The organism is Sphingomonas sp. CFBP 13733 (assembly GCF_014841795.1).
Taxonomy (GTDB): domain Bacteria; phylum Pseudomonadota; class Alphaproteobacteria; order Sphingomonadales; family Sphingomonadaceae; genus Sphingomonas; species Sphingomonas aerolata.
Genome location: NZ_JACYUP010000007.1, coordinates 1 through 115,343, shown reverse-complemented (window position 1 = coordinate 115,343; position 115,343 = coordinate 1). Strand labels below are relative to the sequence as shown.

General features: G+C 62.0%; 88 protein-coding genes, 3 pseudogenes and 1 riboswitch (1 of these 92 running past the window's edge). Of the genes and pseudogenes, 52 read left to right on the top strand and 39 right to left on the bottom strand.

What is annotated here, in order from left to right; translation table 11 throughout:
* Positions 1-1,450: the 3' portion of a putative bifunctional diguanylate cyclase/phosphodiesterase gene (locus tag IFT71_RS18445; RefSeq protein ID WP_192142756.1), read on the top strand. It extends 605 nt beyond the left edge of the window; the window shows 1,450 of its 2,055 coding nt (coding positions 606-2,055); the start codon falls outside the window, past its left edge; its stop codon occupies positions 1,448-1,450.
* A 450-nt stretch (positions 1,451-1,900) separates the two neighbouring features.
* Here the strand turns inward: IFT71_RS18445 and IFT71_RS18440 are convergent, their stop codons facing one another.
* Complete coding sequence (locus IFT71_RS18440; protein WP_192142754.1) at positions 1,901-2,452, bottom strand: hypothetical protein; 552 nt, start codon at positions 2,450-2,452, stop codon at positions 1,901-1,903.
* Between the two features lie 402 nt (positions 2,453-2,854).
* On the opposite strand from IFT71_RS18440, the gene IFT71_RS18435 reads away from it, so the two are divergent.
* The 4 genes from IFT71_RS18435 to IFT71_RS18420 are packed head-to-tail and all read left to right on the top strand — an operon-like array spanning position 2,855 to position 8,860.
* On the top strand, positions 2,855-3,154 hold the full coding sequence (locus IFT71_RS18435) for a hypothetical protein (RefSeq protein WP_192071693.1): 300 nt from the start codon (positions 2,855-2,857) through the stop codon (positions 3,152-3,154).
* 55 nt (positions 3,155-3,209) lie between these two features.
* Complete coding sequence (locus tag IFT71_RS18430; RefSeq protein ID WP_192142752.1) at positions 3,210-4,472, top strand: TolC family protein; 1,263 nt, start codon at positions 3,210-3,212, stop codon at positions 4,470-4,472.
* Entirely contained in the window at positions 4,469-5,623 is a 1,155-nt protein-coding gene (locus tag IFT71_RS18425; RefSeq protein ID WP_192071691.1) for an efflux RND transporter periplasmic adaptor subunit, read from the top strand. Before IFT71_RS18430 ends, IFT71_RS18425 begins: the two co-directional genes overlap by 4 nt.
* Positions 5,624-5,641: 18 nt before the next feature.
* On the top strand, positions 5,642-8,860 hold the full coding sequence (locus IFT71_RS18420) for an efflux RND transporter permease subunit (RefSeq protein ID WP_192142792.1): 3,219 nt from the start codon (positions 5,642-5,644) through the stop codon (positions 8,858-8,860).
* A gap of 141 nt (positions 8,861-9,001) precedes the next feature.
* On the opposite strand, the gene IFT71_RS18415 is transcribed toward IFT71_RS18420, so the two are convergent.
* From IFT71_RS18415 to IFT71_RS18405, 3 genes are read right to left on the bottom strand one after another with little or no spacing between them, the layout of a single operon-like run.
* Complete coding sequence (locus tag IFT71_RS18415; protein WP_168427641.1) at positions 9,002-10,102, bottom strand: acyltransferase family protein; 1,101 nt, start codon at positions 10,100-10,102, stop codon at positions 9,002-9,004.
* A gap of 26 nt (positions 10,103-10,128) precedes the next feature.
* The gene (locus IFT71_RS18410; RefSeq protein ID WP_192071689.1) at positions 10,129-10,677 is read right to left on the bottom strand and encodes a sugar O-acetyltransferase; all 549 of its coding nucleotides are present in this window, start codon (positions 10,675-10,677) and stop codon (positions 10,129-10,131) included.
* A gap of 5 nt (positions 10,678-10,682) precedes the next feature.
* The gene (locus tag IFT71_RS18405; protein WP_192142750.1) at positions 10,683-11,366 is read right to left on the bottom strand and encodes a DUF1349 domain-containing protein; all 684 of its coding nucleotides are present in this window, start codon (positions 11,364-11,366) and stop codon (positions 10,683-10,685) included.
* Between the two features lie 93 nt (positions 11,367-11,459).
* On the opposite strand from IFT71_RS18405, the gene IFT71_RS18400 reads away from it, so the two are divergent.
* The 5 genes from IFT71_RS18400 to IFT71_RS18380 all read left to right on the top strand — a co-directional run bounded on the left by IFT71_RS18400 (position 11,460) and on the right by IFT71_RS18380 (position 15,902).
* Positions 11,460-12,029: a TetR/AcrR family transcriptional regulator gene (locus tag IFT71_RS18400; RefSeq protein WP_192071687.1), complete on the top strand. Its 570-nt coding sequence runs from the start codon at positions 11,460-11,462 to the stop codon at positions 12,027-12,029.
* Positions 12,030-12,286: 257 nt separating this feature from the next.
* Positions 12,287-13,387: a histidine kinase dimerization/phosphoacceptor domain -containing protein gene (locus IFT71_RS18395; protein ID WP_192071686.1), complete on the top strand. Its 1,101-nt coding sequence runs from the start codon at positions 12,287-12,289 to the stop codon at positions 13,385-13,387.
* Positions 13,387-13,851, top strand: coding sequence for a response regulator (locus IFT71_RS18390; RefSeq protein WP_192142748.1), 465 nt, complete (start codon positions 13,387-13,389; stop codon positions 13,849-13,851). Before IFT71_RS18395 ends, IFT71_RS18390 begins: the two co-directional genes overlap by 1 nt.
* 259 nt (positions 13,852-14,110) lie before the next feature.
* Positions 14,111-15,460 (top strand): PAS domain-containing protein, encoded by a 1,350-nt coding sequence (locus IFT71_RS18385; protein ID WP_244649231.1) that lies wholly within the window; start codon positions 14,111-14,113, stop codon positions 15,458-15,460.
* Positions 15,461-15,551: 91 nt separating this feature from the next.
* Positions 15,552-15,902, top strand: coding sequence for a response regulator (locus IFT71_RS18380; protein WP_192142745.1), 351 nt, complete (start codon positions 15,552-15,554; stop codon positions 15,900-15,902).
* Position 15,903: 1 nt separating this feature from the next.
* Here the strand turns inward: IFT71_RS18380 and IFT71_RS18375 are convergent, their stop codons facing one another.
* Positions 15,904-16,110 (bottom strand): ComEA family DNA-binding protein, encoded by a 207-nt coding sequence (locus tag IFT71_RS18375; protein WP_244655037.1) that lies wholly within the window; start codon positions 16,108-16,110, stop codon positions 15,904-15,906.
* Positions 16,111-16,312: 202 nt separating this feature from the next.
* On the opposite strand from IFT71_RS18375, the gene IFT71_RS18370 reads away from it, so the two are divergent.
* Together IFT71_RS18370 and IFT71_RS18365 are read left to right on the top strand one after the other, a co-directional pair.
* Positions 16,313-17,773, top strand: a complete 1,461-nt coding sequence (locus IFT71_RS18370; protein WP_192142742.1) for an aminotransferase class I/II-fold pyridoxal phosphate-dependent enzyme — start codon at positions 16,313-16,315, stop codon at positions 17,771-17,773.
* Positions 17,774-17,831: 58 nt separating this feature from the next.
* Positions 17,832-18,326, top strand: a complete 495-nt coding sequence (locus IFT71_RS18365; protein WP_192142740.1) for a nucleoside deaminase — start codon at positions 17,832-17,834, stop codon at positions 18,324-18,326.
* Between the two features lie 205 nt (positions 18,327-18,531).
* On the opposite strand, the gene IFT71_RS18360 is transcribed toward IFT71_RS18365, so the two are convergent.
* Entirely contained in the window at positions 18,532-19,611 is a 1,080-nt protein-coding gene (locus IFT71_RS18360) for a sodium:calcium antiporter (protein WP_192142738.1), read from the bottom strand.
* 489 nt (positions 19,612-20,100) lie between these two features.
* Here IFT71_RS18360 and IFT71_RS18355 point away from each other — a divergent pair, with 489 nt between their 5' ends.
* Positions 20,101-20,697 (top strand): bacteriorhodopsin, encoded by a 597-nt coding sequence (locus IFT71_RS18355; RefSeq protein ID WP_342212697.1) that lies wholly within the window; start codon positions 20,101-20,103, stop codon positions 20,695-20,697.
* Positions 20,694-21,536, top strand: coding sequence for a Brp/Blh family beta-carotene 15,15'-dioxygenase (locus IFT71_RS18350; RefSeq protein WP_192071678.1), 843 nt, complete (start codon positions 20,694-20,696; stop codon positions 21,534-21,536). Before IFT71_RS18355 ends, IFT71_RS18350 begins: the two co-directional genes overlap by 4 nt.
* Positions 21,537-21,736: 200 nt before the next feature.
* Here IFT71_RS18350 and IFT71_RS18345 read toward each other — a convergent pair whose 3' ends face one another.
* A complete protein-coding gene (locus tag IFT71_RS18345; RefSeq protein WP_192142736.1) occupies positions 21,737-22,639 on the bottom strand; it encodes an SDR family oxidoreductase in 903 nt (300 codons plus the stop codon).
* Positions 22,640-22,733: 94 nt separating this feature from the next.
* Here IFT71_RS18345 and IFT71_RS18340 point away from each other — a divergent pair, with 94 nt between their 5' ends.
* Positions 22,734-23,570, top strand: coding sequence for a helix-turn-helix transcriptional regulator (locus IFT71_RS18340; RefSeq protein ID WP_192142734.1), 837 nt, complete (start codon positions 22,734-22,736; stop codon positions 23,568-23,570).
* A gap of 180 nt (positions 23,571-23,750) precedes the next feature.
* Here IFT71_RS18340 and IFT71_RS18335 read toward each other — a convergent pair whose 3' ends face one another.
* Positions 23,751-24,074, bottom strand: a complete 324-nt coding sequence (locus IFT71_RS18335; protein ID WP_192071675.1) for a hypothetical protein — start codon at positions 24,072-24,074, stop codon at positions 23,751-23,753.
* A gap of 36 nt (positions 24,075-24,110) precedes the next feature.
* A complete protein-coding gene (locus tag IFT71_RS18330; protein WP_192142732.1) occupies positions 24,111-25,397 on the bottom strand; it encodes a M16 family metallopeptidase in 1,287 nt (428 codons plus the stop codon).
* A gap of 583 nt (positions 25,398-25,980) precedes the next feature.
* Here IFT71_RS18330 and IFT71_RS18325 point away from each other — a divergent pair.
* The gene (locus tag IFT71_RS18325; protein ID WP_192071672.1) at positions 25,981-26,646 is read left to right on the top strand and encodes a PAS domain-containing protein; all 666 of its coding nucleotides are present in this window, start codon (positions 25,981-25,983) and stop codon (positions 26,644-26,646) included.
* 237 nt (positions 26,647-26,883) lie between these two features.
* On the opposite strand, the gene IFT71_RS18320 is transcribed toward IFT71_RS18325, so the two are convergent.
* The gene (locus IFT71_RS18320; protein WP_341786169.1) at positions 26,884-28,008 is read right to left on the bottom strand and encodes an aldo/keto reductase; all 1,125 of its coding nucleotides are present in this window, start codon (positions 28,006-28,008) and stop codon (positions 26,884-26,886) included.
* Between the two features lie 45 nt (positions 28,009-28,053).
* On the opposite strand from IFT71_RS18320, the gene IFT71_RS18315 reads away from it, so the two are divergent.
* Entirely contained in the window at positions 28,054-28,947 is an 894-nt protein-coding gene (locus tag IFT71_RS18315; RefSeq protein WP_192071671.1) for a LysR family transcriptional regulator, read from the top strand.
* A gap of 198 nt (positions 28,948-29,145) precedes the next feature.
* On the opposite strand, the gene IFT71_RS18310 is transcribed toward IFT71_RS18315, so the two are convergent.
* Both IFT71_RS18310 and IFT71_RS18305 read right to left on the bottom strand, forming a co-directional pair.
* A complete protein-coding gene (locus IFT71_RS18310; RefSeq protein WP_056681094.1) occupies positions 29,146-29,580 on the bottom strand; it encodes an acyltransferase in 435 nt (144 codons plus the stop codon).
* Positions 29,581-29,653: 73 nt separating this feature from the next.
* Positions 29,654-32,533 (bottom strand): TonB-dependent receptor plug domain-containing protein, encoded by a 2,880-nt coding sequence (locus IFT71_RS18305; protein ID WP_197976224.1) that lies wholly within the window; start codon positions 32,531-32,533, stop codon positions 29,654-29,656.
* A 177-nt stretch (positions 32,534-32,710) separates the two neighbouring features.
* On the opposite strand from IFT71_RS18305, the gene IFT71_RS18300 reads away from it, so the two are divergent.
* From IFT71_RS18300 to IFT71_RS18290, 3 genes are read left to right on the top strand one after another with little or no spacing between them, the layout of a single operon-like run.
* The gene (locus IFT71_RS18300; RefSeq protein ID WP_192071670.1) at positions 32,711-33,988 is read left to right on the top strand and encodes an extracellular solute-binding protein; all 1,278 of its coding nucleotides are present in this window, start codon (positions 32,711-32,713) and stop codon (positions 33,986-33,988) included.
* A complete protein-coding gene (locus IFT71_RS18295; protein ID WP_192142729.1) occupies positions 33,985-34,866 on the top strand; it encodes a carbohydrate ABC transporter permease in 882 nt (293 codons plus the stop codon). Before IFT71_RS18300 ends, IFT71_RS18295 begins: the two co-directional genes overlap by 4 nt.
* Positions 34,857-35,705: a carbohydrate ABC transporter permease gene (locus IFT71_RS18290; RefSeq protein WP_244649225.1), complete on the top strand. Its 849-nt coding sequence runs from the start codon at positions 34,857-34,859 to the stop codon at positions 35,703-35,705. The genes IFT71_RS18295 and IFT71_RS18290 overlap by 10 nt, the downstream gene beginning before the upstream one ends.
* Here IFT71_RS18290 and IFT71_RS18285 read toward each other — a convergent pair.
* Positions 35,666-36,775 (bottom strand): ABC transporter ATP-binding protein, encoded by a 1,110-nt coding sequence (locus tag IFT71_RS18285; protein WP_342212696.1) that lies wholly within the window; start codon positions 36,773-36,775, stop codon positions 35,666-35,668. The two genes, IFT71_RS18290 and IFT71_RS18285, sit on opposite strands and share 40 nt — an antisense overlap.
* A 249-nt stretch (positions 36,776-37,024) precedes the next feature.
* Here IFT71_RS18285 and IFT71_RS18280 point away from each other — a divergent pair.
* A pseudogene (locus IFT71_RS18280) lies at positions 37,025-37,655 on the top strand (tyrosine-type recombinase/integrase).
* 238 nt (positions 37,656-37,893) lie between these two features.
* A complete protein-coding gene (locus tag IFT71_RS18275; RefSeq protein ID WP_192071667.1) occupies positions 37,894-38,220 on the top strand; it encodes a DUF4113 domain-containing protein in 327 nt (108 codons plus the stop codon).
* Positions 38,221-39,193: 973 nt separating this feature from the next.
* Here the strand turns inward: IFT71_RS18275 and IFT71_RS22025 are convergent.
* On the bottom strand, positions 39,194-39,442 hold the full coding sequence (locus IFT71_RS22025) for a DUF6894 family protein (RefSeq protein ID WP_446740686.1): 249 nt from the start codon (positions 39,440-39,442) through the stop codon (positions 39,194-39,196).
* 145 nt (positions 39,443-39,587) lie between these two features.
* Positions 39,588-40,091, bottom strand: a complete 504-nt coding sequence (locus tag IFT71_RS18270) for a GAF domain-containing protein (RefSeq protein ID WP_192142727.1) — start codon at positions 40,089-40,091, stop codon at positions 39,588-39,590.
* 330 nt (positions 40,092-40,421) lie between these two features.
* Between IFT71_RS18270 and IFT71_RS18265 the strand changes: the two genes are divergently transcribed.
* Positions 40,422-40,904 carry a DUF4142 domain-containing protein gene (locus IFT71_RS18265; RefSeq protein ID WP_192071665.1) on the top strand — a complete coding sequence of 161 codons (483 nt, stop codon included), beginning with the start codon at positions 40,422-40,424 and terminating at the stop codon, positions 40,902-40,904.
* A 128-nt stretch (positions 40,905-41,032) separates the two neighbouring features.
* Here IFT71_RS18265 and IFT71_RS18260 read toward each other — a convergent pair whose 3' ends face one another.
* On the bottom strand, positions 41,033-41,374 hold the full coding sequence (locus IFT71_RS18260; RefSeq protein ID WP_192071664.1) for a hypothetical protein: 342 nt from the start codon (positions 41,372-41,374) through the stop codon (positions 41,033-41,035).
* A 138-nt stretch (positions 41,375-41,512) separates the two neighbouring features.
* On the opposite strand from IFT71_RS18260, the gene IFT71_RS18255 reads away from it, so the two are divergent.
* Together IFT71_RS18255 and IFT71_RS18250 are read left to right on the top strand one after the other, a co-directional pair.
* Entirely contained in the window at positions 41,513-41,707 is a 195-nt protein-coding gene (locus IFT71_RS18255) for a hypothetical protein (RefSeq protein ID WP_082446655.1), read from the top strand.
* A 1,464-nt stretch (positions 41,708-43,171) separates the two neighbouring features.
* Entirely contained in the window at positions 43,172-43,633 is a 462-nt protein-coding gene (locus IFT71_RS18250) for a hypothetical protein (RefSeq protein ID WP_192071662.1), read from the top strand.
* Positions 43,634-45,431: 1,798 nt separating this feature from the next.
* Here the strand turns inward: IFT71_RS18250 and IFT71_RS18245 are convergent.
* Positions 45,432-46,133: a hypothetical protein gene (locus IFT71_RS18245; RefSeq protein WP_192142725.1), complete on the bottom strand. Its 702-nt coding sequence runs from the start codon at positions 46,131-46,133 to the stop codon at positions 45,432-45,434.
* Positions 46,134-47,304: 1,171 nt separating this feature from the next.
* On the opposite strand from IFT71_RS18245, the gene IFT71_RS18240 reads away from it, so the two are divergent.
* The 6 genes from IFT71_RS18240 to IFT71_RS18215 all read left to right on the top strand — a co-directional run bounded on the left by IFT71_RS18240 (position 47,305) and on the right by IFT71_RS18215 (position 57,657).
* Positions 47,305-49,569 (top strand): WD40/YVTN/BNR-like repeat-containing protein, encoded by a 2,265-nt coding sequence (locus IFT71_RS18240; RefSeq protein WP_342212695.1) that lies wholly within the window; start codon positions 47,305-47,307, stop codon positions 49,567-49,569.
* Between the two features lie 162 nt (positions 49,570-49,731).
* A riboswitch (cobalamin riboswitch) is annotated at positions 49,732-49,972 on the top strand.
* 168 nt (positions 49,973-50,140) lie between these two features.
* Positions 50,141-52,312 carry a TonB-dependent receptor gene (locus IFT71_RS18235; protein ID WP_192142723.1) on the top strand — a complete coding sequence of 724 codons (2,172 nt, stop codon included), beginning with the start codon at positions 50,141-50,143 and terminating at the stop codon, positions 52,310-52,312.
* A complete protein-coding gene (locus tag IFT71_RS18230; RefSeq protein WP_244655036.1) occupies positions 52,266-53,756 on the top strand; it encodes a PepSY domain-containing protein in 1,491 nt (496 codons plus the stop codon). The genes IFT71_RS18235 and IFT71_RS18230 overlap by 47 nt, the downstream gene beginning before the upstream one ends.
* A gap of 499 nt (positions 53,757-54,255) precedes the next feature.
* Positions 54,256-55,194: a 5-dehydro-4-deoxyglucarate dehydratase gene (kdgD, locus tag IFT71_RS18225; protein ID WP_192071771.1), complete on the top strand. Its 939-nt coding sequence runs from the start codon at positions 54,256-54,258 to the stop codon at positions 55,192-55,194.
* 31 nt (positions 55,195-55,225) lie between these two features.
* Positions 55,226-56,116, top strand: a complete 891-nt coding sequence (locus IFT71_RS18220) for a LysR substrate-binding domain-containing protein (RefSeq protein WP_234387677.1) — start codon at positions 55,226-55,228, stop codon at positions 56,114-56,116.
* Positions 56,095-57,657, top strand: coding sequence for a carboxylesterase/lipase family protein (locus IFT71_RS18215; RefSeq protein ID WP_192071770.1), 1,563 nt, complete (start codon positions 56,095-56,097; stop codon positions 57,655-57,657). Before IFT71_RS18220 ends, IFT71_RS18215 begins: the two co-directional genes overlap by 22 nt.
* Here the strand turns inward: IFT71_RS18215 and IFT71_RS18210 are convergent.
* On the bottom strand, positions 57,654-59,489 hold the full coding sequence (locus IFT71_RS18210; RefSeq protein WP_031396689.1) for a hypothetical protein: 1,836 nt from the start codon (positions 59,487-59,489) through the stop codon (positions 57,654-57,656). The two genes, IFT71_RS18215 and IFT71_RS18210, sit on opposite strands and share 4 nt — an antisense overlap.
* Positions 59,486-60,838 (bottom strand): MFS transporter, encoded by a 1,353-nt coding sequence (locus tag IFT71_RS18205; protein WP_031396690.1) that lies wholly within the window; start codon positions 60,836-60,838, stop codon positions 59,486-59,488. Before IFT71_RS18205 ends, IFT71_RS18210 begins: the two co-directional genes overlap by 4 nt.
* 283 nt (positions 60,839-61,121) lie before the next feature.
* Between IFT71_RS18205 and IFT71_RS18200 the strand changes: the two genes are divergently transcribed.
* Both IFT71_RS18200 and IFT71_RS18195 read left to right on the top strand, forming a co-directional pair.
* The gene (locus IFT71_RS18200; protein WP_192071768.1) at positions 61,122-64,001 is read left to right on the top strand and encodes a TonB-dependent receptor; all 2,880 of its coding nucleotides are present in this window, start codon (positions 61,122-61,124) and stop codon (positions 63,999-64,001) included.
* Positions 64,002-64,114: 113 nt separating this feature from the next.
* Entirely contained in the window at positions 64,115-65,728 is a 1,614-nt protein-coding gene (locus IFT71_RS18195; RefSeq protein WP_192003747.1) for a family 43 glycosylhydrolase, read from the top strand.
* 16 nt (positions 65,729-65,744) lie between these two features.
* Here IFT71_RS18195 and IFT71_RS18190 read toward each other — a convergent pair whose 3' ends face one another.
* Both IFT71_RS18190 and IFT71_RS18185 read right to left on the bottom strand, forming a co-directional pair.
* A complete protein-coding gene (locus tag IFT71_RS18190; RefSeq protein WP_192142721.1) occupies positions 65,745-66,737 on the bottom strand; it encodes an alpha/beta hydrolase in 993 nt (330 codons plus the stop codon).
* Positions 66,738-66,814: 77 nt separating this feature from the next.
* Positions 66,815-69,784, bottom strand: coding sequence for a TonB-dependent receptor (locus IFT71_RS18185; RefSeq protein ID WP_192003749.1), 2,970 nt, complete (start codon positions 69,782-69,784; stop codon positions 66,815-66,817).
* Positions 69,785-70,164: 380 nt separating this feature from the next.
* On the opposite strand from IFT71_RS18185, the gene IFT71_RS18180 reads away from it, so the two are divergent.
* A complete protein-coding gene (locus IFT71_RS18180; RefSeq protein WP_192071775.1) occupies positions 70,165-70,509 on the top strand; it encodes a cupin domain-containing protein in 345 nt (114 codons plus the stop codon).
* A 2-nt stretch (positions 70,510-70,511) separates the two neighbouring features.
* On the opposite strand, the gene IFT71_RS18175 is transcribed toward IFT71_RS18180, so the two are convergent.
* The 6 genes from IFT71_RS18175 to IFT71_RS18150 form a co-directional block, all read right to left on the bottom strand.
* A complete protein-coding gene (locus tag IFT71_RS18175) occupies positions 70,512-72,092 on the bottom strand; it encodes a carboxylesterase/lipase family protein (RefSeq protein WP_192071774.1) in 1,581 nt (526 codons plus the stop codon).
* Positions 72,079-73,086, bottom strand: a complete 1,008-nt coding sequence (locus tag IFT71_RS18170; RefSeq protein ID WP_031393793.1) for a sugar kinase — start codon at positions 73,084-73,086, stop codon at positions 72,079-72,081. Before IFT71_RS18170 ends, IFT71_RS18175 begins: the two co-directional genes overlap by 14 nt.
* 41 nt (positions 73,087-73,127) lie before the next feature.
* Positions 73,128-73,883: a 2-dehydro-3-deoxy-D-gluconate 5-dehydrogenase KduD gene (gene kduD, locus IFT71_RS18165; RefSeq protein WP_031393792.1), complete on the bottom strand. Its 756-nt coding sequence runs from the start codon at positions 73,881-73,883 to the stop codon at positions 73,128-73,130.
* 122 nt (positions 73,884-74,005) lie between these two features.
* A complete protein-coding gene (kduI, locus tag IFT71_RS18160; RefSeq protein ID WP_031393791.1) occupies positions 74,006-74,848 on the bottom strand; it encodes a 5-dehydro-4-deoxy-D-glucuronate isomerase in 843 nt (280 codons plus the stop codon).
* Positions 74,849-74,860: 12 nt separating this feature from the next.
* Positions 74,861-76,303 carry a glucuronate isomerase gene (gene uxaC, locus IFT71_RS18155; protein WP_192142719.1) on the bottom strand — a complete coding sequence of 481 codons (1,443 nt, stop codon included), beginning with the start codon at positions 76,301-76,303 and terminating at the stop codon, positions 74,861-74,863.
* A gap of 86 nt (positions 76,304-76,389) precedes the next feature.
* Positions 76,390-77,430: a LacI family DNA-binding transcriptional regulator gene (locus tag IFT71_RS18150; protein ID WP_031393789.1), complete on the bottom strand. Its 1,041-nt coding sequence runs from the start codon at positions 77,428-77,430 to the stop codon at positions 76,390-76,392.
* A gap of 94 nt (positions 77,431-77,524) precedes the next feature.
* Between IFT71_RS18150 and IFT71_RS18145 the strand changes: the two genes are divergently transcribed.
* The 6 genes and pseudogenes from IFT71_RS18145 to IFT71_RS18120 all read left to right on the top strand — a co-directional run bounded on the left by IFT71_RS18145 (position 77,525) and on the right by IFT71_RS18120 (position 88,131).
* Positions 77,525-79,015 carry a UxaA family hydrolase gene (locus IFT71_RS18145; protein WP_192003751.1) on the top strand — a complete coding sequence of 497 codons (1,491 nt, stop codon included), beginning with the start codon at positions 77,525-77,527 and terminating at the stop codon, positions 79,013-79,015.
* Positions 79,012-80,451, top strand: a complete 1,440-nt coding sequence (locus tag IFT71_RS18140) for a mannitol dehydrogenase family protein (protein WP_192142713.1) — start codon at positions 79,012-79,014, stop codon at positions 80,449-80,451. Before IFT71_RS18145 ends, IFT71_RS18140 begins: the two co-directional genes overlap by 4 nt.
* Before the next feature lie 73 nt (positions 80,452-80,524).
* A complete protein-coding gene (locus tag IFT71_RS18135; protein ID WP_244655035.1) occupies positions 80,525-81,319 on the top strand; it encodes a 2-keto-4-pentenoate hydratase in 795 nt (264 codons plus the stop codon).
* Positions 81,320-81,343: 24 nt separating this feature from the next.
* Positions 81,344-82,663, top strand: a complete 1,320-nt coding sequence (locus IFT71_RS18130) for an MFS transporter (RefSeq protein WP_031393785.1) — start codon at positions 81,344-81,346, stop codon at positions 82,661-82,663.
* 105 nt (positions 82,664-82,768) lie between these two features.
* Positions 82,769-86,002: pseudogene (locus tag IFT71_RS18125) on the top strand (LamG-like jellyroll fold domain-containing protein); the annotation flags it as partial.
* A gap of 683 nt (positions 86,003-86,685) precedes the next feature.
* Positions 86,686-88,131 carry a DUF885 family protein gene (locus IFT71_RS18120; protein WP_206757459.1) on the top strand — a complete coding sequence of 482 codons (1,446 nt, stop codon included), beginning with the start codon at positions 86,686-86,688 and terminating at the stop codon, positions 88,129-88,131.
* 554 nt (positions 88,132-88,685) lie between these two features.
* Here IFT71_RS18120 and IFT71_RS18115 read toward each other — a convergent pair.
* From IFT71_RS18115 to IFT71_RS18095, 5 genes are all read right to left on the bottom strand, one after another.
* Positions 88,686-91,346, bottom strand: a complete 2,661-nt coding sequence (locus tag IFT71_RS18115) for an AAA family ATPase (RefSeq protein WP_192142700.1) — start codon at positions 91,344-91,346, stop codon at positions 88,686-88,688.
* Positions 91,347-91,617: 271 nt separating this feature from the next.
* The gene (locus IFT71_RS18110) at positions 91,618-94,251 is read right to left on the bottom strand and encodes an AAA family ATPase (RefSeq protein WP_192142698.1); all 2,634 of its coding nucleotides are present in this window, start codon (positions 94,249-94,251) and stop codon (positions 91,618-91,620) included.
* Positions 94,248-95,363 (bottom strand): metallophosphoesterase family protein, encoded by a 1,116-nt coding sequence (locus IFT71_RS18105; RefSeq protein WP_192071758.1) that lies wholly within the window; start codon positions 95,361-95,363, stop codon positions 94,248-94,250. The genes IFT71_RS18110 and IFT71_RS18105 overlap by 4 nt, the downstream gene beginning before the upstream one ends.
* 99 nt (positions 95,364-95,462) lie before the next feature.
* Positions 95,463-95,747, bottom strand: a complete 285-nt coding sequence (locus IFT71_RS18100) for a helix-turn-helix domain-containing protein (protein WP_031393558.1) — start codon at positions 95,745-95,747, stop codon at positions 95,463-95,465.
* Positions 95,744-96,031 carry a type II toxin-antitoxin system RelE/ParE family toxin gene (locus IFT71_RS18095; RefSeq protein ID WP_234387436.1) on the bottom strand — a complete coding sequence of 96 codons (288 nt, stop codon included), beginning with the start codon at positions 96,029-96,031 and terminating at the stop codon, positions 95,744-95,746. Before IFT71_RS18095 ends, IFT71_RS18100 begins: the two co-directional genes overlap by 4 nt.
* 447 nt (positions 96,032-96,478) lie before the next feature.
* On the opposite strand from IFT71_RS18095, the gene IFT71_RS18090 reads away from it, so the two are divergent.
* From IFT71_RS18090 to IFT71_RS18055, 9 genes are all read left to right on the top strand, one after another.
* The gene (locus tag IFT71_RS18090; protein ID WP_244655034.1) at positions 96,479-96,661 is read left to right on the top strand and encodes a hypothetical protein; all 183 of its coding nucleotides are present in this window, start codon (positions 96,479-96,481) and stop codon (positions 96,659-96,661) included.
* A gap of 108 nt (positions 96,662-96,769) precedes the next feature.
* Positions 96,770-96,973: a DUF5818 domain-containing protein gene (locus tag IFT71_RS21600; protein WP_132833749.1), complete on the top strand. Its 204-nt coding sequence runs from the start codon at positions 96,770-96,772 to the stop codon at positions 96,971-96,973.
* 106 nt (positions 96,974-97,079) lie between these two features.
* Complete coding sequence (locus tag IFT71_RS18085) at positions 97,080-97,523, top strand: hypothetical protein (RefSeq protein WP_192142697.1); 444 nt, start codon at positions 97,080-97,082, stop codon at positions 97,521-97,523.
* Between the two features lie 265 nt (positions 97,524-97,788).
* Complete coding sequence (locus IFT71_RS18080) at positions 97,789-98,082, top strand: AbrB/MazE/SpoVT family DNA-binding domain-containing protein (RefSeq protein WP_192071755.1); 294 nt, start codon at positions 97,789-97,791, stop codon at positions 98,080-98,082.
* On the top strand, positions 98,079-98,465 hold the full coding sequence (locus tag IFT71_RS18075) for a type II toxin-antitoxin system VapC family toxin (RefSeq protein WP_192071754.1): 387 nt from the start codon (positions 98,079-98,081) through the stop codon (positions 98,463-98,465). The genes IFT71_RS18080 and IFT71_RS18075 overlap by 4 nt, the downstream gene beginning before the upstream one ends.
* Positions 98,466-98,716: 251 nt before the next feature.
* The gene (locus IFT71_RS18070; protein ID WP_192142695.1) at positions 98,717-99,193 is read left to right on the top strand and encodes a hypothetical protein; all 477 of its coding nucleotides are present in this window, start codon (positions 98,717-98,719) and stop codon (positions 99,191-99,193) included.
* A gap of 301 nt (positions 99,194-99,494) precedes the next feature.
* On the top strand, positions 99,495-100,199 hold the full coding sequence (locus IFT71_RS18065) for a hypothetical protein (protein ID WP_192142693.1): 705 nt from the start codon (positions 99,495-99,497) through the stop codon (positions 100,197-100,199).
* A gap of 147 nt (positions 100,200-100,346) precedes the next feature.
* Positions 100,347-101,696 (top strand): outer membrane protein assembly factor BamB family protein, encoded by a 1,350-nt coding sequence (locus IFT71_RS18060; RefSeq protein ID WP_342212694.1) that lies wholly within the window; start codon positions 100,347-100,349, stop codon positions 101,694-101,696.
* A 925-nt stretch (positions 101,697-102,621) separates the two neighbouring features.
* Positions 102,622-103,194 (top strand): hypothetical protein, encoded by a 573-nt coding sequence (locus IFT71_RS18055; protein ID WP_192142691.1) that lies wholly within the window; start codon positions 102,622-102,624, stop codon positions 103,192-103,194.
* Positions 103,195-103,270: 76 nt separating this feature from the next.
* Here IFT71_RS18055 and IFT71_RS18050 read toward each other — a convergent pair whose 3' ends face one another.
* The gene (locus IFT71_RS18050; protein ID WP_192071935.1) at positions 103,271-103,576 is read right to left on the bottom strand and encodes an HU family DNA-binding protein; all 306 of its coding nucleotides are present in this window, start codon (positions 103,574-103,576) and stop codon (positions 103,271-103,273) included.
* Positions 103,577-103,873: 297 nt separating this feature from the next.
* On the opposite strand from IFT71_RS18050, the gene IFT71_RS18045 reads away from it, so the two are divergent.
* Both IFT71_RS18045 and IFT71_RS18040 read left to right on the top strand, forming a co-directional pair.
* Positions 103,874-104,449: a hypothetical protein gene (locus IFT71_RS18045; RefSeq protein WP_192142689.1), complete on the top strand. Its 576-nt coding sequence runs from the start codon at positions 103,874-103,876 to the stop codon at positions 104,447-104,449.
* A gap of 329 nt (positions 104,450-104,778) precedes the next feature.
* Positions 104,779-105,309 (top strand): hypothetical protein, encoded by a 531-nt coding sequence (locus IFT71_RS18040; RefSeq protein ID WP_192142687.1) that lies wholly within the window; start codon positions 104,779-104,781, stop codon positions 105,307-105,309.
* 148 nt (positions 105,310-105,457) lie between these two features.
* Here IFT71_RS18040 and IFT71_RS18035 read toward each other — a convergent pair whose 3' ends face one another.
* The 6 genes from IFT71_RS18035 to IFT71_RS18010 form a co-directional block, all read right to left on the bottom strand.
* Positions 105,458-106,285 carry a hypothetical protein gene (locus tag IFT71_RS18035; RefSeq protein ID WP_192142685.1) on the bottom strand — a complete coding sequence of 276 codons (828 nt, stop codon included), beginning with the start codon at positions 106,283-106,285 and terminating at the stop codon, positions 105,458-105,460.
* 611 nt (positions 106,286-106,896) lie between these two features.
* On the bottom strand, positions 106,897-108,951 hold the full coding sequence (locus tag IFT71_RS18030; RefSeq protein ID WP_192142683.1) for a TonB-dependent receptor plug domain-containing protein: 2,055 nt from the start codon (positions 108,949-108,951) through the stop codon (positions 106,897-106,899).
* Between the two features lie 3 nt (positions 108,952-108,954).
* A complete protein-coding gene (locus tag IFT71_RS18025) occupies positions 108,955-109,284 on the bottom strand; it encodes a YfiR/HmsC family protein (protein ID WP_192142681.1) in 330 nt (109 codons plus the stop codon).
* A 345-nt stretch (positions 109,285-109,629) separates the two neighbouring features.
* A complete protein-coding gene (locus IFT71_RS18020; protein ID WP_192142672.1) occupies positions 109,630-111,678 on the bottom strand; it encodes an EAL domain-containing protein in 2,049 nt (682 codons plus the stop codon).
* A gap of 415 nt (positions 111,679-112,093) precedes the next feature.
* The gene (locus IFT71_RS18015) at positions 112,094-113,914 is read right to left on the bottom strand and encodes a diguanylate cyclase (RefSeq protein WP_192142670.1); all 1,821 of its coding nucleotides are present in this window, start codon (positions 113,912-113,914) and stop codon (positions 112,094-112,096) included.
* A gap of 154 nt (positions 113,915-114,068) precedes the next feature.
* A complete protein-coding gene (locus tag IFT71_RS18010) occupies positions 114,069-114,563 on the bottom strand; it encodes a MucR family transcriptional regulator (protein ID WP_192071926.1) in 495 nt (164 codons plus the stop codon).
* 372 nt (positions 114,564-114,935) lie between these two features.
* Here IFT71_RS18010 and IFT71_RS18005 point away from each other — a divergent pair.
* A pseudogene (locus IFT71_RS18005) lies at positions 114,936-115,343 on the top strand (IS5 family transposase); the annotation flags it as partial.

Genomic DNA, 115,343 nt, shown 5'->3' with positions numbered 1-115,343 from the left:
TGAAGGACTGTCGGATCTGACGATGGTCGCGCTCGCCATTACCACAGCGGTAGCGACTTGTATAATCGTCGGCTGCGCAGCGATCAGCGCCCTGATCGACGGTCACACCCAGACCGAATCCTATACCCGGCTGCGCCGGATGGCGATGCACGATGGTCTGACCGATCTGCCGAACCGCATCAGTTTTATCGAGGAGCTTGAGCAGCGTTTTCTGATCAAGGGCGGTTATTCCTGCATGGCCGTGGTCATGATGGACCTATCGCGCTTCAAGGTCGTGAATGATACCTACGGCCATCAGGCGGGCGACCAGTTGCTTGTTGCGCTTGCCGCGCGCCTCACCGCGTTCCTGCAGCCGGGCGAATGTGTCGCACGCCTTGGCGGCGATGAGTTTGCGGCGGTCATTTCATACCAAGGTGCAGGCGACCTGCATGACTTTCTGGGTCGGTTACGCGCTGCATGCGACGCACCCTTCGTTTTCGACCGGTTTACTGCAGCGATTTTAGCCAACATCGGCGTCGCGCTCGCCGCGCATGACGGGTTCGACGCCGACGTGCTTCTCGCCAAGGCGGACCTTGCCATGTACCGCGCCAAATCCGCGCATTCCGGCGAACCCTGCTTCTACGATAGTCAGATGGATGACGCGATCCGAGAGCGTCGCGAATTGATCGCTGACCTCAGGATTGCGCTCGATACAGAGGCATTCGAGCTTCACTATCAGGTCCAGGCGGCGCTCCCTTCGGGGGAAATCTCGGGTTACGAGGCATTGGTCCGGTGGAGGCACCCGACCAGGGGGATGGTTCCGCCATCAGAGTTTATCCCGCTGGCGGAAAAGAGTGGGGACATCGTCCCGCTCAGCATCTGGATTTTACGCCAGGCATGCTTTGAGGCCGCCCTGTGGCCCAACAGGCATCCCGTCGCCGTCAATCTTTCGCCGATACACCTTGCCGATCCGCGACTTGTGGACACGGTCCGGTCGGCACTGGAGGACAGCGGCCTGCCGCCCGAGCGGCTGTCGCTTGAGCTGACCGAAAGCGCCATCATCCACGACCGCCGGTTCGCGCTGAGCCAACTCAACGCTCTCAAGGCCATGGGCATCGCCATTGCCCTAGACGACTTTGGCGTAGGGTATTCATCCCTTGACGTTCTTCGGTCTTTCCCCTTCGACCGCATCAAGCTGGACGCGTCTTTCGTGGCTGAGATCGAACGTGACGATCAAGCAGTAGCAATCCTACGCTCGGTTGCGGGGCTAGGCCTGACGTTGAACATCCCGGTACTGGCCGAGGGTGTCGAACAGCTCGCACAGCTGTCGATTGTCGCAAGGGAAGGATGCTCGGCAATCCAGGGCTACCTAATAGGTAAACCCTCGCGTACTTTAGCCGAGCCTGATCGCGTCCGTCGTACGATGTTGCTGAAGCCCTGTGTCGTCGACGACGGAGCTTCATTCGCGTGAGTTTGGCCTTGCGGTCGGCAATGGCTGAGCGTGGAAGATCAGCCCGAATGTGAGACCATTTCTGCGACGCCCCAGTTTGTAACTCCAGCGTCTATGATTGAGTAGCCCTGCCCCACAGCAGGAGGCCGTAAGACCCAGATCCGGACATTCGCGCACCCTTTCCCGCTTCCTAACTTCAGACATTCGTTCACCCCCGCGCTGACTGCGCTTGCCCAGAATAGTCCGTTGTGGATGTTGTGAAGGGGAAGGAAAGCGGACCTTCCGCTTTGGGGCGCCACACCGCAGGAAACCGCCTACTGAACGGGTATCTTAGATGCATTAGTCTTTTGCATCGCCGCAGCCCCCGGTTTCCTGCCGTGCTTAGGCTGAAGCGAAATCCGTGAATTTTGCATCACAAACACAAACTCGGCCGCTTCTCGAAGCGATCATCGGAGAAGCGGCCTATCGAGATCACTCAGCGGGTACTGATCGCTTGAAGTAGTGAAATGGCACCCAGCTAGACACGTATATCCATCCTGCCTTTTTCATCTCCGCCGTTATCGACGCTGTGCCAATTTTACGTCGATATTCCCACAGGTGGGTAGTTGGCCGAAATACCAGTGTGAGAGCGCCAGTACGGACCAGTTCATTCCCCTTCCCGCCTTCCTCGCGCAGGATGCTCATCTCGTTGAACGCGGTAGCCCCAAGACGGACAATTTCCTCACCTTCTTCGCTCGCCAGTTCGTCCCCCATTTCGGCAGACTTGAACCGCTGCTGTGCCGCCTGTTTGGAGATGCCAAGGGCGTTTCCGATATCTGTCCAGCTCAACCCGGTTCGCCGTGCTGCGTCGATCCAGCGATGAAGGCTGATCCTTCCCTCATCTGCAACCAGGTGCGCTACCGTAATAGCTTCCGCAAACCCCTCTGCGGTTTCACCGGTAAAAGGAGGCTGACGGCCCGCTGCCCAGTCCAATACGATAGCGGCGGTTTGCTCCCTAACGGCCTGCTGCTCACTGATTTGCACGATCTTCTCCGACAATTATTTGTTGACGATGGGTCAATCGTTCATTGACCAACTGGAGTCGACATATCGTTGACGATCATATCAGAGGGACGATGCACAACTTTTGATTTTTCCATCAAGAATGACCGGGATGGAAAAGATCACCCTGAACGAATGGCTGCTTTCGGGCTGGCGAGCCGACGAGCTAAACGGCCGAGAATGGGCGACGGCACCCTGCCCTACAGCTTCCGGCCAGACCCATAGTCGGACGCTGAGAGGCTCCTCTCTGCTCCCCAACTCCGGTCACTCGTTCATTCTCAAACCCGGAGTGATTGTGTCGAGCCCCCGTACCCAGTTACAGCAACGCCGTTATCTGCTACCCGCGGATCGATGCGTAGGCTTTTGCCCCTCCTTGCCTGTCTAATGCTTGTCCTGACCGCATGGATCGGGGTGGCGCATGCGGCTGAGGTTGGCGGCTGCATCGAGACGAGCCAGTATGAAGCCGCGTCGCACGTCTATGGCGACGGCGATCAGGTCGCTGGCGACGCCGACAAAGGGTATCCGCATCATCATGGCAGCTGCCACGCGCATCACATGAGCGCGCCGGATGCCGACACGCTGGCCGGCATGGCTGGCCCGGCCGGTTCCACGCTGGCGTCCGTTTCCGACGCCGCACTCGTCGGCCGCGATGCCGACGCCGCCTTGAGACCACCCCAGGCCTGACGCGTCGATCGGGTGCGCCGTGCGCGCCCGCGTCCCCGTCGTCAGGAGCATCCAAATGCATCGCATCATCGCGGCCGTCATGGCCGCAGGGGCCTGCGCATCGTCGCTGCAGGCCCAGACCAGTCCGCCCGCCTCCGCGGAACCGGTCCTCACGCTCGCGGCGGCGCTCGCCCGCGCAGGCGCCTCCTCGCCTTTCGAGGATGCAGCGTCCGCCGGCGTCCGCGCCGCCGAGGCACAGCGTCGCGTCGCCGCGCTCCGTCCGAACCCGTCGGTCATCGCCGAGACCGAGAACGTCGCCGGAACCGGCATCTATCAGGGGTTGCGCTCGTACGAGACGACCGTCGGCCTCGCGCTGCCGCTCGAACGCGGGGGCAAGCGCAGCGCCAGGATCGGGGTCGCCGATGCGCTGATCGGCCGCGCCGGTCTACAGGCCGATATCGCGCGCGCCGACCTGAGGCTGCGCGTCACGCAGGCATATGTCGTCGCCATCGCCACGCAGCGCCGCCTCGGAATCGCCCGCGATCAGCGCGGCATCGCCGCAGAGGTCCTGCGCGTCGCCAGCGTGCGGGTGCAGGCCGGTCGGGCGTCGCCGCTCGAGGAACAGCGCGCCGAGGTCGCGCGCGTCGCCGCCGATGGCGCGGTCGAGCGCGCGGAGCGTTCCGCCGCAATTGCCGTGGCGAACCTCGCCCGGCTTCTTCGCATGGGTGTCGGACCGCTCGACGAGGCCTGGTTCCAGCGCGTCGATCCGATCCGCCCGTCGCCTGCTCCCGACGCCGCGCGCACGCTGACCGCCGCCGCGGCGCGCGCCGATCTGGATGCCGCGACGGCCCAGATCCGCCTCGCACGGAGCCAGCGCGTGCCGGACCTCACGTTTAGCGCCAGCGCACGCAGGCTCGAGCAGACCAACGACGTCGCGGCGGTCTTCGGCGTCTCGATCCCGCTCACCCTCTTCAACCGCGGCCGTGCCGCCGTCGCCGTGGCGGATGCCCAGCGCGACCAGTCGGCGGCGCTGCGCCGCATAGCCCTGCTCGACACCGAACAGGGCATCGCCGAAGCGCAGGTCGATGCAGCGAACGCCGCCACGACCGCGCGCAACGCGGCCGGCCCTGCCCTCGCCGCTGCGCAGGAGGCCGCGCGGATCGCGCGCATCGGCTACCGCGAAGGCAAGTTCGGCCAGCTCGATCTGCTCGACGCCGAACGAACGCTTGTCGAAACCCGAACCGCAGCGATCGATGCGCTGGCCGCCTATCACGACGCTCAGGCCCGTCTCGAGCGGCTCACTGCCGCCGCGCCCCTGCCCAAGGACACCGACCGATGACCATCGCCATCATGCGGGCGATCGCGCCCTTCGCCATCGCTCTGGCCGTCGCCGGCTGCGAACGCTCGCCCGAGCAGGACAGCAATGCCAGCGCCGGAGCGGGTGCCGAAAACGACAGGCGCACGGGCGATCCCGCGGTCGCCACTCTGTCGGTTCAGCAGATCGCCGATGCCGGCATCGAGGTGACCAGCCCGACGGTGGGTGGCGTGGCCGGCGCCATCGAACTTCCAGCGACGATCGAGGGCGATCCGCAGGGTGTGCAGGTCGTCGCCGCGACGATCGGCGGCAGGCTGGTCTCGCTCACGCGCAATCTCGGCCAGTCGATCGGGCGCGGCCAGACGCTGGCGATCATCGAGAGCCGCGAGGCGGCATCGCTCAACGCCGAGGTCGAGGCCGCGGTGGCGCGGTCGGCGCTCGCCCGGTCGAACCTGCGGCGCGAACAGCGCCTGTTCGCCGAGCGCGTATCGCCCGAACAGGATCTCGTCGCGGCCCGCACCGCCGCGACGGAGGCCGGTATCGCGCTGCGTCTCGCGCGGCAGCAGCTGTCCGCCACCGGCGGCGGCGGCGGTGCGCTCAACCGCATCGCGGTACGCTCGCCCATCGCCGGTCAGGTGATTGCCCGGTCCGCCACGCTCGGCCAGCAGATCGCGGCCGATTCCGAGCTGTTCCGCGTCGCCAACCTCGCCAAGGTATCGGTGACGATGTCGCTCGTCCCCGCCGATGCCGGACGCGTGAAGCCTGGCGCGCGCGTCGAGGTGACATCCGCCGGCCGTCGTCAGGACGGACGCGTCACCCTCGTCTCGCCGATCCTCGACGAGACCACACGGCTGGTCCCCGTGATCGCGACGATCGACAATGCCGCCGGGACGTGGCGCGTCGGCGAGAATGTCGGCGTCTCGGTCCTGCTTCCGGCCAGCGGCGACCGCAGCGTCGCGGTGCCCTCCGCCGCGGTGCAGATGATCGGCGACAAGCCGCACATCTTCGTCCGCACCGCCTCGGGGTTCAAGGCGACGCCGGTGACGCTCGGCCGCACCAATGGCGGCGCCGTCACCGTGACTGCGGGCCTGACGGGCGAGGAACGCATCGCCTCCACCAATGCGTTCACGCTTAAGGCCGAACTCGGCAAAAGCGCCGCGAAGGACGAGGACTAGGCCATGCCCACCTCGTCATTGCTCGCCCGCATCGTGACCTTCGCCGTCGAGAAGCGCTGGCTCGTCCTCCTCCTGACGCTCGCCGCGGCGCTTGCCGGGGTCTTCGCGATCCAGCGGCTGCCGATCGACGCCGTCCCCGACATCACCAACAACCAGGTGCAGATCAACGTGCGTGCCCCTGCACTCTCGCCCGACCAGATCGAGAAGCAGGTCGCCTTCACGGTCGAGACCGCGCTCGCGGGCATCCCCGGGCTCGAATACAGCCGCTCGCTCAGCCGCAACGGGTTTGCGCAGGTGACCGCCGTCTTCGACGAGAAGACCGACATCTATTTCGCACGGTCGCAGGTGGCGGAACGGCTGCGGACCGCCAAGGCCGACCTGCCCGACGGCGTGACACCCGAGATGGGGCCGATCGCCACCGGGCTCGGCGACATCTTCATGTGGACCGTCGAGTACCGCGAACTCGACCAGGTCAATCACCGCAACGGCGAGCCCGGCCTGCAGAAGGACGGCAGCTACATCACGCCCGAGGGCGACCATCTCGTCAGCGAACCCGACAAGGCGACCTATCTGCGCACCGTGCAGGACTGGATCGTCACGCCGCAGCTGAAGAGCAGCGCGGGTCTCGCCGGCGTCGACAGCCTCGGCGGCTATACCAAACAGTATCTCGTCGTCCCGGACATGCAGCGGATGGCAGCGATGAAGATCACGCTGCAGGACCTTGCCACCGCGCTCGAGCGCAACAACACGAGCGCCGGGGCCGGCATCGTCGACCGCAACGGCGAAGGCCTCGCCGTCCGCGCCGACGGTCGCGTCCGCAACGCCGATGAACTCGCCCGCACCGTCGTCGCGACGCGCGAAAGCGTGCCGATTCTTCTCAGCCAGATCGCCACCGTCCGTACCGGCCAGGCACTGCGCATGGGATCGGCATCCGAAAACGGCCACGAGGTCGTCGTCGGCACCGCGGTCATGCGGATCGGCGAGAACAGCCGCACCGTCTCGACCGGCGTCAGCAAGCGGCTGGACGAGATCGGCCGCGTGCTGCCCGTCGATGTCGTGGTGAAGCCGGTGCTCGACCGCACCGAGCTGGTCAATTCGACGATCGCGACCGTCGGGCGCAACCTCGCCGAAGGAGCCGTGCTGGTCATCATCGTGCTCTTCGTGCTGCTCGGCAATTTCCGCGCCGCGCTGATCGCCGCGCTGGTGATCCCGGTCACGATGCTGCTCACCAGCATCGGCATGCTGCAGGCCGGGGTGTCGGCGAACCTGATGAGTCTGGGCGCGCTCGACTTCGGGCTGATCGTCGACGGCGCCGTCATCATCGTCGAGAACGCGCTTCGTCGCCTTGGCGAGGCGCAGCACGGCCGGGATGAACCGCTGTCGCTGCGCAACCGCCTGGATCTGATCGCAGCATCAGCGCGCGAGATGATCCGACCGTCGGTCTATGGCCAAGCCATTATCATCCTCGTCTACGCCCCTCTGCTGACCTTCACCGGCGTTGAGGGCAAGATGTTCGAACCGATGGCGCTGACCGTCATTATTGCGCTCGTCTTCGCCTTCATCCTGTCGATGACGTTCGTCCCCGCGGCGATCGCGATAGGACTGAGCAGGCCGGTCGACGAGCAGGAGAGCCGCATTATCGGCTGGCTGCGTCGCCGCTACGAACCCGGGCTGGGCAAGGCGATGCGCCGCCCAAGCTTGACGCTCGGGATCGCGGTCGGCGCGCTCGCGATTGCCGGGGTCGCCTTCACCACGCTCGGCCAGGAGTTCCTGCCGCAACTCGACGAGGGCAACATCCTCGTCCAGGCGGTCCGCATTCCCGGCACCTCGGTCGACCAGAGCCAGGCGATGCAGTTCCAGGTCGAGAAGATGCTCGCGCGCCAGCCCGAAGTCCGTTTCGCCTTTTCGCGCACCGGCACGTCCGAGATCGCAAGCGATCCGATGCCGCCCAACGCCACCGACACGTTCGTCATCCTCAAGCCGAGGGCGCGGTGGCCCGACCCTGCCCTCGCCAAGGCAGAGCTGGTCGAACGGATCGAAAAGCGTCTCTCGACGCTGCCCGGGAATGCGTACGAGATCACGCAACCGATCCAGATGCGCTTCAACGAACTGATCGCCGGCGTGCGCGGCGACATCGCGGTCAAGGTGTTCGGCGACGACTTTGGTGGCATGAATGCCGCGGCTGAGCGCATCGCCGGGATCCTGCGCGTGACGCGTGGCGCAGTCGACGTTCGCGTCGAGCAGACGAAGGGCTTGCCGATGCTCGACATCCGGCCGAACCGCATGGCGATGTCGCGGATCGGAGTCACCGCCGGCGACGTGCAGGATACGGTGGCGGCGGCGATCGGCGGGCGTGAGGCTGGCCTGATCTTCGAGGGCGACCGTCGCTTCCCCGTTGTGATCCGCCTGTCCGAAGCGTCGCGCTCCGACCTGACGCAAGTCGCGCAGGTGCCGGTGCCGACGTCGGGCGGCGGGTTCGTCCCGCTGTCGACGGTTGCCGACATCGCGGTCGTCGATGGGCCCAACCAGATCAGCCGCGAGAACGGCAAGCGACGCGTGGTCGTCCAGGCGAACGTCCGCGACCGCGACGTCGCCAGCGTCGTAGCCGACGCCCGTGCGGCCATCGACGCTGAGGTCAGGATGCCGCCCGGTATCTATGTCGAATGGGGCGGGCAGTTCGAGAACCTCGCCTCCGCACGCGATCGGCTGCTCCTTGTCGTGCCCGTCTGCTTCGCGGTCATCATGCTGCTGCTGTACGGCGCGCTCGGGTCGGTGCGCGACGCGGTGATCGTCTTCACCGGCGTACCGCTCGCGCTGATTGGCGGGGTGCTCGCGCTCGTGGTGCGCGGCATGCCGTTCTCGGTCTCGGCCGCGGTCGGCTTGATCGCGCTGTCGGGGATCGCCGTGCTCAACGGTCTGGTCATGGTGTCGTCGATCCACGACCTGATGGCGCGCGGCATCGACAGGGTCCGCGCCGCGCACGACGGCGCGCTCGCCCGCCTCCGCCCTGTCGCCATGACGGCGCTCGTCGCCAGCCTCGGCTTCGTGCCGATGGCGCTCGGCCACGGGGCCGGGGCTGAAGTGCAGAAGCCGCTCGCGACCGTCGTCATCGGCGGGCTTATCTCGGCGACGCTGCTGACGCTCTTCGTCCTACCAACGCTCTACGCACGGTTCGGCGAATGGCGGGAGTTGGCGGATATGACATCCAGGGACGAACTTGATCGGGGGAATGCTTGATGAGCAAAAATCGCGACGACCCATTTCCGGACTTTCAGAGCCCCCCGGTTCGTTCCCAACTCCGGCCATTCATTCAGGTGGGATACCATGGATATCCGCATCAGGTCATTCGCCGGAACCGCTCTGGCCAACGATGACATGTCAGTAGCGGCCCCTTTGCTCGACCCGTCGCCGCTGCAAGGCCAGACGAAGCGGCAGGTCCCACCAGCGGTAAGCGGCAAAGGCGAAGGCTATCGTGAAACCATAGAGGGCCGCCGCAACCGCCACCGTGGCCCATGTCGTCGTGCCACCGGCAGCGATCCAATTCATGTACAGGTACACAAAGGGATAATGCGTGATGTACAGCGGGTAGGATAGCTGCCCTGCCGCACGGCATAGGCGGCTCACCATCCGACCGCCGCCCGAATGCCGCCCCAACACGATGATCGCTGGAAACAACAGAAGGACGCAGAATGCCTGATACAGGCCGTTCAACTTGAGGCCACCGTAGCTGGGCAGCACGGGGGCGGCGAAGACGACGCAGAGGATCAGGCTGAGCGGCACGAAGCCGATGCGCCATCGCGGCAGCCGGTCATGCAGGCGGAAGATCAGCAGACCGGTGATGAACGGATAGGCAAGCCGCACAGGCGCGCCCCAGAAATTGGCAAGCCCCCAACCGGTGTCGTAAGACCCCAGCGACAGCGCCATCGCCGCGGACACCAGTCCAGCGATAAGCGCTGTTATCGCCAGCGCTTGCGTTCCGAGCCGCCGGAGCACCAGCGCATAGGCCAGATTGCCGATATATTCCTGTAACAGCGTCCAGGCGGGGGCATTCAGCGGATGGCTGTCCCCCAAGCGGTTGGCCAGCGGCGCGGATGGCAAAGCGAACAACGCCATGACGAACGCGAACACGATGAGTATTCCCGGCGCATTCTGCCGATTGCCCGCGAACGGGTCCGCCACATAGCTGAGCAGCCCCAGCACCGCGCCCAGCACGACGAGGGGGTGCAGCCGGATCAGCCGGCGGATTAGGAACTGGCGTGTCGACATCGTTCCCCAACGATCGTCATAGGCATAGCCGACGACGAAGCCCGACAGCGCGAAGAAGAAATCGACAGCCAGATACGCATGCGGCAGTAGCAGTTGTGGCGCGTTGAATAGCACCGTTATGCCCTGGATATGGAACGCCACCACCAGCAGCGCTGCGGTGCCGCGCAGCCCGTCGAGAACCTCGAAATGAGCCTTGCCGTCCCGGATCGGCACCACGGCATCCAGTGGACCCTGCGCAATCATCGTCGTGCCGCTCGTGCGGGGTTACCCACCACCGTCTCTCCGACTGCGACATCACGGGTGACCACGCTGCCGGCGCCGACAATCGCATCGTCACCAATCGTCACGCCGGGCAAGATCAATGCGCCACCGCCGATCCAAACGTTCGCGCCGATCCAGATTCGCCGTCCGAACTCCAGCAGCCGCGCTCGCAGAGCGGGGTCGCGGGGATGGTCGGCGGTCAGGATCTGCACGCCCGGCCCGATCTGCGTACCGGCACCGATATCGACGCGCACGACGTCGAGCACGACGCAGCCGAAGTTGAGGAACGCTCCTGCGCCGAGATGGATGTTATAACCGTAGTCGCAGTAAAATGGCGCTCGGACGGTTACCCTTTCTCCGACGTCCCCCATTGCCTCGCGTAGCAACCGATCGCGAGCGGCCGCTGAGGCGTCAGCCATGCCGTTGTACCGAGCCATCCACGCCGCAGTGCGCGCCGCGTCGGCGGCCAGTTCGGGATCGTCGGCGGTGTAAAGCTCGCCCGCCAGCATCCTAGTCTTCTCGCTCATCACATTCAGCTCAGATCATGCAGGTCTTTGGCGAGCGGCGGGGTAATCCGCAGATCGGAAAACCGTACGCCCAGCCCCTCGCGCTCGGGCGTGCAGGCCATGGGGCCGACGCGATATGAAGACATCACGGGAAACGGTGCCAATCGAACAAGAGGCCACGTTATGCCATCCGCCGACACCTGCAACCGCAACACACCGTTGGCGACCGTGGCACGCATCCAGAAATCGCGTGGATCGTGTGCGTAAGGGCTGGTCGCCCAGTCCGAGCGATCATCGGTCAGGACGCTGCTCAACATCGCGCGGCCATCGGACAGTTCGATTCCGGCCTTGATCCAGCGACGCTCGTCGACCCGGATCATGATACCTGCCTGATCATAAAGCTGTCGATACTCCCCCCGAATGCGCAGCTGCGCCGTGAACGCGGCAGGAGTGGCGAAACCAAGGAAATGACCGGAATCCCGTGTGAAGCAATAATGCGTCTCGCGCCAGAAATCGGTGGCCCGATCGGTGACCAGTGTCACTTCTCCCCTCGCATCCACGTTCCAGCGACGGGGCGCATTCAACCAGACGCCATCGCTTCGCCCCAACACGGTATGTGCCACGGTCCCGCTGCCGCGTGCGATCGACGGCACCGCGAGCGCCGTTGCACCACCAATGATCGTGCGCCGCGATACTATTGCTTCCTGCATGCCCCCCGTCCTCCCTATATGCTACGACAGCGGAGCGACGCCCGCTGACGAACAATTTGTACAAATGTACATGCGCTTTGCAAAGGGGGTGCCGTGAGCGGCGGGACGAAGCGGAAAGATCCTGAACGCCGACAGCGGATCGTCGAAGCGACGCTGGATGTCGTCGCCGAATACGGCGTGACCGGCACCACGCATCGCCGCATCGCGGCGGCTGCAGCCGTGCCGCTCGGGTCCGTCACCTATTATTTCGCGACACTGGACGACCTTATCGCAGCGGCATTTCTGCAACTGGCCGAGCAATCGTCGGAGGAATTTGCGAAGCGGATGGCAATGGCAGGCGATCGGGACAGCGCCAAGGCGGCCATCGTCGCCATCATCGCGGGATCGATATGGGCGACACCGCGCACCTTGCTGCTCAGCTACGAACTCTATGCCTTTGCCGCACGCCATCCGCCCGTCGCCGCGGTGATGCAGCGATGGATGAGCAATAGTCGCGTGGCGCTCGAGCGCTTCTTTGATCCGTTGACGGCAAGGGCGCTGGACGCGCTGGTCGAGGGCATCGGCATCCACAATTCAATCGACACCGAGCCGCTTGAGGAAGATGCCATTCGGACGATTGTGGATCGCATTACCGGCATAAATAACAACTTTAGACAAAACTGACGGTTTGGACAAAGCGACCCACAAGCGGACACTCATGAGCCGTTTTCGCTTTCCCTACTTCTGCCATTCGTTCAGCTTCCAGCCTGCAAGACGGGGCGCCGATTCTTGATCTCAAGAGGCCTTGTACGCGCAAGCCATGCCGCCCAATAGCCATGCCTTAGTGAGACGAACTCGATCTCTCAGCGGAACGGAAGCCGATCAAAACGATTTAGTCCCGGCACGGAGTTCGGCTGGTCGGCACGCTCCACGGAGGCGTGATGAAGCAGCGGGACGATTGGCATCTGACGGAAGCGCTCGATTACGAGCACGGGCGAGCGGACCCTTTTGCCGCGGCTGTTCGGGCTACCCGAATGCCTATGGTCATCACGGACCCCGCGCAGACCGATAACCCGATCGTCTTCTGCAACGAAGCCTTTCAAACGCTGTCGGGCTATGATCGAAGTGAAATCATCGGCCGTAACTGCCGCTTCCTGCAAGGTCCCGACACCGACCGGGAGCAGGTGGCTAAAGTGCGTCGGGCAATCGACGCCCAGACCGACATTGCCGTGGACCTCCTAAACTATCGAAAAGATGGATCTGCGTTCTGGAACGCGTTGTATCTGAGCCCTGTACGCAATGACGCCGGTAAGGTTGTATTCTTCTTCGCCTCCCAGCTTGATGTTACTGACCGCGTCAAAGCGCAGACTATCATTTCAAAGCAGAAGTTATTGGTCGAACAGGAAGTCGAGGCGCGCACGTCAGACCTCGAGGCCGCGTTAGATGCGAAAACTCTGCTGCTTCACGAAGTCGACCATCGCGTAAAGAACAATCTTACGATGATCGGTTCACTTCTGCGTTTGCAGGCGCGTAGCATATCAGACCCGGCCGTTTCATCAAAACTTGAAACTATGCTTGAACGGGTTGATGCGCTGGCGACAGTGCATCGCCGCCTTTATCAGTCGGACGACGTCACCCGCTTCGACGTCGGGGCGTTTACCGAAAATCTAATCAGCGACGTCGTTGGTGCCAGCCGACGCGACGACATCAAGCTGGTTTCGAATATTTCGCAAATAGAGGTGCCGTCTAGTAAGGCGGCATCGCTTGGGTTGATCCTCAACGAGATAACGACCAACGCCATCAAGCATGCATTTGCCAACGGGCGAGCCGGTACGATTTCCGTCCGCACCGCCCTAGAAGGCAATAATGCCCTGATCGAAATCACCGATGATGGCCATGGGCTAGCCAGCAATGACGTTCAGCCGGACGGCATTGGCAAGATGCTTATCTCCCGCCTCGCCAAGCAAGTCAGGGCCGACGTCATGTGGTCCGACGCCGCCCCCGGGGTTCATGTATCTCTCTCATTCCCGGTGGACGGTTAATGAGTGTACGTGCCCAACCGCCGTTGAACGTGCCGATCGTCGAGGACGAAGCTCTTTTGGCCATGGATATCGAAGCGATGATCGAAGACGCCGGTCACCGTGTCGTCGGCGAGGCCGTGTCTCTCTATGAAGTTGAAGACTTGGCAGGCGATCTCCACCCGGACCTGGCTTTTGTCGACCTACAGCTTGCGAAAGGCACCAGCGGTCTGGATGTCTGTGCACTAATCCGGAAGCGATGGGCGGACGCGATAGTCGTCTTCGTCACTGCAAACCCACTTAAGATCCCAGCCGACTTTGCCGGTGGGCATGGCGTCATACCCAAGCCCTTCTCCCGGAATGGTCTGATGTCCGCAATGCGCTACATTGAAGAGGGTGTCTGCGATCCGCCGCCCGTATCCCCGCAGCCGGCGAGCTTCATTGCAGCACCCGCGTTCGCCGCAGAGTGGTCCCAGACTAGCCGCTGATTTCCGGTGATAACCGACAATCGCATGGCCTCACGAGTTGGGACGACAGATGACAGAAGTTCTACATAAATTCGATTACGTTGATCCATCAACGTCTTACCGCTAGGACGTTCCTGCTTTGGACCGTCAGCCCCTCCCGCCTTCGCCTATTCGACCGCACGATACCTCAGGTGTCGTACGCGAGGCTATCGATGCATTTGCGTCCCGCCTAAACGAGCATGACCCCTTCGTTGCGGCGTTCGATCACTGCATTACGCCGATGGTCGTCAGCGATCCAACGCTACCGGATAACCCGCTGGTTTACGTCAATCGTGCGTTCGAGGCTCTGACGGGGTTCTCGGCGGTCGAGGTTGTTGGCCGGAACTGCCGTTTCATGCAGGGACCGTTGACCGATCAGGCCGACGTCCGACGTATGAAGGATGCGGTCGCTAGCCGCGAGCCGATCGATATCGACCTTCTGAATCACCGTCGTGACGGCACGCCGTTCTGGAACCGCCTCATGGTCGCGCCCGTGCATGACGCGACCGGCAGCCTACGCTACTTCGTTGCATCCCAGCTCGATGTCACGCTCGAGCGGCACGGGCTGTTACAGTTGGAACGCGACCGCGACACGCTAAGTGCCGAGCTGGCGAAGCGTGAAGTCGCTTTGGCCGAACGAGAAGCGCGCTTGGCGCTTGCGCTCGATGCTGGCGGACTGGGCACTTGGACCATCGACCTGCCAGAATGGCGGCTCAGCTACTCGCCAAGTTGCCTGACGAACTTTGGAAGGCCGACCGGAGAGATATTATCGGTGGAAGGCTTGTTGGCTTGCGTGCACCCAGAGGATCGCGAACTCGTCAGATCTTCGCTGAACAGCGCTATCGAGCATGGCACGCGTTATAACGTCGAATACCGCATATTGACGCCTGAAGGTGAGCAACGTTGGATCCATTCCCAAGGCGCGCTGCAGCGCCGTGCGGATGGCACGCCGTTGGCGGTTTCGGGCTTTTCGAGCAATGTTTCAGCTCGCAAATTCGCCGAGGAGCAACGTTCGGTTCTGGCCCATGAACTGACACACCGCGTGAAGAACACACTTGCGACGGTCAGTGCCGTAGTCAGTCAGACGCTACGCGATGCTGGGTCCCTTGCTGAGGCTCGGGATGCGGTGTCGGGCCGCATCGCTAGCCTCGCGTCTGCGCACGAACTGCTGCTCAAGGACGAGATCGAAGGCGCGGCAATCGGTGAGATTGTCGAGCGGGTGCTGGCGCCGTTCATGGACAGCAACGGTCGACGGTTTTCCGCTATCGGCCCGACGATACGGCTGACCCCGGAAGTGACACTTGCGTTGTCTATGGCACTGCACGAGCTGGCGACCAATGCGATCAAATATGGAGCGCTCTCGGTACCGGAGGGTGAGGTGAGCATACGCTGGGACCTGAACGGCAATGCAACCGAACGCCGACTTACCTTCTCCTGGGCGGAGCAGGATGGACCTATCGTTGCTATGCCAACACGTGTTGGATTTGGTACGAGAATGATTGAGCGCGTCCTATCACGCCACATCCGCGGCAAGGCGGAAATCCAATATTTGCCGGAAGGTGTTCGCTTCGCAATCGAAGCGCCGATCTGAGCTCTCGACCTTGTCTGACATTTATTAACGCCGTGGCGGGCCCGTTGCGTGACCACATTGGTTAAGAGCTCAGCTTATCGGGATCCGTCATATGTGCCATGTGCTCGTCATCGAGGATGATTTCCTCATCGCCGACCACATCATCCAGCTGATCGCGAGGGCTGGCGGCATATCCTTTGATCAGGCTGCCTCGCAAGATGAGGCAATCGATGCTGCGAGATTGAGGCCTCCCTCCATCATCATGTCCGACGTCAATCTCTCAGCCGGTACCGGCCCTGCCGCGGTGGAAGCCATCATCTTGGAGCATGGGCCGACGCCCGTGATCTTCGTGACCGGCACGCGCGAAGCATGCCATGTAAGTCGGCCATCGATGATCGTTCTCGACAAACCGATCAACGAACAGGCTCTTATCGCGGCGTTCCAAAGTCTGGCGCCCGCCTGAGTCAGCAATCGCCGACGGTCAGTGAAGCAGTCGCCCCATCGGCCTTACCGGTAAGACCGGGTACTTCATCAAGTTGTCTCAGGTCACTGAACCCGCCACGTTCCTCACGATAGCGGACGATCTTGAACCCGTGCCCCGCTAGCGCCGAGATGGTGTCCAACTCCGCCGCACTCGCCGCGTTGACGTTGATCGGCATCTCGTTCCTCATAGCTCTTCCTCTTTCGTACCCTTGGTGACGGAATGTTGGAAAGGGCTTTGCTATCGATGAGCGCCCTAGCCAGCTAGGCGGAAGGTTTGATCCATGTCCGCCTTCGGCGGATAACTGCTTGTTTGATAAAGAAGATCAACCATCGTGGAGGGGCTTTCCAGTATCCGTGCGTTTCACCCATTCGATCAGGAGAGGGTTCGGCATGGATCAGAAGAGTGCGCCGTTGGCCGATGCGTTGGCGGCGATCGAGAAGAGGCCGGTCATCGGATTTGGAGCGCCGGGCCACAACCAGGGTGCAGTAATTCCTGGCGGGATGAAGGCACTGCTCGGCAAGCGCGTTTTCCACGCCGACGTGCTGACGCCGAAGGGGCTCGACGACCGTACCGAAGGCAAGCTGGCCCTTCAACGTGCGCACGAGATCGCGGCGGAGGCCTGGAATGCCGACTTCTGCCGGTTTGTAACCGGCGGATCCACCCAGAGTCTTCACACGGTTATGGCCTCGGTCGCCGGACCAGGTGACACCATTCTGGTCGCGGCGAATGCCCACAAGGCTGAGCGTGCCTACGCGCTCGCGACGGGGCTCAATGCCGCCATCGTGCCGGTCCAGATCGACGGGGAATGGGACATTGAGCATGGTGTTGAGCCGCAGGCGCTGAACGCCGCCTTGGCGGCCAATCCAACCGCCAAGGCGTTCATCGTCGTCAGCCCAACCTATTACGGCGTGACGAGCGATATCGCGGCACTCGCCACTGTCTGTCACGATCACGGTATTCCCATGATCGTCGATGCCGCTTGGGGTGGTGCGTTCGCATTTTGTGAAGGACTGCCTGACGATCCGCTGACCAAGGGGGCGGATGCCGCCGTCTACAGCGCCCATAAGACGATGGGGGCTCTCGCGCAGGGATCGGTGATCGTCGCCAAGGGCGACCTGATCGATCGCCAGCGATTGTGGATGGCCTATGAGCTGTTCGAGACCACCAGCCCATCGGTACCGATCCTAGCAACGCTTGACGCGACCCGGCGAGATCACGCGTTGAACGGGGAGCAGATGTGGAACGGCGTCATTGCGCTGGCGGAGAAGGTCCGCAGAAAGATTGCCGGTATTGCCCCGTTGCGAGTGTTAGGTTGCGATCATCTGCCGCCCGATGCCGATCTGGACGTCACCAAGGTGCTGATCGACGTCTCGGTGCTGGGCGTATCGGGGTATGCTATCGATGACTGGCTCTACAAGCATCACCGGATCAGTATGGGGCTATCCGACGCCCGGCATATCCTGGCCGTTCTGTCGCTGGGCACAACCAGGTCCGATCTCCGCAAGCTCGTCCGCGGCTTGCAGGATCTCGTGAATCAGCTCGGTTCCGATCCCTCCATCCTGTCGGCAATCTCGCCTATGCCCGGGATCGGTACCCTGTCCGTCGACATGGCGATGCCCGGGCCTGCGGCACTCTACGGCCCAGCCGAAATGGTGGCCTACGAGGCGGCTGAGGGAAGGATCGCAGCAGAGATGATCGCGCCCGCACCGCCGGGCGTCCCTCGACTGGTGCCGGGCCAGCGCATCTCTGCCGCGCACGTCGCATGGCTTGTCGCGAACCGTGATGCGGGGGTTTTCGTGATGGATCCGGTCGATCCCACGGAAGCGACCGTCAGGGTGGTTCAAAGCTGACGCCGCAACCGGATCGACACGCCAAATCTTACAGCAACTGCAATTAGATGGATACGCAATGCAGACCGATACCGACGAACATTGGATGCAAATGGCGATAGATGTCGCACGCTCCAAAGGGTCCGATCCCTCAACCTCCCCGCTTGGCTGCGTCATCGTGCTAGACGGGAAGGTGATTGCAGCCGAACGTAATCAGACCAAGGAGTTGCCTGACGCAACGGCCCATGCCGAGATGATGGCTATCCGTCGGGCTTGTGAGCAAACCGGAGAACTGGAGCTGCGCGGGGCGACGTTATACTCGACACTCCAGCCCTGCGGCATGTGCACGATGGCATCGATCTGGTCGAAAGTCGGCCGCGTCGTTTACGGTGCTGGTTGCAACGATGTGCATCCGATGTATTTCGAGGCAAAGCACGTCGACACTCTCGGCTTCATCGGGGACGCCTATCGGGACGATATCGAGATCGAGGGTGGCTGCCTGCGCGGCGCGTGCGCTGAACTCTATTACGGTCCCGATGCTGACTTAAACAAAGAGGAACAGGCCAACCTATAAGCACCCAGCATGTCATAGGCGACGACTGTTTGCGGCTGTGAGCGCGAGGGTAACGCAAAGCCTCCTCGAGCAGCCCCGACGACCCAGAATCGGCCATACACGTGCTCCTTCTCTCCTCCCAACATCGGACACCTGTTCATGTTCAACACGGCTAGTTTCAAAAGCTGGCTTCCACCTCAGAAAGTCGCGTTTTGGAATAAGCGGCTCAGCTGGCGTGACCGCTAGATATTGCGAACAGGCCGCCCACGCCGAGGGCATAAAGGGTAAGCACCGCGAAGGAATCGATGCCCATGCGCCAAATTCGACGTTTGGGTCGGAAAATCAGGCCTGCGGCGTAAACGCAGGTCAGCAACACTCCAAGGCCCGCAAGATAGATGTCGCTTGCCTGAGCATCAGGCAGCACTGCCTTGCCTGAGACGACGACGGCTAGGAGGAAGAGCACTGGCAGAAAGGCGTTTCCACCAAAGATGTCGCTGACGGCCAGCTGATAGTCCTTCATGCGTACCGAGGTGATACCGGTCGAAAGCTCGGGCAGCGACGTGGCGGCCGCAAGCACCGTTGCCCCGAAGATGACCCCGCTGAGGCCGATGTGTTCCGCTATGGCATCGCCGCTTCGCTCTAAGAGTACACCGGCTGCCAATGTTGCAAGCGCCGCAGCGCCGAAGACCAATGCGACGTGAATCGTACTCTCGCCGCGCTGTCCAGAGGCGTCATCCTTCTTCGCCTGCGAGTGGCCCTTGGGTTCTTTTTGCGCGTCGGGAGCCGTGCCGCTCGTATCTTGCCAAGGCAGCCCCTTACTGGCTTTGCTGGAAAGCCACACGCCAATGATCCACAAGACGCCGATCAACACCGCCCCGGGAGTCAGGCGAGCCGCAATCAGCGTGCCCGGCAACTGCGTCGCCATGATCGACACGATCAAGACCACCACGACCAGCACCGCCTCCACGACCAGCGTGAGGCTGGCGGCGCGGTAGGTCAGAGGCACCTGCTCCTTCATGGCGATGTCCATCGCCACGAGCACAACCGTCTGGATGGCGATGCCGCCTAGTATATTGCCGACCGCCACCCCCAGATTGCCTGCCAGCGCCGCACTGACGGTGATCGCGACCTCGGGCAGGTTGGTGGCTATTGCGAGTACGATGATACCGCCGAGCGCCTTGCCTAGGTGAAGGCGCGAGGACAGAATGTCCGTCGTATCAGCTAGCTTCACGCCCGCTACCCAGATTACGCCTGCGCAGGCGGCAAAGATGGCGAGCAAAACCGGCAGGCCGAGTCCGTTGAACATGCGGAACTTTCAGTTTGTGGGTGAGCGATAGGCGGTCCATCTTAGCGATCCAGGCGACCGCGCGTTCCACAATCAGCCAAGCTTCAGTATCGTGATACCAAAGCCGCGCAATCCAGTTCGCCGGGGCTGCAGAGGACAACGGCTAGTCGATACGATGCTCATGAAGGCATCCGGTACCAGTGATTACTTACGCAGCGTCGCGCAGGAAAGTCCGCCGGCTTAATTCACTGACGAAGTGTCCGTTCGTCTCCTATCGACCGCGCTTCATGACAAGCCGATGAACTTTGCTCCGGCGTGGACACAAAACGATACAATCCATGTTATGCGATTTGGGTCGGCATCGGGTCGCCCCCTTGTGCTGGGGATCCCGCATGGATCAGACTGCCTTCCTACTTGGGTTCACAATCATGTCGCTGGGTTCGCTGGCGATCTATGCGACGGGGAAGATAAAGTCACCCGTCCGGCCACCATACGCTGCTGCATGCCAGCGTGCCGTTCATTGCAGCTACGGCGTATCTGGCAATGGCCTTCGGCATTGGTACGCTGTTCAAGCTCGACGGCTCGGTCACCTATCTCGCAAGATACCTCGATTGGTCGGTGACAACGCCGATCCTGCTATCGAGCCTCGTTCTTCTGGCCTTCCATGAGCATGGTAGAACCGGCGAGGTTGGCGGCCACCTCACCGCCATCATCGTCCTTGACGTGCTAATGATAGCTACGGGACTGGTGTCGTCGCTAACCGGCCCATCGTTCGCAAAATGGGTCTGGTATGCGTGGTCATGCGTCGCCTTTCTCGGCGTTCTGTACCTCTTGTGGGGGCCGCTACGCATGCTGGCGAAAAGCCGGGGCATGGCCTTGGGCACGGCATACAATAAGAACGTCGCCTTCCTGACGGTTATCTGGTTCCTCTATCCAATCGTCTTCCTGATCGGTCCTGAAGGAATGAAGATCATCATGGATCCGACATCAGTCTGGGCAATTCTGATCATGGATGTCGTCGCCAAGGTTGTTTACGCCTTCTATGCGGCAAGCAATCTGGACAAGGCGCTGGAGCAGCATAGCACCGAACGCGGTCATCAGTCATGATCGCCCGCGCTCCAGCCTGGGGCTGGAGCCTGCTTCTAGGGGCGGCAGCCGCCGCCTCCATTAGCGCGTTGACCGTACAATTAGCTTTTGCGGTTGTGGCGATAGGTTTCATCGGCATGGCACATGGCGCCAGCGACTTGGCAATCGTCGAGCCGCGGCAACGCCCTTTGTTCGTCGCCTTATACGTCTTTGTTGGTGCAGTTTGCCTCTGTTGGTGGGTCATTGATCCAGCGGTCGCACTTCCGGCTTTTCTCGTCGCGTCGGCAGTTCATTTCGGCGTGGAAGATGCACCAGCGGATCGGCCGTTGGAGAGGGTGGCGAGAGGAACGAGCCTTGTCGCCACCCCCGCCACACTCCATGCCACGAACCTGACCGATATTCTTCGTCTTGGGGGCACCTCGACAAACGTGCTGCCCGCAATGGTGTCGACAATGGCGTTGATCGGCGCAATAGCCGCAGCGTATTTGGTCGTAAAAGCATGTCAGCGCAAAGACCTGCGCCTCCTGGTCGGGACGGTGGCCCTTGTCGTTCTGCCGCCACTCGTGGGGTTTTCGGTGGGCTTTCTCGTTCTGCATGCCGCACCCCAAACGTTCGAACGTCGTACGCAGATCGGTTGTGCAACGATGGGCAGCTACCTCCGAGCAACTGCTCCGATACTGGTCGCCGCGATACTGCTCGCTACCATAACAGGCGTTCTCTTGTTACACTCTGACCCTTCCGGCGTTCGCCCCCTATTCGCGGGCATTGCGGCTCTCGCTGTACCGCATCTAATCGTGACGCCATTATTCGGGCATATGCAGTGGCGCCCGTTTCAACGAGCAGTCCGCTCCGACGCTTAGACCGACTGCCGGGTGGCTTCCTTCAACGAATGGCCTGTTGGCGTTACGACCCACAAGCGGTCGTTCGGTGCCCGAAAGCGGCATCCCAGAATCGGCCGTTCATTCACGTAACCGGCCGAGGCCATGGTGTGATCCTCAGGCTATAGTCACGCCGCTGCACGCCAGCGGAACTACTCTCATCAGCGTGCAACGGCGATCTGTTATCCGATCATGGGCTCGTAATGATTCATCGCGGCGAGATCGGTGAGTAGATCGGGACCTGTAGGCTCCCATCCCAGCCGCTCCTGCGTCAAGACGCTGGACGCGGTCATGTCGAGAGCGGCGAAGGGAGCCATCCAGCCGAAGAAGCGCTCGATGTCTTCGGTTGCGATCGAACGTACCGGCAATCCGGTTCCCTCGCCGATGGCCTCTGCGATCGTGCGTGCATCGACGCCCTCCTCGACCGACGCATGGTATCGCGCGCCCGGCTCGCCGCGCTCGAGAGCCAGCACGTATAGCTTGGCGACATCGCTGATATGCGCGGCAGCCCAGCGTGTCTTCCCTTCGCCAAGATACGCCACCGCCCCAGCACGGCGGGCCTCGGCGATCAGCGGCGTGATCAGACCGGCCTTGATAGTATCGTGCACCTGCGGCAGGCGAATGGTGCGGACATCGATGCGGCGGGCGATCAGCGCTGCGGCGGCCAGCTCCGTCACGATGCGCGGATTGGCGTGGAGCGGGTTGAGCACATCCTCGGTCGCAGGACCGCCGTTGCGCGGCGTTCCAATACCGATGCCCGAGGTTATCAGGATCGGCTTGTTGGTTCCCGCCAGCGCATCGCCCATCGCGGCGATGTTGCGTTCATCCTTTCGAGTATTCTCGACGAAGTTGGCAAAGTCGTGATCAAATGCGCAGTGAATGACCGCGTCAGCCGCAGCGACACCACTCGCAAGGGTCTCCGGTCGTTCCAGGTCGCCCCGATGAACATCGGCGCCAGCCGCTTCGAGCTGCTGCGCGCCCGCGTCGGAGCGAGTGAGTCCGAGCACATTGTGACCGCGGTGGAGTAGTTCGGGAATGACATGGGAGCCGATAAAGCCGGTCGCACCGGTCAAGAACACGCGCATGGAAATCTCCTCGTTGACGAGGGATGTATCGCCTTGCGCCCGACCCTGTTAAAGTAGTGGTCTTATCGTGGTATAAGCTGCAACAGGATACATCTTGTCTACTGAAGCACCAAATTCGCTGGGCACGTACCTGCGCGACCGCCGCACTCGCCTGGACCCGGCGACTTTCGGGCTCAGCGGCAGTCGCCGCCGGACGCCCGGCTTGCGCCGTGAAGAGGTTGCGAGCCGCGCGAATATCAGTCCCACTTGGTACACCTGGCTCGAGCAGGGCCGTGGCGGCGCGCCATCTGCGGATGTCCTCGATCGCATTGCGAAGGGGCTGATGCTGACCGAGCCGGAGCGCGAGCACATCTACATGCTCGGACTGGGTCGTCTGCCAGAGGCCCGCTATCAGCCGGTCGACGGCATCACCCCTCGCCTGCAACGGGTACTCGACGGGATGGTGTTCAGCCCAGCGATCATCAAGACCGCGATGTGGGACGTTGTCGGCTGGAACCGTGCCGCTGCGGTCTTACTGACCGACTATTCCAAGCTGCCGCGCGAGGGACGCAACATTCTGCGTCTGATGTTCGGCAGCGACCACGTCCGCGCCCGCAATGCCGATTTCGACAGCATCGCCTGCTTCGTCGTCGGCGCCTTCCGCGCCGACGTGGCGCGCGCCGGCGCTAGCACCAGCGCCGAGGTGATAAAGCTCGTCATGGAGTTGTCTCGGCTCAGCCCTGAGTTCGAAGCGCTGTGGCAGGATAACGACGTGGTCGCTCACGGCGAAGGAGTAAAGCGTATCCACCATCCCGACGCGGGGCTGCTGGCGATGGAGTTTTCGTCGTTCGCCGTCGAAGGAAGGCCGGAACTGGGGATGATTATCTACAACCCCGCCACGCCTGACGATGCCGAGCGGCTGCAAATGCTTCTGGATGAGTGCAGGAGCTGATCTCGGGTGAAGACGCCGAGGTACATTTACCCAATCTCGGTCATTCACAGCCAGGTTCTGGCTCACCAGCTTCGGACATTCATTAAGCTTTAGAAAAGTGGGGCGAGTAACATTGGCAACGGCAGATGCGGTTCAGTTTGGATTGCGGTCGAACACGGGATTTTCCCGCGACCAGAAATATCAGAAACGCCATTTCAATGTCACGGCCGCTGCCGGGGTCGTAGCAATGAGGCTCTTTTGCTGAATGACGTGAATGGTCGTCTCGGCGTTCAGCGGCCCTTTGAATTCGGCATTCAGTTGCTTGGCGGCAAATCCGCTTACGTCACCCAGCCAGATGTCCATTCCCTTTGGAGCGCACACGATGATCTCGTCTGACTGCCCTCGATCCAAGCACGTCGGTTTTCTGGGGCGCACCTTGGCAAGGTCGAAATCCACGACCTTTGGAACGACCGTCATAGGTCCGGTCTGCGATGCGACCGCTGCGACGATTAGGACGATTCCCATCCGTGTCTCCCTGTTCCGGCCTGGCTATTGTCGTAGTTAGTGGCAGCTCGCTCGCGACGATGCTGCATCCAGTGCGGTCCGTATCGCCTGACGGGGGTCCACCACCCGGGCAAGCTCAGGCGCTTCGACCCGGACATGTTCGTGGCCGCTCTGCCATTGCTGACGCCACCAAGCATTCCCAGTGCTTGCATCGATCGTCGGCAACCAGATCCGAGCACGTCGCAGCAAAGCGCTCGGAGCGATCAGCTCCCTGTCTGCGGCGATGGCGTGAGATAGATCCTTTGCCAGTTCGACGTTCTTGGCGTGGCCCATGTCTCCAGTAATCTGCTCGAGCTCCTGGATCAGGTCACGCCTCGCCCTGTCCCATTCGTCTGCAGAGAGGCCCGCCGTACCTAGTCGGCATGTGGTACGTTTGAGGTCGACCAGTGCAGGCTGCCATGCGTCGCCCGTAAAGTTGTCCCAAAGCATGATAAGCCGGTGGCCTTGCTCGCCATTCTCGATGAACATTCCGACCTTTCCGGACGGACTGCCTGGCTGAGCTCTTGCCAGTCGATTGTTGACCGCGCGGATCGCCAGCCTGTCCATGAGCTCTGCGTCCATCTGCGATCTTTTGGAGCCGGGTGACGAAAGTGTCGGCATTGCCACGGTGATCAGCGCTGTCCTGCGCCCCTGCGGCAGAGCTGAGAAACTGATCGGCGCGATGCGATCGTAACGCAAGCGCGGAACAGGGACATGGCCGACCGGCGACCCGATGCTTTTCCAACTCCCGAAACGCTGGGTGATAAGAGCCTTCGCGGTGGTCGGATCGACGTTTCCGACGATCACGACCATCATGTTCTCGGGTCGGTATAGGCGGTGGTATAGAGCGCGGATCGTTTCTACGCTCGCTGTCGGTACGTCGTCGGAATTTTGCCCGTCGATGACGTCCGTCGGAGAGCCTGGTGCTATGCCCGCGATATAGTCGGCGTAGATCACGTTGCCGGGCTTCCTGCCGGCCATCTCGCGCATCACGTCCGCACGCTGATCGTCGACTGCATCGGATCTGAACGTGAGGTCGGTCGCGACCTCGCGGAATAGACGCAGCAGTGTGTCGAGGTCTGCCGTGCGCGTCGTTCTGGTCGACACGAAGTAATTGGTCTCTCGCCAGCTTGTGGTACCGGCGGAAGGGGCGGCGAAAGTTAGCGGCAAACCGATCTTCACAAGATGATGCAAATCGTTCGGCGCGTTTATCGTCGGACTGACGAATACGAGATGCTCGATAAGGTGTGTCAACCCGCGCTCGCCCGGCCGTTGCTCCTCGATGAAGCCACCTTCGTTTCGCATGAGCAGACTTATGCCAGGCTCGTCTGACTGCCTTGCGAGGATCGCATAGCGCACACCGTTCGGAAGACGCCCATTAACTACAGGCCTCCAATAGACTTTCTGTGCCGGGTTCGATTTTTCAGCAATTATCGCGGTACGGTGAACGTCGCCCGCATGTATGGCGGACCCGCTGGAGAATAAGGCGACGACGCCTATTCGGAGAAGCCAGCTCGCGAATACTCTGAAGCGCAACTTCCAGCCTCCTATCGACGTCCAGCCTGCCTTCCTTCGCCGGTCCGGAACGAAACTTGGCAGATCATGCGAGGTCTTTAAGGCGATAAGGTGGCAGATCGCGTGAGGCTTCCGGTCAGGACCTTGCGTCAGCGGAGACCCAGTTGCGGTCATTTCCGGCCGCTCCCTCGCTCCTCGACTCCGGTCGTTCATTCACCTCGCCGGGAAGCCCATTCTACAATCTGCGTGTCGCGTGATGGATAGCTGACGCGGACGTAGCAGCAGGTTAGATCGCCGGCACGGCAACGACACTCCCGTTGCACCAAGCCCTCACTATTATATATTATCGATCCAATTAGTTTGCGGGGTAACTATGCCGGCAGCTCATTGTGTATCAACGCTCGATGGAGTCATCCTGCAGGCAGATCAGGGCTTTCTCGATTTATTGCAGCGCCGTGAAAGCGACTTGATTGGGATCTCATATAGGCAGATCACCGACCCCCGGGATTTGCAGCGAAGCGGCAATATGCTAGCGGTACTAGAAGCGGCTGCCGCCCCAGTCCGATTGCAGAAGCGATATCTGCGCCCTGACGGTACTTCAATCGCAGCGAACCTTCTGGTCACTCGCTTCTCTGACCCTGACCGCCTGATTAGTACTCTGTTCTGGCACGAGGGCGGCCGTGATCTGCCGCCAGCTAGGCTATGGGAGGCGGCGCTTCGTATACGCCATGTCCACGATGCACGAGTCAAGCTCTTCGGCGCTGACCTCAGCACCGACCCAATTGGATCGCTCCTCATCGGCATTTATTTGGCCGAAGCAGAAGGCCGCGCGGTAGGCTTGAACCAGATCGCGACCTATGCGGACGTAGCAATCTCAACTGCTACCAGGTGGGTGGCCGTACTGCGCCAGCGCAATATCATTGACGCCCAAGCGGACGCTACATTCAATCTTCAACTAACTCGAGCGGGATTGGATCGGGTCGAGGCTATGCTTACAACCGTCTACGAAGCGCCCGATGCATCCATCATGCTGATGTGAGACTAGGAGACCATCGGGCAGAGGTGACCCAGTTGCGGTCATTCGCATCCAATCTCCGGCTTCTCACCTTCAGACACTCATTCATCTCGGCGCTGACCGTTTTTTTTGCGACCGATGACCCGTCATCAACGTCGTAATCTCAGAAAAATCGGACTGGCAGCTTTCAGTGACGACAGAGCCAGTAGCACCCTGAAACTGCGACAGGGTTGGTTATCGTGATTGGGTGGTAGCGGGGACTTACTCGCCCCATCCACGCACGTCTTGGCCGCCGAAGATCATCCTCCGGATGGCGGGCGATGCCAGCGCGGCGCTGAAGCTCGGGGCGGGGACGCTCACCTCATTCAGGCGCTCCATTTTGCGATCGTCCAGCGTGAGCGACGCAGCAGCCAGATTGCTCTTCAGTTGCTCGACCGAGCGGGCACCGATCAGCGTCGATGACACCCCCGACTTCGCCATCGTCCATGCGAGCGCAACTTGTGCGGGGCTGCAGTCCATCTCGGAGGCGATCGCCTTCACCACGTCGAGCACGTCCCAGTTGCGATCGACGAACTTGCTGTCGCCGAAGGGGTTGGCGCCGCTCAGTCGACCGGTCTCGGCGGTGTCGTCGCGCCGATATTTGCCTGACAGGAAACCGCCCGCGAGCGGACTCCATGGCTGTACGCCCATGCCGGCGTCGCGCGCGGCGGGAATGTGCTCGGCCTCCACATCGCGCGCCACCAGCGAATATTCGACCTGCATCGCGACTGGGCCGGGGACGCCGCGCTCCGATGCGACTGTCGCCGCCTTAGTAGCCAGCCATGCTGGCATGTCGGAGAAGGCGTAGTAGCGAATCTTGCCGGAGCGAACGAGCGCGCCGAGCGTCTCGACCAACTCCTCGGCGGGCGTCACCCCGTCCCAAATGTGCATCCAGTAGAGATCGACATAGTCGGTACCGAGCCGCTGGAGGGAGGCGTCGAGCGCGCGGTGGATGTTCTTGGCTCCCGCCCCGCCCGCATTGGGGTTGCCGCCGCCGGACTGCGAAGCGGTCAGCGGGCTGGCAGATCCATTGAAACCGAACTTGGTTGCCAGCACCACCTCGTCGCGTGAACCCGTCTCTTTTATGAAGCGACCAACTAGATCCTCGCTGCCACCGCCAGAATAAATGTCGGCGGTGTCGATGAAGTTGCCGCCCGCCTCGCGATAGGCGTCGAAGATTTTGCGCGCGCTGGCATCGTCAGCGTTCCACTGGCCAAGGCCAAAGGTCATAGTGCCCAACGCAAGCGGGCTGACGACGAGGCCCGAACGGCCAAGAGTGCGATAGTGACTAAGGCTCATGGACTGTCTCCTTGCTTCATCCGGAAAATAAGGAGCGCGCGCGACCACGATTAGTCATTGTTAGGTGCAAGGGCTTGTGAGCATGATGCATCAATGCGGCGCGGCGAGCTTGACGATTTGGCGACATTCGCGACCGTGGCGCGGTTGCGCAGCTTCACGCGCGCAGCTGCAGAACTCGGCCTGTCTCCGTCGGCCCTAAGTCATGCAATGAAGGCACTGGAGCTGCGGCTTGGCGTTCGCCTCCTAGCCAGGACCACGCGCTCGGTCGCGCCGACTTTGGCGGGCGAGCAACTGCTGCGGTCGCTTGGGCCAGCTCTGAGCGAAGTTGCGCGCGGCCTGTCGCGCTTGGCTGACTGGCGGGACACGCCGACGGGAGCGGTGCGGCTGACGACGTTCGGTTGGGCCGCGCGCACGATTCTAGCGCCGCGCCTGCCTGCATTCCTGATCGATCATCCTGACATCTCAGTCGAGGTGATTGTCGATGACCGATTGATCGACCTTGTCGCTGGCGGGTTTGACGCAGGAATCCGGCTCGCGGGCGCGATCGACAGCGACATGGTGACGGTGCCGGTGGGCCCCGACCTGCGCACGGTCGTGGTCGGCACACCGGGCTACTTCTCCCGCCGCAAACTCCCGATAAGTCCGGCCGATCTCGAAGACCACATCTGTGTAAATTACCGACAGCTGGGCGGCGGCGGCTTGCTGCCTTGGGAGTTCGAGGAGGGCGGACGCGACATCAGGATGCGCGTTGCGGGGCAACTGATCGTCAACGACGAAGTGTTGTCATCGGCAGCGGTGCGGGCGGGTGCAGGCCTCGGCTACATGATGGAGCACGACGTGGCCGCCGAAATTGCGGACGGGCGTCTGATCCAGGTTCTCGGTGCTTGGTGCTCGCCCTATCCCGGGTGCAGGCTCTATTATCCGGACCGGCGGGTCAGTCCTGCGATGCGCGCGCTGATCGATGCGATCCGCTGGCAATCCAGTTGAGCGTTAGAGGAATGGGTTTACGCACGAGCTCCATGAGAACACCTGACCAACAAACGGTCATTCAGGTCCCCATAGGCTAACCCAAACTCCGGCCGTTCGTTCATTTAGCGATACGCCATTTTTTCGGAGCCTCGTACGAGAGCTTCGGGCGGGTGGAACGTAGATAGTTGGTCTTGACGACGCGATCGTGATCAGCCGTCACTCGAACTCAAGGTCTTTGATACGCACGGCATATGGTGGACAGTAAAGTCCATGTGCTTCGGTAGATTTCGCGATCACCGATCCTGCATTAATGACGCACCCCTCTCGCACGGTGACGCCCGGATAAATGGTGACGTTGGCGCCTACCCAGCAACCGCGCTCGATCAGGACAGGCCGAAGTCGATCCCCGTCCACGCCCCGTCGCCAGACCGAGCGTGTGATGTGGTGGGTCAGCGAGATGATCGTGCACCGGTAGCTGATCCGCACCGCTTCGCCGATCTCGACGCCACCGCCGGCGTCGATCAGTCCCTCGGGGCCGACGAACGCGCCTTTGCGCAGTGTCAGGCGGTGCGGATCGACGACTGTGCAACTGGGATCGATGAAGGCCCCTTCCTCCATCGTGATAAGGCTCAGCATGTCTTTGGTTAGCACGGCGTCTTTTTTCTCGTTTTGGCGATCAGGCGTCCGTCGTCGAGGCATCGTCCAACGTCAACGCCCGAGCGGCTCAATACCGAACCTTCGCGCCAGCATAGAAGTACCGGCCGACTGGCGAGATCGGCACGTTGGTTTCGAAACCGATATCGGGCTTCTGGTCGGCGAGGTTGTTGACCCCGCCATAGAACGAGAATCTCTCGTCGACCGCGACCTCGGTCTGCACGTCGTGCTGCCACAGCTCCTTGTACCGGAGATAGCGCGGATCGACGAGGCTTGGGTTCGCATCAGTATCAACCTTGGCGAACCGGCGGACGCCGTCCTGCCAGCGCAGGTTGTAGCTCAGCGTCAGCGCCCCCGCGGTCCAGCTCGGCGAGAAGGTGAGGGTATATTTCGGACGGAACGGCTGATCGACATTGTCCTCGGTTATGGCGCCCGGCGTGGCGACCTGTTCGAGCTTGTCGAGATAGCCGCCGACCAGCCGGATATCGAACGCGCCTGCTCGCGCCGTCCGGAAGCGATAGGCAATGTTGAGTTCGGCACCGGCAGTGCGGAACGCCGCGACGTTCTGCGGCTGGACGACATAGCCGTTGATGAACCCGGTGCCGCGCTCGCGGCTGATCACTTTGCAATAGGCGTTGTCGAGCGTCGGCTGATCGACGCACAGCGACGCGATCGTGTTCGCATCGGGCGTATTGATCGCGTCGCGCAGACGGATGTCGTACCAGTCGAGCCCGATCGACAACCCGGAGATCGGCCGCACCACAACGCCCGCTGTCCAGGTGCGGGCGACTTCGGCGCGCAGGTCCGGATTGCCCTGCTGCGTGCCAGGAATAAAGATCGTCGCGTTCGGGTTGTTCTGCGCGGTGAAGGTGGCGGGATTGCCTCCGGCGCCGGTGATTAGCGCCTGGCAGTTCGCGGTGCGGAACTGCGTCCCGAGCGTGCGGTTGCCGATGTAGCAGGGATCGGAGAAGAAGTTGCTGCTGCCGGTCTGCGGACGGAATATCTCACCGATGTTGGGCGCGCGGACCGAGCGGCCGTAGGAGCCGCGGAAGCTGATCTCGCGGATCGGCGCGTAGATGCCGTTGAACTGGTACGCACGGGTCGAGCCGACCGTCGAATAATCCGAATAGCGTCCCGCGGCACCGACCGAGAGCAGGTTGGCGAACGGTACGTCCTTCAGGATCGGCGCGTTCAATTCGCCGAACGCTTCCCAGACATCGAAATGGCCGCTCGACGGGGTCGGCAGGATGTACTCGTCATACTGGTAGAACAGATTGTCGGTGATCGCCTGCGCCGGACGGAAGCTGCTTGATTCGCGACGATATTCGCCACCGACCGCGAACGCGACCGGGCCGCCGGGCAGCGCCGAGAACTGCCCGAAGTCACCGTTCAGCGAGGCGTTGGCGACATGCTGCGTGAGCCGTGCATCACTCGCCGGGTTGCTCAGGAAATATCCGAACGAGGCCGGATCCACAGTGTTGCCGCCGAACGTGTTGACGGGAATGCAGCCGGCCGCGCGGGCCTCGGCCGAACGGCAGACGATCGTTCCGCCCGGCCCGCGCACCGCATCGAGCGCGTGCAGGAAGCGAACGTTGAGGCGGTCGTTGAGCTTGGTCGCGCGGACGTCGGTCTGGCCATAGGTATAGGACACGTCGTAGCTGGCATGCTCCGAGATCCGGCCGGTGACGTCGACGACGCCGCGATAGGTGCGCCGGCGGTCTTCCTCGCCACGCCGCGGGATGTCGAAGTTGTTGCGGTTGACGTCGACCGAGCCGAGCCCGGCTGCGGTCGCCGCTGCGAGGATGCTTGCCGGGATGTACGGATTGTCGAGCGCGACTGTCGCGGGATAATTGCCGCCATAACCACCAAAGCTGGTCACGGTCGACTGGACGAACTTGCCCTCCAGGCTGACCTTGAACGCGTCCGACGCGTCGTAATGCGTCAGCGCGTTGACCGCGTGGCGGCGGGTACGCGGGAAGATATCGCCGATATAGCCCGCGACGGGCGTATCGTCACCGCCGATCGAATACCCGTCGTTCTGCAGGAACCGGCCGGGCGTGTAGAGCGCGCCGTCGCCGCGGAAAACCTGGTCGCCGATATACACGATGCCCTGGTTCGAACTGTACGGGTAGCGCAGGTCGCCGACCGGTCCGACCTTGTAGCTGCCAGGGCGCGTCGGGTCGTAATTGTCGAGGTTGACGAAATACTGGCGGTCGCCCTGTGCGAGATACCGACGATCGTCGTTCGCGAGCGGCTGGTCGGCGTTATACTCGTAGGCGAGCGTTAGATTGCCACGGCCGTCGGCGAAGTTGCGGCCCGCGATCAGCGAGGCGAAGCGGTTGGCGGCGTCGCCACGCTCGGAGATGCCAAACTGGCTGCGGGCCGCGACGCCATCGAAATCGCGCTTCAGCACGAAGTTGACGACGCCGGAGACGCCGTCTGCGCCGTACACAGCCGACGCCGCGCCTGTGAGCACATCGACGCGCTCGATCAAATCAGTGGGGATCGCGTTGATGTCCACAGCAGCGGTGTCGGGCTGGCCGGCGACATGGCGGCGGCCGTTGACGAGCACCAGCGTCCGGTTGGGGCCAAGCCCGCGCAAATCGAGCAGGTTGAGCCCGACCTGCCCGAAGCTGCCGTCGGCCTGCGCGTTGCCCGCCGTCCGCGTGCTGTCGCGCGAATTAGTGAGCGCCGGCACGCGCTGGAGAAAGGTCGTGACGTTGGTGTTGCCCGACTGCTGGAGGTCGGCCGCGCTGAACGAGACGATCGGGTTGGGCGCCGCGTAATCGGGGCGGGCGATGCGCGAACCGGTCACGACGATCTCACCTGCTGCGTCGGGGGCCGGGTCCGCGGGCGCATCGGTGGCCAGTGAAGCGACCTGTGCCTGTACCGACGTTGCGGCAAGCAGCGCGACGCCAGACAGCAGATGACGGCGGCAAAGGATACGCATGACTTCTCTCCCTGTTCGCCGGCATTGCCCCCCCACCGGCGTTCGTTGCGTCCGGCTTAAGCGCATCGTCGGCAGGGGAGCAAGCCGATCGCCCGCGCAAACTCGGCCAAGGCCTTAACCTGGCGGAATTTTTCCGGCTGTTACCGTGTCGCGATGGGGGTAGCGCCGGACGCTGCGATGCGCCACGATCCGGTGATGGGGGAGCAGGCGCAGGACTGGACGCGGAGAGCCGCATTGGGACTCCTGCCGACGCTAGGTTTGGCGGCCTGTACCGGCACGCGCGGCCCCGAACCGCTGAAATTCTGGGCGATGAGCTATGAAGGCGATTATTCGCCGATGCTGATGCCTGCCTTTACTGCAACAACGGGGATACCGGTAGACGTGCAATCCCTCCCGGCGACCGCAGCGCACGAGAAGCTGCTTACCGCGCAGGCGGGCGGCGCGATGCCCGACGTGCTGATGCTGTATAATGGCTGGGTCCAAGAGTTCGCCACGATCGGTGCAATCGCCCCCGTCCCATCCGCCGCGCTAGTCGCCGACATGTTCCCTGGCGTGCTCGACGCCACGAGAGTCGGCGGTCGGGACTTCGCGGCGCCGTGGTCGGTCGCGCCTCAGGTCCAGTTCTACCGTCGGGATATTCTCGCCAAGGCAGGCTACAACGAGCCGGCAAAGGACTGGGACGGCTGGCTCCACATGGGCCGCGCGATCAAGCGACAACGGCCCGACGACTTCGTGTTCATGCTGCTGCTCAACTGGCCGGACACGCTCATCACGATGCTCGGCCAGACCGGCGCGACGATGCTGCGCGAACACAATACGCGTGGCAACTTCCAGACGCCGGAGGCACAGGCTGCGTTCGCCTATTATGCGCGGATCTTCGCCGAACGGCTAGCGCCCAAGGCACTCTCGACCGAGATCCAGGATCCGGTTGCGGCCTTCGCACAGGGGTATTTCGCGATCTGGCCGACCGGGCCGACGACGTTGCTCGACCTGCATCGGCGTGCCGCGGAGATCCCCGCCGCGCGTTGGGGAACCGCACGGCTCGCCGGTCCGCGCGGTGTCGGCGCGGTGTCAGGGTTGAGCACCAGCCTCTGCGTCTCCGCCGCGACGCCGCGTCCGGCGGAAGCTTGGGCACTGGTCCGCCACCTCAGTTCCCCGACCAGCGAACTCCGCTACCAGACCATGATCGGCAATCTCCCGGCTCGCCTGAGCGCCTGGTCGTCGCCACAACTCCGCGCGCCGATACTCGCGCCGTTTAAGGAACAGATGCGCTTCCCAGCCACCATGCCGAAGGTGATCGAGTGGGAGCGGATCAAACTCGAGATCCAGTTCGCCGCCGAACGCGTCGTGCGGGGCGTTCAGACCATAGCTGAGGCGCTCGCCGGTCTCGACACGCGCATCGACCAGTTGCTGGCCAAGCGCCGCGCGTTAGTTGAAGCGGGCACGCTCGCATGACGCGCCAGGAGCGCGCCGCCTGGATATTCTCTGCGCCGGTCCTCGCGATTATCGCGCTGGTCTTCGTTGTGCCGACTGCGCTAGCGATGGCGTTGTCAGTCACCGATTATTCGATCTACGCGCTCGCCGACTGGTCGAACCTGCGCTTCGTCGGGCTTGGCAATTTCGTCGACCTATTCTCGACCCCGCTATTCTGGCGCGCGATCGGCAACACCGCCCTGTTCGCGGTACTCGGCGTGCCGATGGCGATCGGTGCGTCGCTCGCCGTCGCTCTGCTGCTCAACGACGCGACGGTGCGGTGGAAGCCGCTGTGGCGCGTGCTGCTATTCGCGCCCTACGTCACCAGTATCGTTGCGACCGCGGTGGTGTGGCGGTTCCTGTTCAACGAACGCTCGGGGCTGATTAACCGCGCACTTGCGGCGGTCGGAGCAGCCCCGGTCGACTGGCTGGGCAACCCCCACACCTCGATCCCGGCGATCCTGATCTTCGTCACCTGGAAGATCTTCGGCTACAACATGATCGTCTTCACCGCCGCGCTGTCCGCGGTGCCGCAGGACCTGATGGAGGCCGCACGGCTCGACGGCGCGGGCCGCTGGAGCCGCTTCCGCCACGTCACCCTCCCCGCGATCGGCCCGACGTTGCTGCTCGCCGCTGTGATGAGCGTCGCGGGCTTCCTCCAGATCTTCGCCGAGCCCTATGTCATGACACTCGGCGGCCCTGCCCAGAGCACCACGACGATCCTGTATTTCATGTTCGATGAGGGCTTCAAATGGTGGAACCTGGGCCAAGCCAGCGCGGTCGCTTTCGTGCTCTTCCTGATGATCCTGGCGCTGACGACGGTCCAGACGCGGATTGGGAGGCGCTACGAATGGCTTTGAAACTTCGCGCGATCCTCGCCAATGCGACAGCTGTTACCCTGACCGCGCTGACGATCGCGCCATTGCTTTACATGGTGATCGTATCGTTCATGCCGCGCGGGGAATCGAGCAAACTCCCGACGCCGCTCTGGCCATCGCATTGGTCGCTGGAGAACTACCACGAGCTGCTCGTCCGGCGGCTGATCGACGGCGCGTGGTTTGATTACCGGATCGTCCCCGCTCTGTTCAACAGCGTCGCCATCGCAGCGATTTCGACGCTGCTCGGCCTGCTGCTCACGGTGCCGGCCGGCTACGCCTTCGCCAAACTGCGCTTCCGCGGGCGCGAGCGGCTGCTCAAGATCCTGATCGCGTCGCTGGTCGTACCCGGCCAGGTCGCGATGCTGCCGCTCTTCCTGATCTTCAAGCAGCTCGAGCTCGTCAACAGCTATGCCGGCGTCATCCTGCCATCGCTCGCTGGCATCTTCGCGATCCTGTTCGTACGGCAGGCGACGCTCGCGATCCCCGATGAAATAATCGACGCGGCCCGGATCGACGGCGCGAGCGAGACGCGGATTTTCGTGACGATCGTCCGGCCCCTCCTCACCCCGATCGTCGTCACGCTGGCGTTGTTCATGTTCCTCGGCTCGTGGAATGACTTCCTCTGGCCGCTGATCGTGCTGGCCGACCAGCATCTCTACACGCTGCCGGTCGCGGTCGCCGCGATCGCGCGCGAGCATTCGGCGGACGGCGAACTGATGATGGCGGCGGCGGTCGTCACGACGATGCCAGTCCTACTGCTGTTCCTCGCAATGCAGCGTTATTATCTGACTGGGCTGCTCGGCGGCAGTGTGAAGGGATAGGCGCGGCCATCGGCGCCGAACACATGCGCGTCGTTGGTCGCGACGCCGACGCGCAAGGTCTCGCCGAGCGTCACCGACCGATCGCCCGGTAACTGAGCGACGATCGTATCTGCCGCGCCGCGTGCACCGAGATGCGCGAACGACAGCGGCCCGAGCCGCTCGAACAGCTCGACTGCGCCAACGAACGGTCCCCCGTTGTCGACATACAGATGTTCGGGGCGAACGCCGAGCGTGACCGGCGAACCGACTGCAGCCGCCGGGACGATCGCGCCGGTCCTCACCCTCTCGCCGCCTGCCAGGCTTACCGTGGTGCCGTCGGCGTCGACCGACGCGATCGTTGCGGCGAGCAGGTTCATGCCCGGCGACCCGATCGCCGCGGCGACCGCCAGGCTCGCCGGTCGCCGATACACGTCTATCGGCGGCCCGACCTGCTCAACGCGCCCCTCGCTCATCACGACGATACGATTGGCGAGCGTCATCGCCTCGAGCTGGTCGTGCGTGACGTAGATCATCGTCGCACCGAGCTGTTGATGCAGTCGCGCGAACTCGTGCCGCATCCGCGCACGCAGGTTGGCATCGAGGTTCGACAACGGCTCGTCGAGCAACAATACCTTCGGTCGACGCACGACTGCGCGCGCGATCGATACCCGCTGACGCTGCCCACCCGACAAGGCCCGCGGCCGCCGGTCGAGCAGATCCGACAGATCGAGCATCGCCGCGACCTCCGCGACGCGCTCGGTAATCTCGCGCTTGGCGACTTTTGCGACCTTCAACGGAAACGCGATGTTCTCCGCGACTGTGAGATGCGGGTACAGCGCGTAGGACTGGAACACCATCGCCAGCCCGCGATCCGACGGCGCCGCATCGGTCACGTCGCGTCCATCGATCGCCACCCTTCCGGTGCTTGGCACCTCAAGCCCAGCGATCATCCGCAACAGTGTCGACTTGCCGCAACCCGACGGCCCGACGAGGACGATGAACTCGCCTTCCTCGATCGTCAGGTCGGTCGGCAAGAGCACTGTGGTGTCGCCGAAGCTCTTAGAAAGTCCGCTGATTTTGACGCTCGCCACCGCATGTCCTCTACTTATCACACGTTGGGTAGCGGCTGACACGACAGCGGGCAAAGCCATCGTACCTTGCAACCAAGCCGCTACGCGCTGACGAGGACCCACTTCCGGCCGCACAAAGACTGCGCGGCGCCGCCCAGAACCGACAGCTCGATCAGCATCATCGACGGCTGATCAACCACATTTCTAAACCGGCGGTTTACTGCGCATGCGTATACTCGATCAACCGATCTGGGCCGATGGAGATGATCGATGGGTCACTCGTCAATGGACCCCGCCTTTCACGAACTTCGGCCTTGGAACGAAGGCCGGCTGATTGATGCGAAGCGGGCGCTGAAACAGCAACAGGTCTGGGCCATTCGCTTTTGGCTCGACTAGCAGAGGAGACTGCGCGACCGAGCGCTGTTCGACTTCGCCATCGACAGCAAGCTGCGCGGCTGTGACGTGGTCAGGGTGCGGATTGGCGATGTAGTTTCCGGGGGGCGCGTCCGTGACCGCGCCGTCGTTGTTCGGCAGAAAACCAAACGACCGATTCAGTTCGAGATCATGGACACGGCGCGAAAGACGATGCGGGCATGGTTGGAGCGACGTGGGGGGACACTGAACGACTTCGTTTTCCCGAGCCGCAACGACGACATGGACCACATGAGCATGCGGCAATATGCCCGCCTTGTGCGCGAATGGATGGTCGGCATCGGCCTTCCGGCGCAGGATTATGGGACGCACTCGCTACGGCGCACGAAAGCATCGATCATCTACAAGGCGGCTGGCAACCTCCGCGCCGTTCAGATCCTTCTCGGCCATGCCAAGATGGACAGCACGGCGCTACTTGGGCGTTGACGTGGAGGACGCTTTGGAATTGGCCGAACGCACCGAGGTCTGAGAGACCCATAAGTCGCCGTTCGGGTGCCCTTCCCCGCCTTCCAACTTCCGCCGTTCATTCATCGGGTTCCACGGCAGCGCTTGCCTTCCGTTTAAGCGGTCGTTCGAAATGACTGCCTAGAAATCGATGGCTTCCGAAAGTCATCCCGAACGATGCAAGATTGGCCGCCTTGCCTACACCCGCGCCCGGTACGACAATACGCAGCCTTATATCGGTGTCCGCGCCTACCCTCCATCCGATGACGAACGACAGCTTCGAATTGATCGCGGCGGCCAGGCGAGCGGCTGAGAAGGCGTGGCGGGATGGTTACGCGTACACGAAGGCCGGCATCATGCTCAACGATCTGCTGCCTGAGGACGAGCGGCCGCGCACGCTGTTCGAAGAGGATACGGCCAAGCGAGACCGGCTGATGGGCGCACTCGACGCAATCAATGGCAAATTCGTGACGTGGACTGCGGTGACGGCGTCGCAGGGCTTCAACCGCGAGTGGAAGATGCGGTCGGAGATGCGATCGCCGGCGTGGACGACGGACATTGTTGAAGCGCCAATTGTCTCTGCGCGATAGAGGATCAGATGGAGACTGCCGCGTGGCGTCGCTCGGCATTGCGGCTTCTGAAAGCTCAACCCTTCGGGGATGCGGACACGAGCTTGAACATCGCTTCCCCAATATATGCCCTTAGCGCGCGCCGCGTTAAGCTGATCGTCTTGCCCTCACCGAGACATGACGCAATTGCCGGCTTCAATTGCTCAGTGGCACTAGTATCTTGCAAGCTCCATGGACGTGAAATTAGCAGAACGTGAGCAGCAACCGGTGACGATCGAGCGACGCAATCGCCGAGCGCACGTTCCGGGCGGTAACTGGCCGGCAGTGCTGCAACAGGACCATTAAATTCATCAGCTAACTTGAGGGGGGGAAGGTCTTTTATAAGGCCCAGATCTGGCGCCTTCCGGAATTGAAGGCGGTATAGTGCAGGATACAGGGCACCCCGAAAAACGTCCGGCTGGATTATCATCATCGTAACAGAGCCCGGTCTGCTAGCGTCAACCGAAAGGCATTTAGAATTTGACGCCTTTGACGCCAAATCAACGTATTCTGCCGTATTGGGTATTGATCTGACAAATTGGCTAGCTACCGATCTTTTGTTTTTGTCCCGTATAATACAATCTGCATACCTCGCCACGAATATGTCAGCTTTGTCATGCCGTAAGTCGGTTCCCGACTGCGCGGCAACGGAAGAAGCTGAGAAGGTGATCGCGCATGCCGCTGAAAATCTAGCTACGCTCAACCGATTCATGACAATCCCCACCATCTATTATCTCATTCTGTGATCGGTCTATTTGACCCTACTAATAATGGCATCAACTTCGCACGTTGGAAACACCGGCTACCTCACTGTCATGCAGTCTGCCGGGTCCGGCCAATCACACCTCCGGGTGTGTTGGCGCCACCAGTTCGTTCGTGTCACAGGCGGCCAGCACGCAGTGGCTTATGGTCAACTTTTCGCCCGAAACCAGCAATTGCGAACACAGCCTACTAGCTATTTCGTATCGCCTCTGGCTGGCGCATTGGTGACATAAGCTGTGAGTCTGAAGAGCATCAGACCCCGCTCGTTCGTCACGTCGACGACAAAATCTCGACCGTCCCATAAGACAGCTGGTTCGCCGTGCATGATCTCACCGGCGCAAATTAGAGCATGCTTCCTCGCTGCCGCGTGATCAGCCAACTCGGTCCCCTCACTATCAGGCTCATGCCGGTTGTCAGCCGTATTGAAGAAGTATCGTGCCATCGTGATGTTCCTCTGGGCTCGCAAACGGGCACAGGACGTAAAGTCGCTACCTTTCACATGAGATGTGCTGCCGTGGATCAGCATGCAGCTTATCGTGCATCGTCCCGCTCCGCGTCCGGCGGTGCATTAATCAACGATCCCATTCTCACGTAGATATGGTCCGTGGCATTTGGGGTTGAATTGCAGGGCATTGCGACACTATGCTCGCGACGCGGTCCGCGAATTGCTTGAGCGTCGGTACCATGTCCGCCCGCGCCAGCTTGCGCGGATGGGGATCGATCGCGCACAGCGTTCCAAAAACCGTGCCGTCCGAAAGGATGATCGGCAGCGACACATAGCTCTTGAAGCCATAGAGCGCGGGCGCCGGGTTGCAGTTCCAACGCGGATCGGCGGAGACGTCGTCGATCACTACCGCATTGCCGGACTTGCGGATGTCGTTGCAGATCGTCGTTGAGATGCGCAACTCATCTCCCGGCGACATACCGAAGTCGATCTGGTCGAGTACCTGGCACGCAATCCAACGCGCCTCCGTTACGCGCGCGACCGCGACAAATCCCATTCTCGTAAGTGCCGCCACTTCCTCGAGAATGCGACGTATTTCGTCATCGTCGCCAAAGCGCGCAGCATCCGCAGCCAGTTCGTCGATCATATGTGATCCCCCAACCCAGTCGTATTCACATATGATAGGCCTGCCGAGTCCTACTTAGTCGCAAGCGTACGTAGCCGTTCTAACCACGGCGAATTTTCATGTTTTGAGCTAGAGAATAGAAGATAGACCACAGTTCTAACATGCCATCATTCGCAAGAATTACTCAGATCCGCGGCACCCCCGGCGGCCTGATCGGTCACGCGATCGGCGTGAACCCGCGAATCGTATAAATCAAGATTAAGAGAGGGGCGGGATGTCGATCGATAAGGGAACACTATGATCGACTGATCCCTTATCAACTTACGCCAATACAAGGCGTAGGAGAAGATTATGAAGCGGCTTATTCTCACGGCAGCGCTGATCGCTACCCCCACACTGGTAGCGGCACAAAGCGTGCCATCCCCTGCTACCTATGTCATGAAAGCTGGCGCGTCGGACCAATATGAGATCCAATCGAGCAATCTCGTGATGGCCACTACGAAGAACGCCGAGCTTAAGCAGTTCGCCACGATGATGGTAAGCGACCACAACAAGAGCACTGTTGATGTGAAGGCCGCAGCTACGAAGTCCGGCCTGACGCCAAAGCCCCCGATGCTCGACGCGATGGGCCGCAAGAATATTGCTGCGCTCAAGGCGTCCAAGGGACCAGCCCGTGATGCACTTTATATCAAGCAGCAGAAGACTGCTCACCAGCAGGCACTCGCCCTTCACCAGGGTTTTGCCACTTCCGGTTTGGCTCCCGCGCTAAAGCAGGTCGCGTCGACCATCGCGCCAGCCGTTCAGCATCACATTGAGAAGCTGGCGTCAATGTAAAGACAAACCTCGACCCGTTTCGGCGGGTCGAGATCATTGGTGATGCCTAACTGCAAAATTGCGCGACGGAGCGCTGAGTGCTGAGCGCTGAGCGCTCCGTCGCTAGTCCCTAAGATACTGTCGGATAGCTATTCCTCAGGCCCGCTTCGCGACGTGTCGAGGTCAATGTCCTCACCCGGATTACCGCCACCTGCGCTGGCCCCACTGCCGTGAACTTCACCCGTTTTGTTGTCGATATATGCTCGCTTACCAGCCTCGCGAGGAATATCCCTGCCGTCATCCCTTTCGACCGACTCGACACCAGGCGCACGGTCCCGGTTCTGTAGGTGACGCTCCGCGGCATGGTCCATGCTATCGTACTCGTCGCCCGAGTAGCCATCTCCTTTACCGAAACCGTCGTCGGCGGGGTTTGCGTCCTTGGATTTTACCCGGACATTTTCGTTAGGCTTCGGCGTGCTCTCGTCAGTCATGGCAACCTCTCAGTGTTGTTGGTGACCAACGCACAACCGGCAGAAAGCTCCGCGAATGTGATGAAGGCTTTGTTAGTTGACCGATACCGCGGTCGGCATAGCATCGCCTTGCCCATCAAGGGCTTGGAGATTTGCCACATGCGCACCCTGCTCGTCGCTGCCGCGTCTTTGTCGTTAATTGCCGGTGGGGCGCCTGCATTCGCCGCACCGTGCAAAGACGCCAAGGGACGCTTCACGAAATGCCCGCCCAAAGCACCGGCCAAGCCGGCCCGTTGCAAGAGCGCGAATGGCAAGTTTGCAAAATGCGGCACGGCTGGTGCCAAGCCTGTCTGAGGTGAGACGAGCGCGGGTGATCACACCCGCGCTCGCAAGGTCAGTTTTTCGCCGGTACTGTGACAACCATTGTCCGCGTGGTGGCGACATCAACGATCGGCAGTTCTCAGGATTGAGAATGTCGGCGGCGAACGACTGAAATTAGTGTGCGTTGCAGCCCGGAAGGGTGATGTCCGCCTAACGGCGGATCTTGGCACAAGCCGATGTTCCCGCACCTCCCAACGAACGGCGTATGTTGGTCGGGAGCCGACGCCAGCAGCCCGGCGGGGCTGACCCATATTGACGACCCAGAACTGGTCATTCGCGCGCCCTTCCCCGCTCCCCAAATTCAGACATTCGTTCATCTCCGTACGGACGATTTTTGACGCATGATCGTCAGCCATTAATGTCGTGAAGGGGAAGGAAAGCGGTCCGGCGGCTATTGGGAAGGCAGATAGTGTTAGCGGACGTCGCACGATGCGGCTGTGTTTTCCGAAAAGAATTTATTTTGAGGATCGAAGCTGGCAGGGGCCGTGTCGCGAAAGGGGGCCCTTTCGCAACGTGTGAATCCGTTTGTCAGTTTTTCGCTGGTGTGGGGCGGGCGTGAAACAGGTGCTGAATGACCAAAACGGATTTGTAGGATCGAACTTGCAACTTGGATGACTTTCTACGGCAAGCCTCGCCATCTCCACAGCAAAGGCCATACCAGGCTGGTCTTTACCTCCACATTGCGCCCAGCTTCCGCTGCCCTGTACCGCATTTTCAGACGCGCCAAAGCGGACGATCCAGCCGTGACATATTGGCGGAGGTGGTGGTGACGGCAGATCGGATTTTGGCGGGTCCCAGGGTACATACGGCCTCGGTGTCAGGATCTTTCTTTCCAAGCTCGTTAGATGCCTCCACGCCGCGGCGGGCAGCTTTACCGGTTCGCTTTCGCCGGCCCGCCCCACAACCCGGACGGTCACTGTCCCATCCGATAGATGCTCTACTTCAACACCAGGAATCGGAAGCATCATGTATGGGTCCTCAAACAGTGACCGGCGAACGATCCTTTTCGCTTTAATCATGTCAGCCAACGGCTTGAAGCCCGCTTCAGTAAAAAGGCGCTGCTCGAATTTCGCTTGGTTGGCTTGCCCGCGTTCAAAATCTGCTCGTTGCTGGCCAGATCCTTTTGGGGGATAGCTATGCTCTTCCCTTACCGCGGGGGATGCAAAGGTGAGAAGAACAGCCAAAAGTTTCATGTCGAGATGATATCGAGATGCGCTGTCCTAGCAAGCGGCATCATGATTACCGTTGTAAAGGGGGCCCCTGTTGCAACGCGACCCGTACCAGTCTCGATTTTCAAATAGGTTCAGGTTTCGGGAGTGTCCGGGATTGGTGGATTGCGGCCCGACTGCTTTTAGGCGAGGTTCGATCAAGGCAGACGTTGACGGGCTACAATTGCCGCCGTGAGTTTGCCTCGACGATGTAGCCGGGAGACAGCAGATGATTGCTTTAGTGGTCGGCCTCATGATGACAGCCGCCTCTCCAAGCTCGGCACAGCTAACAGTCGTCTGCGAGATTGGAAGCATCGCCCTGCGCGATCTGCCAAGCATCAACCACAACAAAGGATTTGATTCCTACTACGTCGCTCCTGACCAAAGTCGCCCCGATCTTCTGACGATTTGCCCTAGGCTTAAAGATGAAATCCCCCAAGGGTATCCCATTGCAGACGACGATGCGCGATCGCGAGCAGCGGTGCACGCGCCTATTCCCGGCCAACACATCCGAGAAGCCTTCATCTACTCTGTCGGAGTTCCACGGATTAGTAGCGACGTTAAAAGCGCCGTCGTTCATTTCGCCTATTCGTGCACTGGCCTCTGCGGTGGAGAATTAGAGGCTCGCTATATTCTCACATCAAAGGGATGGCAGCGCGAGGGTGAGATCCGCATGCTCTCCGTCTCTTAAGCGTATCAGCAGCTGAACAATCGGTAGATTGCGGGCAAGCCGACGCGCAACCGGGATGACCGATTATGAGCGGAAGCGAAAAGGCGGGGATTGGTGGACAGCAGGCCGGTGGCTTTTCAGACGCCCTCTAGCAAAAGCCGCCGTCGCGAGCGGCACGGTTGTGTTCTACCTTGTGACGTTCACCGTGATTGTATCCGATACTAGTTGGGCATAGCGGACTGGCTTGGACGGGAAGTTGAAGAGGAATACCCGGGCTCTCACTTTGTATCGGCCTGCTCCTGGGAAGATCGTTTTTGCGCTTTCGTGAGTGAGGACGCGGTAAGGCGATGTTACTGATATGGCGATCAGCTCCTCTATCTTAAGAGGAGGCGGGGGCGGTGAGCCTGCCATTGGCTTAGCAGGCACGACCGGTTGCCCATCTTCCGAGATGACTTCAAACGCAATGCCCCGTGTGGGTTGCAGCAACGGCGATACGGCAAAGGTATTGTCCTTTGCGATAAGGTCGACTTCGATGGCCGCATCCCCGCGCATGGACAAGGTAGCCGCATGCAAGCGGACCTCGATAGGGGGCTTTTCCCCTGCCCATGCTGCCTGAGCGGGAGGATTCCAGGTTGCCGCAGCCTGAAGGCTTATAAGCCAGAGCAGTGGCATACCGATATTCCTCTATCCGTCAGCACTATCATAGCGCCTATGAACGGATGACCGGTCTTGGGTATGCTGCACGACCCGTCAAGCGGCAACAACTGGGCCCTTCCCGCCGGACCGGTTTTGAGGTCTGCTTATCCGCCAAGGAATGTCGCGACGTGGTGGAGCGCGGACGGTCCGCGTCCTGCAGTAGTGTAGCAGATCCAGAAGCCGCTACTTCAAAGAGGTTCCGATTGTTACTAAGATCGCAGCATGAGCAAAAATCCACTCTTTCCCCACCTACGAAAGGCTTGGCGGTTTGGTTGTCTTACGGTCGGGCTTCTTGCGTCTGGCATCGGCTGTATTGTACTGCTGGGCAGTCTGTTGGGTACGTGCGATCCCTCAATCGGTTGTGCTGAAACTCATATTCTGGCAAGTCTGGGGTGGGTGCTATTGATCGCTTCATTATTCGCCGCACCAATATGGCTGGTCTGCGGAATTTTGAGGAGGCTGGTTCACCCTTCGGCTGGCGCATTTACGACCAACCTCCTTTTGACGTTCGTGGTGGTTCTTGCCGTAGTGCTCTGCTTCAGCCCTGCCGTCGACCTTCTATTCAGGATCGATAGGTGAGACCCTGATGATCCGCAGCAGATGTGAGCGAGTCCGCCCTTGACCCGCATCGGTCGGCGCATTTCTAACCTATAGCCATGTAAGCTACCATCAAGGCTGCGGCTTGCGCGTCTGTGTTTTGGCGTAAGCAGAATGGCCGAAATTGGGCGTTATCCACGTTCGCGCCGCCTCCGGACCGAATGGCCCATTGTGGCGGACGGCGCACCTTCAAGTGCCATTCGGCCATTCTACCAAAGTACGTGATCTGTAATCACGCCGCACCTGACAAGAAGTCCCAGCGTCGCGCCGATCAAAAGAAGCGTCAGGTACATAGCAATGGCTCGTGTTCGGCTTCGACGATCCGTATGGTAGCTCATGCTTGAACACCTCGTAGCTAGCGCTGCCACCAAGTTGAGCGGTCCAGCCAGCAACCGAGGTTACGCGCAACTAAAGTGGGCCGTGTAAGGAGTAAAGCTAACGTCGAGTAGGTTGAAGTCAATGTATAGATATCGGGGCAGGTGAGGCTGACTGCTTTATCGGAGTTCCATAAGCCATACCGCAATGGTCATCTCGATCGACGCCTATTCTGCTCCCTCACAATGTAATCCGTCATGGCATATCGCTGCGACGCCGCCGAGACTTGCTCCTCGGTCGCATATAGAGCCTTTAGCAAAAGACGATCTGAATCTGTGAGGTTATTGGGCTTATCACGAATGGTAGCGTCAAACAGCGACATGATTGATCGAATGTCGCTGCTGACACTGTGCACAGGATTGGCAAGCACGACCATTGAGACGTAGGAGCTCAGCTGCTCCCACGTGACATCGCCGCACCGGGGCAAATCGATGATCACAAGTATTTGCTTTTTATCCTCTCGCGAAGGTTGGGAAAGCCGCGATGCCGCATCCAAGCGCTTTTCAGTAGCTCTGCCCATAGTCCATCGGACCGGACGAGGATCCGTCAGTTCGGCCCGGTTCCGCGAGCGAGCGAGACCGTACTTGGCCACGTTCCGAAACATATTTGGCTGACGACGCAGAAAGCGTCTTACCAGTGCATCCGCCTGATCTGAGATTATAATTTCGACATTCGACGGACATGATTTGCCTTCTATCGGCACACCGACCGTTCGCGCATTAGCTGCAACCGTTTCAGCGATATATTGCGCCTTGTCCGGCAGGACGCCGCGGACAGTAACGCAAATCGACGTATTCCAGCGTGGAATTTGCGCATCGCTATCACCGGTCATCCGCTTGACCATGCCCGCCACTCGGGGCCTCCTAGTCGCGTTTACGATGATCTCTCTATCTGCAGATCCCGGCGCCGGCGTAGGTTCGATAGCCGTGACTGACGGCCGCTGCGTCAATGGTTCTGGCGTGCCTTGGAACATCAGTAGGGCAACTGGCAGGAGCATCAGCACTCTAATACCATCCCAACCACGGCGCTTATAACCCGCGTGCCACGATAGGACGCACCTGCTTACCTATCAAGTTTGAAGCGTTCTGAGCGGTGTTTGTAGCATCGATCGTCCCGCATCCGCGAACGTAAGTTGCTCCCTGTCTCGCGCTAGGCTGTCTCACGATGGAGGATTAAACGAGCGCCGGTGCGGTTCGAAGCTGTCAGCAGCAGCCAAATTTATACGTTCTCCTGAGATCAGGCCCCGTCACCTTTTCAAAACTGCCTTTGGAGAATGACAATCGGGAGCCATCTTGGTGAATGAATGGCTGTTTTGAGAAACGAAGCTTACCCGCCACGGCGTCTGATTTTGGGCGCTTTCGGTCATTGGGCGCGATCGGCGTCGGAACGGCTGAATGTGGTGGTTAGCCGACATTCGCGATGAAGGACGCTTTAGGTTAGGCGAACATAAAGGCGGTTGAAGGGCCCACCCTAACACGCGCAAGTTTGCTCGTGGCGCGTGATACATTACGCCCCCAATCGCGCGAAATGGCGTTTCCATATTGAAGCGCAAAATAGCGGTAGCATTACCCTCATCGTTATCTGGCGAAAGAGATATCTCGAATGGACCGCTGCGATCTTCTTCTTGGCTAAGGAAAGTTCGCATCGCATCACCGCGCCCGAAAAGCACGACTGACTGAGATTTAACTTCCGCCATGCTCGCTACGCATTGGGGGATCGGGGGTGGCGTGGCTAACATTCGATAATCTTAACAAAGTGTCCAGCGTCTGGGAATGGGCGGAACTGCCAAGCATCGGAGGGCAGGCAAACCCACATACGGCCGTTCGTGATCGATCGCACCGCGCCCAAAAGCGGACGGACGTTAATCCGACGATACACACCAGTTCAAATTTGTTTTCGAACTACGAATCAGCACCTGAATCGAGTGTAGCGTTTCTGGCGGGGGCTAGGCCGATATGTGAGACGACTCGACTATCCGTCCCGATCCTGCTTCGCTAAATGGCCACATCGGAGAGGGTGACCGCGTGAAACTCGTTATCCCGCTTCTGGGACTCGCGGCAGCTTCGCTCGCTGCCGCTCCCACTTTGCATGTTCCCTCCCAACTGCCGTACAAATGGAACAACGTCGTGATTGGTGGCGGCGGGTTCTCGCCCGCCATCGTGTTCAGCGTCGCCGAAAGGGACCTTGCATATTTGCGCACCGATGTGGGTGGCGCCTATCGCTGGGATGCCCTTACGCAGCGCTGGATTGCGCTCCAGGACGGCCAAGCGCAGAACAGCTACATGGGCGTCGAAAGCATCGCGCCGGACCCGGTAGACCCAGACATCATTTACCTCGCCGCGGGCATGTACTTCGACCAACCTGCGGCGATCATGCGGAGCGCCGATCGCGGCGCTTCCTGGCAAATAACGCCGGTTCCCTTCAGCATGGGCGGCAACGAGGACGGTCGCGGTCTGGGCGAACGCCTAGCGATTGATCCGGATCGGCGGACGCACCTGTTCTTCGGATCGCGGCACGACGGTCTTTGGGACAGTGAGGACAGCGGCCGGACGTGGCACAAGGTCGAGAGCTTCCCGTGGAAGGGGCTTGGCCGTCCCGCCGCGAACCACACCCATGGCGGCGTCTCCTTCGTCGTCTTCGGCCCGCCGGGCGAAACTGCCCTTGGCCGGTCGCGCGCCATGTATGCCGGCGTCGCAGATGCAACGGTGCAACACCTGTACCGCTCGACCGACGCCGGTCGAAGCTGGAGCGCCGTCACCGGAGGTCCGGCCTCGACCATGCTGCCCGTCAAGGCGGCAGTAGACCAACAGGGCATGCTCTACATCGATTACTGCTCCGACATCGGTCCGAACGGGATCGCACTAGGTGAGGTTTGGAAGCTCGACCCGAGGTCGGGCGGATGGACGAACATCACGCCTGAGCGCGGTGACGAGGCCGAGGGCGGCTACATGGGGCTCAGCCTCGATCGGCTCCATCCCGGCCGGCTGGCGGTGTCGACGGTCGATCGCTGGAACCATCGCGATACCGTTTGGCTGTCGTCCGACAGCGGCGCGCACTGGTCGAGCCTGCGGGAGCGGAGTTCACGCGATCTCTCGCCGGCCCCCTGGCTCCGGCTCGACAAGGGTGGGTTTGGCGGCTGGATCGCGGGTCTGGCGTTCGATCCGTTCGACGGTGCCACGCTTGCCTATGCCACGGGGCTGACGGTGTTCCGGACCAGGCAAGCGGACAAGGCCGATATGGTTTGGCGGCCCTGGGTCACCGGGATCGAAGAGGCGGTGCCGCTCAGCCTCGTCAGTCCGCCCGAGGGGCCCCATTTGATCTCCGGCATCGGCGACACGCACGGCTTCGTCCACGATCGGCTCGACCGCGCGCCGGAGCGGGCCTTCGCCGATCCCGACCTGCCGCAGACTAACAATGTCGATTATGCCGGCGTGGTGCCCAAGATCATCGTTCGGAGCGCATCAGGCTATTCTCCCGATCCTGAGGGGGCGTCGCTCGGCTGGTCGGAGGATGGAGGCCGCAGCTGGCATAAGATGCTGGCGTCGCCAATCGCGATCGGGCCCGCCGCGCCACGGCGGATCGACGCCGATGGCCAGGCACCGATCACTGTTTCAGCGGATGGGAGCACCTTCCTGGTGTCTGGGCTAGTGACGCTCGCCACGGCCGATAGGGGGCGGATCTGGTGGCGACCCAAGGGTTTACCGGAACGCACCTATGCGGTCGCCGACAAGGTCGACCCCCTTGCCTGGTACGCGATCGACTATACTGGTGCGCGTATATTCGTCAGTCGTGATGGGGCGAAGACGTTCACGCAGGCACCCGCGCAGGGACTCCCGGCCAGCATTGCCAGCTCGCGCCCGGCGGCACGGGAGTTTCAACCAATGGCGGCGGCAACGCCGGGAACGGCCAACGAGCTCTGGCTGATCCTAGGCGGCCGCTTCTTCCACACTAGCGACGGAGCCCGAACGTTCGTGGCGTCCACGCCAGCCAATCCGCTGTTGCGTGACATGTATTTCGTGAGCTTCGGTCTCGGCAAGGCGGCGCCCGGCGGGCACGTGCCGACTCTCTATGCCTTCGGGGTCACGAAGACGTTGGGCGGGCTGTGGCGCTCGACCGACGCGGGCGCGCGCTGGTTTCGGATTAACGACGACGCGCATCAATGGGGTCTTAGATACCGAGTCATCACGGGCGATCCTCGCCTCTTCGGCCGCGTCTACTTGGCGACCGATGGCCGAGGCATCTTCTACGGAGATCCTTTGCCGCAACCCGTGCGTGCCGGAGCGCATTGACCCAATTCCGGTCGTTCTCGACGCATCTGTCGCTTCCCAACTTCCGACATTCGTTAATGGGCACCGACACTCCGTTTGGACTTTTGCGATCGTCGCGTCGACCAATTGCCGGATCGTCTTCGTCAGGATACACCGTCCCCGCTGACCTGCTCCGCTGGAGACGGTCGGCATGATCGCGTCGGTGCCCCGAAAGGGGCTTAATAGGGAACGCGGTGAGGGTGGTTTGCCACCTGAAGCCGAGGCTGTCCCTGCAACTGTAAGCGGCGAGCGCGATGCATTTCGCTTCTTCCTGCAAAGGAAGGAGCAGCCACTGGGCCAGACGTTTCGTCATGAGGGCCTGGGAAGGCCGTGCATCGTGTGATGACCCGTGAGCCAGGAGACCTGCCGGCGTCTGGTCGCTCTTGCCTGGCCCAGGGGGTGGCCGCGGCACGGTACTCCGTCGAGCGACGACGTGTGCGGTGGGGACCGCACGGGCATGCGTGCCGGTCGCAATCGCGTCCGGCTGGCGCGGATGTCGGCCGTTCGCGGGAGGTCCCTGCCGGGTTCGCTCGACGCCCCGGGGATTACCGTAATGCCATTCCTATTGTCTCGCCTCGCGGTGGCGGGGGCTTTGCTGTCACCTGTTTTCGCAGCACCGCTCAACGCTCAGTCTTTGCCTGTCTCGGACAATGAGGACATTCTGGTTGTCGGCCAGCAGGCGCGCGACACGCTCACCACGCCGAACGCGACCGGCAGCCGCCTGGGCCTCACGCCGCTCGAGACCCCCGCGACGATCTCGGTCATCGATGGCGCCACGATCCGCGCGCGCGGCGACCTGTCGGTGATCGACGCGACGAGCCGCGCACCGGGCATCAGCAACGCTGGAAACCCCGGCAATGGCGGCACCGCGCTCGCCGCGCGCGGCTTCAGCGGCCAGGGATCCGTGCTTCAGCTGATCGACGGTATAAGGCTGTTCCCGGCTGCCGGCACGATCACCTTTCCGACCGATCCGTGGATGGTCGAGCGGATCGACATCCTGAGCGGCCCAGCCTCGGTGCTCTACGGCCAGGGCGCGCTGGGCGGTGCGGTGAATGTCCTGATGCGTAAACCCGATACGCAGCGGACGCACGTGGAGGGCGAGATCGGCTACGGCTCGCAGGACAGCTTCCATGTCGCGGCGGGCGCAGGCGGGCCGATCACCGAGCGCCTCTCCTATCGCATCGACGGCAGCTATCGCCGATCGGACGGCTATGTCGATCGTGGCCAGTCGCGCAGCCATGCCGTCTCGGGCACGCTGCGCTGGGCACCGACCGACACGCTCGTCGTCACCGCACGGGACGATTACGGCGACCAGAAGCCGATGCGCTATTTCGGCACGCCGCTGATCGAAGGACGGCTCGACGACCGCATCGGGGAGCGAAACTACAACACACGCGATGGCTTTATCCGCTACCGCGACAACCGTACCAGCCTGCAGGTCGACTGGACGCCGAGCGATGCGGTCACCGTCAGCAACCAGGCCTATCGTCTCACCTCCAAACGCTCCTGGCTCAATCTCGAAACCTATTGCTGGATCGCCGCGGACGGCGTCTGCGCCAACGGCAGCGGCAACACCGGCACACCGGGGCGCATCCTGCGCACCGACATGACCGGCATCGTCCACGATCAGACGCAATGGGGCGATCAGGGCAGCGTGACGCTCAGGACAGGCATCGCCGATGGCGTCAGCAACGACTTTGTCGTGGGCTTTGACGTCAACCTCATCAAACTCACCTACTCCCACAACTTCGGTTCGGACCCCCAGGTTTCGGAGGTCGATCCTTTAGCGTTCGATCCAGGTCCGATCGTCGACACGCAGGGGATCGCACCGCGCTATCGTACGCGCACCACCGAATATGCGGTCTTTGCCGAGGACCGGCTGAAACTCGGCACGCATGTCTCGATCGTCGGTGGCGTGCGCTACGAGCACGACAAGATCCGCCGCTGGTCGATCGACTATCCAGGCGGCGTCAGCACCGAGACGTTCGCGCTCGACAAGCGGCTGCATAACGTGACCTGGCGGGTCGGTAGCGTCTATCAGCCGATCCCGACGGTGTCGCTCTATGCGCAGTATGCCACCGGCGTGGATCCTCTGGGGACGCTGACCACCTATTCGACCGGGCAGGTTCAGTTCAGCAACGCGGTCGGCGACCAAGTTGAGGTCGGCGCCAAGGCGGTGTTCCTCGACGGTCGCGGCACCGCCACCCTCGCCGCCTATCGCATAGTCAAGAAACGCCTGCTGGCACAGTTGACCCCGACGAGCCCGGTCGAGCAGGTCGGCCAGCGATCGGCCAGGGGGATCGAGGCCGCGGTATCGCTCGATCTGCCCTACGGCGTCGGGATCGATGCAAACGGCAGCGTGCTCAACGCGACGTTCGACGACTTCGTCTCCGGCGGCTCGAGCTTCGACGGCAACACCCCGCCAGACGTCCCCGAGACGCTTGCCAATCTCTGGCTGCGTTTGAACGCAACGCGCTCGCTCCAGGCGCGCGCCGGGCTGCGCTACGTCGGGCGTCGTTATTCGGACAACGCCAACAGCTTCCGCGTCCCCAGCTACACCACGGTCGATGCCACGCTTTCCTTTGCGGTGACACCACGCCTGGCGGTCAATATCCACGGCTACAACCTGTTTGACCGGGCCTACGCGCTAAACACGTACAACAATCAGCAGTGGGTCCTTGGCCGTCCCCGCTCGGTCGACGTTTCGCTTCGTGCCAGCTTTTAACGCCCTCAGGCGGCCGGCGCTTGGCAAGACTGCCCGGCGCTGGCTGTACCTCGTTCATCGCTGGATCGGCATCGCCAGCTGCCTGTTCTTCGCCATGTGGTTTCTGTCCGGGCTGGTGATGGTCTACGTGCCTTATCCCTCCCTCTCGCCAGCCGATAAGCTGGCTGGGAGCGAGGCGATCGACTGGGCAGCAGTGAACGTGCCGCCCCCGCTGGACGGCGGACGGCTATCGCAGGAGCTGTTCCTCGAGATGCGCGACGGCGCGCCTGTCTGGCGCGTGACCGGGTGGGATGGAACGCACACCACTCTCGCCGCCAGTCGCGGTACCGTCCTGCGGCCAGTCGATGCTCGTTACGCCGGTCGGGTCGCTGGCCGCTTTGCCAACGCACCGACGAGGCACGTAGAACGGCTGACCCGGGATCAGTGGACGGTTGCTGGCGGCTTCGATCGACACCGTCCACTTTGGAAGGTTGCGCTTGCCGACGCGTCCGGCACGGAGGCCTATGTGTCGTCGAATACGGGCACCGTCTTTCAAGTGACCACCCGTCGCGAGCGGTTCTGGAATTGGCTCGGCTCGGTGCCGCACTGGCTCTATCCGACGGTTCTAAGACAGGATCAAACGGCTTGGCGTCAGGTCGTGCTATGGGTGTCTGGTCCCTGCATCGCCGCGGCGGTCGCGGGGATGTGGATCGGCATCCTGCGGACCCGCATTGGCGCACGGCGCTTCAAAGGCGGGCGAATGACGCCCTACGACGGCTGGATGCTGTGGCATCATGTCGCGGGGCTGGTGGGTGGTATCTTCCTGATCGCCTGGATCTTCAGCGGATGGCTGTCGGTCGATCCCGGCCATCTGTTTCGCGGGACGAAGCCAGACGATGCGGCTGTGCGGATCTATCAGGCATCTGATCCGATGCCGGACCTAGCACTCGACCGGCTCCGCATAGCAGGCGAGGGTGCGGTGATAGCGCAGTTGACTCACCATGCGGGAACCCCCCTCGTCCTGCTGTCCTATCACGACGGGCGGCGAGTAGTGTTGAATGCGGTCACACTCGCGCCATCCCAAGCTACAGAGGTGGCCATCGTGAGGGCCGTACGTCATCTGGAGAGCTCCGCGCCGCTACTCTCGGTCGATTGCCTGACGGCGCCCGATGCATACTGGTATGCGGTCGGGATGCTACCGCGTCTACCAGTGTTGCGGCTGCGTTTTGCCGATCCGGCGCAGACTTGGTTCTATGTCGATCCCGCTACCGGGGAAGTTCTCCGGACGGTCGATGAACGACAGAGGGCGTACCGCTGGGTATTCGACCTCCTCCACAGATGGGATCTGAACACGCTGACATTGCACCGGCCGGCCTGGGATGGACTGATCTGGCTGTTCTCGATCGCCGGTGTGGTGACATCAATAAGCGGTATCTGGCTTGGGTGGAAAAGACTTATCCGATGACTGGGCGGACCCACAAGCAGACGTTCAGGCCTCTTCCCTCACTTCCCAACTTCGGACGCTGGTTCATATTTGCACGAAAGGCGGCAGCGGTCCTCAAAACAAGATTACACCGACATTCGCGCGGTCTTTCCCGCTTTCCTGCGTTGGCCATTCGTTTATTTGGTTGGACGTCAACTCGCTCCGCTTTCTGTACGGTCCACATGGAAGACAAACAGCCATGGCAGTCGTGAAGTGACATATTTGGGAACGCCGATTGCCCGACCATCCGTGGGTTGTCGTCCGGTCTCGATTCCGCCGATAAATAGTGTCAAGATTGCGATCGAATTCACATACTACCAAGCCTCGCGCGGTAGGAAGATCATGCCCCAACGAGATCGAGCTACTACGCGCATTGATCGAGCGCGCCTTTGGTTTGGACCCGCACGGCCACGCAACCTACCAAGATCCTCGACATGGCTGCGACACGAGCGCGGACCAAACGATCGAGGGGATGCACGTTATGACGACCATGAGCCCGACTGAGATGGCGCAGCGCCTTGGCGGCGGATTACTGTCGTTTCCCGTCACGCATTTCGATGCCGACGGCGCGTTCGTCGAGGACGGGTATCGAAAGCATTGCGCCTGGATGCTCGAGCACGAACTGTCCGGCCTGTTCGCGGCGGGCGGCACGGGCGAGTTCTTTTCGCTGACGCCAGCCGAAGTCGCGCAGGTCGTCGGCGCCGCGGTGGCCGAAGCCGGCGGACGTCTGCCGGTGATCTCGGGCTGTGGCTACGGCACCTCGATCGCCACCGGGATCGCACGCGATGCGGAGAAGGCCGGCGCGGACGGCCTGTTGCTGCTGCCCCCCTATCTGGTCGGATCGAAGCAGGAGGGGCTTGCCGCGCATGTCGAGGCGGTCTGCAAGGCGACCGGGCTAGGCGTGATCGTCTACAACCGCGACAATGCGATCCTCGACGACGATACGCTGGCCGGGCTGTGCGACCGCAATCCCAACCTCGTCGGCTTCAAGGACGGCGTCGGCGACATCGAGCTGATGACGCGCGTCTATGCGCGAATGGGCGACCGGCTGACCTATATCGGCGGCCTGCCGACCGCCGAAACGTTCGCGACGCCGTATCTAACGATGGGCGTCACGACCTATTCGTCGGCGATCTTCAACTTCCTGCCCGAATGGGCGCTGGCGTTCTACAAGGCCGTGCGCGCCGACGACCGGGTCGAGGTGCTGAACCAGCTGCGCGATTTCGTGCTGCCCTACATCACGCTGCGCAACCAGGGCCGCGGTTATGCGGTGTCAATCGTCAAGGCGGGCATGCGTGTCGTCGGCCGCGATGCCGGGCCGGTGCGCTCGCCGCTGACCGATTTGTCCGCAGCCGAGGACGAGCGGCTCCGCGTGCTGATCGAGAAGGTCGCCCCCACCGCTCTTGCCAAGGCGGCGTGACAGCGGGCGAAAACCGACGGATAGTGCGGCGATGATGTTCGAACTCAGCCAGCTTCGCTGCTTCGTCGCCGCCGCCGAGGAACTCCATTTCGGGCGCGCGGCACAGCGCCTGAACATGACGCAATCGCCGCTCAGCCGACAAATCCAGCTGCTCGAGCGGATCCTCGACGTGACGCTGCTCGAACGCACCAGCCGGCAGGTGAGCCTGACGCCCGCCGGTCGCGTGTTCCTGATCGAGGCGCGGCGGATCGTCCGGCTGTCGGAGAGTGCGGCGCTGTCGGCGCGGCGCGTGGCGAAGGGCGATGCGGGACGCGTAGCGATCGGCTTCACCGCGGTGTCGGGGTATAATCTGGTGCCGCAGATCGTCGCGCAAGCGAGAGCGAGCCTGCCCAATATCGACCTCGAACTGCGCGAGATGGTGACGACCGACCAAGTCGATGCGCTGCTGACCGGGCTGATCGACATCGGCTTCGTGCGGCCGCCGCTCGATCGTCACGAGTTCGACACCGTCTGCGTACAGGTCGAGCCGCTCGTCGTCGCGCTACCCGCGGGGGATCCGCGACAGGCGAAGGCGGTGCTCGAACTGGGTGATTTCGATGGCCTGCCGCTGATCATGTATGCGCGGCAGGGCGCGGGGTATTTCCACCAGATGCTTATCGGGCTGTTCGACGCGGCCGGCGTGTCGCCGCACTATGTCCAGCACGTGACGCAGATCCATTCGATGCTGGGGCTCGTCCATGCCGGCCTCGCCGCGGCAATCGTGCCGGAATCCGCATCGGGGCTGCACATGAACGACGTGCAATTCCGCCGGCTTGCGACCGAGCCCGAGAAGCCGGTCGAGCTGCACATGGCGTGGCGGCGCGACAACGGTAACCCGGCGCTGGAGCCGATGCGGCGACTGTGCGCCGAAACCGCGGCGTGATCGACCGGCGCGCGGTGCTCGCCGGGCTCGTAGCGACACCGGCGCTGGTTGCTGCGCGTACACCGGCGAGCCCCGTCGCGACGACGCGATACGGGCGGGTGCGCGGGACGGTCGACCGGGACGTGCTGGTCTTTCGCGGGGTGCGCTACGGCGCGGATACGCGGGCGCGACGGTTTGCACATGCGGTGCCGCCGACGCCGTGGAACGACATTGCCGACGCGACGCGCTACGGCGCAGCCTCGCCACAGACCAAGGCCACCGAGGCGACCAGCGAGGATTGCCTGTTCCTCAACGTCTGGACGCCTGCGCTCGACGCGTCGCGCCGGCCGGTCATGGTCTATATCCACGGCGGCGCGCATGCGCACGGGTCCGGGTCCGATCCGCTGTATGATGGCGGCAATCTTGTGCGGCGCGGCGACGTGGTGGTCGTTACCTTGAACCACCGGCTGGCGGCGCTCGGCTACGCGTATCTCGCGCAGCTTGGCGGGCCGGCGGAGTCGGGGAACGTCGGCAATCTCGACATCGTCCTCGCGCTGCAATGGGTGCGCGACAACATCACGGCGTTCGGCGGCGATCCGGGGCGAGTGATGCTGTTTGGCCAATCGGGTGGTGGCGCCAAGATCGTCACGCTGATGGCGATGGCGGAGGCGCGCCCGCTGTTTCACGCCGCCGCGACGATGAGCGGCCAGCACGTTACGGCGGCCGGGCCGAACCACGCGACGATCCGGTCGCGGGCGTTCATGGCGAAGGCGGGCGCGAGCGACTTTCCGACGCTGAAGGTGCTGCCGATCAATCGGCTGGTCGAGGCGATGGCGACGACCGATCCGATCGAAGGCAAGGGTGAGATCAGCTTTACCTCAACGCTCGATCATCATGTGCTGACGCGTCATCCGTTCTTTCCCGACGCCCCGCGCGAGGCGGCGCATATCCCGCTGATCGTCGGCAATACGCATGACGAGACCGGGTTGTGGATTGGGGAAATCCTGAAGCGCGGCGACACGAGTTGGGAGAACCTACCCGCGCGGTTGGTGCGGGAGATGACCAAGGACCTCGCCCCCGATCACGTCATCGCGCGCTACCGCGACCTCTATCCCGATCGGACGCCGGGGCAGATCCTGCTGGCGGCATCGACCGCGGGTCGGTCCTGGCCCGGGCATCTGATCCAGGCCGAGGAACGCGCGAAGATCGGTGCGCCGACCTGGATGTATCAGCTCGACTTTCCTTCGCCGGAGGCGGGCGGCGTGCTCGGCGCGTTCCATACGCTCGATATCGGCCTAGTGTTCGACAATACGCAGCAGCCGAGCGCGCGGACGGGTGATGGGCCGGAGGCGAGACGGCTGGCCGGGCGGATGGCGGATGCGTTCATCGCGATGGCGCGGACCGGCGATCCGAACTGTGCGAGCGTGCCGATCTGGCGTCACTATGATCTGGTGCGACGCTCGACGATGATCTTCGATCGGGCAGTGCGGATGGAAGACGATCCCCGGCGCGAGGAACGCCTGCTGTTCGCGGTTGCGCCGTATATCAAGCCGGGCGGCTAGCGGTCCCACGGAAAGGCGAGCGTCGGGCGGTTGGCGTAGCGGCGCATGCGCAGGCTCAAGCGCGCACCGGCGCCGGGCTCGAGCCGGATCGTGACCGCGGCGCCGGCGACGTCGGTCGTGCGGCCGTCGATCGTCACAGCGTCTATCCGGTGCTCGGCATAGGCGCCGCCTTGCACCACCACCGTCCGCGGCTGGCTGTTGCTCAGGTTTACCAGCGTCACATCGGTCGTCGTGTCGCCCAGCGTATGCACGAGCGCAGTGACGTCCTCCGGCACGCCGGCGCGTTTGCGATCCGCGTCGAAATAGCGGAGCCGGCAGTGGAGCGGGACGCCGCCTTGCGATGGCGAAGTCTTCGACCAGGACGGGCGGGCAATGTGCAGGCCGCCGGTCATCAGCTGGACTAGGCTGGTGACGTTGGCCGGGTTAATGTCGATCGGCCAGTCTGCGAGCCGGGTTTCCGGCGTCGTCGGATCGGACACGCGCGCAGCGACACGGTCGGCGACGGCCTTCAGGTCCGCGCGCAACGCGGTTACGGCGTAGCTCGGGTTCTTGCCTTCGAGGAAGCTCACCCACGGATGATCGCCGGCAGCCGCGCGATCGGCGGGCGCCTGCGACATGTACCATATCTCGAAGCCGTTGGTCTTGAACGGACCAGGTTGCCAGCCATACCAGCCGTCCGCACCGTGCATCGTCGGCGTAGACAGCACACCGCCGATCGTCTTGGCCTGTGCATTGATCCGCGCGGTCTGGCGGCGCCAGACGTCGATATAGCGCTGATCGCCGGTCAGCAGCGTGCCGGTCATGAACGCGGTGATCGAACGGGGTATGCGGTTGCGGTTCTCGCGCTTGCCGGTCTGCGGCACGATCGGCGAGAAGCCCCAGCCATAGACGCCACTCCACCAGTCGCGCGGGACGATGCCATCCAGACCGACGCGGCTGGGGATGATGTCGCCGTTCGCTTTTGCCCGGCCAACCCACGCGTCGAGATAGTCGAGCGCCCAGGTCCGGTATCGATCCCCTGCCCCCAGCGCATACGCGTTGAGCCCTATCGTCGTCGCCTGAAGGTTGAGCGGATTGTCGCCGACGACGTCGCCATAGTCGGCATAATGCGCGAGCGTCTGCGCGTACGTCGTCTCGCCGTGTTCCATGTGGAAGCGTTCGCCGGCGGCGAACGGATCGCCCGCCCAGTCGAGCTCGGTCGCGCGGCGCAGCATCGGCCCCCGACTTCCGTTCATCAGGCTGCGCATGATCCGCAGCTTGGGGTCGTAGTTGCGTGTGGTCGGATCGCGGCCGGTGTAGAAGTCGGCGTAGCGACGCGTGCGCTCGATCAGCTTCAGGTCGCGCGGGCCGGACAGCCCCATCATGTTGAAGGTCGTCAGCCCTTCCGCATTGTGCTGCCAGTCCATCTGGACAGGAAACTCGCGAAAATACATCCCCTTGCGTGCGATCGGCACGTCGACCGTGCGCGCGGCGGTGAACTGCTTGAGGTGACCCTCCCACGCCCGTGCGTACAGGTCGCGGATACGATCGGGACCGCCCAGCGCGTGCAGGATCGCCCAGTCGTTCGTTGCTTCCGCCGCATCGTCGGGACCATCGTTCGCACCCCAGCGCTCGAACACGCGCAGCCAGCCGCGACTGTCGATATACTTTGCGTAGAACGCTTCGCAGGCTTCGGCATTGGCAGTGAGCAAGCGGCGTTGCAGGACGGCCCATTCCGGCGCTGCCATAGGCGTTGTAACCCGCAACGTCGCTGGCGCCGCACGAACGGCGGCAGGCAATGTGGCGAGCGCGGCCGCGGCACCCCCGAGCAGCGTACGTCGATCGACGGTCATGCGGCCAGCTCGACACGGCGGATCGGACCGACGATCACCAGGAACGAGAAGATCGTGAGCAGGCAATGCGCGCCAACGAACACCAGCGCCCAATCGAACGAGCCCGTAGCGCCGACGATAAAGCCGATGACGATCGGCGTGACGATCCCGGCGACGTTGCCGAACATGTTGAACACCCCGCTGGTCAGCCCGGCGAGCTGCTTTGGCGCGACGTCCGACATCACTGCCCAACCGAGCGACGCGACGCCCTTGCCGAAGAACGCGACCGCCATCAGCGTGACGACCAGCCATTCCCCCTCGACGAACACGCAGGCGATGATCAGCGTCGCCAGCAGCATCCCGAACACCAGCGGCACTTTGCGCGCGATGTCGATCGAGCCGGTGCGCTTGAGCAGCAGGTCGGACGTGTAGCCACCGACGAGCCCGCCGACGAAGCCGCACAGCGCTGGTGCGGCGGCGGCGAAGCCGGCTTCCATGATGTTCAGCCCGCGTTCCTTGACCAGGTAGATCGGGAACCAGGTGACGAAGAAATAGGTCAGCACGTTGATGCAATACTGGCCGAGATAGATGCCGAGCAGCATCCGGTTCGCGAGCAGCTGGCGCAGGTTCGTCCACGAGAAGGCCTGCGGGCGATTGGCAGCATCCTCCATCCGGATCAGCCCGCCGCCCGCCTCGATATGCGCGAGTTCGGCGGCGTTGATCTTCGGATGGCGGACCGGGCTGTGGATGTAGCGGACGAACAGTGCCGTCGCAGCCAGGCCGATCGCGCCCATCACCCAGAACACCGCGCGCCAGCCATAGCTGTGCACCAGCCAGCCCATCAGCGGGGCGAAGGCGACGAGCGAGAAATACTGCGCCGAATTGAAGATCGCCGACGCGGTGCCACGCTCGGCACCGGGAAACCAGGCGGCGACGAGGCGGGCGTTGCCAGGAAACGACGGCGCCTCGGCAAGGCCGACGAGAAACCGCAGCACAAACAGCATGGCAACTGCGGACACGCCCGCGATCACCCCGGTCAGCCCCTGTGTGGCCGTGAACAGCGACCAAGCGAGGATTGCACCAGCATAGACGCGCTTCGTACCGAACTTGTCGAGCAGCAGCCCGCCGGGGATCTGCGCGAGGACATAGGCCCAGGCGAAGGCGGACAGGATAAAGCCGGTCTGTACCGACGACAGCCCGAGTTCGGTCGATGCAGCAGACCCCGCGATCGAGAAGGTCGCACGGTCGGCATAGTTGATCGACGTGATCAGGAAGATGAGCGCGATCACGCGGTATCGCACCGCGGTCGGACGCCCGGTCACGCCTCCTGCGACCGCATCTTCGGCGGGGGATGATGCGGCGATCGTCATGCTTCGCTCTCCAGTCCAGCACTCGATCTGCGCGAGTGTTCGAGTTCGGTGTATCGACCAGAATGGGGTCGGTCCAAGTCCTAAAACGGGTTGATCGAGCCAACCCATGACTTGATCCGAGAACGAAGCGTTATGCGGGTCTTCGATCAGTGCATCGTTCGCATCGATCGATGTCGGAATGAGATTGGCTTAGGCGACCGCACCCGGCCTAACACAGATTGCGACAGACCGGCTCCAACGAAGCCGGCAGCGGGCACATCGTGCCGGAGTTAGGGGAGTGAGTATGACTGGGATCCGCAGCTTCAAATCCGTGTTGGCCATGTCGAGCGCGATCGTCGCCTGCTCTCTGGCGACGATGGGCCACGCCCAGAGCGTGCCGGAAACGACCGCGCAGAAGGAAGCGCGCGCCGCTGGCAACACCACCGATACCGACACTCCCCCCGCTTCCCCTGCCCTGCCGCCCGAGCAGAACGTGACCGGTGCGCCGCTCGCTGCGGATGCGCCGGATATCGTCGTGACCGGGTTCCGCGCGAGCCTGAACAGCGCGATCAACATCAAGCGCACGCAGACCGCGACCGTCGACGTCATCAAGGCGGAAGACATCGCCGAGTTTCCCGACCTCAACCTGGCGGAATCGTTGCAGCGCATCCCCGGCGTCTCGATCAGCCGCGTCAACGGCGAAGGCCGCAACATCTCAGTGCGGGGCCTCGGCCCCGACTATACGCGTGTCCGGATCAACGGCATGGAGGCGATCGGCACCACCGGCGGTACCGATAATTCGGGCGGCGTGAACCGTGGCCGCGGGTTCGATTTCAACATCTTCTCGTCCGACCTGTTCAACAGCATCGCGGTCCGCAAGACCGCCACCGCCGACGTCGAGGAGGGTTCGCTCGGCGGCACCGTCGACCTGCAGTCGTCGCGCCCGTTCGACTACAAGAAGGCCACCGCGGTCATCTCGGCGAGCGCCAGCTACAACGACCTGCGCGAGAAGGTGACGCCAAAGATTTCGGGACTGATCACCAAGACGTCGGATGACGGCCGGTTCGGCGTCCTGCTGTCGGTCGCGTATGAAGAGCGTGCGATCAAGGAGGAAGGCGCGAACATCACGCGCTGGACGTATGGCGGGTTCAACGCCGGGTTCAACGCCGCGTCGCGGTTGCCGGGCAAGACGCTCGCACAGATCAACGATCCGAACCCCGTAACCGGGCTGTACCATCCGCGTATTCCCGGCCTCGTCAGCTACGACATCTTCCAGAAGCGGCTGGGTGCGGCAGGATCGGTCCAGTTCCAGCCTACCCCCAAGACGCTGATCTCGCTCGACGCGCTCTATTCGCGGCTCGACGGCACGCGCAAGGAATCGCAGCTGCAGGCGATCAGCTTCAGCCGGTCGGGCACTGGCAAGCCACAGACGGTCATCCGCGACGGCGTGGTGGACGGCGACAACAACATCATCAGCGGCACGTTCGACAACGTCGATCTGCGCACGCAGTCGCGCTACGACAAGCTGGTCACCGATTTTTACCAGGTCACCGGTACGCTCGACCAGAAGTTCGGCGAGAATTTCAAGATCGGTGCGGTCGTCGGCTATGCGGATTCGGCGTTCAGCAACCCGATCCAGTCGACCGTGACGATCGATGCGGCCAACACGCCCAATTTCTTCTACGATTTCCGCATGCGGTTTCCGACGATCAAGCCCGGCGTGGACCTGACCAACCCGAACAGCTTCGCCTTCGTCAACGGCACGTCGGAAGTCCGCATCCGTCCGCAGACCGTCAACAACAGCTTCACCAACGCCAAGACGTTTGCCGAGTGGACGGTCAATCCTTTGCTAAAGCTGAAGGTCGGCGTCGACTGGCGCCGGTTCGACTACAGCTCGACCGAGCAGCGGCGTCTGTCGGGCGAGTCGGTCGTGCAGACGCTGACGCCCGCACAGCTCGCCGCGGCGACGACGCTCTTCTCAGGCTTCGGCAAGGGGCTCGACACACCAGCCGGTACGCCGACGGCATGGGTCGTCCCCGATCTCGCCAAGTTCGCCGAGCTCTACGGGATCTACTCGAACCCACTCTACGCGACCGGTGGGGTGAACAATGCCAGCGCACGCGGATCGTTCATCACGGTGCGTGAGGACGATATCGGCGGCTGGGGCATGGCGGAGTTCAACTTCGCCGATCGCGGGCTGCCGATCCGCGGCGATGTCGGCGTGCGCTACGCCAACACCGACCAGCGCTCGACCGGCTACGCAGGACAGGGCGTCGCGACCAACCTCGTCGTCGCGGACCGGAGCTATCATCGCTGGTTGCCGTCAGGGAACCTGGTGATGGACGTCACCGATACGTTGCTGGTGCGCCTCGCAGCGGCAAAGACGCTCGCGCGCGCCGGAATCTCGGCGATCGCACCGGGTGGCAACCTCAGCGTTTCGGGCGGCAACCGTACGTTCAGCAGCGGCAACCCCGATTTGACGCCGACGGAATCGGACAATCTCGACGTTTCGGTCGAATGGTATCCGACGCGCGGCGCGATCTATGCGGTGTCGGCGTTCCAGAAGGACATCGGCACCTTCGTACAGTCGCTGAGCACCACCGTTCCGTTCAGCAGCTTGGGCCTGCCGGACTCGCTCCTGGCCGGTACGAGCGCATCACCGACCGATCTGTTTATCGTCAGCCAGCCGGTCAACTCGAGCGGTGGCCGGCTCAAGGGCTTCGAGGTCAACGTGCAACAGCCCTTCAGCTTCCTGCCGGGCTTCCTGTCCAACTTCGGCGTGCTGGCGAACTACACGCACGTGACGTCGAACATCCAATACCTGACGTCGGCGACCGGTGGTGCATCGGTGATCGCGCCGTTGATCGGGCTTTCGAGGCATGCCGCTAACGGCACGCTGTATTTCGAAACCGCAAAATTCCAGATCCGCGGCTCGATCGCCTATCGATCGCGCTATCTGACTGCGGTGCCTGGCACCGAGGGCAACGCGTATAACGGCACGAGCGGCACGACCAACGTCGACGCGCAAATGTCGTACAACCTGACCGACAACCTCAAGTTCAGCATCGAGGCGATCAACCTCACCGATCAGGTCAACGATCAGTTCGTCGACGAGACCAACCGCCTGAATGTGCTGACGCATAGCGGCCGTCAGTTCACGGCGGGAATGCGTTTCTCGTTCTGATGGTTCGGTGCTGTCCGGCTGGATGGTGACAACCATCGACCTGGGCAGCATCATGCTGGAACGACCGGTCTCGACATTCAGGTCACGACGCCAAATCAGAACAGGACGAGCGCATGACCTATAATCGCCGCGAGACGTTTGGACTGGCATTGGCGGGCGGTACGGCTGCGCTCGTTCCGACTACGCCCGCCGTTGCGGAACTGCCCAAGCAGGGCGCGTGCGTGTCGCGCTTCGACGACGGTTGGCGGCGCGGTTTCGAAGGCCAGCGCGTAGCCGACCTCGGGGATGGCCGCTTCCTCAATCCGTTGATCGCCGGCGACCATCCCGATCCCGCCATCCTGAAAGATGGCGCGGATTATTACATGACCTTCTCCAGCTTCGATTCCTATCCGGGGCTGACGATCTGGCACAGCCGCGACCTGGTGAACTGGCAACCGCGAAAGGCCGCGCTGACGAAGAACATCGGCTCGGTCTGGGCGGTCAGTCTCGAGAAGCATGACGGTCAGTATTTCCTGTATATCCCGGTCAAGGCCAAGCCGAACGCGATCCACGTCATCTGGGCCGATCATATCGACGGCCCCTGGTCCGACCCGATAGACCTCGGGCTGCCCGACCATATCGATCCCTGCCACGCGGTCGGCGAGGACGGATCGCGTTGGTTGTTCCTTTCCGGGGGCGACCGCATCCGGCTCGCCGACGACGGTCTGTCGACGGTCGGCAAGGTCGAGCATGTCTATGATCCGTGGCGGTATCCGGACACATGGGACGTCGAGGGCTTCAGTCCCGAGGGGCCGAAGATCGTCCGTCACGGCGGCTGGTTCTACATGATCACCGCGGTCGGCGGCACCGCCGGACCACCGACCGGGCACATGGTGATCGTCGCACGTTCGCGCTCGATTCACGGGCCCTGGACCAACGACCCCGCCAACCCGGTCGTGCGAACCGTCAGCACAGACGAGAAATGGTGGTCGCGCGGTCATGCCAGCCTCGTCGAGGCGCCCGACGGCAGCTGGTGGTCGATCTATCACGGTTTCGAAAACGGCTATTGGACGCTCGGCCGGCAGGCGCTGCTCGATCCGATCCGCTGGACCGCCAATGGCTGGTTCGCGATGACCGGCGGGGATCTGTCAAAGCCTCTGGCCAAGCCGAAGGGGGGCGCAGCGGTGCCCCACGGCCAACCGCTTTCGGACGATTTTCGCAGGCTGCAAGTCGGCAGTAAATGGAATTTCTTCCGGCCCGGCCCGGCCGAACGCGGTCGAGCCCGTGTCGAGGGCGGTGCGCTGATTCTCCAGGCCACCGGCACGGCGCCAGTCGATTCATCGCCTTTGATGCTGATCGCAGGAGATCAGGCGTATCGGTTCGAATGCGACGTCGAGACCGCGCCCGGTGGCACGGCGGGGCTCGTGCTGTTCTACGACGATAGGCTGTATTGCGGGCTTGGCTTCGACGAACGGCGGTTCGTCACGCATCAATATGGCAACGAGCGTGGGCGGCCAGCCAATCCGCACGGACGCCGCATGCGGATCCGCATCACGAATACTCGTCACATCGTCGCAATCCATACCAGCGGCGATGCGGGCAAGAGCTGGCACCGGTTCGATCGCGGCATGGAGGTGTCGGGTTATCACCATAATGTCCGTGGCGGGTTCCTGATGCTGCGCCCCGGGCTGTATTCGGCCGGCAGCGGCGAGGCGCGCTTTCGCGACTTCCGGTACGAGGCGCTCTGACCTCGGCGCGCTTCGCTCACCCAAGGCCTTGCGCGCGCGCCCATTCCTCGAACAGCGTCGGCCATAGCGCGACTGGCTTGCCGACCGCCCTGCTCAAGCCGAAGCCATGCCCCCCGGTCGCGAACAGGTGTGTTTCGACCGCCACGCCGGCCTTGATCGCAGCCGCTCGAAACGCCAACGTATTCTCGACCACGACACTCCGGTCGTCTTCGGCGTGGACTAGTAAGCAGGGCGGCGTCGCCGACGTCACGTTCGAGGCGGTCGAATGCGCGTTCTCCAGGGCCGGCGTGGGTGAGGCTCCGAGCAACAGCGCGCGCGATCCGGGATGCGCGAGCGGCAGCGTCATCGATTGCACCGCATACATGAGCGCCGCGACATCGGGCCGTGCGCTGCTTCGATCCGCAGCGTCGATGGGCGTGTAGGTTGGCTGCGCGAACCTCGTCGCCAAGTCACCGCAGACATGGCCTCCCGCCGAGAACCCCATCGCTGCGACACGATCTGATTTGATCCCGTATGTGCCGGCGCGTGCGCGGATCAGCCGCATCGCCCGTTGCGCATCGGACAAGGCAACGTCCGGCCCAGCCGCCCAGCCATCGCCGGGTAACCGATAGAACAGTACGAACACAGTCCAGCCACGATCCGCCAGCCGGCGTGCGATCTCGTATCCCTCGCGGTCGACGACGATCCGGACATAACCGCCGCCCGGCATCACCAGCACCGCCGATCCGTTCGGCTTGGCGGGCCGGAACACGACCATGCGCGGGCGGGCGATACCGTGGACGGCGCGATCGGTAGCCGCGGCACCGGTCGCCCGGTCCTCGACGATCTCGACCGGCAAGTTCCGCGGCGCACCCGGCGCTCCGGCTGGCCAGAGGTCGATCGTTTCGGTCGGGTCCGGCTGCCGCGGCCACCGGCCACCGACTTGGGCGGGCGGCGGAGTCTGCGCATCGCCGCTGGCCGACAGACCGACGGCCAGCGAACCCAGGATTGCACTCCGACGATCGATCATACGCTTCGGCCCATTAAAAAAGGGCGCACTCCGTGAGGAATGCGCCCGAGGAGAGAAGAGACCATGCCCGGCGCGGCTTACATTTTGAAGCGTGCGCCGACGAGGAAGGTACGGCCGAAGTGATTGTTCTCGTAATTCCGGTTTGCGTCGAGATCAGTATACCGGCTGCGAAAATTGTCGGTCAGGTTGGTGCCCTCGACCGACAGCTCCAACGCCGGGGTCAGCTTGTAGCGCATCGACGCATCGACGTTCAGCGACGAATTATACCCCTCGAACAGGTTCCCAGTCGCCGATGCCCCATCGATATATGGGCTACGATAGCTGATCGATCCGCGCGCGCTGAACTTGGCATCCTCGTAATACAGCGTGCCGTTATAGGCGCGCTTGGAAAGGCCATAGAGCGTCGCGGTGCGGGTCGTATTTGGCAATGAGCCGAGCGCGCCGCCCGGCTGCGTGATCGTCGTCGCCGGACCGCCCTGGGAGTAGCTGGCACTCGAATCCACGAACGTCGCATTCGCCAGCACGCCGAAATTCTTTAGGAACCCGGGCAGGAAGCGGAACGTCGACTGAAGGGCAATCTCCATGCCCTTGAGCGATGCGCCCGTGCCGTTGACGGGCGAGTTGATCTGCCATTCCTGGAATTCGGGCTGCTGCGCGGCTGGCGAGCTTGCCGGGATCACCGAAAGCGGCAGGCCCGTCGACGCGAACGTCCCGCTCCGCGTCTGCGTGACGGGGAAGCTCTCGACATTCTTCTTGAACAACGCGACCGAGAAGATCGACTGCGGCGCGAAATACCATTCGGCCGAGATGTCGAACGCGGTCGCGCGGAACGGATCAAGCTGCGGATTGCCGAAGGTCACGCGGTAATTGAAGCCGTCGACCGACCCACCCGGGGTCAGGCTGCCCAGGCTCGGCCGCGTCAGCACCTTGGAGATCGCCCCGCGGATGATCACGTCTTCCGTTGGGAACAGCGCCACGTTGATCGCGGGCAGCCAATCGTCATAGCTCCGCCCGACCGTCACCGGCGTGTTCACGGTGACGCCGGCGGCGGTCGCCGACGACAGCCCGGTCGAGCGCTGCTTGGTGCGGACATAGCGCACGCCCGCATTTGCGGCGTAGCGCAGGCCGAACATGTCGCCCTTCACGTTGAACTCGGTGTAGCCGCCGGTCACCTGCTCGGACACGCTGCGCGTATCGCCGACGAGCACGGTCGGAGTCCGCCCGTACAGACCAGTAAACGCCGCTGCCTTATCGATATCGGGGATCAGGAAGCTGGTCGTAGTGCCCGCGGGCTGGCCAGAATTGCCGATGTTGAACAGCTCGCCGAGATTCCCCGCCGGAAAGCCGTACACCGCGGTAGGCCCGAACTGCGTGGAGGGCGAGCAGGTCAGCGTTCCCAGCACCAGATCGCGTCCGCCGGCATTCGGGCAGACGACCGTGTCCCGCGAGAAGCCCTCCGTATCGAAGGTGAATTTGCGGTACAGCCCACCCGCCTTGATCTGGAACCCCTCGGTCACGTCCCATTCGGTCCGCAACTGCGCGGTGCGGAACTTGTTGATCGTCTGCGATGGACGATCGCGGATCTCGGCGAGCTGGAAATTGGCCGGATCGGTGACGCTGGTGCCGAAGGTGAGCGTCGGCCGCTTCATGTCGGTATAGTCGTAGCTATAGCCCTGCGCGTCGCGGTCGTCGAAGACGAACGTCGTCTCGACGGGGATCGTCGCATCCGACTTCGAAACGCCGCCCATCAGCGTGAAGCGGAAAGTGTCGCTGACATCCTGATCCCAGCTGCCGCCGATCTGGTAGAATTCTGTCTTGGAATCGCGCACATAATGCTCGGTGCGGACCCAAGCGTCGTTGAGCGTCGCCTTGATCAGGTTGTTGTTCGCATCAATCGCGTAGTTGCTGATGTCGATCGAGCGCTCGTTGGAGCGCAGCAGGACTTCGCCCCACTTCTCCTCGCGGGTTTCCTTGAACCGCGAATAGAGGCCGTCGATCGAGATCTTGGTGGCATCGGTCGGCGACCATTGCACGCTGCCGGTGATCCCCAGCCGCTCGCGCTCGTGGCGGATCGTCCCGTAGCGTGGGATGCGCGGATGGAAGGCGAGCGCGGCGCTCGTGCAGGCGGCGCTCGGAACATAGACGCCGCCGCGGTTCGGTGTGGTGAAGCAGCGCGTTCCGTCGACCGAGTCGAACACGCCCTGCGCCCAGCGCACGCTGTTGTTACCGAGCTGAAAATTGTTTGTCTTCGAATACGCTGCCGACGCCGAAACGCCGAACGTCCCGTCAGCCGACTTCCACGACAGCAACCCAGCGAGGCGCGGTCCGAAATTCTTGCTGAGATCATTGTAGCTCGCCTGCGCGGAGCCGACCGCGGTGAAGCCGATCTTGCCGCCGAGCGGGTTGCCCGTGTTCAGATCGACCACCGCGCCGAGTGAGCCTTCGTCGAGCGAGGCCTCGGCGGTCTTGTGCACCACGATCGAATTGAACAGCTCGGACGCGAAAACGTTGAAATCGAACGCACGATCGCGATTCGAACTCGCGCCGTCGGTCGAGGTGGCGACCGTCTCCATGCCGTTGACCCGAACGCGAGTGAACTGAGCGCCCAGGCCGCGAACGGTGATCGCGCGCCCCTCGCCCGCGTCACGCTGGATCGAGATGCCGGGAATGCGCTGCAGTGATTCAGCGAGGTTCTGGTCGGGAAACTTGGCAATGTCCTCGGCGACGATTGCGTCGACCGCCGAAACCGATTGGCGCTTCACGTTGAGCGCCGCGTCGAGCGATTTGCGAAAGCCCGTGACGACAATCTCGGCGGTCTGGCCTTCGGCGGGCACCGTTTCAGGTCCGGTCTGCGGTGCAGTCGTTGCTGCGGGATCGGCTACGTCGCCCTGTGGCACGACCGCGGTCTGCGCGGGCGACGGATCGACCTGTGCAGGCGTTCCTGGCGTCACGCTGTTGGGAATCTGTGCGGCCTGCGCCGATGCGATCGAAGGCAGTACGAGCGCGAGGACCAAACTGCCGGCGGACACGCCGCCAAGCCAGCCCATTCGCCGAATCGCTGCCGATGCTTGAACTTCCATTGCTTCCACTCCCCATTCGGCCGTTGCCGATGACACCGGTTGCGCGGTCGACGTGTCGTCATTGCGCCGCCGACCTGACTGTTTTGGAGAGTTGGACCCGTATCGTGCGACGGGGACACCCGATCCTCTCCCGAAAGGCCAGCTCTTGCAGGTCCTTCCCCCGTCCCTTGCGTGCCTAGGTAACCGGTGTCAGAACAATGTCGCATGAATTTTGACGTGTCAACATGCCGCGTCCCACATCGTACGAAACAGGAGATGCATGGATGTCACGGGCAGCAATCACAGCCATCGCGATCAGCGCTTTCCTCTGCGCGGCGAGTGCTGCCCAGAAACCTGCGTCCCGCGCGATGGTCATCGTCGACGAGGCGGCAACGATGCGCGAGGAGCCCACGCCACACGGTGCAATCGGATCCAGCACCGCCTACCGGATCAGCGACGGCGTGACCGGCCGGACGATGGAGTTCCGCAAACGCATCCTGCACTCAGGCAGCGCGATCGGACTGCACCGGATCGCGCACGACGAGGTCTACTATGTCGTATCTGGCACCGGCGCGGTCTCTTCCGGCGGGGCTACGCAAGACCTGCGGACTGGCATGACGGCCTATCTGTTCGATGGCGAGACGGTCGGCATCCGCCAAACCGGCGCCGGTCCGCTCGTCCTGATCATCGCCTATCCGATCCCCCGCAAATAGCGTCAGGTCCCCGGCTGTATGTACGGCACGCGCGCAAACAGCTCGCGTTCCCAACAGCGTGGATCGGCCTCGACCCGAGACCGCGCGTCGAAGATCATCGTCGATCGCGCTGCACGATCGTAGATCGGCCATTTCGGCGCACCCGCATGGTTGGGATTCCCGGTGACCGCAAACGCGACGAAGCTGTCCTGCATTGCCTTCGATGCCGCGCGCGCATCCGCTGCCGTGCCCGTCTGCGATCCCTCTGCACCCAGCGTGCCGAACACCAGGGGGATGTCCATCGTGTGCATCGCCCCGCGTCGAGGCTCGGTCCGCGATGCGAAATCCACTTGGTAGACCCAGGCCGGCGCCTTCGCGTCGGCGCGAGCCTCGGCTTCGATGACCTGGCCGCGCCAGCTGCGGCCGGCGGTCGTCGCTCCGTAGAAGACGTCGGTCGGCGACCAATCCGGATACTGCGCGCGGTACTGAGCCACCACCCATTCGGGCAGGATGTCGATCCGTAGCTCGGGTGCCATTCGCGTCGCGACGTTGCTCCAGTCGAGCCCACGAACCTTTGGCGAATCGATGCCGATGAACGCACGTGTCTCGTCATGCGTATTGCCGAGCAGCATAGGAATGCGGTTGCCGAGCGGGTTCGCGTCGGGCCAGAATGGGTGGCGGGTCAGCCAGGTCATGTCCAGCACCGGGCCGAAATACACCCCTCCGCCCATGATCGGATCGGTAGCGCCCAGCGCCTCCACCACCTTCTCGACCGGCAGTGTCAGCAATGGCGACAGATCGGTCTCGGCTACGCCCAGCTTCGCCAGATATGCGCGCGCACGGGCCGTCGCGTTCAGCGGACCCGATACGGTCACCTGCTGGCCGCTCATCGTTGCCGCGCGGTGGAACAGGCCGGCAGCGGCGGGCATGCCCATCATCGTCGCGATCTTCGCGCCCCCGCCCGACTGACCGAACACCATCACCCGGCTTGGATCGCCGCCGAATGCCGCGATGTTGTCGCGCACCCATTTGAGCGCGAGGATCAGATCGAGCTGCCCCGCATTGCCGCTATCAGGAAACCGGGAATCGAGCCGCGCGAGATACAGATAGCCGAGCGCGTTAAGGCGGTGGTTGACCGTCACCACGACCACGTCGCCTCGTGCCGCCAGCGCCTGCCCGTCGTTCTGCGGATCGGTGACGCTACCGTTAGAATAGGCACCGCCGTGGATATAGACCATCACCGGGTTCTTCGCGCGCGGGTCGGCGGCGGCGGTCCAGATGTTGAGGAAGAGGCAGTCCTCGGATTGCGGCCCGTACGGTCCTGACTGCGGACATACCGCACCGAACGCAAAGGAGGATACCGGCTCGCTGGCGCGCGGGATCGGTTCGGGCGCGCGGAACCGCTTGGCGCGACCGTAGCGAATGCCCTTGAACGCCGTGACGCCGTCGCTCCCCGGCCCGAGTGGCATCCCGACGAACGCGCCGGCAGCGCATCGTACCTCGACGGGCGCAAGCGGCACCGTGGCTTGCACGGCGCCCGCGATCAAAGTCGCCGCGCCCGCACCAAGCGCCGAGCGCCGCGTCCAGCCGTCAACGGCGGACATCGAGGCCACCAGCGAGATACGCATCGATATCCGCCTGCCGGAACAGGCTGGCGTCCCCAGGTAGCGAATGCTTCAGCGCCGCGAGCGCAAGGCCGATCCGCGCAACCTCGCCGATGTCCGCGCCGGTGCGCAGCCCGTGCAGCACGCCCGCCGCGAACGCGTCGCCGCCACCGATCCGGTCGACGATGCCGGCCAGCACGACCTCGTCAGTCTGGACATGCTCTGCACGCGTATCGATGCGGGCAGACAACCGGTGGAGGTCGACATGCTCGACATGCCGCGCGGTCGACGCGATCGTCTGCAACCGCGGAAAGGCCTCGAATGCCGCCACCGCCGCCTCGCGTCGCCGATCCTCCGCGTCGCCCGAAAAATCGCGTCCGAGCAGCAGCGCGATGTCGCGGTGATTGCCGAACATCAGGTCGGCATGCTCGACAAGCTTGGTCAGGATCGCGCGCGGATCGGAATCCCACCGCTCCCACAATTTCCCACGCCAATTTCCGTCGAACGACACCGGAATGCCGCGTTCGGTCGCGGCCTCGACGGCAGCGAGTGCGCTTTCCGCAGGGACGGGGCCAAGCGCCGGCGTGATACCGGACAAGTGGAAGCGATCGACGCCGGCCAGCAGCGTGTTCCAGGCCCAGGCGCTCACCGGTGCTTCGGCAAATGACGACCAGGCACGGTCGTAGATCACTTCGGTCGCGCGCAACCCTGCGCCCGAGGTCACGAAATACAGCCCCATCCGTTCGCCGCCGAGCGTCACCGTCGACGTGTCGACCCCGTGTCCCCGCAGCGTGGTGATCGCAGCACGCCCAAGGTCGTTGTCGGGAACCATCGTCGCCATGCCGACATCGTGGCCGAGCCGCGCTAGCTGCGTGACGATATTGGCCTCGGCGCCGGCAACCCACACGTCAAGCTTGGGCGTCTGGAGCAGCAGTTCGCGCCCCGGTGGCGACAACCGCAGCATGATCTCGCCGAACGCCAGAAACTTGCTCATATCACCCCTTCACCTAATCCTCCCAGTACCGGGGAGGATCTTCAGCGCGCCAGCCAGCCGCCATCGACCGCCAGGATATGACCCTGGACATACTTCGCCGCGGCCGATGAAAGGAACACCGCCGCCCCGCCGAGGTCGGACGCGTCGCCCCATTTGCCCGCCGGGATGCGCCCCAGGATCGACGCGTTGCGCTCCTCGTCGGCCTGCAAAGCGGCCGTGTTGTTCGTGGCGATGTAGCCCGGCGCGATCGCGTTGACGTTGATGCCCTTGCTCGCCCATTCGTTCGCCAACAGCTTGGTGAGACCGCCGATGCCCGACTTGGAGGCGGTATAGCTCGGTACGCGGATGCCGCCCTGGAACGTCAGCATCGACGCAATGTTGACGATCTTGCCCCCGCCATTCGCGACCATGTGTCGCCCCGCCGCCTGACAGAGGAAGAACACCGATTTCAGGTTGGTGTCGATCACCGCGTCCCAGTCCGCCTCGGTGAAATCGACTGCGTCAGCGCGACGGATGATCCCGGCGTTGTTGATGAGGATGTCGAGCCTGCCAAGCTTGCTCACCGTCTCGTCGACGACGCGTTGGACAGGCTCGATCGTCGAAAGGTCCGCGGACACGATCTCGGCCTTGCGCCCCAGCGCGCGGATCTGCGCGACGGTATCCTCGGCAGGCGTGCGTCCGACACACGCCACGTCGGCGCCTGCGGCTGCAAGGGCAACCGCGATGGCCTGGCCGATGCCGGTGTTCGCACCGGTGACGACGGCGACCGTGCCGGTCAGATCGAAGGGATTCGTCATGCTCTTCTCCTCCCCCCGCTTACAGGGGGGCCGGGGTGGGCTCGCGCTTTCCTTAAGCGGATCGATGGTGGTGAGTGGGCACCCACCCCCAGCCCCCTCCCGCACGCAGGAGGGGGAATTCATCACGCCAGCTGGCAGATATCCAGCACGTTCATGTCGGTATAATCCTGGTTCTCGCCCGCCATCGCCCAGATGAACGCATAGGCCTTGGTGCCCGAGCCCATGTGGATCGACCAGGGCGGGCTGATCACCGCTTCCTCGTTCGCCATCACGATGTGCCGGGTCGCCTCGCCCTCGCCCATGTAATGGAACACGCGGTCCTTCTCGAGATCGTCGAGCTCGAAGTAGAAATAGATCTCGCTGCGACGCTCGTGGATGTGCGGCGGCATCGTGTTCCAAACCGAGCCGGGCTTCAGGACCGTCAGCCCCATGACGAGCTGCGCGCTGTCGCAGATCCCGGGGATGACCATCTGATAGATCGTCCGCTCATTCGAGTCCTCGAGGCTGCCCCGCTCCAGCGTGGTGGCATCGCCAACCGAGATCACACGCGTCGTGAATGCCTTGTGCGCCGGGCACGACGCCAGATAGAAGCGCGCGCCGTCGCCCGAGAACTGGACGTCCTTCGCGCCCATCGTCACGTACAGGCAGTCCTTGTTGCCGAGCGTAAACGTCTCGCCGTCGACCGTGACGGTGCCGCCGACCTTGCCGACGTTGACGACGGCGAGTTCGCGCCGCTCGAGGAACGGGTGTCCTGCCGCAGACGCCGGCTCGGCCTGGTCGGGCAGCTTCACGCTACCGCTCGCAACGGCGACGCCGCCGATCACGAAGCGCTCGGCATGCGTGTAGTTCAGTACGCACTCGCCATCGCGGAACAGGTCCTGGATCAGGTAGCGGTCGCGCAGTTCGTCGTTGGAGACGCACTCCATCATGTCGGGATGCGTGGCGTAGTAGGTGCGGTCGTACATAAGGGACTCCGGTCAGGCCGCTTGCGCAGCGAAAAGAGGTTCGTCGAGACGGTAGGCACGACGCACGAGGCCGCTGGTCAAATCATGCGCGAGTTCTGCGGCTTCCCAGTCGGCAAGGCGGTGCTCGGCGACCAGTCGCGCTAGGAATCCGCAATCGATCCGCCGCGCGACATCGTGCCGCGCCGGGATCGAAAGGAACGCCCGCGTGTCATCGTTGAACCCGACGGTGTTGTAGAACCCGGCGGTCTCGGTCGTCATCTCGCGGAACCGACGCATCCCCTCAGGACTGTCGTGAAACCACCACGACGGCCCGAGCTTGAGGCACGGATAATGCCCGGCAAGCGGCGCCAGCTCTCGTGCATACGTACTTTCGTCGAGCGTGAAGAGGATGATCGACAGCCGCGTGCTGGTGCCGAAACGGTCTAGCAACGGCTTCAACGCATGGACGTAATCTGTCCGCGTCGGGATGTCGGCGCCCTTGTCGCGGCCATGGCTCGCGAACAGCCCGGCATTATGGTTGCGCGATGATCCGGGATGGATCTGCATCACCATGCCGTCCTCGACCGACATCGCCGCCATCTCGGTCAGCATCTGTGCGCGGAAGAGTTCAGCGTCGGCCGACGTCCAATCGCCGCGCGTCACTTTGGCGAACAGTGCCTCCGCCCCGCTGTTCGATAGGTTCGCGGTCGCGGCGGTCGGATGCCCGTGATCGGTGGCAGTGGCACCCGCTGCACGGAAGTCGGCCCGGCGCTTGCGGTGCGCAGCGAGATAGCCCTTCCAGTCGTACACGTCCTCGCCGGTCAGTTCTGCGAACCGCGCCATCGCCGGCTTGAACGCCTCATGCTCGACGTCGATCACGCCGTCGGGGCGATAGGTCGTGACCACCCGCCCGTCCCAGCCCGACTGCCGGATCCGGCGATGCGCGGCGAGATCGTCATGCGCGCCCTCGGTGGTCGCGAGGAACTCGATCCCGAACCGGTCGAACAGCTCGCGAGGACGGAAAGCGTCGGACGCAAGCTTCTCGCTGATGATGTCGAAATACCGGTCCGCGGTCGACGCTTCGAGCGCGACGTCGATCCCGAACACGTCTGCGAACACGTGATCGAGCCACAACCGCGACGGCGTGCCGCGAAACAGCGCATAATGCTGGGCGAACAGCTTCCACGCCGCACGCGGATCGGTCGCGGGCGTGCCGTTCAACCGCGGGATCGCCAGCGCATCCAGTTCGACGCCCTGACTGTAGAGCATCCGGTAGAGATAATGATCGGGCGCGAGCAGCAGCGAGGTCGCGTCGGTCCAGTTGACGTTGTCCGCGAACCACGTCGGATCGGTATGGCCGTGCGGACTGATGATCGGCAACGTCGCCACTTCGGCGTACAACGCCCGCGCAATCGCACGCATCGCAGGCTCCACCGGAAAAAGGCGGTCCGGATGCAGTTCCAGAGCCCTTGTCATCGTCCATCCTCCCTGCCGCTTCGCGCGATCCTCACCCGACTTGGTAACCGGTGTCAGCAGATTGCGCAACATTCAATCCCGTCAGTTCATCGGGTCTCGGTGCCGGCCGGCGGTGAAACCGAGGCGCGCCGGATCAGTGTCGAGAGGAACAGCGACGGCTCTTCGACCAGATCGCTGCCGTCACCGACCCCTGCGATCAACTTCAAAGCGGCCGAGCGTGCCATCGATGCTATCGGCCAACGCACGGTGGTCAGGGGCGGCCAGACGTGCGCGGCGATCGGCGTATCATCGAAGCCGATGATCGACAGGTCGCCTGGAATGTCGAGCCCACGTTGCCGCGCAGCGTGAATGATCCCCGCCGCCATCTCGTCGTTGGACGAGAAGATCGCAGTCGGTCGGGGCATCACGTCAAGCAACCGCTCCGCCGCGACCAGTCCCGACTCGAACGTGTAGTTGCCGTCCGCGATCATGCTGCGCGGCAGGGAGATCCCCGCTGCAGCCAAGGCGTCCTCGAACCCCAGGCGTCGTTCGCGCGCCGAGCGAAATCCATGCGGTCCGGCGACCAGACCAATCCGGCGATGCCCTTGTTCGATCAGATACTCGGTCGCGATGCGCACCGCCTCACGGTCGTTCGACGCGACCATGTGATCGGTATCGTCGATCACCGCAGAGCCCATCCGGACATACCGACAGCCGATCGAGTCGCAGAGCTTGGCGACGGAATCATTCTCGCTGACCGGTGGCATCAACAGCACCCCGAAAAGTCGCTGCCGTTCGAGGAAGTGGCGGAGGTCGTCGAGCATCGTCGCCGATCCGCGATCGAGCGGTCGTACAACCATCTCGAACTCGGTCCCCTGCAACGCCTCGAGCATCCCCTGCTGCACGTTCAGCACGGTCTGAGCGTTTGGGTTGTCGTGAACGAGTCCGATCAGGAAATTTCGCCGAAGCGCCAGCGCCCGTGCCTGCGGGTTGGGAATGTAGCCCAACTCGCCGATCACGTCCTCTACCCGCTTGCGCGTATCGTCGTTGAGCAGCGGCGATCGGTTGATCACCCGGCTCACCGTCTTCTTGGAAACCCCGGCGATCCGGGCAACGTCGTTGATCGTCGGCTGGCCGGTTTTCTGCATCAAGACGACATAGCCCGACCCGACCCAGCCGTCTTGCGGAAAAGCCTGGGTCGTCACATAATGCTGACACCGGTTACCGATAGAAGAGGATGCGATGGCGACTGCTCTGAGGGTCGATCCGCGCGACGGCGTCGCGACACTGCTTGACGATGCCTTGGCGGGCGAGATCGTGACGGTCGGCGAGGGCGTCGACGCCGCTAGCCTGATCCTGACCGCCGACATCGGGCGTGGCCACAAAGTTGCGCTCGCTCCGATCGCAGTGGGCGATCCGGTGGTCAAGTACGGCTTTCCGATCGGCACCGCGACGCAGCCGATAGCCCCCGGTGCGTGCGTCCACTCCCACAATCTCAAGACCGGGCTCGAAGGCACGCTCGCCTACCGGTTCGATCCGGTCGACTCTGCATCGCCGCCGGTCGCATCTACTGCGACATTCGAAGGCTATGTCCGCGCCGACGGCGTTGTCGGCACGCGTAACGAAATCTGGATCCTGTCGACCGTCGGTTGCGTCGCGCGCACCGCGGAGCGTATCGCCGCGAAGGCCGCAGCACTGGTCGGTAATACGGTCGACGGCGTCCACGCCTTCACGCATCCGCACGGCTGCTCGCAGCTCGGTCAGGACCTGGAAGGCACGCGGACCATCATGGCAAGCCTCGCCTGTCATCCCAATGCCGGCGGCGTGCTGATCGTCGGGCTGGGCTGCGAGGAGAACCAGATCAGGGCGCTGCTCGCGACGATCCCGGAGGCCCGCCGCGGCATGATCCGAACGCTGACGACGCAGGCCAGTGGCGACGAGATCGCGGAGGGCTGCGCGCTAGTCGCCGAACTCGCTGCGCTGGCGAAGGCATCGCGCCAGACCGTGGGTGTCGACAAGCTCGTCCTCGGCGTCAAATGCGGGGGGTCGGATGGCCTGTCGGGCCTCACCGCGAACCCATTGGTCGGTCGAATGAGCGACCGTGTCACCTCGGCAGGCGGCCGCGTCCTCGTGACTGAAATCCCCGAGATCTTCGGCGCGGAACAGATGCTGATGAACCGCGCTGCCAGCGAGCCCGTGTTCGACCGGATCGTCGCAGTCGTCAACGATTTCAAACGCTACTTCCTCGATCACGGCGAGACGGTGTCGGAGAATCCCTCGCCCGGCAACGTCGTCGGCGGCATCACCACGCTCGAGGAAAAGTCCCTCGGCGCCGTCCAGAAAGCCGGGCGCGCTGCGGTCTCGGACGTGATCGACTATGGCGGGCGCATCCGGGTCGATGGGCTCACGCTGCTGGAGGCGCCGGGCAATGACGCCGTCTCCTCGACCGCGCTGGCGGCGGCGGGGGCGACAGCGATCCTGTTCACGACCGGCCGAGGCACGCCGCTCGGCTTCCCCGTGCCGACGATCAAGATCGCGTCCAATACCGATCTCGCCACGCGCAAGCCGGGCTGGATAGACTTCGATGCGGGCGCCGTCCTGGAGGATGGCTTTCCGGCGACCGAAGAAGCGCTGCTCGCGCGCATCGTGGACGTCGCGTCGGGCGCCGAGACCGCCGCCGAACGCAACGGCGAACGCGAGATCGCGATCTGGAAACGAGGCGTGACGCTGTGAACCGGTTGTCGTTTGCAAACCTCTCCACCCTGCCCGCATCCATACAAAGCCCAGAGGCACGGTCAGCGGGCGGCGTCGGCATCGTCCATTTCGGCCCCGGCGCATTTCACCGCGCGCATCAGGCGGCCTATGTCGACGACCTGCTTACGCACGATCCTCGCTGGGGGATCGCGGCGGTATCGATGCGGACGCGCGGTACGATCGACGCACTGGCGGAGCAGGACGGGCTCTATACGCTTGCGATCCGCGACGCCGATCCGTCGATGCGCGTGATCGGCGCGCACCGCCGCTTCCTCGGGCCTGAGGACGCGGCGGAGACCCACTCGCTGCTTGCCGACCCGGCGGTCGCGCTGGTGACGACCACCGTGACCGAAAAGGGCTATTGTCTCGGGGGCGATGGCACGCTCGACATGGGCCATCCCGATATCGTCCACGACCTGGCCGGAACCACGGTTCCGCGCAGCGTCGTCGGCTGGATCGTCGCCGGCCTCGCCGCGCGCAGGGCCGCCGGGACCGTCCCGTTCGTGCCGATGCCGTGCGATAATCTGGCGAGCAACGGCGCCAAGCTGCACGCAGCACTTCTGGCTTTCGCGACCCGAACCGACCCCTCGCTGGCGGACTGGATCGCGGGCGAGGTGCGAATACCCTCGACGATGGTCGATTCGATCACCCCAGCGAGCGACGCCGCGCTCTACGGCGACATTGCCTCGACGCTCGGCGTCGAGGATCGCGCCGCGGTCCAGCGTGAATCGTTCACACAATGGGTCATCGAAGACATCGGGTGCCAGCTCGGCCCCGACCTCGCCAGCGTCGGCGCGGCCGTCACCACCGATGTCGGCGGCTATGAAAAGGCCAAGTTGCGAATCCTCAACGGCGCGCATTCCACGCTCGCCTATGCCGGCCTGTTGCGCGGATCGAGCAGCGTCGTCGACGCGATGCGTGACCCGGAACTCGCCGCGTTCCTCGACGCGATGATCGTCCGCGACATCATCCCGATGCTGCCCCCCGTCCACGGGCTCGACATCCAGGACTATCGCGCAGCCGTCCTGCAGCGCTTCCGCAACCCGGTAATCGTCCACCGGCTCGACCAGATCGCACAGGACGGTTCGCAGAAGCTGCCCTATCGCCTCGGCGACACGCTGATCGCCAACCGCCGCGCCGGACGCATGCCGACGCACGTCGTCGCGGCATTCGGCGCCTGGACCGCGTTCCTGATCCGCCGATCGCGCAGTGGACAGCCGATCGTCGACCCCGCCGGCAACAGGCTGGCCATACTCGCATTCGAGGGCAGCCCGGCGGAAATCGTCGCGCGCTTGACGGACGAAGGCCTTGGCATCCCTCGCGAAGTGCTTGAGGACGCTGCGCTTATGGCCGCGCTCGGCCGCGCCGCGAACGACGCTCACAACGAAGACTGGACGTCGTTGTTCGCGGGCTGAGCAAGTCGACTTGTCAATGACACCGGTTTCCCATACGCTTCGAAAAAATAGAACGACATTACAGGAGGGGTTCTTGGCGGCACAGCCGAACACGACCAACACGACACGGATCGCCCAGACCTTCGTGGACGCGCGCCGCGACGGCGGCGTCGTTTTCGAGTTTCCCGGCGACGTGCCGGTCACGCTCGATGAGGGCTATGCCGTGCAGGACGCGGCACTGCTGCTCGCGGACGGCGTCGTGGCGGGCTGGAAGGTCGGACGGATCAACCCGCCGCTCGACGGGATCGACCGCCTGACCGGCCCAATCTTCGCCGATCAAATCGTCATGGCCAGCGCCGATCCGGTCGCTATGCCGGTGTTCGCGCAAGGGTTTGCCGCGGCAGAAGCCGAATTCCTGCTCAGGATCGGCACCGCATCCCACCCTGCCAAGTCGACCTACACGATCGACGAAGCCCGCGCGATGGTCGACGCGGTGCATGTCGGGATCGAGATCGCGAGTTCGCCTTTCCCCGGCATCAACGCGCTCGGGCCGACCGTCACCGTGTCCGATTTCGGCAACAATAACGGGCTGGTCGTCGGCGCCGATGCCGAGGGGTGGCGCGAGGGCGACGTCAACGCATGGCCGGTCGAGCTGTTGATCAACGACGCCTTGATCGGTGCCGCGACGAGTGCGACGATGCTAGACGGGCCGTTCGGCGCGGTCCGCTATCTGCTCGAACACTTGGCCGCCCGCGGAATCGCATTGTCGCCGGGACAATGGGTCTCGACCGGCGCGGTCACCGGCGTCCATCCGGTCGCGATCGGCGACCGGGTCGAGGCGCGCTTCGACGGACGGTTCGCCGTCCACTGCACCATCAAGGCCCGCTAGAGGCTGTCTTTAGGAGAGAAGCCAATGGCGAGCATGAACATGCCGGAGGTGGGCGCGCCCGACGCGAACGGCGCGATCGGTGACGCAGGAGTAGGCGGCAAGATCGGCCGCTATCGCTGGCTGATCTGCAGCCTGTTGTTCGCTGCGACCGCGATCAACTATGTCGACCGACAGATGATCGGCGTGCTGAAGCCGACCATCTCCGCCGAACTCGGCTGGAACGAGACGACCTATGCCGACGTCATCTTCTGGTTCCAGGCCGCGTATGCGATCGGATATCTTAGTTTTGGACGGATCGTCGACGTGCTCGGCGCGCGGATCGGCTATTCAGTCGCCTTCGTGATCTGGACGCTCGGCCACACGCTGTGTGGATTCGCCGGCAACGCGTTCCAGTTCTCGGCCGCCCGCGTCGTGCTTGGTCTAGGGGAGGCAGGCAATTTTCCGGCAGGCATCAAGGCCGTGTCGGAGTGGTTTCCCGCCAAGGAGCGAGCCTTCGCGACCGGCGTCTTCAACGCAGGCGCGAACATCGGCGCAGTGATCACGCCGCTGATCGTGCCCATCATCACGATCGCGTTCGGCTGGCGGATGGCGTTCATCATCACCGGCGCGATCAGCCTGGTCTGGCTCGTCGCCTGGATCGCGATCTACCGCCGCCCCCGCGAAGTGGCCAAGCTGTCGCCGGCGGAACTGGCGCATATCGAGAGCGATCCGGCTGACCCGGCGAAGAAGATCGGCTGGATCAAGCTGCTCGGCTACCGTGAGACGTGGGCGTACGCACTCGGCAAGTTCCTGATCGATCCGATCTGGTGGCTGTTCCTGTTCTGGACGCCGGACTTTCTCGCCAAGACCTATAATCTCGATCTCAAGAGCTTCGGACCGCCGCTAGTCGCGATCTACCTGCTCTCCGACCTCGGCAGCGTGGCCGGCGGGTGGTCTTCGTCGAAGCTGATGAAACGCGGTTATTCCGCCAACTTCGCGCGGAAGATCACGATGCTGGCCTGCGCGTTCCTGGTGATGCCTATCTTCTTCGCCCAATATGTCGACAATCTCTGGCTCGCGGTCGGGATCGTCGGTCTGGCGACGGCGGCGCACCAGGCGTTCTCAGCCAACCTCTATACGATTCCTTCGGACATGTTCCCGCGTGGCGCAGTCGGGTCGGTGGTCGGGATCGGGGGCACGGTCGGCGCGATCGGGGGCATGATGATGGCCAAGTTCACGGGGTACGTCCTCCAGACCACAGGCAGTTACACGCTGATCTTCGCCGTCGCGGGCAGCACGTATCTGATCGCGATCACCGTCGTGCACCTGCTCTCGCCGCGCTTGGCGAGAGTGAACGCCGACTGAGGGTTGTCCCGCCCTCCTGTTCTTACGCAAGGACGGGACCGAGCATGGGTCCTCGCGTTCGCGGGGGCGCATTTGCGACGCAGTGAGATTTAGCCAGATCGCTCAATGCCGATTGGCTGCAAGGAGAGAGCAGTGAAGCGTTCCACCACGGCGTCCGTCCTCGCACTAGCTGTCGCCAGCGTCACGACTGCGGCTGCACAGGACGCAACCGGCCTCCTCTTCCGCGCGTCCGCCGACAAGAGCCTCACCGCCGACTACGCGACCGGTGATCCCGTCCCCAATTTCCGCAGCGGCGTCGACGTCACCCCGGATGGCGCGATCGGCGGCGCCGCGCGATGGGCGGACGACGGTTACGTCGCGTGGAAGGCACCCGGCAACATCCGCGCCGACCGCGGCACGCTCGCGTTCTTCTGGCGCGCCCGCACCCCCGTGGGCGAAGCCCCATTCGTGATCTTCCGCGCCGGGTTCGCGGACCATTCAAGCTGGGACATGGCGTTCTTGCGGATCGACTGGAACGGCCACGGATTCGACGCCTTCGTCACCGACGCCAACCTTTCACAAGTCCGGGTCGCTTGGACGATACCGCAAGCGCTCGCTGCCGACGCCTGGTCGCATGTCTCGTTCGCCTGGGACGAGACGGTCGGCGTGCAGCTCTTCGTCGATGGCAAGCTCGTCGCGCGGAAGGACCAGAAGGCCGACCTCGACAGCGGCCTCGACCAGTTCGGTCTCGCCGGTCGGGTAATGTCGCCGCACCAAGTGCAGAGCCGCTACAATTTCATGCGCGGTTCCGACCTCGACGAGATCCGCGTCTACGACCACATGCTCACAGCCTCCGACGTCGCCGCGCTCGCCGACAAGCGCGAACCGTCCCCCGCCCCGGCGACCGGCCCCGCCGCCAGACGCACGGCTTGGCTTCACCGCTACGGCTGGGACAAGACCACACCGCCCGTTCTCGATGCCGACGTAACGCGCGTCCGAAAGGTCGAGTTCGTCGACGCGAAGGACCTGAAGCAATGGATGTGGAAGGGCGTAGACGGCATCGCCGAGACGACCTGGCCCGGCGTCTACAACCGATCCCGCCTGCCCGGCCGCGACGATTATTTCGAGCTGCCCGACTGGAACACCTATGTCGAAGGCGGCAAGCGCTACGATCTGACGATCCCCCCTGGCGAGCGCGTCAACCGCGTCGAGATCCGCGGATCCGCGTACGGCCGACTCGACTGGGGCGACGGAACCAAGACTGCCCTGATCGGCGCCCGTGCTCCAGGCACGGTCCGCAGCGTAAACCAGTTCGCCCCCCGCACCGGCGGCACGCTCAGCTTCACCAACACGATGCAGGAGCAACCGATCCAGGAGTTCTGGGCCTACGACATCGGCGCGGGCGCAGAACCCGCAGGTAGCTTCAAGCTCTCCTACACCGTCGACGCAACCGCCTCTCCCAACCTTGCCGCCCTCGCGCCCCTCAACGCCTACATCGCGGGCCGCTTCGCTTCGGACGAGCGCAGCACCGTCGTCGCGATGCCCTCCGTCGGCCTCAAAGCCGCGGTCGGCGCAGGCACCGGCGGCGCATCCGGCGCCCCCGTACGCCGCAAGGACGCCGCGCCGATCGTCCACATCCTCATCCCGGCGAGCTTCGGCGACGCGCTTCCCGACCGCCCGCTGGCACGCGCGTTCGACTATGGCTGGCAGAACCTCAACGACGGCCTCGACGGCCTCGCGATCGACATCCCCGCGCTGAAAGCCGAGCCCAACGCCGCCGGCCTGATCGCGCTCAACGTCCGCGTGAAGGACCCGATCTGGCCGGGCCGCGACGTGATCGACCTCTCCGTCTCGGTCCGCCCGAACGAAGCACGTACGCTCTGGCTCGACCTGCGCGACCGCATCCTGCCCAACGACAGCATGTATCTGACGATAGCCAGCGCTGAGCCGGGCTTCGATGCCGCCGCGCTGAACGGCGCGAAGATCCGCCTCGTCTTCAAAACTCGCGCCGCCGCCCTTATCGAACACGTTGCCGACCGGATGACGCAAGTGAAGGACAATTGGGGTTTTCTCGTCGAGGAACACACCGCGTCGAAGCGCGCCGGCCTCTACCAGCGCCTCTTCGCCGACATCTCCGACCTGCTTCGCGTCGACCCTGATAACGCGCGCGCCCGCACCTATTGGGCGGACATCAATTATCGGCCAGAAAACCTTCCCGCCTTCGTTCAGCCAGTGGCCCCCGCAGGTGTACCCCTATGGGCCTTCCGACAGCTCGAAGACCTCAAGCGTGTCCGCGAGTTCGTCATGTGGTGGATCGACGAACGGCAAGTCCCCTACGGTGATTTCGGCGGCGGCCTCTCTGACGACACCGACCTGACGCAGCAATGGCCCGGCCTTGCGTTGATGGGTGTCGAGCCCGACAAGATCAACGCCTCGCTCCGCGCGCTGTCGGATGCGGTCTACAAGAACGGCATGATCGTTAACGGCCTCGGCTACATCACAGCCGACGAACTCCACGCGTACGAGGAGGGCCTGAACAGCAACGCCGAACGCCTCTATCTGAACTGGGGCGAACCCAAGGCGATCGAGCGGCTGATGGACACCACGCGTGCCCTCCAGACGGTGATACTCAAGAACCCCGCCGGGCACATGCACTTCGCCAGCAACTGGTATGGCGGGCGGAAGATGTACCGCGAAGGCGCATGGGAATGGCAGAAGCCCTATGCCTTCACCGTTATGCACGGCCCGATGCTGGTCGGCCTCTACAACGCCAATCCGCTCGCACGCGGGCTCGTCACCGGCGTGATCGACGGCTGGATGGCGCATGGCAAACAGGGTCCGGACAGCAGCTGGAGCTATCCCAATGAGATCAACTGGCGCACCGACGCCGAGCGCACCGGCGACGGCGGCGGCATCACCACCTCGCTCCAGGCGACCTGGGCCGCATGGCGCTACACCGGCGATGCGAAATACCTGCGTCCGATCGAAGCACGCCTCGCCAAGGCGGGTGCGGGGGCACTCGCCGAGTTCAACGAGAACGCGTTCGACGCACTTCCCGGTGGCGCCGCGGCCCGTGCCAAGTTAGCCGCCACCAAATCGCAAGACCCGTTCGCCCGCTACACTGCCTGGGCCGCGACCGGCGACACCGCCCCCCTGGAAGCACTCCACGCAGATGCGATCGCCGACAAGTCGCAGCACATGGACATGTACACCGAAGGCCATTGGTGGAGCGACCGCGTCGACCAGCCAAGCGAGATCCTCCAACGCGAGCGCCTCGGAGGCATCGCGCTGCGCCGCAACCAGAGCTGGCCAGGCAACACCGTAAGCTGGCGCTTCGCCGAGCTAGGCGCCGCAACACGCNCGATCACGCCCAGCGCGCGACGATGTCGACTTGGACCGTCACCGCCGGCCGCTGGTCGATGCAGGCGTCGACCAGCGGCGACGGCGGCAAGACGCTCACACCGATCGGCGCTGCGCAGACCATGACGCTCGAACGCAGCGCCAGCACTGACGTGACGTTCGCGCCCGGCACCACGGTGTTCGACTTCGCGCTGATCGAGCCGGGCACTCCAGTAGACGAGCGCGGGGACCTCGGCATCGGCACGGACGACGTGGTCATGAGGGGTCGGAGCGCAGCGATCACCGTCCACAGCCTTGGCGCGAAGGACACAAAAGGCGGCCATGCGGAATTGATCGACGCGACGGGCAAGGTCGTCGCCACCACGCGCATCCCCCCGCTAGCCGCACCGCTCGATCTCAAGCCCAAAACCGCGACTGTGAAACTTGCGGTCCCGTCCCGCCTCGATCCCGCGACGCTGGCCATCCGCGTCGCGCTTACCGGAGACGAGCCCGAGATCACCCAAGCCAACAACAGCGTGGCATTGACCCGATGATGCGCACTCCATGACGCTTCGCCAATTTCCCGACGCCTGCTCCGTCGGTAGCGTGACCGCTCCCACCCCGTTCGCGCTGAGCGAAGTCGAAGCACACCTCCCTTGGGTCACGCCATTCGACTTGGCTCACGGCGAACGCGAGTATGTGGGATGACGCCAAACCGCAGGAATATGCTCGCTGGGCTGGCGTCATCAGTGTTCTTCCCTTTTAACGTGCACGCCCAGACCGCCTCGTCTCTACGCCAAGCGCTCGACGCGGCCGCGGCGACCGATCCAGACGAAGCACTCCGTCTTCTCGCCCCCTTCGACCCACACGCCTTGCAGCCCGGTGGCCGCCTTGATCTGATCACAACGCGAGCCGGTTTGGCGGTCGACGCCGCCATCGCGCGGTCCACGTTCGGCCGCACCGGACGCAGCCCTTACCGCGTCACCCCTACGACCGGCGCCTGGAAGGCGGCACGTCCGGTTCAAGCCAGGATTGACGCAGACACCACCGCAATCCTCGCCGACGCCAAAGCAGGCATCGTCGCTCCCCGCCTGTCTCTCGATCGCACGGTCGACGCTCTCCGGGCGGCGCTCCCAGATCCCGCGATCGAACGACAGATCGCCGCGCTCGAAAGTCTCCGCGACATCGCACCATCCGCTCCCGGGGTCGGACGGTTCAAGGGCGGCGCGGACTGGTACGCGCTACAACTGCAACGCTCGCTCGGCACCATGACGCCAGCCTATGCGGAACGTCGACTCTTTGTCGAGCTGAACCGCCTCCACGCCCGTGCCACGTACCTGTTCGATCGGATTGGCGCGCCCAAAGGGACGGTCGCGGCGCGCTATGCCAAACTCTGGCAGAACGAGCGCTTTCTCTATCCGGACACTAACGCTGGCCGTGCCGACGCAATTGGCGACATGAACAGCATGCTCGCCACCGCGCGAGCAAAAATCCCGACGGCGTTCGGCGAGCTCCCTCCCTGGTGCCTGAACGCCAGCGCCCGCGCGTTATCCACAGAGGAGATCGCCGCTGGCCGCGGCGGCTATCGAGAGGTCCCAACTCCGACTCGCGCCGGCGCATATGTCGTCGATCTAAAGGATATTTGCCGTCGCCCGCGCTGGACGTTCCCCAGCGTCGTGGCACACGAATTGCTGCCGGGCCATATGATCCAACTGGGTCTGGAAGGTATCACCCCGCCCCACCCGCTCCGCATCGAATACGCGTCATCCTTTGTCGAAGGCTGGGGCATCTACGCTGAGCAACTCGCGGAGAAAGCCGGCACATACGGCGATCCTCACGATGCGCTCGGGCACACCCACTGGCTCCTTTTCCGCGTCGCCCGCGCGCTCGTCGATCTTGGTATCCACCTTTACGGTTGGTCGATCGAGCAAGCAAGGCACCGCCTTACCGAATGGCAAGGTCAACCCGCCTATTTTGCACCGTTCGACATTGAGTTGGCGCGGATTCCCCTCGAGCCGGGCACTCGCGTTGCTGAGGCGATGGCTTGGCTCGCAATTGCCGACGACGGCCGCCGTAAACGGGCTACCGCCTATCATCGCAGCCTACTGCTATCGGGACGGAAGCGAGTTAACTTAACTATCGTAAGTTGAAATTTGCGATCTTCAGATTAGAAAATACACATCCGCTCTGCTGTAGGTCCCAACTGAGAACGTTATTCCGCTCTCTACCAGGAAGCCGCCGTTCGCGCCCCTGCCCGGCCGCCTGAACGAATGGCAGCTTACCGCAACGGGCCGCTCGAAAGCGGGCAGGCCGCTATCCACCAAGCGTTAGCGTTGCTGGCGAGGCGCCAGGCCCCATTCCGAATCATTCAGGGCCTACTTGTGCGGCCCAAAACAGACATTCGTTCAAGGTAGTGATTTGGGCGCCGCAAACTCCTGCAATCGATTCAGCGGGTTTCGTTCGCTGATTAACGGATGCGCAAAGCGTCCTCTACGCTGAGTTCGGATCGAGCGACGTCTTGGAAAATTCATCGCCAGCCTCACACGTAGGCAGTAGGCGCGCACTTACGAGCTTGCGCGCAAATTTGCCAAGTTCGGGCGCGTCGCCACAAATCACTCCGCGATTGTTTTTATTCAAAATTTCAGACCAGAGTGGCAAAACCCGCCGTCCTGATGACTATAACTCCAGCGGACAAGTGCCTCACCTATAGCAGCGTCGCGCCTACAGGATTCTCGAGAGCGGAACGCGTTGCAAACGTCGCCTTCCGCCGCTTGCCGAGCTCGATTCTGAAATTATCGAGCACCGTAAGGTCGGCCTCCATCTCGTCCGGGGACGGCTGCGGGATGTCGCGGCCGGCTGACATGTCGTGGCCTGAACGTTCCGAGGCCCGCTTCATCGCGAAGAAGATCGTCCGGTAGTCTTCGTCAGTGACGGTCACCTCCTTAAGCCTACCCGTCATCACGTCCGGCACGAACCTTACAACCGTCTTCGCGAAGACCACCTCCTCGACCGCCCGTTCCCAAGATTCGCGCAGATCAGAGTAGAAGTCCTTCGCCTGCCGCCGGTATTCGTCCGTGTCAAAGTCAGTCAGGGATTTAAGCTTCTTCGCGCGTAGCCTCAGCGTCTCGATCCGCGCGCCGAGGTCGGCAACCCAGGGCTCGCGGTTCTCCCGGATCACGCCGAAGCCCTCGGATTGGGTCTTAGCGACGACTGACTTAACCAGCGGTGCGCCGTCTCCTGCTCTGGCGGCCTCCGATATCACCTCGTTAAAGAACACCAGGTTGTGCGTGAAGATGATCACCTGCCGTCCCTTCTTCGCTTCGGTCACGAGACGGTGCGCGACTTTGCGAATACGCAGATGGTCAAGCGAAGAGACGGGATCATCTACAAGAATTCCGTAGCGCGCGTCGTCGCCTCCGATCTCGGCTAAGAAGCACGCGAGCGCCAGCGCCCGCTGCTCGCCTTCTGACAGCACCTGGTTGTTCTTCACCGCGCCGGCGCCGTGCAGGCCAACTGAGAAGAGGCTCTTCCCACCGGAGCTGGAGTCGCTAACCTTGAACGGGAGGTGGGTCAGGCCGAGCGCGGCGATCTCCTCTGCGATCCTTCGTTCGAGCTCCTCGGTCACGAGCTGCTTGCGTAGGGCGGTGATCTGCGTCGAGATCGACCGCGTGGCTACCCGCGCCTGACAAACCGTCAGCAACTTCTGCTCCGAGACGTCACGCAGTCGCTGGAGCACCGTCTCGAGGTCATTCCCGAGCTTGGCCCGATCTTGGAGTTCGGCCAGCCGTGTCCGCATGGCGTCAAGCGCCTCGGTGTGCGAAGCGCTCCGCTGGAGCGACGCAGCCTCGGCCTCGAGGCGTGTGAGTTCCGCCGCGACTGTATCTACGAGGCCAGTAACATCCGGCGTAGGTGCCGGCGTCGCCGTCTCGTTCAGAAGTGCAGCGCGCCTTGCCTCAAATCCGGCCAGCCCCTTGAGGAGGTCGACCACGGCCGCAGCCCTGGTCGCGTCGAGCTGTCCGTATCCAGACAGGGTCTCTTCGACGACGGTTGCCTCAGGCACCTTGACCTGCTCGACCTGCGCCAAGAGCTTCTTCAGGGTATCGCGCGCGCCGTCGGCGCGCTTCGTAGCTTCGCCGCTCACGAAGTCATTGAACCGGGCGAGCCGCGCAGCGCCCGGCGGGGTTAGCGGCTCGAGACACAGGAGGCACAGGTCGCCGGTCGTCTCGGGCAGGCGCTCTGGCGGTATCTCCACGCCAGCCGCAGCGAACTCGCGGGCTGCCTCAAACAGGATGCGCCAAGACTCGCCGCCGACATTCGCGACAGGTTCGTCCCCAAAACTAACAGTCGCTGCGATCCTCTCTGCCTCCACCGCTTGGCCCAGCTCGCGCCGGGCCGACGCGAGCGTCTCGCCCACCGTCTCCGAGAGTCCGTCTTGGAGGGTCGCCAGCACCTGGCCTACGCGCGTTAGCACAGTGACGGCGCGGCGACGCGTCGCCGCCAGCGCCACCGGATCTGCGGCGAGCTCGGCTTCGAGGCGGGTAAGCTCAGCGAGGTCCGGCTGGCTCAACTCGGACAGTCTGCGGATCTCGTCCTCGGTGGGCAGCGAGGGGGCCCTGGAGTCCAGCTTGGCGAGGGTTAATGCGACTACGCTACCCGGGGTGTATCCGGCCGGCAGCCCGACGCGCAGCCGCGGCGTGAGCACCTTCTCGTCCGCCAAAAATTTCGCGGCCATCCGCTGGCACAGCTCGCCGTGGTGTTCGAGGATTGCGAGCTCGCGGGGCAGATAGGCGATCCTGTTGCCGCTATCGACGTAGAGCCGGGCGTTATGACTGTCGAACACAGAGATCTGGCGGAGTTGTGATGGAGGCGGTGTCGCGGGATCCCACTCGAGCTCGGTCACCGCATCGTCGCCGACCTGGTAGCGCACATGCACCCGCATAGGTCCGCCGCCGGCGTCGAAGACATTCCCCCTCAGCTGATCCGACGTTAGGCTCCGGCACAGCCGCTTGGCTATGCGGGTGTAGCCGCTTTTCCCGCTCCCGTTTTCCCCATACACTAGAGTGATGCCCACACCGGCCATGCGCAACTTCTGACCACCGGCTAGGCGGTCTATGTTCTGCACGGGACCTAGCTGCGCAAGCACCGTCCGCCGCGTCTCGCCCGAGGGGCCACCGAGTTGCGAGGCGTCGATTGCAGTCATGGGGTGGGGTGAAGAGCTGGCACCGGCCGCAGCACGCACGTTGTCGAGGATGCAGTCGGCATCCGTCTGCGCAATAGAATGATCTGCCGCCGCAGCGATCCGACGAAGGCTGTCATTTACCCAGTCAGGCTGCTCCGCAGCCCAACTCATCAGATCCTTGGCCATTTCTCCTCCCCTGTACGGCCAGAATGATTGCGTCCCGTGGCCGAAGCAAGTGAGGTTTCAACTAAATCGATCCGATGGACTGGCGCCTCGAGCAAAGGAGTTTGAGCAAACCACCGAGTGTGCCGGTTCGTGCTCAAAAGCAGTCGTTGCCATCTACCATTAGCGCTCGAAAATGTAACGGTGGCCCCGTCTGAACAGACGTCCGCTTAGCACGATCGCTGCCGGAAAGCGGACGCTTCAATCTCTACCACCGGGCTTCCAGTCGTCGTTTTCACCGAGCTCCGATTAGGTTTACCCTGTTTCCAAGATGTCGGAACGCGCGGTCACGGCAGGTCAGCAGAATCACCTGCATTCGCGACGCCGCGTCGGTCAGGATCTCGGTCATCAGATCGAGGCGGGCATCGTCCGAATAGACGAGCGGGTCGTCGAGGATCAGCGACACTGGTAAACCCTGCTCCAGCAGCATGTCCGCGAAGGCCAGCCGAGTGAGCACCGAAAGCTGCTCCTGGGTGCCACGGGAAAGGTCACCGCAATTTTCACCTAGCCCGCTACGCATGATTGATGTCAGGCCTAGATCATCCCCAAAGCTAGGATCGCAGCCGGGCAGGAGCCGCTCGATGTGCCGACGCGCCCGCCGGGCGACGGGCCCGACGAACGTCCGTGAGGTCTCTGCACGTGCACCTTCCAGCGTGTCGCGAAGCAGCTTCAGCGTTTCCGCCTCCTGCGTCACGCGCGCCAAGTTGGCGGCCGCAGCATCCGCTTCTTCTCGCGCAGCAGCAGCGCGGTCCGCCAGTCCCTTGCCGCCTTCCGCCTCAATCCGGGCCTCGAGCCCGGCGACCACCTTCTCCAGATCGATCCGCTGCGTCCGGGCGACCTCGATACGTTTGTCCAACACCCCGATCTGGCGTTCGATCACCGCTACATCATGCGCTGTCGCAGCACGTTCGGCATCCTGCAGACGAACCAGCGCAGCAGCTTCTCGCTGACGTGCCTCCAGCATAGCCTCATCCAGACGATCTACCTCAGGCTTGCCTTCCAAAGCAGCCAGCTGCGCTACGGCGTTGGCAGCATCACGCTCTGCGCTAGCCGCCTGAACCATCAGCGGCGCATTGCGCGCTTCCAGCTCGCGCAGTTGCGCAGACGCCGCCTCATCGACGCCCTCCGCCCTTGCGAGCGCGCAATCCGCCTCCGCCGCGATCACGCTCAACTCGTCGACGTCCGGTCCTTTCTCACTGCCCTCCCCTTCAGTGCTTTCCGGCAATCCTGCCATGAAGGTCTTCAGGGCCGAAGCACCGGCGTCGAGACCGAGCAGCGCCACGGGCGGCGTGATTCCAGATATCTGCGCTTCAAGCGTCCGCACGTTGGCGACAGCATCACGTGCAACCTCATTACGTGACCGCGCGTCAGCGACACTTGTCACCCCGTAGTCGGCCAACGCGGCGCCCAGGTCATCGCGGGCGTTGGCGAGCGCCGTTTCGGCGCTTTGCAGCCCAGCTGGCGGTCGGATGATTAACTCAGCCTCGCCAAGCTGGATGCGCGTCTCACGCGATAGCGTCTGGTCACCGCGCTCGACCGGCATTCCGTCGATCCGAACACCGCTGACATCGCCCGCGAACTCGATCCGGGTCGCGCCCGCCTCGACTGCCGCGCGCGCCTTGTCGACGGCACGTTCGCGTTCCTCCAGCGTCTTGATGACGCTGGAGGGGATCACGGTCGTACCGAGTTCGCGCGCTGCCTCCAGTTCGGCTTCGAGGGGCAGCAGCTCAGCATGCCGCTGGCGTACCTGCGTGATCTCAATTTGACGTGCTCGCGCCGCAACGCATTTGTTGCCAGCATCAAGTGCGGCATGCGCCTTGCGCCTATCGTCGCGGGCCGTCGCCAGCCTATCACGCGCCGTACCCGCTTGCTCACGCGTGCTGGTCAATTCCTCTTCCAGGCCGGATCGTTTCTCACGCGCCTTGCCAAGTGCTGCGGCCGTGTCACTGACAGCCTTCCGAGCATCAGCGAGACGCGCGGTGAGGTCCTCCAGTCCCCTAACCTGATCAGCAAGGCGGCCTCGCTCGGCCAGCCTAGTATCGCGCAACTGCGCAGCAGACCGCGCCACGTCGATCTGACCAACGAGAGCCTTTCGCCGATCTGCGTCCGTCGTATCGGCAAGATCACGGTCCAACACTTTCAGCCTAGCCCAAGCGGCCTCGAGATCGGAGAACCCTTGTTCAAGGGCGGCGAGCCGGGCGGCCGCCTCGGTCGCAACGCTCTCGGCAGCGTCATGCTCGGTACGTGCCGTCGTCTGGCGACCGCTAGGCCGGCCGGTGTTAGTCCAATAGTCTGCGAACTGGCTGTCGATCCGGGGCCGGACACGCTGGTAGGCTGCGCCGCCCATGATCGTGCCAACCTCAGCCTCTAGCGTCGCACGCACGCTATCGCGGACGATATCGCCCGGGGCCGTGACTTCGAGCGCCTGCGCCTGCCCTACCCAAAGCAGCCCCAGCGCACCGTGAGCGGCCGCGTCGCCGGCTTGGCTCGTGTCACGGCGCGCGCCGAGCAATGCCTGCAGCTGAGCTTCAGCATCTTCGCCTTGTGCACGGCCGTTTGGTCCACGCACCTCGACCGACGCACCTTTCAGGAAGCGCTTATTAACCTGCCAGTCCTCGCCTCGCGCCTCGAAGCCGACCTCGATCTGCGGGGCGACGGCCTCGCCGTGCGGCGCATAGCTCCGCGCCAGCCGGTTGGCTGTGTTGTGCCGAATGAAGAAGGCCGCGCGCATGGCTTCCAGCAGTGTCGACTTGCCGGTCTCGTTGGGCTCGATGATGACGTTCAAGCCGTCAGTGAGCCCGTCGAGGACGAACGGCTCACGGAACTTACGGAAGTTGGCCAGCGCGATGCGCCGGATCTTGAGGCTCATGCTGCGTCCTGTCCGCGCTGATATTCCACGAAGAGGCGCTCGAGCGCCCGCTTGGCCGTGACCCCGTCGGTACCGCCGGCCTCGATCATGCGCATCAGCTTTGCGGCAGCCGTTCCGATCATCCCCTCTACCTGCAGATCCGCCAGGTCCTGCTCGCTTGGCCGACCCACCAGGTCGTCTGCCGCAACCGCCAGATGCCGAAGGCGATGGCGTAGGTCATTGTCCAGCTTGCCAAGGATCGTGATCCGGTCGGACAGGCTGACGATGCCGGCAAGCGACAGCTGCAGGAGCGTTGCCGACGGTTCGATCGGGCCAAGCAGCCGATCGCACTCGGCGGCAAAGCCGTCCGCGTCAGGGATCGTCCAATCCCGCATCAGCCATTGGAACTTGCCCGTGCGGATCGGTGACACGATCGGCTCCACGCCTTGCTCCAGCGCCACGAGCAAGGCATATCCCGGTTCGTCTCGCTGGAACCGATCTTTCTCCGGTGTGCCGGAATACCAGGTTCGTGAATCGACCCGCAGCGCTCCGTGCCAGTCACCGAGCGCCAGATAGTCTAGGCTGGAGCGCTGTGCGCGATCGGGAGCGATCTGGTTTTGCGCCTCACCGCGCGACGAAAAATCACGGATCGAACCATGGGCCAAGCCAATGCGCAGTGTCGCGCCCGGCGTCTCCATCGTGTCGAACAAGGCCGTCGGGTCATCAAGATTGTGCCGGTGCGTGAGTGGTGCCGGCAAAAGCCAGTGTCCAGGTTCCAGCTCGCATGGCACGGGCTCGGTGATGACGCGGATGTTCGCCGCCCCTTTGGCGCGGACACGGTCCCAAAGACCGCTGTTGCGGGCGAAGTCGTGATTGCCGGGGAGCAGCCACCACGTGCAGGCATATCGCTGCATCCGTGACACTGCCTGCACAATGACGCGATCTTCTGGACCCTCGGTATCGAAGACGTCGCCAGCGACCAAGACATGCGCAGCGTCATGCTCGGCCGCGGCCTTGCCGATCGCATCGATCGCATCGAAGCGCGCTTCGCTAAGTGCTGCGCGGACATCACTATCAAAGCGACCGTACGGCTTACCTAGCTGCCAGTCTGCGGTGTGGATTAGGCGTAGCATAGGGCTCTTTCGGTAACTTCTGGCCTACGTGCCGAACGCTGCCGCCACTTGGCCGTTCTGCTGGCAAACATCATCGTCATTGCGTTCTTGTTCAGGACGCTACGCCCGCTGAACGAGTTGCTCGATGGTCTCTGGTTCGGCTTTGATCAGCGACAATAGGACTCGCGCCGGCGCATCTGGCTGGCTGCGGCTTTGCTCCCAGTCCCGCACTGTACCCAGCGGGAGATGGTATGCGCGGGCAAACTGATCCTGTGTCTTACCCGTACGTTTGCGGATCGCCGCCACATCGATGGGTGCCGCTACCCTTGCGTGACCCGTTTCCCCGTTGGCATGAGCGATAGCGTCACTGAGGCCGGCTGCGATCTTGTCGAAGGCACTCTTCATTTTTTCCTCCTAAGGCTGTCGGTCAGCGTCTTGGTAAAAGTGGCAAGAGCATTACGCTCGCCCTTGGTCAGGTTAGCTTTTTCGTTCTTCCCGAAGACGGTCAGCAGGAACGTCGGTACATTCATGCCCGCATAGTAGGTGATCACCCGATACCCGCCAGATTTACCGCCGCCCGGTCGCGCTACCCTTAACTTCCGAGCCCCGCCGCACCCCGGCATGATCTCACCGGCTTCCGGATTGGCAGCGATCAGATCGACCACCATCTGCTGCTCCTCGGCACTCATGCCAACGTCCTTCGCGGCCGCAAGGTAGGCACTGGTTTCGATGACGGACTGCATACGATAGCATGTACGGGGTACCCGTAGTTAGTCAAGTGGGTAGCATTTGGTTGGGAGGCACCAGAACGCGGGCGGTAGCCCCCTGCCCCACAGTCTGAACGAACGTCTGTTTACCGCAATCGCCGCCCGAAAACGGCCGGGCCGCTATCCACCAGTTTTACCGTAAATGCGGACGGTCCGCATGCACCGTGATGGCGCCGTTCACTCTTTGAAGCTGTGCGTTCCTGCCGCTTTGGGATCTGTTGCCAGAACGCGGTGCGGTTCTCCATTAGTGAAGCTTCTTCCGCCTGCAGATAGCGGGCATTTTGGCCGAATGACTTCAGCCAACCGGCCGTAGATGCCCCTGCCGCCCCCGCGACGTTTATGATAAAAGGCGGCATGCTCAAGACAAGAATGAAGCGGGTCGCCGATCGCGGCGATCACGCGGTGCGGCAGCTTGCCGAGATCGAAGCCTCGATCGCGGACCTTTCCAACGAGGATCTGCTCGATTTGGCCGACATCTTCAAAGCCGAGCCCCACTCACCAATCGGGGATATGGCATTCGTTGAAATGGCGCGGCGGAATATCAGTCTTTAGAGACCGGTCGGGAACGAATTAGCAGTATCGGGGACTACCAAGGAGCATCGGCTGCCCCAAGGATCTCCCACAATTTTGCATGATCATCAACGGAGCGACGACATAGCGATGGTAGCGATTGGTACCAGGATCAATGAGATAGGCACCTTGGTCCGCGATGGCGGAGCCTTCTATCTTCGCCGCGATGTCGGTGGCCGCTACGAGTTGGAGCTGCATCGAACCCCCGTAGATCTGGTAGAGAAGCGCGTCCGGCTCATCGGCACATTGGTTGGCCCGGATCTGGTGAACGCTGACGGCGTTGCGCCAGCTTAGTTGGCTGGACCTTTGTCCCGTTCAGTCGTCAGCCACTGGCCGCGATTCTGAATCAATCTGACTCATTGGCGTTGCGCGCAAACTGCTAGCGAGCATCATCCATGCCATGGAACATCGGATCATTCATGCCTGCGGTCATGAGCAGGCTCATCATCTCTCCGGCTTTGAAAGCCAGCAGGAACGTAAGGCCAAGTGGCTGAAGACGACTACCTGTCGTGACTGCTTCGTTGCGGAGAAGCGGGCTGAGGAGGTCGCTGCGGCAGCGTTAAGCAGCGCCGCTGTCTCACACCTTGTTCTTCCGCCGCTGACTGGGACTGATCGGCAAATCAGCTGGGCGTCGACGGTCAGGAACAAGCGGCTCGCAGCGCTAACCAACCCAAACAGCGACGCCGACTGTAACGCTTGCCTTCGGGTCACTGACGCCAAATGGTGGATCGATTGCCGCGATCTAGATGACGTTGATCTGATGGCAGCCGCGAACCGAACGTCAAACATGCAATGCGTGCCGACGCTCATTCCATCGACTACAAATCCGACGATCGCCCTCTGAAGGCATAGGCCGGCCTCGCGATCCACGCCGGTAAGCCAGACGCCTATGTGTGCGAGCAGGGTCTAGACCTCCTGAATAAGGTGTTCAATTTCGCTGTTACCGACCCTGTGTGAACGGGATTTGTGTTCAAACCACATGCTTACTCAGGGTATACCCAGAATAAACAAGCTAACGTGAGAGGGGCAGCCCAATGCTACAGCTGGCATTGTGACATATTGCGTGAAGTGGCATAGGATCCGCAGAGGCATTAGGGAGAAGCGCCGCCATGGCCACGCAGTCCATAGACGTTAAAGTAGCCAGTAACGGTCGGATGGTTCTGCCCGCATCGGTTCGCAAAGCGATGGGCCTCCATGGAGATGCGAAGGTTATCTTGACGGTTGAGGACGATCAGGTCCGCCTGTCCCCGATTGGTCACGGGGTTTCTCGAGCTCAGGCCCTTTATCGAGAGCATGCCAAGCAGACCCGAACAGTCGACGACTTTCTGTCTGATCGTAAGGCAGAGGCCGTCGCGGAGGCAGGCGAGCCTTCCCATTCGGACCTGCAGGAAAATCCCGCATGACATCTGTTGTAATGGATGCATCTGCGGTGCTGGCACTGGTTCGGGATGAGCCAGGCGCTGACAAGGTCACACCGCACGTCGGACGATCAGCGATCTCGGCCGTGAATCTACAGGAGGTCATCAAGGAGCTCCTGCTTAGCGGTTTGGACGCGGCCACCATCCGCGAGCTCTTAGACGAGCTTCGTCTCGATGTACGTTCGCACGATGTGGAGGCAGCGTACGCGGCCGCTGGCCTGCACATTCAAACGAAGGAGTTTGGGCGCGGCCTCGGTGATCGTTCCTGTCTAGCGCTCGCGATGCAGCTTGGTGTTCCCGCGCTTACTGCCGACCGGGAGTGGAAAAAAGTAAAGGTTAGAGGACTTAAGGTGGAGCATATCCGCTAGCCGCCTATCCTGCCCCGCCGTGCCTCCCGGCATTTATCTCTAAACTAAGCGTCGCAAAATGTGTCTTGAAACTGGTTCGTTCTGCAACCGAGTTATGCGACGATCGAGCATCTGAAGGCCGGTAGTTGCTTCAACTGTTGCAAAACTTAGCACTTATGCGACGAGCCTATGTCCGCTCCCGCCCAATTCAGGGCCTTTGCTCACGTCGGCCGAGCTCCTAAAAGCGGTCGCTAGATAAAAAGGCGAGAGCGATGCTTGGCAAGATAGTTGGCGTTACTTTGATTATGGCCGCGTCGCTTCCGAGCAGCGCACAGGTCCTACCTGCTCCGTCACTACCGGGCCAAGGTAGGCTAAGCGAGGAACTCGTTCGGTCAATCGAAACAAAAGACACAGCCGCTTATGCGGCGCTTTTATCTGACGCCGTGCATGTATTTGAGGACGGCAAAGAGGTAGCTCACAGCAAGGCAGACTGGATCAATACATTTGGTAAAAAGCTGTCTGCTGACGGTGTTGTCTTCAAAGTATCTCCCGGCTTTTCGTCCTCGGGACGCCTCCTTTTTATCGAGTACTTTAATTCAGCCGGGAGCTGGGGCGGTAACGTTCCAGCGCATTGCTGTTGGTCCTATGACGCGGTTGCCTATGATCTCGCTGGCGGAAAGGTTACTGCAATACGGCGTCTTCGAGGAGGCGAGACCAAGCTAGATGAGCGCGGCTCGCCCGCAAAATAACGTCCGCTAATTCCATGCTGCGCTCCTATAAGCGGCCGGACTGCTAACCACCATCTTAGGCCGCTCCGATCGTCGCGACTTGGTGGAAAGCAGACTGGGTGCTTTCGCGTCCACACCCCAGGAAACTGGTTATGAAACGGGTGTATTGGGTGCATCGATCTTCAGCATCGGCGGAACCCAAGGTGCCCTGCCGTTCTTTCGTTGATGCAAAACCCGTGAATTTTGCATCAAGCTGGCGATCGGCATGCCAGCTCGCTCTTTGCCGGTACAGTCGTAAGCTACGCGGGTCAGGGATTAGCAGATGAAGAACAAGGCATCGGTATGTACCCGCGCAATTTCGGGAATCACGATAGCAGCCGCTGCGATCAGCGCTCATGCGCAGCTCGTCCCGCCCGCTGGCTACAGTGGCGGGGGGTTACGACCAGGTGTCGCGGTGCCCTCAGACCCCAGTGCGCCGCCATTAACCCGCATCCCTGATACGGCGTTATGGAGCCTGATCCACGTCGATCCACTCTACCTGCGTGGCTCGGCCGTGGGCCATGCCAAGGTTGTTGGCGCATTTGCGATAGCCGAAACGAGCAAAGCACATGTCGTTGCGGCATGGTCGTCCGGTTTTTTGCCAGTCACCCTCTCATTGAGCGACGGCCGCTGCTACGTGCTCCAAGCCGATTATGAGGGAGGCACACTCTCCAACGGCCGGTTGAACAAATTGGGATGCGATGGACAGCGGAAATCCGATGAACCGTCCCTTCCGCCGCCACCTCCCGGCCGCTCACTACGCTTCATCGGGACAGCTTGGGGCTACGGCGCGTGGGCTGATGATCGGGCTAGGACCACCATTATTACAGCGCCGGGAGCAACGACCTTCCAGCCTCTCTTTACGGCTCAAATGACGTCCACCGCCATTATCGCAATGAACAGCCCTGACTCGCCGAGCGGCAATGTGACGTTAGTTGGCAAAATCAAAGATCAGCTGACAGTCGTCACGCTACAGGTCAGGTACTAATGTTGATGCAAAACTTTTGATTTTTGCATCATGGATGTCCGGGATTGGGGCGGCACCGGACGCTTGCCGTGCTTCCGACACTTGCTACAACGCTGCACCAAAATAATAGCGCGCAACATGCGGGGACACATGAAAAAATCGGCGTTGGTGAGCCTTCCGTTGCTGTTTCTGGTGAGCGCCTGCGGCGGGGGCGACGGTGGTAGCGGTGCAAGCGGCTCCGGCGGCGTTATCGTCGCGCCGGCTCCGACCCCCTCACCAACGCCGACGCCTACGCCGACGCCCGAGCCATCACCGACGCCGACGCCTACACCCACGTCTACGCCGCTTCCCGCCGCTGCGCCGATCGCCGCCGACGGCAACTGGTCGACGGTCCAGGGCAATCCAGGCCATACCGGCTATGTGGCGACGCGGTTCTCGGCCGCCAATTTCGCCGATGCCTGGACGATCGCCACCGCCAACCCGCCGAGCGACGTTGCCGCGACGTCGGGCAGCGTGTTCTTCAACGTGCTGCAAGCGGACCGCCATATCTACACACAGGCGGTGTCGACGACGAATGGTGCGCTGCGCTGGAGCTTCGACCTCGGCAGCAAGAACGTCTATCCAAACACGCTGCCTTTCGGCCCGTCCTATGCTAATGGCCGGGTCGCCGCGATGGCGCCGAACGATACATCTAGCGACGCTCCTTTGCAGGTCATCAACGCCGCTACTGGCGGCTATGTCAGCACCGCGACTTATGACGCGCAGTTCAGCGCGGGCAGCGTTCCGACGTTGGTCGGCGACGAGCTTTTCTTCGCGGCGGGCTATTACGGTAACGCCGTCTTCAAAGCGGACGCGGCCTCTGGCACTAAGGGCTGGCAAGCGACCATCACCAACCAATATTCCGGCTATGTCATGGAGGGCGAAAGCGTCGCCGTCGATCAACGCTACGTCTATTATTTTAATGCCGGCGTGCTCGTCGTGCTGAATCGCGGTGACGGTACGCTAGCTCAGGCGATCAGGAACCCATTCTTCACCAGGAACGGGATCAGCTATTCGGGCGGCTATGTCGGCGCCCCCATGCTCGCCGACGGACGCATCGTCACCTTCACTGACAATTACAACATCGGCGACGCCTTGCCGCTGGCGGCGTTCACACTGAACAACGACAGGCCGCTTTGGCGCTCGAGCTACAGCTACACCGGCCAGCCCGCCGCGCATGGCGGCAGACTCTACGCGGTCCGCTCCTCCAGCACGATCGTTGACGTGATCGACGCGACGACCGGGCTGGTGTCGGCGTCGATCAACGTCGGGGGTAGCGAGAACCTCAAGAGCAACGTCGTGATCTCGGATAGCCACTTGTTCGTCGCGAGCGCCGCCACAACTTTCGCAGTGGATTTGGGCGGCGCCGCCTATCCGGTGGCATGGAAGACCTCTTATGGCGGCAATCTGGCAATCACGCCCGACGGCTATCTAATTATCGCCACCAAGACGGGTTTGCACGCGGTCAAGCTGACGTGAGCGCCGCGCGGTACCAACGCCTCTGCCAACGCAGACAGGCTTCAGTTTCGAAAAGACTTGTAGCAGTGTTGCAAAAAGAACCCCTTTTGCGACGCAACGGACGCTGCCTTCAGCCACTTACTGTCGCAAAACCAGCGACTTTCGAGACGTCCGAAACTCAGCCCTTTTGCAACAACCAGAACGACAAAAAGCGCACATTTTCACACGTTCCTATTGAAGCTAGGTAGGACGCGATAACAGGGGAATGTGATAATGCTTGGACTCCTCGCTCTTGCCGCATCGTCGGTTTCCCAGTGTCCGGTAGAGCGCGCTCAATATGTGCTGCGGCACTATCCCCGTTGGACGGCTCATTATCGTCAGGTCGCCAGCGGGCCAGATTGGCCGAGCGACCTCGCCCTGGCGATCCACGATCAGAAGTCAGGAGATACGTCGTGGTGGCTGCCATGGAACGGTGGAACCGATGGGCTTCAGAACATAGCTTCAACGGAGGATGTTACAGCGAAAGGGTGGCACGCACCTGATCCGGATGGAGGTCCTCGCCCACAGGGTAACAGGCAGTACATCGGTTTCGATGCTGCCTACGACTTAATCGAGGGCGTTCCACGAAGGGGCGACCCTGCACCAGCTCACATGCTTTTCCCGAACTCGGCAGGCACAGGGGACAAAACGTTCAGCTGGAAGGCCTTCTTCGACTTGGTGGGTTGCTCCGGGAACGACCACTAGCCACCAGGCCCCGACACACGTGATCGGGAGCGCATCGGATTTCTGCATCAGCGCAATGCCGAGTTTCCCGCCGTTCCTAACCTGATGCAAAACTCGCGAGTTCTGCATCAGGAGTATTTGTCAAAACGCGAAATAAGGATATCGCGCTTGACGATCGCGCCAACACGCTTGAGCTATTCACGAGATTTTTAGGGGACCGCTTGTGCGTAATCGATTGGCCGTGTCCGCGGCTGTAGCAGTTTTTGTCGCGGCGAGCCCCGCCTTGGCCGAGTGCTCCGTATCGTCTGATGCCGGAGCTGTCGCAAAACCAATCGATATGACTGTTCAAGCAGATGCAAACATCGTCGTTTCTATGAGCTTGCTGCCAAAGCTGATGCACATCGACTATTCAAGTGCGGCAGGGAAAAAGCCGTCATGCGACCTAGGCCAGTTCACTGCGGGCGCGGCGTCATACGAGCTATACGGTGATGACAAGGCTGGTCGACAACGGACGGCCAAGCCGGCTCGAAAGGGTGATCCCATCGCTCAGATCATCCCGGTGACGGACATCATGAAGGCGATCAGTGCATCGAAAGAGGGTAAGTCGGCCACTGTCGAAGGTTACCTCTTGGCCACGGTGACCAAGACCGATTTTACTGGGTGGCGATATTACACAGGGATGCCTGATACCGCGACGTTGAAGCGCGACATGGTTCAGGCTTTGGGCGGCAGCGCCGCTCCAATTTTCCGTAATGGGGCTGACGGCAAAACGCAGATATTCGTACCTAAGCGGTAAGCCATTGAGGGGATCGGGCACTCCAACCCATGATCGCAAGTAACGAGATCGTTGATACAAAACCTTTTGTTTTGCATCACAGTTTTCCGGTTTTCGTAAGTACCTCGAGATTTATCCGAACACAGATCAACTTACCCGGACGAAACCTTACCGCTGGGAACTCACCCTTTAAAAATGCTTCCCCTGTCCAAGGGTTTCGAATGGTTCGCTTGGCATGCTGGCTAAGAAAAAAGCGTCCAAAACTGCGCAGCTCAACTGCACCCCCATTTCGAAGATGATCGATAATGGCGTTAAATAGCTTCTCTACCAACATGCGACATACCGGATCAGGAAGATCTGGATTCAATAAAGCTATGCGTTGAATAAGTTCACTTTTACGCATTTTCCCTCCGCTGCCTACTGATGGGAAAACGTATCGTTATTAGCAGCGATCGTCACGCTTTAGCCCGCACCAGGCATCCCAACCGCGTGCAAAATGGACCTAGGCCGTTGAAAACTCGCTACCTCGCTTTCCGCTCGAATCTCGCAAAAGCCGCCTTCACGCAAAATAGATTTTTTAAACAGTCTCGGCCTGCTGTAACACTAGGCGGACGGATGAGATGGAGACGATAGCAGCGGAGCAACTGGCGCGGCATCGACGTCTGTGGCAGGTTTAGACATCATAGGAAGAGGAAAACAGATGCTTGCCGCCCTGATTGCTCTTGCACTGCAAGCTGCCGCGCCCTCCTCTGCGGATGCTCCGCAATTCCGTGGTGAGGGGCAGATGAAGGTCTTCGACATGATCTGCGGGCGAGTTTTTCCGGACGAGGCGCGGATAGACTCCATTATGGCAAAGCTTCCCGGTGCGCGTGCGCTGACCCCGACGGAAATAAAGGACTATCTGCGCGACGATCCAGGGCACGGATGGGTCATTCAGGCAGGCACCAGCAATATGGGTGTTACGCTCGAAGCGCCTCCGGTCCATGCTTGTGCGGTTCGCATGACAAACACGGATGGCGTGATCGATGAGGGTGTGTGGCAACAATTGATCGCGGCGGCACAAGCGCGCGCAGGTGGCGGCTTCACAACCGTGCCGCCGCGCACGATTGAGCTCGGCGCCATCCAATCGGAGGTGAGTGGCGTGCAGAAACAAGGCGCCGATGGTGCCGCAGAAGCGATCTACCTAATCCGTACCATGCCGAAGCCGGCAAGACCGCCAGCGCAGGGCGGCATAGAGATCAGGATGGTACGCCAACTGGTGCAAGCGCGGCGTTAGGCATCGCCTAAGCCTATGCCGCAGCCCCACTGGAGCAGCCGAGAGTTCACCATGGCTGCCGCGGCATTCAATCTTCAGCTGCTGGCCCGGCAGGCCTCGCTGGTCTGATACGCGGCACATTTCCTGTGCCTAGCGTCACCTGTCATCCGCCACGCCGATCCCACGCAGGCCTTTTTCGAGGATCTCGACCCCTTGTGCAACGCGACCCGTACCAGCTTCGAGTTTTAAAATAGGATCGAATTTCGAGAATTTTGGGGTTTGTGGTTTGCAGTCTCACCGGTTGCAGATGATAAGTATAGGAGGCTACCAATTTTAATAGGCTAGAACCCATGCCGATAGGCCTCTCCGGTAGCATTCTCGGATCTCTCGCTCTGTCGGTGACAGCATCGCCAAGCCAGCCTTATCAGATTCTCGGAACCTTTGCCTCTGCAACTCGTACCTGTGCAGTTTTGCAAGCTGCTTATACTGCTGCGATCAACCGTAACGCGCCAGCATATCCGAACGATGTTCGCGCCGCTGATCGCACTTTTCGATTAGCCGAAACTGTGCCGGAGTATCACGCAAAACTGGGGGTGTCTGCCAAGGAATATGAGGATTTCGTAGAACAGCAAGCTACGTACAATACGCCGGGGTTCAGGCCGAATTGCGACTGGAAGGGTCTTGCTGGTCCTTTGAAAGACGATGAGGGGCATTCCACTTACGTAACCTTTACAAGCCCAATATTTTCAAAAAATGGCCGCATAGCTGTTGTGGAAACGTCCTTCCGTGAGACCGGCATGTTTGGCTATGGCTTGATTTGTACGGTTCGATTAAAACATAGCAGTTGGGTGGCGCAATGCTTACAAAGTTGGATTACGTGAGCCGTTGCTTTTATGATTACGGCCGACTCAGTTCGCTGCCTACAGACTTTCGCTCGATCGAACGTAGATAAACGTGGCGAACTATGTTCGACGCTATGCGGCATACCGAACAGGCAGCTGGCGTCGGCAGGAAGCGCAGTACGCGCTCCTATTTTGCTGTGGACAAGGCGATTTTGCTTCCCTGAACTTCCCAAACTCGCTTGTCCGGCGTGACAACGAACACGGGCATGCGAAGGCTATAAGAAGCAAAAACGTGTATTTCGGTAGGAACCGGGTCGAGAAGGTGATTGACCACGAACCCAACCGGTTTTGCTCCGGCCGGCAGTTTCGGCACCGTTAAGCTGAGACAACTGACGCTGTAGGGGCGAGAAGCTAAGACTGTCTCATCCGGCGCTACGATGACACGATAGTTTCCACCCATGGGATACGTCCCCGCATCCTGCTGAGCCGACAAAAGGTAGACCGCCACAGGACCGTCGTTGCGCGACGGCACCACAACCGTGTTGAACGGAAGTGGGGTACATGGCTTGTACGAACGCTCGCGAGCCCTCTCCGCCGCCACATCGCGAGCCCGCGCGAGAACGACTTGATTGGCGGTTAGAGCAACGGACGTGGCGAGCAGTTCTTTGCGCACGACTTTCCCCTCGCGCACATCTGCCACAAAGAATGCTCGGGCAGCCGCAGCACTCCCGCGATAATAAGTGACACGCAGCGTCTGAACATCGGATGCCTCAACGATATACCCGCCAATGCCGGTCAGTTGATCCTTTGGAATGGTCGCGGTCAATGCATCAGAACTTACCCATGCTGCCCGGTCGAACGTATAGATTAATCGTCCAAGGCAGGCTGCTTCGACGATACGCTGTCCGTTAGAAGGGTTGTTCGGGACCGTGCCGGGGGCCGGGGGCGCAAGTGGCGTGCCGATAGGCCCCTGGATGCCCACCGTCGACATCAACGCGACAATTGCCAAAAACATAGCGTTCCCCCTTGAATGCCAGGAGGCTGAACGAACGCTCGCTAAGAGGCAATGGCCAAGCCTGCCTGTCTGCGCAGTAAGCTACCGCCCAGCGTCGACCTGCTGCCACTTCGATCCTGATGCAAACCTTTGATTTTTGCATCAGGGATGACCGGTTGGGACGAATGCGGTCGAAAGCATCTGCGCTTTCTAAGAGGTCAGCGCGGTGCTCCCGCACCTCTCCTCATCATGCGGATCTTGTTCAATACGAGAAGGGCAATGAGCGCACTGCTCGCCCATACCAGCGCCGAAGAAGTGGTGGCGTATCCCACGCCCTGTAAAAGTATCAACGGGCCTAGAAAAACGATGTAGTTCCGGCCGAGATAATTGAGACGATCAGCTAGCGTGTCCATAAGCGTAGAATGTACCTGGATACGCTCGCCGGCAAGCGCCTCCGGATGTCGCAAAAAGGACCCCTTTTGCGACGCGACAGAAGCCGTCATCGGATTGATTAATATCGCTAAAGGAGCGACCTTCGAAACATCCGAAATTTAGGATATGTGCGACCCCGACGCTATAATATACTTATGGATACCGCCAAAATTACCCCAATGGCGGTTGACCTTCATGGCCTATAGCTTGGAGGTAATACCTAGACGAAGCCGACGATCAGCCGGAACAGGAGAGCCATACGCACCACGAGCTTTAGCCAAGTTCTCTCCTGCTAAATATACTGTGGTTTTTGCACCAAGCATCTTGGTAACTCTTCCATCCAGCGTAACTGTTGCCGGTACGCGTACCATCGTCAGTTCCGTTGATGGAAGGAAACTAGTTTGATAGCTAGCACTCGTAACATGCGCCAAAGCGGCTGCTGACCAACCTTGAACGGTATAATCAATGCTCAAGTTGGCCCGATGCTGAGGTGTGGCCCCTTTGGGAAAAATTCCATAAAGCGTGGCATTACGATTGGCTGGAATGTTCTCATCAATCTTAGCCAAGCTGTAGTTCACCAACCAATTCAGGTCTTTTGATATTGTTCCTGATGCAGCTAATCCGACGCCGTGGCTTTCAAAAGATCCAACATTAGCAAATCTCGTAACGGCAACCGGCTCTGGCGTCAGCACGACTGTGACATCGACAGACCCACCCGGCGACGCGACCAGATTTTCCGTACGGGTGTAAAAGAGGGTGGCGTCAAAGTGGACACCCGAGTCAAAGGTATGCGAGTAACTCGTCTCCGCACTCCAGACGCTAACCGGAGCTAGGCGTGGATCACCGGTAAAATAAACTGGGATTGGAACTTCGGCAACCGGGATCGTAACACGAAGACCAAGGCTGATCAGTGATGGCAACTGCAATCCACGTCCGCCATTGATGCGCAGTCTGCCATTGTCGCTAACCTGTGCAGTTACCGCCGCATTAAAGCTGATCGGTGTGATCGAGCGTCGATAGGCTGAGATCGGATCGATCTGCGGTGCTGCCGGCGTTCCACTTTGATCCAGCCAAAGATGATCGAGCCGGAAAGCGCCAGTGACGGAAATGCGCTCGGTTGGACGGAGGTCGATCATACCGCTGAGGGCTGCAACCTGATAACCGATCCGATCGGAATACAGACTGCCTGACGTCAAGTGGTTGTCGCGATACTCAGCGCCGAGCCGCAGGGTGTTTGATGCGCCGAGGCCGATGAGGCCCGATCCCGACATGACGGTAATACGGTTGCTTGTGCGAAGATCGGCAACGCTGCTGTAGGGATCGGTATCAGGCGTTGTGACGCCATAGTCCGCCTGCAGCCAGTTGGTGTAAATTCGACCGGTCAGGCTGCCCCAGTCAGTATCCCGGTTCACCAGCAGTCCCGCGGTCTGGTTGCGAAAGCGTTGCTCGGTCAGAATCTGGCTCGGCAGAAACTCGAGCTGCCGGTTGCCGGTCAGGCCGCCATCGAGCGTGATTAAGGTCGAGGCGTCGGCTTGGATCGTCAGCGATGCGCTAACCTGATCGGCATAAACATGCCGGGTCCGTGGCGGTTGATAAAGCGCACCCGGAATAGTCCGCTCGTCTTCGTTCTGGCGCCCCCCGGTTATCTTCAAGCCGATTGTCGGACTGACTGGTACGGTAACTGATCCGCCCGCCCTGGCATAGCCGCGAGTACCGATTTCCGCGGTTCCACTAAAGTGCGGCTCCGTGCCAGCTCCGGCCGTAATGATGTTGACGACACCGCTGGCGGCGTTGAAGCCGAACAAGGCGCTAGCGGGCCCACGGACCAACTCGATCTGCTGAATCTCGTCCAGCTGGACACCAAGCAAATTCCAGTTCGTCATGCCGTAGTGGTCAAGATAGACCTGGCGGCCATCAACGAGAACAAGCAGGCGGGCACTATAGGTCTGGACGCCGCCACGGACGGTCACGTCACTTTGTCCCGCCGTCCAGCGATTGACGTCGATCCCCGCGTAAGCCTTTAAGAGTTCCGGCACGCTCCGCGCGGGAGACCGGGCGATCTCGTCACGCGTTATGATCGTGACGGAGGCGGGTGCCTCCGATGCACGCTGTGGCTTACCCGTCACGCTCGTCGTAATCGGTTCACCAAAGGCATCACTTAACGTCGCATAGTCGACGATCTGTGCATTGAGATGGGCGGCTGGCATCATGATGCCGGCCCCACCGGTGGCCAGCAGGCGCAAGAAGAGACGCATGGGTCAGACTTCTTTCACAAGCATGAGAAAGGCCGACCCGAACCGAATGCGGCTTCGATGCGCGGCCGCCTTGTTCACGATAATTTGCGTTTTACTCGCCCCAGTGATTCCCACGATACATCTTCCAGCTACGACGCAGCCAGCGTCGGCAGTAATGGTTAGAATAGACTGCGCGCTGGCAACTGCAGCGACCTCGTCCTGATGCGCGCGCAGGCCCGTTGTGATGAAAGCCACCTTTGTGCTCGCTAGCTGGCCCAGGTTGGATACCGCCACCCGACGCGTGCGCAGCGTGGCACGACCTAACGTGAAACCGCCGGTCAGCATGCGCTCCATGTCGTTCGCTTCCGCTTCCGATACCGCATTACCGGGCTGGTAAACGATCCCAATCGGTACGAGTCCGACAGGCGTCGGTTGAACAAAGGAAATGACCCTCGCGGCGACTGGTACATTCAGAACGGCTGACGGCGCGGTAGCTGCCGGCCAAACCATGCTGATAGTAAGGACGGGGCCCGCTAAGATAGAAAAGTACTTCACACGCATCCCAATCATTTAGACGGGCTAATAACCATGGGATATGTGCGATTAGTTAACACGGGCGATTGATCAAACGGCCGTATGCCCTGAGCAGCTTGCGGTAAGACGTATCAGGCGATGAGTTTCACAGAATATAACCGCTCGTTAAGCAGCTACTTTACCAAATCCGATTGAAATATGACGTGTATCGACAAACGATATTGGCCTACCGAAATAATAGCCCTGCCCCTGCGTACATCCCTTACTAGCTAATACCTCGGCGGTATTTACATCCTCGACGCCCTCGGCGGTAACTATCATATCAAAGCTTAGCGCCAATGATATAATCGCATCGACAAGTTTCTCACTCTCCGGGCTTTCCAACAACGACCTTATAAAGCTCTGGTCTATTTTGAGTTTGTCAAATCTTAGACGATGAAGGTTGGATAGACTAGAATATCCAGTGCCGAAATCATCGAGTGCAATTGATATTCCACTGTCGCGGAACTTTTGAATTGCGAGTTCAGTAGTGATGAGATCATCCATCACGGCGTCTTCAGTGATCTCGATTTCAAAGCGGGAGGGCGACACGCCCTGCGCGTGCATGATCGCAATCAATGATTCTGCGAGTCCCACTTCCTCGAGCTGAGTAGGCGAGATGTTTACTGCTAGTCGCAGATGAGCGGGCATTTGTAGCGCATCGACACAAACCTGCTGTAGGATCGATTTCGTCAAGAATGTGATCTGCCCGGTGGTCTCGGCGAGGCGAATGAACGCATCGGGGGCCAACAAGCCAAGGCGGGGATGTCGCCAACGCGCGAGAACCTCAAAACCACATAGTTTATTGTCGATGAAGCGGACGATTGGCTGATAAAATGGCTGAACCTCGCCTCGAGCGATACCGTCTCGGAGCTCCTGCTCAAGTCGTCGCCGCTCGACGCGCTCTGCTTCCATTGCCTGGGAAAACAGTCGAACGCCTCCCTTGCTGCCGCGCTTGGCATCATACATCGCAATATCAGCCGCATGCAGAAGTTCGCTAGCACCTGCCCCGTCCTCCGGAAACCGCGAGATGCCAATGCTCGCGCCTATCGCGATCATGTTGCTACGCCATGCTAGCGGCTCATGAAGTATGCCGCTTGCCTGCTGAGCCAAATGCATCGCGCTTTCACCGTCGGGAACCTCCGAAATCAGTATCGCGAACTCGTCTCCGCCCAAACGGGCAATCGTATTGTGAGCACCAAAAACAGTAAGCAAACGATGGGCCACTGCTTTCAGAACAGCGTCGCCTGCGGCATGGCCATAAGTATCATTCGCGTTCTTAAAGCCGTCGAGGTCGATCAGCATGATTGATAGTTGGCGGCTTATTTCTGTTGCAGATTCAACTGCGCTCTCGAGCGTACTACCGAATTGCCGACGGTTGACGAGGCCGGTCAGGGCATCGGTCCGCGCCAATAGCAGCGCTTCCTGTTCCGCTTTGCCGCGGCGTTTGATTTCGGCCTGAAGTTGTACGCCACGTTGGGCGGCAAGAGTAAGCCAAATATACGAAAGCGCTGCCACGATCAATACGGCACCGGTGACAAACCCAACCAAAAGGCGTGTCCGCCATGCTGCTGCTTCCGCATGGTAATGCGCATCAGAAATGCCAGACGCCGCGATCGCCTTGACCTCGGCAAGTACGTGATCGGCATTCTTTCGAAAGGGTTGAAGCATTGCAACGCTAGTCGGAAAACTTATCTCAAGCATCGACGATACGATGCCAACAGCCTCGTTATACTTGGCTAGCTCAGCGACAGCCTCCGTTGCCCGTTTACGATCCTTGTATTTTAGGGTTTTACGTTGCTTGACCAAATCCGCGCTGATTTGATCGATTCGACGTCTAATCTCGGCGAGGCGTGTTTCTAGCTCAAGCGATCGGCCGCTTGCCGCCTCATCGACCAGCAAACGGTACAAACTACCGTCTTCATGATCGAAACGTGCTGCAATCTCGCTCAGAGATACTGCTGTTTCCATGTCATGGTTAACGATCAGACTGTTGGTGTGCTGAACATATATCAAACTACCTAGGCAAAGAGTCACCGCCATTACCAACAGCACGATGACTGCTTTAGGTCCTAAAATGAACCTAGGCAGGCGAATTTTAGAAGTGAGATTTCGTACATTATGCTTGCCGACGGAGTTGGCGTCTGAGTGGACTGATTTGGTAGCGATGATCACGGAGGGATTGGCCCTTACCTGCCCAATCAGTAGCTTGCCAAATTGATGACGCAGTCCCCGGGGCAGGCCAACACGTGCGGCAGCACTTCGTATAGTTCGGCGATCGGGCATCATCGTCAGCTAGGTAATATGCAGAAATCGCTAAAGATTCCTTTCGGCGCCACTGGCAAAACATCGTCTTGCTGAAAAAACTGAGACATATGCGACAGACAGAAGTCGGTTCTTGCACGACGTATCACGGCAGCCTGTCAGGCGCCGAAACGAACGGTGGCCTCGCTCACTTAGCACGACGTTTCGGGAAATCGAGCGATCTGCGAGATGCCTGCCCCATCGTGCTGGACGATGTTCGTCGCATAGATCTTGGCGGCCGTGCGCTCTTGCCGAGTAGCTGCCTATGCGGGTGCATTGCAGATAATCAGGCAGCAAGACGGCTGATCAGCGCCCGATTGCGGCCGTCACGCTTGGCTTGGTATAGTGCGCTGTCTGCCGCCTGCATCAAGGTCGAACCATCGCGAGCCATGGCGTTCGTCCAGGTAGCGATGCCGAACGACATGCTTGTAGGGCCTAGCGTAGTGCCATTCCTGTGAACGTTGAGCTCACTAATCGCCTGACGAACAGTCTCTACTCGGCTCATAAGAGCCTCAGCGCTCGTCCCAGGGGCAATGATGGTGAACTCTTCGCCACCGTAGCGGCAGACCACGTCACCGTCGCGGAAACGACTACGCATCTCCGCAGATACCGCCTGCAGTACTGCATCGCCGGCATCATGGCCGAACTCGTCGTTAAAGCGCTTGAAATGATCGATGTCACACATGACCAGGCTGAGAGGTACGCCAGAGCGGCTGGCCCGGGCGATCTCCAGGGCGAGTGCTTCCTCCATATAGCGGCGGTTGAATAAGCCGGTCAGCGGATCGCGGATCGTCTGCTCGCGCAGGCTCCGCTGGAGCCGATGATTGACCAACGCCGACGAGATATTTTCGGCAAGAACGGTCAGGGGAAAGCGGCTCTCTGCATCGATGCGGCCTTGCAGGTAGAGAACGCCAATTACCTCGCCACCCGCTAGCAATGGCTCACAGTGGTATATCTCCTGCGCTCCTGCATGGCCGCAGACGATGTCACCCCCTGGTGCTGTCACACAGTGACTTTGACCCCGTCGCAGCGCCCAACACTGGTCTGGCGCGAAGCCGTCCGAGGAGACTTCTAGCCCTCCCCAGTCAGCGACCGACACCAGCAGGTTGCGAGAATTGTTGTGAGCATACAGCGCGCCTGGAAGCCTGGGTAGCACACGGGGTACGAAAACCCGGATGATTTGAGCCAGTTCGTCATCAGTTCGTGCCGCCTGCATGCGGTGCGCCATCCCACCGAGCAATTCGATCACCTCACTACATTCTTGCAGAATTCGACTGTTTGTATGCAGCTCGGCGTTGGCGATCTGCAGATGCCGCTCACTACTCGCCTGCTCCGCTAGCGCTTGCTCGAGCTGCTCTGCCATTACGTTATAGCCCTGCGCCAACTGCGCAAACTCGGTTGACCCCATGGCCGTGTCGATACGCGCTTTCTCACCCTGGCCGAGCTCGGTCATGGCCTGCATGATAGTGCCAAGTGGCCGACGGATGCCGCGGACTAGCAGTGCGAAGCTGATCGCAACGAGCATCGCCACCATAGAGGCTCCGATCAAAGCCAGCCACTTGCCCTTTGCCAGGCGCGTGTTAGCTGCCTCGGCCCGGGTCGTTTGAAGGACCCGCTCTTCCTCCAGGAAAGCCTGCGCACGCACAGTAATGGCGTCGGTCAGTTCGCGGCCCCGACCACTCGCAATTACCGCTGTGGCTGCAGCGAAATTACCCCCGCGACCCAGATCCAGTGGCTGACGTAAACTTACGCCGCGATCGGCTATCAGTTTACTGATCTCACGTGCGCGTCGGTGCTGGAGCGGATTGTCGATCGTCAGCGCTACTACGCGCTCGATCTGGCGTGTTGAGCTGGCAATCCGTTCCGCAAAAGATCGTGCGTATGCCGGATTGCGAGTAAGAACGAAGCCGCGTTGCCCTGACTCCGCATCACGCAGATCACCAAGCGCTTCCTCGGCAGTTTCTATAATTTCAGCCGAATGCGTGACCAAACCAAAGCTGCGGCTGGTCTGGTTTGATGCATCAGCCAGCAAGCCTGCCAGCGATGCGAGCGCCAGAACGACGATCAGGCTAATAACCGCTATGCGGGTCGAGAGGGATGCAAACATGGCCAAGGCCTACGGCATAGGCATTTAGCAGCCGTTACCATCCCGATAACGGCTGCTAGCGGCAACGAGCGTGCCGTAGAACCAAGAAGCTTTTGCGGCGTCCGAAACTTAGCGAAGCCGAACCGAAACGGGAGGACTAGCCTCCCCGCCTCGTTTATGCCTCCTCGGTAGCCTTGGTTGCGCGAGGTTTGCGGGGAGCCTTAGAGAAATCATCAGTAGCCTTTTCGGCTGTCTGAACAGGTTTGCGCCCCAAACCGATCGACTTGGCCATGGTCCGCCGTGCTTCTGAGTACGAAGGTGCGACCATGGGATAATCAGCCTTCAGGTTATAGCGGGTACGGTATTCCTCAGGCGTAAGGCCATTGCCCGTCAGATGGCGACGTAATGTTTTGTATGGCTTGCCGTCGATCATCGAAATGATGTGATCGGGTGACGCCAGCGACTTACGCACCGTGACAGCAGGTTCATAAGCTTGCGCAGCTTCTTCCGGGGCTGCTGAAGTAGCTGCGCCTGACAGCTGAGCGACAGCGTCATGCATTGACCGCAAAAATGCGGGCACATCCTCCGCATTCGTGCGGGTGTTAGGATTGGCCAACCATGCAGCAGTCAGTTCAGCGGCCAACTCGACCGCGTTGATATCATCGTTCATTATAATCTCTGTATCTTTGGGGGGACATGCAATTAGGTTCAATCACTCCGATGTTCAAGATAAACAGATATTTAACGACGAAGCGATCGGTTTGCTGAAAGCTCACGAAATTGCCGTTTAGTAATCCATATTGGGACGCAACGCATATAATGAGGCACGAGTTACCCGTCGTTTGGTGCCGTGATTACAGCATATCACTTGGGATAAGCGACATAGCAGAGCCTATTCTCGATAGCCGTGTTTTCTTCAGACAGACTGCTTGATGCGATCGGCTCAGGTCTTCGCTGGTGCGGTCCAGCCGATCCGGCCTAGGGTCAGGACCCATTGATGTGAGAGGCGCGCTCTGATTCAGGCTCCGTGAGGAGAGCGTGGATGAGCGACCTGTACTGGCTGACGGATGAGCAGATAGCGCGTCTGCAACCGTTCTTTCCCAAGAGCCATGGCAAGCCTCGGGTCGATGATCGGCGGGTGCTCAGCGGCATCGTTTTCGTCAATCGCAACGGGCTACGCTGGTGTGATGCGCCGAAGGACTATGGGCCGCACAAGACGCTCTACAATCGCTGGAAGCGGTGGGGCGAGAGGGGAGTCTTCTTGCGCATGATGGAGGGGCTCGCGGCAGCGCAAGCCGTACCGAAAACGGTCATGATCGACGCGACCTACCTGAAGGCTCACCGCACGGCATCAAGTCTGCGGGTGAAAAAGGGGATCTTGGCCGCCTGATCGGCCGCACGAAAGGCGGCATGAACACCAAACTGCATGCCGTCAGCGATGCGGATGGGC

Bases quoted from the DNA above. Each gene is read 5' to 3' on its own strand.
- IFT71_RS18435 (WP_192071693.1), top strand. From the start codon at position 2,855: ATGCTTGTCCTGACCGCATGGATCGGGGTGGCGCATGCGGCTGAGGTT.
- IFT71_RS18430 (WP_192142752.1), top strand. From the start codon at position 3,210: ATGCATCGCATCATCGCGGCCGTCATGGCCGCAGGGGCCTGCGCATCG.
- IFT71_RS18425 (WP_192071691.1), top strand. From the start codon at position 4,469: ATGACCATCGCCATCATGCGGGCGATCGCGCCCTTCGCCATCGCTCTG.
- IFT71_RS18410 (WP_192071689.1), bottom strand. From the start codon at position 10,677: ATGAGCGAGAAGACTAGGATGCTGGCGGGCGAGCTTTACACCGCCGAC.
- IFT71_RS18405 (WP_192142750.1), bottom strand. From the start codon at position 11,366: ATGCAGGAAGCAATAGTATCGCGGCGCACGATCATTGGTGGTGCAACG.
- IFT71_RS18395 (WP_192071686.1), top strand. From the start codon at position 12,287: ATGAAGCAGCGGGACGATTGGCATCTGACGGAAGCGCTCGATTACGAG.
- IFT71_RS18390 (WP_192142748.1), top strand. From the start codon at position 13,387: ATGAGTGTACGTGCCCAACCGCCGTTGAACGTGCCGATCGTCGAGGAC.
- IFT71_RS18385 (WP_244649231.1), top strand. From the start codon at position 14,111: ATGGTCGTCAGCGATCCAACGCTACCGGATAACCCGCTGGTTTACGTC.
- IFT71_RS18380 (WP_192142745.1), top strand. From the start codon at position 15,552: ATGTGCCATGTGCTCGTCATCGAGGATGATTTCCTCATCGCCGACCAC.
- IFT71_RS18375 (WP_244655037.1), bottom strand. From the start codon at position 16,110: ATGAGGAACGAGATGCCGATCAACGTCAACGCGGCGAGTGCGGCGGAG.
- IFT71_RS18370 (WP_192142742.1), top strand. From the start codon at position 16,313: ATGGATCAGAAGAGTGCGCCGTTGGCCGATGCGTTGGCGGCGATCGAG.
- IFT71_RS18365 (WP_192142740.1), top strand. From the start codon at position 17,832: ATGCAGACCGATACCGACGAACATTGGATGCAAATGGCGATAGATGTC.
- IFT71_RS18360 (WP_192142738.1), bottom strand. From the start codon at position 19,611: ATGTTCAACGGACTCGGCCTGCCGGTTTTGCTCGCCATCTTTGCCGCC.
- IFT71_RS18350 (WP_192071678.1), top strand. From the start codon at position 20,694: ATGATCGCCCGCGCTCCAGCCTGGGGCTGGAGCCTGCTTCTAGGGGCG.
- IFT71_RS18345 (WP_192142736.1), bottom strand. From the start codon at position 22,639: ATGCGCGTGTTCTTGACCGGTGCGACCGGCTTTATCGGCTCCCATGTC.
- IFT71_RS18335 (WP_192071675.1), bottom strand. From the start codon at position 24,074: ATGGGAATCGTCCTAATCGTCGCAGCGGTCGCATCGCAGACCGGACCT.
- IFT71_RS18330 (WP_192142732.1), bottom strand. From the start codon at position 25,397: ATGCGAAACGAAGGTGGCTTCATCGAGGAGCAACGGCCGGGCGAGCGC.
- IFT71_RS18325 (WP_192071672.1), top strand. From the start codon at position 25,981: ATGCCGGCAGCTCATTGTGTATCAACGCTCGATGGAGTCATCCTGCAG.
- IFT71_RS18315 (WP_192071671.1), top strand. From the start codon at position 28,054: ATGCGGCGCGGCGAGCTTGACGATTTGGCGACATTCGCGACCGTGGCG.
- IFT71_RS18305 (WP_197976224.1), bottom strand. From the start codon at position 32,533: ATGCGTATCCTTTGCCGCCGTCATCTGCTGTCTGGCGTCGCGCTGCTT.
- IFT71_RS18300 (WP_192071670.1), top strand. From the start codon at position 32,711: ATGCGCCACGATCCGGTGATGGGGGAGCAGGCGCAGGACTGGACGCGG.
- IFT71_RS18295 (WP_192142729.1), top strand. From the start codon at position 33,985: ATGACGCGCCAGGAGCGCGCCGCCTGGATATTCTCTGCGCCGGTCCTC.
- IFT71_RS18290 (WP_244649225.1), top strand. From the start codon at position 34,857: ATGGCTTTGAAACTTCGCGCGATCCTCGCCAATGCGACAGCTGTTACC.
- IFT71_RS18275 (WP_192071667.1), top strand. From the start codon at position 37,894: ATGACGAACGACAGCTTCGAATTGATCGCGGCGGCCAGGCGAGCGGCT.
- IFT71_RS22025 (WP_446740686.1), bottom strand. From the start codon at position 39,442: ATGGCACGATACTTCTTCAATACGGCTGACAACCGGCATGAGCCTGAT.
- IFT71_RS18270 (WP_192142727.1), bottom strand. From the start codon at position 40,091: ATGATCGACGAACTGGCTGCGGATGCTGCGCGCTTTGGCGACGATGAC.
- IFT71_RS18265 (WP_192071665.1), top strand. From the start codon at position 40,422: ATGAAGCGGCTTATTCTCACGGCAGCGCTGATCGCTACCCCCACACTG.
- IFT71_RS18260 (WP_192071664.1), bottom strand. From the start codon at position 41,374: ATGACTGACGAGAGCACGCCGAAGCCTAACGAAAATGTCCGGGTAAAA.
- IFT71_RS18255 (WP_082446655.1), top strand. From the start codon at position 41,513: ATGCGCACCCTGCTCGTCGCTGCCGCGTCTTTGTCGTTAATTGCCGGT.
- IFT71_RS18250 (WP_192071662.1), top strand. From the start codon at position 43,172: ATGATTGCTTTAGTGGTCGGCCTCATGATGACAGCCGCCTCTCCAAGC.
- IFT71_RS18235 (WP_192142723.1), top strand. From the start codon at position 50,141: ATGCCATTCCTATTGTCTCGCCTCGCGGTGGCGGGGGCTTTGCTGTCA.
- kdgD (WP_192071771.1), top strand. From the start codon at position 54,256: ATGACGACCATGAGCCCGACTGAGATGGCGCAGCGCCTTGGCGGCGGA.
- IFT71_RS18220 (WP_234387677.1), top strand. From the start codon at position 55,226: ATGATGTTCGAACTCAGCCAGCTTCGCTGCTTCGTCGCCGCCGCCGAG.
- IFT71_RS18210 (WP_031396689.1), bottom strand. From the start codon at position 59,489: ATGACCGTCGATCGACGTACGCTGCTCGGGGGTGCCGCGGCCGCGCTC.
- IFT71_RS18205 (WP_031396690.1), bottom strand. From the start codon at position 60,838: ATGACGATCGCCGCATCATCCCCCGCCGAAGATGCGGTCGCAGGAGGC.
- IFT71_RS18200 (WP_192071768.1), top strand. From the start codon at position 61,122: ATGACTGGGATCCGCAGCTTCAAATCCGTGTTGGCCATGTCGAGCGCG.
- IFT71_RS18195 (WP_192003747.1), top strand. From the start codon at position 64,115: ATGACCTATAATCGCCGCGAGACGTTTGGACTGGCATTGGCGGGCGGT.
- IFT71_RS18190 (WP_192142721.1), bottom strand. From the start codon at position 66,737: ATGATCGATCGTCGGAGTGCAATCCTGGGTTCGCTGGCCGTCGGTCTG.
- IFT71_RS18185 (WP_192003749.1), bottom strand. From the start codon at position 69,784: ATGGGCTGGCTTGGCGGCGTGTCCGCCGGCAGTTTGGTCCTCGCGCTC.
- IFT71_RS18180 (WP_192071775.1), top strand. From the start codon at position 70,165: ATGGTCATCGTCGACGAGGCGGCAACGATGCGCGAGGAGCCCACGCCA.
- IFT71_RS18175 (WP_192071774.1), bottom strand. From the start codon at position 72,092: ATGTCCGCCGTTGACGGCTGGACGCGGCGCTCGGCGCTTGGTGCGGGC.
- IFT71_RS18170 (WP_031393793.1), bottom strand. From the start codon at position 73,086: ATGAGCAAGTTTCTGGCGTTCGGCGAGATCATGCTGCGGTTGTCGCCA.
- kduD (WP_031393792.1), bottom strand. From the start codon at position 73,883: ATGACGAATCCCTTCGATCTGACCGGCACGGTCGCCGTCGTCACCGGT.
- kduI (WP_031393791.1), bottom strand. From the start codon at position 74,848: ATGTACGACCGCACCTACTACGCCACGCATCCCGACATGATGGAGTGC.
- uxaC (WP_192142719.1), bottom strand. From the start codon at position 76,303: ATGACAAGGGCTCTGGAACTGCATCCGGACCGCCTTTTTCCGGTGGAG.
- IFT71_RS18150 (WP_031393789.1), bottom strand. From the start codon at position 77,430: ATGCAGAAAACCGGCCAGCCGACGATCAACGACGTTGCCCGGATCGCC.
- IFT71_RS18145 (WP_192003751.1), top strand. From the start codon at position 77,525: ATGGCGACTGCTCTGAGGGTCGATCCGCGCGACGGCGTCGCGACACTG.
- IFT71_RS18130 (WP_031393785.1), top strand. From the start codon at position 81,344: ATGGCGAGCATGAACATGCCGGAGGTGGGCGCGCCCGACGCGAACGGC.
- IFT71_RS18120 (WP_206757459.1), top strand. From the start codon at position 86,686: ATGACGCCAAACCGCAGGAATATGCTCGCTGGGCTGGCGTCATCAGTG.
- IFT71_RS18115 (WP_192142700.1), bottom strand. From the start codon at position 91,346: ATGGCCAAGGATCTGATGAGTTGGGCTGCGGAGCAGCCTGACTGGGTA.
- IFT71_RS18110 (WP_192142698.1), bottom strand. From the start codon at position 94,251: ATGAGCCTCAAGATCCGGCGCATCGCGCTGGCCAACTTCCGTAAGTTC.
- IFT71_RS18105 (WP_192071758.1), bottom strand. From the start codon at position 95,363: ATGCTACGCCTAATCCACACCGCAGACTGGCAGCTAGGTAAGCCGTAC.
- IFT71_RS18100 (WP_031393558.1), bottom strand. From the start codon at position 95,747: ATGAAGAGTGCCTTCGACAAGATCGCAGCCGGCCTCAGTGACGCTATC.
- IFT71_RS18095 (WP_234387436.1), bottom strand. From the start codon at position 96,031: ATGAGTGCCGAGGAGCAGCAGATGGTGGTCGATCTGATCGCTGCCAAT.
- IFT71_RS18090 (WP_244655034.1), top strand. From the start codon at position 96,479: ATGAAGCGGGTCGCCGATCGCGGCGATCACGCGGTGCGGCAGCTTGCC.
- IFT71_RS21600 (WP_132833749.1), top strand. From the start codon at position 96,770: ATGGTAGCGATTGGTACCAGGATCAATGAGATAGGCACCTTGGTCCGC.
- IFT71_RS18085 (WP_192142697.1), top strand. From the start codon at position 97,080: ATGGAACATCGGATCATTCATGCCTGCGGTCATGAGCAGGCTCATCAT.
- IFT71_RS18080 (WP_192071755.1), top strand. From the start codon at position 97,789: ATGGCCACGCAGTCCATAGACGTTAAAGTAGCCAGTAACGGTCGGATG.
- IFT71_RS18075 (WP_192071754.1), top strand. From the start codon at position 98,079: ATGACATCTGTTGTAATGGATGCATCTGCGGTGCTGGCACTGGTTCGG.
- IFT71_RS18070 (WP_192142695.1), top strand. From the start codon at position 98,717: ATGCTTGGCAAGATAGTTGGCGTTACTTTGATTATGGCCGCGTCGCTT.
- IFT71_RS18065 (WP_192142693.1), top strand. From the start codon at position 99,495: ATGAAGAACAAGGCATCGGTATGTACCCGCGCAATTTCGGGAATCACG.
- IFT71_RS18050 (WP_192071935.1), bottom strand. From the start codon at position 103,576: ATGCGTAAAAGTGAACTTATTCAACGCATAGCTTTATTGAATCCAGAT.
- IFT71_RS18045 (WP_192142689.1), top strand. From the start codon at position 103,874: ATGCTTGCCGCCCTGATTGCTCTTGCACTGCAAGCTGCCGCGCCCTCC.
- IFT71_RS18040 (WP_192142687.1), top strand. From the start codon at position 104,779: ATGCCGATAGGCCTCTCCGGTAGCATTCTCGGATCTCTCGCTCTGTCG.
- IFT71_RS18035 (WP_192142685.1), bottom strand. From the start codon at position 106,285: ATGTTTTTGGCAATTGTCGCGTTGATGTCGACGGTGGGCATCCAGGGG.
- IFT71_RS18030 (WP_192142683.1), bottom strand. From the start codon at position 108,951: ATGCGTCTCTTCTTGCGCCTGCTGGCCACCGGTGGGGCCGGCATCATG.
- IFT71_RS18025 (WP_192142681.1), bottom strand. From the start codon at position 109,284: ATGGAGCGCATGCTGACCGGCGGTTTCACGTTAGGTCGTGCCACGCTG.
- IFT71_RS18015 (WP_192142670.1), bottom strand. From the start codon at position 113,914: ATGTTTGCATCCCTCTCGACCCGCATAGCGGTTATTAGCCTGATCGTC.
- IFT71_RS18010 (WP_192071926.1), bottom strand. From the start codon at position 114,563: ATGAACGATGATATCAACGCGGTCGAGTTGGCCGCTGAACTGACTGCT.